General features: G+C 40.1%; 91 protein-coding genes, 2 tRNA genes and 3 rRNA genes (2 of these 96 only partly in view). 61 read left to right on the plus strand and 35 right to left on the minus strand.

Going from position 1 to position 115,343, the window contains the following annotated elements; all coding sequences use genetic code 11:
* The 8 genes from QZL88_RS17190 to QZL88_RS17225 all read left to right on the plus strand — a co-directional run.
* Positions 1-488 carry the 3' portion of a TonB-dependent receptor gene (locus tag QZL88_RS17190; protein WP_296943145.1) on the plus strand. It extends 2,596 nt beyond the left edge of the window, so 488 of the gene's 3,084 nt are visible here — the last part of the coding sequence; its start codon lies beyond the left edge, outside the window; the stop codon is at positions 486-488.
* Positions 489-506: 18 nt separating this feature from the next.
* Positions 507-2,057, plus strand: coding sequence for a RagB/SusD family nutrient uptake outer membrane protein (locus QZL88_RS17195; RefSeq protein ID WP_296943147.1), 1,551 nt, complete (start codon positions 507-509; stop codon positions 2,055-2,057).
* A 14-nt stretch (positions 2,058-2,071) separates the two neighbouring features.
* Complete coding sequence (locus QZL88_RS17200; protein WP_296943149.1) at positions 2,072-2,929, plus strand: LamG domain-containing protein; 858 nt, start codon at positions 2,072-2,074, stop codon at positions 2,927-2,929.
* Between the two features lie 92 nt (positions 2,930-3,021).
* Positions 3,022-4,677, plus strand: coding sequence for a glucoamylase family protein (locus tag QZL88_RS17205; protein WP_296943151.1), 1,656 nt, complete (start codon positions 3,022-3,024; stop codon positions 4,675-4,677).
* Positions 4,678-4,724: 47 nt separating this feature from the next.
* Complete coding sequence (gene bglX, locus QZL88_RS17210; RefSeq protein ID WP_296943153.1) at positions 4,725-7,022, plus strand: beta-glucosidase BglX; 2,298 nt, start codon at positions 4,725-4,727, stop codon at positions 7,020-7,022.
* Positions 7,023-7,041: 19 nt separating this feature from the next.
* A complete protein-coding gene (locus QZL88_RS17215; RefSeq protein WP_296943155.1) occupies positions 7,042-8,403 on the plus strand; it encodes a glucoamylase family protein in 1,362 nt (453 codons plus the stop codon).
* 232 nt (positions 8,404-8,635) lie between these two features.
* Complete coding sequence (locus QZL88_RS17220) at positions 8,636-9,400, plus strand: dienelactone hydrolase family protein (protein WP_296943157.1); 765 nt, start codon at positions 8,636-8,638, stop codon at positions 9,398-9,400.
* Positions 9,401-9,654: 254 nt separating this feature from the next.
* On the plus strand, positions 9,655-10,605 hold the full coding sequence (locus QZL88_RS17225; RefSeq protein ID WP_296943159.1) for a CPBP family intramembrane glutamic endopeptidase: 951 nt from the start codon (positions 9,655-9,657) through the stop codon (positions 10,603-10,605).
* Between the two features lie 33 nt (positions 10,606-10,638).
* Here QZL88_RS17225 and QZL88_RS17230 read toward each other — a convergent pair whose 3' ends face one another.
* On the minus strand, positions 10,639-11,139 hold the full coding sequence (locus tag QZL88_RS17230; RefSeq protein WP_296943161.1) for a GNAT family protein: 501 nt from the start codon (positions 11,137-11,139) through the stop codon (positions 10,639-10,641).
* Positions 11,140-11,262: 123 nt separating this feature from the next.
* Here QZL88_RS17230 and QZL88_RS17235 point away from each other — a divergent pair, with 123 nt between their 5' ends.
* From QZL88_RS17235 to QZL88_RS17245, 3 genes are read left to right on the plus strand one after another with little or no spacing between them, the layout of a single operon-like run.
* Entirely contained in the window at positions 11,263-13,206 is a 1,944-nt protein-coding gene (locus QZL88_RS17235; RefSeq protein ID WP_296943164.1) for an ABC-F family ATP-binding cassette domain-containing protein, read from the plus strand.
* Positions 13,207-13,227: 21 nt separating this feature from the next.
* Positions 13,228-13,893, plus strand: a complete 666-nt coding sequence (locus QZL88_RS17240) for a GDSL-type esterase/lipase family protein (protein WP_296943166.1) — start codon at positions 13,228-13,230, stop codon at positions 13,891-13,893.
* A 10-nt stretch (positions 13,894-13,903) separates the two neighbouring features.
* Positions 13,904-15,949 carry a M13 family metallopeptidase gene (locus QZL88_RS17245; RefSeq protein ID WP_296943168.1) on the plus strand — a complete coding sequence of 682 codons (2,046 nt, stop codon included), beginning with the start codon at positions 13,904-13,906 and terminating at the stop codon, positions 15,947-15,949.
* Between the two features lie 100 nt (positions 15,950-16,049).
* Here the strand turns inward: QZL88_RS17245 and QZL88_RS17250 are convergent, their stop codons facing one another.
* From QZL88_RS17250 to QZL88_RS17275, 6 genes are all read right to left on the minus strand, one after another.
* Positions 16,050-17,882, minus strand: coding sequence for a VWA domain-containing protein (locus tag QZL88_RS17250; RefSeq protein ID WP_296943170.1), 1,833 nt, complete (start codon positions 17,880-17,882; stop codon positions 16,050-16,052).
* A 786-nt stretch (positions 17,883-18,668) separates the two neighbouring features.
* Positions 18,669-21,341 (minus strand): AsmA-like C-terminal region-containing protein, encoded by a 2,673-nt coding sequence (locus tag QZL88_RS17255; protein WP_296943172.1) that lies wholly within the window; start codon positions 21,339-21,341, stop codon positions 18,669-18,671.
* Between the two features lie 162 nt (positions 21,342-21,503).
* The gene (locus tag QZL88_RS17260; protein ID WP_296943174.1) at positions 21,504-22,601 is read right to left on the minus strand and encodes an acyltransferase family protein; all 1,098 of its coding nucleotides are present in this window, start codon (positions 22,599-22,601) and stop codon (positions 21,504-21,506) included.
* Between the two features lie 3 nt (positions 22,602-22,604).
* Positions 22,605-23,498 carry a class I SAM-dependent methyltransferase gene (locus QZL88_RS17265; RefSeq protein ID WP_296943176.1) on the minus strand — a complete coding sequence of 298 codons (894 nt, stop codon included), beginning with the start codon at positions 23,496-23,498 and terminating at the stop codon, positions 22,605-22,607.
* An 11-nt stretch (positions 23,499-23,509) separates the two neighbouring features.
* Positions 23,510-25,012, minus strand: a complete 1,503-nt coding sequence (locus QZL88_RS17270; protein WP_296943179.1) for a helicase HerA-like domain-containing protein — start codon at positions 25,010-25,012, stop codon at positions 23,510-23,512.
* 305 nt (positions 25,013-25,317) lie between these two features.
* Positions 25,318-27,078 (minus strand): hypothetical protein, encoded by a 1,761-nt coding sequence (locus QZL88_RS17275; RefSeq protein ID WP_296943181.1) that lies wholly within the window; start codon positions 27,076-27,078, stop codon positions 25,318-25,320.
* 141 nt (positions 27,079-27,219) lie between these two features.
* On the opposite strand from QZL88_RS17275, the gene QZL88_RS17280 reads away from it, so the two are divergent.
* The gene (locus QZL88_RS17280) at positions 27,220-28,548 is read left to right on the plus strand and encodes a hypothetical protein (protein ID WP_296943184.1); all 1,329 of its coding nucleotides are present in this window, start codon (positions 27,220-27,222) and stop codon (positions 28,546-28,548) included.
* 36 nt (positions 28,549-28,584) lie between these two features.
* Here QZL88_RS17280 and QZL88_RS17285 read toward each other — a convergent pair whose 3' ends face one another.
* Complete coding sequence (locus QZL88_RS17285) at positions 28,585-29,367, minus strand: prephenate dehydrogenase/arogenate dehydrogenase family protein (protein ID WP_296943186.1); 783 nt, start codon at positions 29,365-29,367, stop codon at positions 28,585-28,587.
* 75 nt (positions 29,368-29,442) lie between these two features.
* Positions 29,443-30,774, minus strand: coding sequence for a PhoH family protein (locus tag QZL88_RS17290; protein WP_296943187.1), 1,332 nt, complete (start codon positions 30,772-30,774; stop codon positions 29,443-29,445).
* A gap of 244 nt (positions 30,775-31,018) precedes the next feature.
* On the opposite strand from QZL88_RS17290, the gene QZL88_RS17295 reads away from it, so the two are divergent.
* Positions 31,019-32,083 (plus strand): DUF3868 domain-containing protein, encoded by a 1,065-nt coding sequence (locus QZL88_RS17295; protein ID WP_296943189.1) that lies wholly within the window; start codon positions 31,019-31,021, stop codon positions 32,081-32,083.
* A 459-nt stretch (positions 32,084-32,542) separates the two neighbouring features.
* On the opposite strand, the gene QZL88_RS17300 is transcribed toward QZL88_RS17295, so the two are convergent.
* The 4 genes from QZL88_RS17300 to QZL88_RS17315 form a co-directional block, all read right to left on the minus strand.
* Positions 32,543-34,078, minus strand: a complete 1,536-nt coding sequence (locus QZL88_RS17300) for a 4Fe-4S dicluster domain-containing protein (RefSeq protein WP_296943191.1) — start codon at positions 34,076-34,078, stop codon at positions 32,543-32,545.
* A 24-nt stretch (positions 34,079-34,102) separates the two neighbouring features.
* Positions 34,103-35,041 (minus strand): DUF362 domain-containing protein, encoded by a 939-nt coding sequence (locus QZL88_RS17305; protein WP_296943193.1) that lies wholly within the window; start codon positions 35,039-35,041, stop codon positions 34,103-34,105.
* Positions 35,042-35,084: 43 nt separating this feature from the next.
* On the minus strand, positions 35,085-35,483 hold the full coding sequence (locus QZL88_RS17310) for a phosphoribosyltransferase (RefSeq protein ID WP_296943195.1): 399 nt from the start codon (positions 35,481-35,483) through the stop codon (positions 35,085-35,087).
* A 110-nt stretch (positions 35,484-35,593) separates the two neighbouring features.
* Complete coding sequence (locus QZL88_RS17315; protein ID WP_296943197.1) at positions 35,594-36,106, minus strand: ECF transporter S component; 513 nt, start codon at positions 36,104-36,106, stop codon at positions 35,594-35,596.
* A gap of 352 nt (positions 36,107-36,458) precedes the next feature.
* On the opposite strand from QZL88_RS17315, the gene kdsA reads away from it, so the two are divergent.
* Genes kdsA through QZL88_RS17340 form a run of 5 tightly spaced genes read left to right on the plus strand, consistent with a single transcriptional unit; the run spans position 36,459 to position 39,471 of the window.
* Entirely contained in the window at positions 36,459-37,259 is an 801-nt protein-coding gene (kdsA, locus tag QZL88_RS17320; RefSeq protein WP_296943199.1) for a 3-deoxy-8-phosphooctulonate synthase, read from the plus strand.
* The gene (locus tag QZL88_RS17325) at positions 37,256-37,969 is read left to right on the plus strand and encodes a 2-phosphosulfolactate phosphatase (protein WP_296943201.1); all 714 of its coding nucleotides are present in this window, start codon (positions 37,256-37,258) and stop codon (positions 37,967-37,969) included. Before kdsA ends, QZL88_RS17325 begins: the two co-directional genes overlap by 4 nt.
* A gap of 9 nt (positions 37,970-37,978) precedes the next feature.
* Positions 37,979-38,344: a YraN family protein gene (locus QZL88_RS17330; RefSeq protein WP_296943203.1), complete on the plus strand. Its 366-nt coding sequence runs from the start codon at positions 37,979-37,981 to the stop codon at positions 38,342-38,344.
* Between the two features lie 5 nt (positions 38,345-38,349).
* A complete protein-coding gene (locus QZL88_RS17335) occupies positions 38,350-38,721 on the plus strand; it encodes an MmcQ/YjbR family DNA-binding protein (protein WP_296943205.1) in 372 nt (123 codons plus the stop codon).
* 15 nt (positions 38,722-38,736) lie between these two features.
* Positions 38,737-39,471 (plus strand): biotin--[acetyl-CoA-carboxylase] ligase, encoded by a 735-nt coding sequence (locus QZL88_RS17340; RefSeq protein ID WP_296943207.1) that lies wholly within the window; start codon positions 38,737-38,739, stop codon positions 39,469-39,471.
* Between the two features lie 11 nt (positions 39,472-39,482).
* On the opposite strand, the gene QZL88_RS17345 is transcribed toward QZL88_RS17340, so the two are convergent.
* Positions 39,483-39,740, minus strand: coding sequence for a hypothetical protein (locus QZL88_RS17345; RefSeq protein WP_291111637.1), 258 nt, complete (start codon positions 39,738-39,740; stop codon positions 39,483-39,485).
* A gap of 275 nt (positions 39,741-40,015) precedes the next feature.
* Here QZL88_RS17345 and argR point away from each other — a divergent pair, with 275 nt between their 5' ends.
* The 7 genes from argR (at position 40,016) to QZL88_RS17380 (ending at position 46,804) form a co-directional block, all read left to right on the plus strand.
* A complete protein-coding gene (gene argR, locus QZL88_RS17350; RefSeq protein ID WP_296943211.1) occupies positions 40,016-40,471 on the plus strand; it encodes an arginine repressor in 456 nt (151 codons plus the stop codon).
* Between the two features lie 46 nt (positions 40,472-40,517).
* Complete coding sequence (locus QZL88_RS17355) at positions 40,518-41,114, plus strand: GNAT family N-acetyltransferase (protein ID WP_296945126.1); 597 nt, start codon at positions 40,518-40,520, stop codon at positions 41,112-41,114.
* A gap of 10 nt (positions 41,115-41,124) precedes the next feature.
* Positions 41,125-42,330, plus strand: coding sequence for an argininosuccinate synthase domain-containing protein (locus QZL88_RS17360; protein WP_296943213.1), 1,206 nt, complete (start codon positions 41,125-41,127; stop codon positions 42,328-42,330).
* A gap of 461 nt (positions 42,331-42,791) precedes the next feature.
* On the plus strand, positions 42,792-43,760 hold the full coding sequence (gene argC / locus QZL88_RS17365) for an N-acetyl-gamma-glutamyl-phosphate reductase (protein ID WP_296943215.1): 969 nt from the start codon (positions 42,792-42,794) through the stop codon (positions 43,758-43,760).
* 11 nt (positions 43,761-43,771) lie between these two features.
* Complete coding sequence (locus QZL88_RS17370; protein ID WP_296943217.1) at positions 43,772-44,329, plus strand: hypothetical protein; 558 nt, start codon at positions 43,772-43,774, stop codon at positions 44,327-44,329.
* A gap of 5 nt (positions 44,330-44,334) precedes the next feature.
* Positions 44,335-45,681, plus strand: coding sequence for a hypothetical protein (locus tag QZL88_RS17375; RefSeq protein WP_296943219.1), 1,347 nt, complete (start codon positions 44,335-44,337; stop codon positions 45,679-45,681).
* A gap of 1 nt (position 45,682) precedes the next feature.
* Complete coding sequence (locus tag QZL88_RS17380; RefSeq protein ID WP_296943221.1) at positions 45,683-46,804, plus strand: aspartate aminotransferase family protein; 1,122 nt, start codon at positions 45,683-45,685, stop codon at positions 46,802-46,804.
* Between the two features lie 29 nt (positions 46,805-46,833).
* On the opposite strand, the gene QZL88_RS17385 is transcribed toward QZL88_RS17380, so the two are convergent.
* Complete coding sequence (locus tag QZL88_RS17385) at positions 46,834-47,241, minus strand: DUF2752 domain-containing protein (RefSeq protein ID WP_296943223.1); 408 nt, start codon at positions 47,239-47,241, stop codon at positions 46,834-46,836.
* A gap of 64 nt (positions 47,242-47,305) precedes the next feature.
* Positions 47,306-47,701, minus strand: coding sequence for a CD225/dispanin family protein (locus QZL88_RS17390; RefSeq protein WP_296943225.1), 396 nt, complete (start codon positions 47,699-47,701; stop codon positions 47,306-47,308).
* Between the two features lie 115 nt (positions 47,702-47,816).
* On the opposite strand from QZL88_RS17390, the gene QZL88_RS17395 reads away from it, so the two are divergent.
* The 8 genes from QZL88_RS17395 (at position 47,817) to QZL88_RS17430 (ending at position 59,353) form a co-directional block, all read left to right on the plus strand.
* The gene (locus tag QZL88_RS17395) at positions 47,817-48,566 is read left to right on the plus strand and encodes a GH25 family lysozyme (protein WP_296943227.1); all 750 of its coding nucleotides are present in this window, start codon (positions 47,817-47,819) and stop codon (positions 48,564-48,566) included.
* 28 nt (positions 48,567-48,594) lie between these two features.
* Positions 48,595-49,050, plus strand: a complete 456-nt coding sequence (locus tag QZL88_RS17400) for a cupin domain-containing protein (RefSeq protein WP_296943229.1) — start codon at positions 48,595-48,597, stop codon at positions 49,048-49,050.
* Between the two features lie 274 nt (positions 49,051-49,324).
* Positions 49,325-50,167, plus strand: coding sequence for a prephenate dehydratase (locus QZL88_RS17405; RefSeq protein WP_296943231.1), 843 nt, complete (start codon positions 49,325-49,327; stop codon positions 50,165-50,167).
* 37 nt (positions 50,168-50,204) lie between these two features.
* On the plus strand, positions 50,205-51,371 hold the full coding sequence (locus QZL88_RS17410; protein WP_296943233.1) for an aminotransferase class I/II-fold pyridoxal phosphate-dependent enzyme: 1,167 nt from the start codon (positions 50,205-50,207) through the stop codon (positions 51,369-51,371).
* A gap of 13 nt (positions 51,372-51,384) precedes the next feature.
* Positions 51,385-52,446, plus strand: a complete 1,062-nt coding sequence (locus tag QZL88_RS17415; protein ID WP_296943235.1) for a bifunctional 3-deoxy-7-phosphoheptulonate synthase/chorismate mutase type II — start codon at positions 51,385-51,387, stop codon at positions 52,444-52,446.
* A 258-nt stretch (positions 52,447-52,704) separates the two neighbouring features.
* The gene (locus tag QZL88_RS17420) at positions 52,705-54,360 is read left to right on the plus strand and encodes an AMP-binding protein (protein WP_296943237.1); all 1,656 of its coding nucleotides are present in this window, start codon (positions 52,705-52,707) and stop codon (positions 54,358-54,360) included.
* A 480-nt stretch (positions 54,361-54,840) separates the two neighbouring features.
* Positions 54,841-56,529, plus strand: a complete 1,689-nt coding sequence (gene ettA, locus QZL88_RS17425) for an energy-dependent translational throttle protein EttA (RefSeq protein WP_194224579.1) — start codon at positions 54,841-54,843, stop codon at positions 56,527-56,529.
* A gap of 262 nt (positions 56,530-56,791) precedes the next feature.
* Positions 56,792-59,353, plus strand: a complete 2,562-nt coding sequence (locus QZL88_RS17430) for a DUF5686 and carboxypeptidase-like regulatory domain-containing protein (protein ID WP_296943241.1) — start codon at positions 56,792-56,794, stop codon at positions 59,351-59,353.
* A gap of 12 nt (positions 59,354-59,365) precedes the next feature.
* On the opposite strand, the gene QZL88_RS17435 is transcribed toward QZL88_RS17430, so the two are convergent.
* A complete protein-coding gene (locus tag QZL88_RS17435) occupies positions 59,366-60,316 on the minus strand; it encodes a diacylglycerol kinase family protein (RefSeq protein WP_296943243.1) in 951 nt (316 codons plus the stop codon).
* 249 nt (positions 60,317-60,565) lie between these two features.
* Here QZL88_RS17435 and QZL88_RS17440 point away from each other — a divergent pair, with 249 nt between their 5' ends.
* The 3 genes from QZL88_RS17440 to QZL88_RS17450 all read left to right on the plus strand — a co-directional run bounded on the left by QZL88_RS17440 (position 60,566) and on the right by QZL88_RS17450 (position 63,430).
* Positions 60,566-61,438, plus strand: coding sequence for an OmpA family protein (locus QZL88_RS17440; RefSeq protein WP_296943245.1), 873 nt, complete (start codon positions 60,566-60,568; stop codon positions 61,436-61,438).
* Positions 61,439-61,661: 223 nt separating this feature from the next.
* Positions 61,662-62,945 carry an L-serine ammonia-lyase, iron-sulfur-dependent, subunit alpha gene (locus tag QZL88_RS17445; protein ID WP_296943247.1) on the plus strand — a complete coding sequence of 428 codons (1,284 nt, stop codon included), beginning with the start codon at positions 61,662-61,664 and terminating at the stop codon, positions 62,943-62,945.
* 14 nt (positions 62,946-62,959) lie between these two features.
* A complete protein-coding gene (locus QZL88_RS17450; RefSeq protein WP_296943249.1) occupies positions 62,960-63,430 on the plus strand; it encodes a hypothetical protein in 471 nt (156 codons plus the stop codon).
* A 63-nt stretch (positions 63,431-63,493) separates the two neighbouring features.
* On the opposite strand, the gene QZL88_RS17455 is transcribed toward QZL88_RS17450, so the two are convergent.
* From QZL88_RS17455 to QZL88_RS17475, 5 genes are all read right to left on the minus strand, one after another.
* Positions 63,494-65,653, minus strand: coding sequence for a glycoside hydrolase family 97 protein (locus tag QZL88_RS17455; protein ID WP_296945129.1), 2,160 nt, complete (start codon positions 65,651-65,653; stop codon positions 63,494-63,496).
* 226 nt (positions 65,654-65,879) lie between these two features.
* Positions 65,880-66,947, minus strand: coding sequence for a SusF/SusE family outer membrane protein (locus tag QZL88_RS17460; RefSeq protein WP_296943251.1), 1,068 nt, complete (start codon positions 66,945-66,947; stop codon positions 65,880-65,882).
* A 28-nt stretch (positions 66,948-66,975) separates the two neighbouring features.
* Positions 66,976-68,601: a RagB/SusD family nutrient uptake outer membrane protein gene (locus QZL88_RS17465; RefSeq protein ID WP_296943253.1), complete on the minus strand. Its 1,626-nt coding sequence runs from the start codon at positions 68,599-68,601 to the stop codon at positions 66,976-66,978.
* An 18-nt stretch (positions 68,602-68,619) separates the two neighbouring features.
* Positions 68,620-71,628, minus strand: coding sequence for a TonB-dependent receptor (locus QZL88_RS17470; protein WP_296943256.1), 3,009 nt, complete (start codon positions 71,626-71,628; stop codon positions 68,620-68,622).
* A gap of 132 nt (positions 71,629-71,760) precedes the next feature.
* On the minus strand, positions 71,761-71,988 hold the full coding sequence (locus QZL88_RS17475) for a hypothetical protein (protein ID WP_296943259.1): 228 nt from the start codon (positions 71,986-71,988) through the stop codon (positions 71,761-71,763).
* 435 nt (positions 71,989-72,423) lie between these two features.
* Here QZL88_RS17475 and QZL88_RS17480 point away from each other — a divergent pair, with 435 nt between their 5' ends.
* The 4 genes from QZL88_RS17480 (at position 72,424) to QZL88_RS17495 (ending at position 79,486) form a co-directional block, all read left to right on the plus strand.
* Positions 72,424-73,593, plus strand: coding sequence for an efflux RND transporter periplasmic adaptor subunit (locus QZL88_RS17480; RefSeq protein WP_296943262.1), 1,170 nt, complete (start codon positions 72,424-72,426; stop codon positions 73,591-73,593).
* Positions 73,593-76,751, plus strand: coding sequence for a multidrug efflux RND transporter permease subunit (locus QZL88_RS17485; protein WP_296943265.1), 3,159 nt, complete (start codon positions 73,593-73,595; stop codon positions 76,749-76,751). The genes QZL88_RS17480 and QZL88_RS17485 overlap by 1 nt, the downstream gene beginning before the upstream one ends.
* Positions 76,744-78,120, plus strand: a complete 1,377-nt coding sequence (locus tag QZL88_RS17490; protein WP_296943267.1) for an efflux transporter outer membrane subunit — start codon at positions 76,744-76,746, stop codon at positions 78,118-78,120. Before QZL88_RS17485 ends, QZL88_RS17490 begins: the two co-directional genes overlap by 8 nt.
* Before the next feature lie 559 nt (positions 78,121-78,679).
* On the plus strand, positions 78,680-79,486 hold the full coding sequence (locus QZL88_RS17495) for an alpha/beta hydrolase (protein WP_296943269.1): 807 nt from the start codon (positions 78,680-78,682) through the stop codon (positions 79,484-79,486).
* A 62-nt stretch (positions 79,487-79,548) separates the two neighbouring features.
* Here the strand turns inward: QZL88_RS17495 and QZL88_RS17500 are convergent, their stop codons facing one another.
* From QZL88_RS17500 to QZL88_RS17510, 3 genes are all read right to left on the minus strand, one after another.
* The gene (locus QZL88_RS17500) at positions 79,549-79,941 is read right to left on the minus strand and encodes an HIT family protein (protein WP_296943271.1); all 393 of its coding nucleotides are present in this window, start codon (positions 79,939-79,941) and stop codon (positions 79,549-79,551) included.
* Between the two features lie 6 nt (positions 79,942-79,947).
* Positions 79,948-80,415: a transcription elongation factor GreA gene (greA, locus tag QZL88_RS17505; protein ID WP_296943274.1), complete on the minus strand. Its 468-nt coding sequence runs from the start codon at positions 80,413-80,415 to the stop codon at positions 79,948-79,950.
* Positions 80,416-80,584: 169 nt separating this feature from the next.
* Entirely contained in the window at positions 80,585-81,760 is a 1,176-nt protein-coding gene (locus QZL88_RS17510; RefSeq protein WP_296943275.1) for a TlpA disulfide reductase family protein, read from the minus strand.
* 279 nt (positions 81,761-82,039) lie between these two features.
* Here QZL88_RS17510 and QZL88_RS17515 point away from each other — a divergent pair, with 279 nt between their 5' ends.
* The 6 genes from QZL88_RS17515 to rrf all read left to right on the plus strand — a co-directional run bounded on the left by QZL88_RS17515 (position 82,040) and on the right by rrf (position 88,801).
* Complete coding sequence (locus QZL88_RS17515; RefSeq protein ID WP_296943277.1) at positions 82,040-83,077, plus strand: hypothetical protein; 1,038 nt, start codon at positions 82,040-82,042, stop codon at positions 83,075-83,077.
* Between the two features lie 388 nt (positions 83,078-83,465).
* Positions 83,466-84,992 (plus strand): 16S ribosomal RNA (locus QZL88_RS17520).
* A gap of 199 nt (positions 84,993-85,191) precedes the next feature.
* Positions 85,192-85,265, plus strand: a tRNA-Ile gene (locus QZL88_RS17525).
* A 103-nt stretch (positions 85,266-85,368) separates the two neighbouring features.
* Positions 85,369-85,442, plus strand: a tRNA-Ala gene (locus tag QZL88_RS17530).
* Positions 85,443-85,627: 185 nt separating this feature from the next.
* Positions 85,628-88,516: ribosomal RNA gene (locus QZL88_RS17535) — 23S ribosomal RNA — on the plus strand.
* Between the two features lie 176 nt (positions 88,517-88,692).
* A 5S ribosomal RNA gene (rrf, locus tag QZL88_RS17540) occupies positions 88,693-88,801 on the plus strand.
* Together the 16S, 23S and 5S rRNA genes with 2 tRNA genes alongside form the textbook arrangement of a ribosomal RNA operon.
* A gap of 133 nt (positions 88,802-88,934) precedes the next feature.
* Here rrf and QZL88_RS17545 read toward each other — a convergent pair.
* Positions 88,935-89,990 (minus strand): glycosyltransferase family 9 protein, encoded by a 1,056-nt coding sequence (locus QZL88_RS17545; protein ID WP_296943280.1) that lies wholly within the window; start codon positions 89,988-89,990, stop codon positions 88,935-88,937.
* 180 nt (positions 89,991-90,170) lie between these two features.
* Between QZL88_RS17545 and QZL88_RS17550 the strand changes: the two genes are divergently transcribed.
* On the plus strand, positions 90,171-90,929 hold the full coding sequence (locus QZL88_RS17550) for a glycosyltransferase family 2 protein (protein ID WP_296943282.1): 759 nt from the start codon (positions 90,171-90,173) through the stop codon (positions 90,927-90,929).
* Between the two features lie 81 nt (positions 90,930-91,010).
* Here the strand turns inward: QZL88_RS17550 and QZL88_RS17555 are convergent, their stop codons facing one another.
* Both QZL88_RS17555 and QZL88_RS17560 read right to left on the minus strand, forming a co-directional pair.
* The gene (locus QZL88_RS17555; protein WP_363927930.1) at positions 91,011-92,372 is read right to left on the minus strand and encodes a CotH kinase family protein; all 1,362 of its coding nucleotides are present in this window, start codon (positions 92,370-92,372) and stop codon (positions 91,011-91,013) included.
* Positions 92,373-92,375: 3 nt separating this feature from the next.
* Positions 92,376-92,552: a hypothetical protein gene (locus QZL88_RS17560; protein WP_296943285.1), complete on the minus strand. Its 177-nt coding sequence runs from the start codon at positions 92,550-92,552 to the stop codon at positions 92,376-92,378.
* A gap of 220 nt (positions 92,553-92,772) precedes the next feature.
* Here QZL88_RS17560 and gyrB point away from each other — a divergent pair, with 220 nt between their 5' ends.
* From gyrB to QZL88_RS17580, 4 genes are all read left to right on the plus strand, one after another.
* Positions 92,773-94,728, plus strand: a complete 1,956-nt coding sequence (gene gyrB / locus QZL88_RS17565; RefSeq protein ID WP_296943287.1) for a DNA topoisomerase (ATP-hydrolyzing) subunit B — start codon at positions 92,773-92,775, stop codon at positions 94,726-94,728.
* 258 nt (positions 94,729-94,986) lie between these two features.
* On the plus strand, positions 94,987-95,208 hold the full coding sequence (locus QZL88_RS17570) for a hypothetical protein (protein WP_296943290.1): 222 nt from the start codon (positions 94,987-94,989) through the stop codon (positions 95,206-95,208).
* Positions 95,209-95,843: 635 nt separating this feature from the next.
* Positions 95,844-96,833, plus strand: coding sequence for a M28 family peptidase (locus tag QZL88_RS17575; RefSeq protein WP_296943293.1), 990 nt, complete (start codon positions 95,844-95,846; stop codon positions 96,831-96,833).
* 2 nt (positions 96,834-96,835) lie between these two features.
* Positions 96,836-97,264: a SufE family protein gene (locus QZL88_RS17580; protein WP_296943296.1), complete on the plus strand. Its 429-nt coding sequence runs from the start codon at positions 96,836-96,838 to the stop codon at positions 97,262-97,264.
* Positions 97,265-97,273: 9 nt separating this feature from the next.
* Here QZL88_RS17580 and QZL88_RS17585 read toward each other — a convergent pair whose 3' ends face one another.
* The 4 genes from QZL88_RS17585 to xrtK form a co-directional block, all read right to left on the minus strand.
* Positions 97,274-97,915 carry a thiamine diphosphokinase gene (locus tag QZL88_RS17585; RefSeq protein ID WP_296943299.1) on the minus strand — a complete coding sequence of 214 codons (642 nt, stop codon included), beginning with the start codon at positions 97,913-97,915 and terminating at the stop codon, positions 97,274-97,276.
* A 33-nt stretch (positions 97,916-97,948) separates the two neighbouring features.
* Positions 97,949-98,656 (minus strand): hypothetical protein, encoded by a 708-nt coding sequence (locus QZL88_RS17590; RefSeq protein ID WP_296943301.1) that lies wholly within the window; start codon positions 98,654-98,656, stop codon positions 97,949-97,951.
* 479 nt (positions 98,657-99,135) lie between these two features.
* Entirely contained in the window at positions 99,136-101,994 is a 2,859-nt protein-coding gene (locus QZL88_RS17595) for an MSEP-CTERM sorting domain-containing protein (protein ID WP_296943304.1), read from the minus strand.
* The gene (gene xrtK, locus QZL88_RS17600; protein ID WP_296943307.1) at positions 101,972-102,505 is read right to left on the minus strand and encodes an exosortase K; all 534 of its coding nucleotides are present in this window, start codon (positions 102,503-102,505) and stop codon (positions 101,972-101,974) included. The genes QZL88_RS17595 and xrtK overlap by 23 nt, the downstream gene beginning before the upstream one ends.
* Positions 102,506-102,898: 393 nt before the next feature.
* Here xrtK and nspC point away from each other — a divergent pair, with 393 nt between their 5' ends.
* From nspC to QZL88_RS17650, 10 genes are all read left to right on the plus strand, one after another.
* The gene (nspC, locus tag QZL88_RS17605) at positions 102,899-104,041 is read left to right on the plus strand and encodes a carboxynorspermidine decarboxylase (protein WP_296943310.1); all 1,143 of its coding nucleotides are present in this window, start codon (positions 102,899-102,901) and stop codon (positions 104,039-104,041) included.
* Positions 104,042-104,131: 90 nt separating this feature from the next.
* On the plus strand, positions 104,132-104,296 hold the full coding sequence (locus QZL88_RS17610; protein WP_296943312.1) for a hypothetical protein: 165 nt from the start codon (positions 104,132-104,134) through the stop codon (positions 104,294-104,296).
* Between the two features lie 164 nt (positions 104,297-104,460).
* On the plus strand, positions 104,461-105,114 hold the full coding sequence (gene rpe, locus QZL88_RS17615) for a ribulose-phosphate 3-epimerase (RefSeq protein WP_296943315.1): 654 nt from the start codon (positions 104,461-104,463) through the stop codon (positions 105,112-105,114).
* 39 nt (positions 105,115-105,153) lie between these two features.
* Entirely contained in the window at positions 105,154-106,734 is a 1,581-nt protein-coding gene (locus QZL88_RS17620) for a ComEC/Rec2 family competence protein (protein WP_296943317.1), read from the plus strand.
* Between the two features lie 195 nt (positions 106,735-106,929).
* Positions 106,930-108,444 carry a phospholipid carrier-dependent glycosyltransferase gene (locus QZL88_RS17625; RefSeq protein ID WP_296943321.1) on the plus strand — a complete coding sequence of 505 codons (1,515 nt, stop codon included), beginning with the start codon at positions 106,930-106,932 and terminating at the stop codon, positions 108,442-108,444.
* Positions 108,445-108,455: 11 nt separating this feature from the next.
* Positions 108,456-109,952: a glycosyltransferase family 39 protein gene (locus QZL88_RS17630; RefSeq protein WP_296943324.1), complete on the plus strand. Its 1,497-nt coding sequence runs from the start codon at positions 108,456-108,458 to the stop codon at positions 109,950-109,952.
* 5 nt (positions 109,953-109,957) lie between these two features.
* Positions 109,958-110,662, plus strand: coding sequence for an SAM-dependent methyltransferase (locus QZL88_RS17635; protein ID WP_296943327.1), 705 nt, complete (start codon positions 109,958-109,960; stop codon positions 110,660-110,662).
* 853 nt (positions 110,663-111,515) lie between these two features.
* Positions 111,516-112,244 (plus strand): TorF family putative porin, encoded by a 729-nt coding sequence (locus QZL88_RS17640; protein ID WP_296943330.1) that lies wholly within the window; start codon positions 111,516-111,518, stop codon positions 112,242-112,244.
* Between the two features lie 30 nt (positions 112,245-112,274).
* On the plus strand, positions 112,275-112,631 hold the full coding sequence (locus QZL88_RS17645) for a P-II family nitrogen regulator (RefSeq protein ID WP_296943333.1): 357 nt from the start codon (positions 112,275-112,277) through the stop codon (positions 112,629-112,631).
* A gap of 42 nt (positions 112,632-112,673) precedes the next feature.
* Positions 112,674-114,095, plus strand: a complete 1,422-nt coding sequence (locus tag QZL88_RS17650) for an ammonium transporter (protein WP_296943336.1) — start codon at positions 112,674-112,676, stop codon at positions 114,093-114,095.
* A 102-nt stretch (positions 114,096-114,197) separates the two neighbouring features.
* Here the strand turns inward: QZL88_RS17650 and QZL88_RS17655 are convergent, their stop codons facing one another.
* The 3 genes from QZL88_RS17655 to pyrF all read right to left on the minus strand — a co-directional run.
* On the minus strand, positions 114,198-114,641 hold the full coding sequence (locus tag QZL88_RS17655; protein ID WP_296943339.1) for a VOC family protein: 444 nt from the start codon (positions 114,639-114,641) through the stop codon (positions 114,198-114,200).
* Between the two features lie 156 nt (positions 114,642-114,797).
* Positions 114,798-115,136, minus strand: coding sequence for a YegP family protein (locus QZL88_RS17660; RefSeq protein ID WP_296943342.1), 339 nt, complete (start codon positions 115,134-115,136; stop codon positions 114,798-114,800).
* A 182-nt stretch (positions 115,137-115,318) separates the two neighbouring features.
* Positions 115,319-115,343 carry the 3' portion of an orotidine-5'-phosphate decarboxylase gene (pyrF, locus tag QZL88_RS17665; protein ID WP_296943345.1) on the minus strand. 800 nt of this gene lie beyond the right edge of the window, so only the last 25 of its 825 coding nucleotides appear in the window; its start codon lies beyond the right edge, outside the window; it ends in the stop codon at positions 115,319-115,321.

The following is a 115,343-nucleotide window of genomic DNA, read 5'->3' on the forward strand; positions in this document are numbered from 1 at the left end:
ATCCAACACCTGATTTTACTTATGGTATCAATCTAAACTTATCATATAAGAATTTTGATCTTGGTATAGACATGATGGGTGTTTATGGAAATGATATTTACCGCAATTGGGATGCTTCTTCCTTCGCTCAGTTCAATTACAGAACAGAACGAATGAACAGATGGCATGGTGAAGGTACTTCAAACTGGGAACCGATATTGGATCCATCCAGAGCAATAAATCAAATGGCTTCAAGCTATTATATCGAAGATGGAAGCTTCTTCCGTATTAGGAATGTTCAGTTGGGTTATACTTTTCCTAAGTCTATCCTGGATAAGATATATATGAAGTCTCTTCGCATCTATGGAAATATTCAGAATCTCAAGACATGGTCAAAAAATTCAGGATATACTCCCGAAATCGGAGGTAGTGCTCTTTCGTTCGGTATAGATAGCGGTAGTTACCCTATGCCGGTGATTTATACTTTCGGTGCAAATCTTACATTTTAATCCTAACAGAGAAATAATATGAAAAAATATATATTAAAAGCAATTAGTACATCTGCATTAATAGTGTTTGCATTTGTATTGACCGGATGCGGAGACCTCTTAGATCAAGCTCCACAAGGTCAATGGACAGAAGACGATAATAAAGGAGGATCTTATCAGACAGATATATTTACATTATATGCTAAGATGAGAGGTTTTAATGTTACATCAGGTTCTCCGGCTTTAGCTATTCATAACTTTAGAAGTGAAGACGTTGAAACAGGAACGACAGCTTCTGACGGTTCTCTTCAAAGACCAATGTACGACGATTTTGAGTACAATGCATCAAATGGACTTATCCAAAGTTATTATGCAAGTAATTTTGATATGATCCATATTGTAAACCGTGTACTGGACAAGATGAATACAGCCGAAAAAAATGGAGAAACTCTTACCGAAGGGGATATTATCTGTAGAGGAGAAGCACATTTCTTCAGGGCGTTTGCTTACTTCAATCTTGTCAGAGCCTTTGGTGAAGTTCCATATATTGATTTCAAAATAGAAGATGCGGCAGAAGCTATTCTACCTAAGTCTCCTGCATCTAAAATTTATGAGCTTATCGATAAAGATTTGACCGAAGCCGAAAATAGTCTTCCTCCTATGTGGGAAAGCAGATTTGTAGGACGTCTTACTTGGGGGGCAGCTAAATCCTTACATGCCAAAACATATTTGATGCGAAATGATTGGGCTAATACTTACAGCTCAGCTATGGAAGTAATTAATTCAAATATATATAATTTGGATACACCTTACGATCAAATATTCAGGGAAACTGGCGAGAATTGTAGTGAATCTATACTGGAGTTGCAATGTACAGCTACATCGGCATTGCCCGGATCTAATGATATTGGTAGCCAATTTTGCCAGGTTCAGGGAGTAAGAGGTGCAGGTGACTGGAATATGGGTTGGGGATGGCATACGCCAACACAACTACTTGCAGATGCTTTTGAACCGGGAGACCCACGTAAAGATGAAACATTATTATATTTTGTAAAAACAGGAGAAGATCCGGCTACTATTCCGGCAAATAAACCGTGGGGAGAGAAACCTGTGGCAAATGGAGATGTTTTAAATAAATATTATAATAAAAAAGCGTATACAAACCCTGCATTAAGAACTCTCTATACAAAGGGTGGCTTCTGGTTTAATATTCGCCTTATCAGATTATCGGACGTCATATTGATGGCTGCCGAGTCTGCAAATGAAATGGGAGGAAAAGCTGATGAGGCTATCGAACTGCTCGAAAGGGTACGTGCCCGTGCAAGAGCTGGAAACAGTGCTATACTACCAAAGGTTACCACAACAGATCAGGTTGCATTTAGAAACGCTGTAAGACATGAAAGACGCGTAGAATTGGGTATGGAATGGGATCGTTTCTATGATCTTGTACGCTGGGGAACAGCACAACAGGTACTTCATGCAGCAGGTAAAACCAATTACCAAAACAGGCATGCTTTACTGCCTCTGCCTCAAGCTGAGATCGATAAATCGAATGGGGTTTTAGTTCAGAATCCAAATTATTCCAACTAAAAAAAATAATGACTATGAAAATTAAAAAATATATATCAGCAATAATAGTTTCAACTGTATTATTGTTTGGTGCTCAATCTTGCTTTCAGGATTTAGAGAATGATCCGGCATTCGATTATCCTCAGGGATTTCCTGATCCGACAGGTGAATATAAACCTGAAAAACTAAATCTTCCTTTCGAAGGTGATGTTTATGACCAGGGTACCTATCAGTTTGTAAATAGTGGGGTAGGTGTATACTCATTTGTAGATGGAGTAAAAGGTAAGGCTTATAAAGGAGATGCAGATACCACTTATGTTCTAATAAATAACCATCCTGCAATATCTAAAATTGTAGAAAGTGAAATTACAAATCTTGGTAGCTTTACCGTTTCGTTTTGGATGAAATCTTCCCGGAATACATCTGCAACAGGTTTGTTCTCAATCACAAATACCAAAACATTCTGGTCTAATCTTGATATTTTTCTGGAAAATACCGGTAGCGAGACTCAAGCCTTTTTCAAGGTACATATCTACAATGAACGTACCGGAAGCAGGGTAGAGAAATGGGTGGAAGCTAGAGTTGATAATGTATTTGGAGACTGGGTACATATGGCTTTTGTTTATGATGGTACTACCTCTACAATGAATATATATAAAGATGGAAATAGCGTATTTCAATCGGTTATAACCGGTTTGGGAGAATTACAATTTAAAGATGTTGGCCCAATGATAATCGGAACTTTTCCATATCAGGCTAACCCTAGTTTAACTAGTGGGGCAACTAATCAGAGTTGGGCAGGATGGTATAAAGGCGCTATGGACCAGTTCCATTTTTATAGTGAGCCATTGAGCGCAAACGAAGTAAAGGAGCTTTATGATAGTAAGAATTAGTGGAATTCCACTAATGAAGTTCGTTGAATAATTACCTGATCAGATAAGTAATGAGAGGGAGCAACTCCCTCTCATTATTAAATTAATACATTATGAAAATTTTACTCAATTCTTTATTCTTTATATTTTTTCTTTCATCTGTCTCATGTAGTAGTGATAGTGAAGATGCGGTTCCAATTCAAGAGTTTAAGTTGGACGCGGTTACTATAGATGGGAAAACAAATCAAGACTTGTATGTAGATGTAAATCCAACCTCTTCTATTTTTCTTAAGTTTTCGGATCAGATAGATCAGGCTACAATAATTGAAAATATAAAAATAAAAGAACAATCGGGACAATTTTTGACAATCACTCCGGTCTATGACGGACATTATACTATTGAAATAAAAGGTGAATCGGTTTTAAAATCATATACTAAGTATGAACTTCTTATATATCCTAATTTAAAATCAAAATCAGGAAACAAAATTTTGACAGGCAAGACATATTCCATTTCTACAACAATTGATCTGACTGATAAATTTCCGCGCATATCAGATGAAGAACTATTAGATAAAGTACAAAGTCAGACATTCAAATATTTCTGGGATTTTGGACATCCGGTATCGGGCATGGCTCGTGAAAGGACAACATCCGGAGATGTGGTAACCACCGGTGGAACCGGATTTGGTGTAATGGCTATGATAGCGGCAGCCGAAAGAGGGTTTATATCTAAAAATGATGCATTATCCCGTATTCAGAAGATTGTAACATTCTTAGATACTAAATGTACAAGTTACCATGGAGCATTTGCTCATTGGGTAAACGGAACTACAGGTGCTACGTATCCTTTTAGTCAATATGATAATGGGGCCGATTTGGTAGAAACCGCACTTTTGTTTCAGGGATTACTTACCGCAAGACAATATTTTAAGTCGAGTGATGCCGGAGAAGCACAATTAAGGTCTGACATAACCCGTCTTTGGGAAGCTATAGAATGGACCTGGTTTCAAAAAGGAGGGGAGAATGTCCTGTACTGGCATTGGAGTCCTGATTACGGATGGCAGATGAATCTGAAGATAGCAGGCTGGAATGAATCATTAATAGTGTACGCTTTAGCTGCAGCTTCTCCTACTTATCCCATTTCAGCAGAAGTATATAAACAAGGATGGGAGAGGAATGGAGCCTTTGCTAATAGCAAATCATACTATGGGTACACTTTACCTTTGGGTACTGAGTATGGAGGCCCGTTATTTTTCAGCCATTATTCATTTTTAGGGATTAATCCTAAGGATTTGAAAGACCAATATACAGATTACTGGACTCAGAACAGGAATCATACATTGATAAATTACAATTATTGTCTTACCAACCCGAAAGGGTACGGAGGATATAGCGCAGATTGCTGGGGACTTACTGCCAGCGATGGTAATAATGGCTATAGTGCGCATTCGCCTACAAATGATAAAGGCGTCATTGCTCCTACTGCTGCACTATCATCCATGCCGTATACACCAGAGGAGTCGATGAGAGCCCTACACTTCTTTTATTACAAACTGGGAGATAAACTCTGGTCCGATTATGGATTTGTGGATGCATTTAATCTTTCGGAACAGTGGTACGATAATCAGCATATCGCAATAGACCAGGGGCCAATCGTTGTGATGATAGAAAATCACAGAACGGGCTTATTGTGGTCTCTGTTTATGGCAGACACTGAAATAAAGGACGGGCTGAAAAAACTGGGTTTTCAAAGCCCTGATATATAAGAGATTTTAGGTAAAAGGTTTAGGTTATAATTAATATATTAAGGAAAATGAAGACGAGACAACTATTTAAGGTGTTTCTGGCGTGTATGGCTGTTGTGGGTTGCATACAGGCGCAGACTAAGGATCCTAAGATGGATAAGTTTATAAATGACTTGATGGGCAAGATGACGCTGGAAGAAAAGATCGGACAGCTCAATCTGCCAAGTTCGGGAGACATTACTACCGGACAGGCAAAAAGCAGCAACATTGCCGAGAAGATCAAGAAAGGAGAAGTCGGAGGTTTGTTCAATATAAAAGGTGTTGAAAAAATCAGGGATGTACAACGTATAGCCATAGAAGAAAGCCGCCTTAAAATCCCTTTGATTTTTGGGATGGATGTTATTCATGGATACGAGACTGTATTTCCTATTCCGTTAGGTCTTGCTGCTACATGGAATATGGCGGCTATAGAGCAATCTGCACGTATTGCGGCAATTGAGGCCAGTGCAGATGGTATTAGCTGGACTTTCAGCCCTATGGTGGATATTTCCCGTGATCCTCGCTGGGGACGTTTTTCGGAAGGAAGCGGCGAAGACCCTTACTTGGGTGGACAGATAGCAAAAGCGATGATCCATGGTTATCAGGGAGTGGGAGATAAAGCTTATACGCTTAATTCCAATATTATGGCTTGTGTGAAGCACTATGCTTTGTATGGTGCCGGCGAAGCTGGTCGCGATTATAATACAGTGGATATGAGCGGCATTCGTATGTTCAATGAATATATGTATCCTTATCAGGCTGCTGTAGATGCAGGTGTAGGTAGTGTGATGGCTTCATTTAACGAAGTAGACGGTGTTCCTGCTACTGCAAATAAATGGTTGATGACAGATGTCTTGCGCGACAAATGGGGATTCAAAGGATTTGTAGTGACCGACTATACCGGTATCAGCGAAATGATAGATCACGGTATCGGTGATTTGCAAACAGTCTCTGCTCGCGCATTGAAGGCTGGTATAGATATGGATATGGTGAGTGAAGGTCTGGCTACAGTAGGTAAATCGCTCAAAGAAGGTAAAGTTACTCAGGCAGAGATAGATCAGGCTTGCCGTCGTGTACTAGAAGCTAAATATAAACTGGGTTTATTTGCCAATCCTTACAAATACTGTGACGTAAATCGTGCTAAAACAGAGATATATACACCGGAACATCGTGCAGTTGCCCGTAAAATAGCATCTGAAAGTTTCGTATTGCTTAAAAACGCCAACAGTACACTACCGTTGAAAAAACAAGGCACTATTGCTGTAGTAGGTCCATTGGCAAACACCCGTTCAAATATGCCGGGTACATGGAGTGTGGCAGTGAATCTGGATACAGCCAAAACTGTTGTAGAAGGTGTACAAGCTGTTGCCGGAGAGAATGCGAAAGTGGTTTATGCTAAAGGTAGCCATCTTATAAGCGATCCTGTGTACGAGAATAATGCTACCATGTTTGGCCGTACTTTACATAGAGATAAAGAAACACGCTCGGATGAAGAGATGCTGAAAGAGGCATTAGATATAGCTAAGAGTGCAGATGTAATTGTTGCTGCTCTGGGCGAATCGTCGGAAATGAGTGGAGAGGCAAGCAGCCGTACCAATCTGGATATTCCGGATGTGCAAAAAACGCTTTTGAAGGAATTATTAAAAACAGGAAAACCGGTCGTACTGGTATTATTTACAGGACGTCCTTTGACCCTGACATGGGAAAATGAAAATGTACCTGCTATACTGAATGTTTGGTTTGGAGGAACTGAAGCAGCGGAAGCTATCGGCGATGTATTATTCGGTGATGCTAATCCGAGTGGAAAACTAGTAGCTACTTTCCCTAAAAATGTAGGACAAATACCACTATTCTATAATCATAAGAATACAGGCCGTCCACTTCAGGAAGGCAAATGGTTTGAAAAATTCCGTAGCAATTATCTGGATGTAGATAATGAACCGCTTTATCCGTTCGGATATGGCCTTAGTTATACAACATTTGAGTATAGCGATGTGAAATTAAGTTCTACATCTATTGATGCCAAAGGGGAACTGACAGCCAGCGTAACAGTAACCAATAAAGGAAAAGCAGATGGAGCGGAAGTTGTACAGTTGTATATCCGCGACCTCGTTGGTAGTGTTACCCGTCCGGTAAAAGAACTGAAAGGATTCGAAAAAGTATTTATCAAGGCCGGAGAGTCTAAAACGGTAAGTTTTAAGATCACTCCCGAATTGCTGAAGTTCTACAATTACGACCTTGATTATGTATTCGAATCCGGAGATTTCGATGTAATGATAGGTGGAAATAGCCATGATGTTAAATCTGCAAGATTCACTTTGAATTAAGTCATTAAACTGAGAAAATATGAAAAAGATACATCTTCCTTTTATCTTGTTTACCCTTTTATTAGGAATTGTTAGTTGTAAGCAGAAGCCCTCGACGAATCAAACTGCTAATGGCAGTGATACGACAGAGATATCAGATGAGGCATTATTAGATAGTGTTCAACGCAGAACATTCCTTTATTTCTGGGATGGAGCTGAACCGAACAGCGGTATGGCACGTGAGCGTTTCCATGTCGACGGAGATTATGGAAAACACGATAAAGATGTTGTAACATCAGGAGGTAGCGGCTTTGGCATAATGGCTATGATTGCCGGAATTGACCGGGGTTATGTTACTCGCGAACAAGGTCTGGAGCGAATGACCCGGATTGTAAACTTTCTGGAAAAAGCAGATTCTTTCCACGGGGTGTATCCCCATTGGTGGAATGGTAAGACCGGAAAAGTTCAGGGATTTAGTGATAAGGACAATGGAGGTGATTTAGTAGAGACATCTTTCCTGTTACAAGGGCTGCTAGCCTTGCATCAATACTATGTTGACGGATCGGATGCCGAAAGGGCATTGGCCGCACGTATTGATAAAATATGGAAGAATGTAGACTGGAACTGGCACCGCAATAGTAAAAATGTATTATACTGGCATTGGAGTCCCAATCATTCATGGGAAATGAACTTTCCTATACGTGGATATAACGAATGTCTGATTACATATGTACTGGCTGCTTGTTCGCCAACGCATGGCGTACCTGCCGAAGTGTATCATGAAGGTTGGGCCGAAGGCGGTAAAATCATCGGGCCGCACGAACTGGAAGGTTATACATTAAACATGCGTTATCAAAGCAATAGTGGGGTGGGACCTTTGTTCTGGGCACATTATTCTTTTCTCGGTCTTAATCCTACCGGATTGAAAGATGGATACGCTGATTACTTTCAGGAAATGAAGAATTACACACTGATAAACCGGGCTTACTGTATTCGTAATCCGAAAGGATATAAGGGATACGGAGAGAATTCCTGGGGACTGACCGCCAGTTATTCTGTAAAAGGATATGCGGCACACGAACCGGATGAAGCCGGTGACCATGGGGTAATATCTCCTACTGCAGCATTATCTTCTATTGTTTACACACCGGAAGAATCGATGAAGGTGATGAGGAATTTATATAATATGGGAGATAAAATGTGGGGACAATATGGATTTTATGATGCATATAGTGAAACTGATGATTGGTATCCACAGCGTTATCTGGCTATCGACCAGGGGCCTATAGCGGTTATGATTGAGAACTATCGTTCACAATTGTTATGGAATCTCTTTATGAGTCATCCGGATGTACAAAGAGGACTGAAAAAATTAAAATTTGAATCGTCCGCATTAAAATAAATACTCTTTCTTGACTAATAGGCTGTATCCAGGTACGGCCTTTTAGTCTTTCTTACGAAAAAGAAAAGACATGAATGTAAACAGATCCACTATCATATCTTTTATCCCCTAATGGAGAAGACGAAGCCTTATTATTTCATGATCGAAGCGATTAATGAGAGCGGGACTTCGGAATGGATGAGGGCAGGTGCATTATAGTTATCTTTGTGAGTCTAATATTAAATATCTAAATATGAAAAGAAGTATCTTCATTTTTATCTTGTTTGTATGTACTGTGTATAGCTTTGCCCAGTTCAAGAATGCGTCGTATATGGTAAACGGATATGCCTTACCTTATCTGGTAATGTATCCGGAAAATTATGATGCAACTAAGCAATATCCATTGGTAGTAATGTTGCATGGCGCAGGTGAACGGGGTGATGATAATCAAAAGCAGCTGACGCATGGCAAGCAGTTTTTATCAGAACATTTTCAGTCTGCCTATCCGGCTATCGTTATTGTACCGCAATGTCCTGCAAATAATTATTGGTCTAATGTAGCCCGGCATCAGATCGATGATAAGATGACTCTTACTTTCGGGTTGTCAGACGAGCCTACACAATCAATGAAGACAGCGATGTGGCTTATTCAGGATTGGTTGTCGTCCGGCAAGGTGGACTTGAGCAGAGTATATATCGGAGGCCTTTCTATGGGTGGTATGGGTACGCTGGAGATGTTGTGGCGTATGCCGCAGACCTTTGCTGCAGCATTCCCTATATGTGGAGGTACTGATTTGAGTAAGTTACCGTTATATGCGAAGCATACAGCAGTGTGGCTTTTTCACGGGGATGACGATTCGGTGGTTCCGGTAGATAATTCCAGAAATATCTATGCACGACTGAAAATATTGGGTTGTGATGTCGAATATACTGAATATAAAGGAGTAAATCATGGCAGTTGGGTGAATGCTTTCGCTGAAGATGGATTGGTTCCCTGGCTGTTTAAACATAAAAAATAAAAGATTGGTTTGGTTATTTTTTAAGGTAAGGTTGTTTTAGGTTGGGCTGTCTATTAATATAATATTCAGTTCTGTATGTAAGTGGTTAGATAGGCTGTATAGTGATTATATCATTATGCAGCCTATCCTTTATCTATGACAAAAATGAATGGAGATATGCAAGAATACAGATAAAACTATTTAAGTTTGTGATTCTGTCGGGGCAACTGCGACTTATCTAAATAAGAACAAGTAAACTAAAAAGTCTGTATATTATGAAACATCTTGAAAGTGCATTAAACAAAAGGAATAGTTTTTGGAAATATATTGTTGTTCTGTTTATTTCCTTTATACTCGCTAGTTTTGTTGGTGTTGTACCCTTAATGATTGTTGCAGTAGTCAAAATAATTCAGAACGGAGGGGATATGGTTTCGGGGATGGCTATGATGTCTGATCCCACAGCTTTGGGGATATCATCCAACTTTGCATTTGTATTACTGCTATTTCCGCTGGTATTAGGATTCTTTATTCTATTGTTTTTCATAAAACTATTAAACGGTCAAAGTTTTCAGGAAGTTGTAAACGGAACAAAGAAAGTTCGTTGGCCCCGCTTTTTTACAGGAGCTGCTTGTTGGTCATTATTGATGTTAATACCTTTGGCCATTCAGTATTTTATATATCCGTCGATTTTTACCTTTCAATTGGATATAACTTCATTTATACCGTTAGTGTTTATATCGCTTATATTGATCCCTTTTCAGATTAGTTTCGAAGAACTAGCCTTTCGTGGATATCTGGCTCAGGGATTGGGCAATTTGACTAAAAACCGTTGGGCAGTGCTGATTATCCCTTCTTTAATCTTTGCTTTACTTCATGTCGCTAACCCCGAAGTAAAGGAGTTTGGCTTTTTCATCATGATGGCTAATTATTTATCTATGGGTTTGATACTAGGTCTGGTAAGTATTCTCGATGATGGTATTGAAGTGGCTATGGGAATACACGCTGCGAATAATATATTTGCCAGCCTGTTTGTAACGCATGCTTCGTCAGCTTTTCAGACGGATGCGATATTCAGTATAAAAGAGGTTGATCCGGTTGGCGGGCTTATCGAAGTGGTTATTGCCGGTACTTTGCTTATATTATTTCTCTATAAAAGATACGGCTGGAGCTTTTCTACAATGAATAAGAAAATACAGATCAGTCCTATCGAAGAGGAAGGAGCTTAATCTTATATTGGAGAATCTATTTCAGAGTTATTTTCATACTTTTCTTATTGCGTATATTAGCTCATCAATGAATACTCCGTTTTTGAATAGAGTTTTTTCAGATCTGGCTTCAAGTGTAAATCCGGCTTTTTCCAATACGCGTTGAGATTGTGGATTGGTACCGAATGGCCCTGCAAAAATGCGCGTTATATCAAATGTTTGAAACCCGTAATCTACGATTTGCTTTATTGCCTGAGGCATTATCCCATTTCCCCAATATTCCTCTGAAAGCCAGTAACCCATTTCTGCATTCTTGGCATGGATATCAGTTTGAGGGAATAGTCCGATAGAACCTACAGCTTCTCCGTTGACAGAGATGGCAAATATTTGGGTGGGGTATTGTTGAGAGACAGAGGTTAGATATTTTATCCCGTCATCTTTAGTATAGGGATGAGGAAATCCGTTTGTGAGGAATTTGGCGATGTTATAATTGTTGGCATGTTTAACCAGGCTATCCAAATCATCATTATGCCATTCTCTTAATATAAAGTCCATGATATTATAAATGTTTATCTTGTCAAAGATAATTTTATTTTTCCAAATCGCTTATTTAGCCTTGTTTCTATTTAGCTATCAACAAAATTCCCTACTTTTGCATAGATTTAAAATATATTAATTGTGATTTCAGTAGAAGGACTTACGGTAGAATTCGGAGGATTTACCCTCTTTGATGATATATCGTTCGTAGTGAATAAAAAAGACAGGATTGCCCTTGTAGGGAAAAATGGGGCTGGTAAATCTACCATGCTCAAAATATTTGCAGGATTGCAACCACCTACACGAGGCAATATCTCGTATCCTAAAGATATAACAATCGGCTACTTGCCGCAACATATGACCCTCAAAGAAGGGAATACGGTTTTTGAAGAAGCTTCTTTGGCTTTCGAACATATTCAGAAAATGGAGGCCGAACTGGAGTATGTTAATCAACAACTTGCCGAAAGAACCGATTATGAATCGGAAGCATACCACAACCTGATAGAGAAATCAGCCCATCTGAACGAACAGTTTCTGATGTCGGGCGGAAATAACTTTCAGGCTGAAATAGAGAAAACTCTCATAGGCTTAGGTTTTACTCGTACAGATTTTATCCGTCCCACCAGCGAATTCAGCGGAGGATGGCGTATGCGTATAGAATTGGCTAAAATACTGCTTTTGCGTCCCGATGTTTTACTTCTTGATGAGCCGACCAACCATCTGGATATAGAATCTATCCAATGGCTCGAAAATTTTCTGGCAACCCGAGCCAATGCAGTAATCCTTGTTTCGCACGACAGGGCTTTTCTGGATGCGGTTACTTTGCGGACTGTTGAAATATCCCTTGGTAGGATTTATGATTATAAAGCACCTTATTCTAAGTATGTAGAATTACGAAAAGAACACCGTGAACATCAGATGCGCGCTTTCGAAAATCAGCAGAAACAGATACAGAAGACCGAAGAGTTTATCGAACGTTTCCGTTATAAGGCAACAAAAGCGGTGCAGGTACAATCGCGAATCAAGCAGCTAGATAAAATAGAGCGGCTCGAGGTGGATGATGAAGATAATGCTATGCTGAATCTGAAGTTTCCCCCAGCCCCACGTTCCGGTTCATATCCCGTGATAACTGAAACTGTGGAGAAAAGCTATGGCAACCATCTTATATTCAAGGATGTGACCTTTACTATCAACAGGGGAGACAAAGTCGCTTTTGTAGGTAAGAACGGTGAAGGTAAATCTACACTGGTAAAGTGTATCATGGGGGAAACTGACTTTAAAGGAAAATTGGAGTTGGGGCATAATGTAAAGATTGGATACTTCGCACAGAATCAGGCGCAATTGCTGGATGAGGAAAGAACAGTGTTTGAAACAATAGACTATGTTGCTGTGGGCGATATTCGTACTAAGATACGGGATATACTCGGCGCTTTTATGTTTGGCGGCGAGGCCTCTGATAAGAAAGTGAAAGTTCTTTCAGGAGGGGAACGAAGTCGTTTGGCAATGATCCGCTTGCTGCTCGAACCTGTAAACCTGCTAATTCTGGATGAGCCTACCAACCACCTCGATATGAAATCGAAAGATGTACTGAAAGACGCATTGAGGGAATTTGAGGGCACTGTGATTGTTGTATCGCACGACCGTGATTTCCTGAATGGTTTGGTGGATAAGGTATATGAGTTTGGCAACCAACAGGTGAAAGAGCATCTTGGAGGAATTTATGAATTCCTCCAACGAAAAAAGATGGATAGCCTTAAAGAACTCGAAGTGTCAACCACTGTCTCGTCAACTGCAAAGACAGAAAGTGTGCCAGAGCCTGAACCTGTCAATAAACTATCTTATGAAGAACGTAAGGAACTGAGCCGGCAGATTAAGCGCGTGGAGAAACAGATATCGGAGTTAGAGCAACTTATCGAAAAAAAGGAAAGCCATATAGCTGAAATAGAAGTTAAGTTAACCACTCCGGAAGGCGCTGCCGATGCATCGCTATTCGAGAAGCACGGGCAACTGACAAAGGAGTTGCAGGATGATATGAAACACTGGGAGGAGCTGACAATGGAGCTTGAAAATATGAATAATAACTAACTCTATACAAATCCTCCAAAGATGAGAACCATATTACTGACATCCTTGTTATTACTTTCGTTCCACGCTATGGGACAGGAAATAAAAGAGAATATTTTGGATAATCAGATTTATATCGACCGGATGGCTGTGTTTAAGGCGAATCCCCTGAAAGAAGGACAGATTGTTTTTCTTGGTAATAGCCTTACCCAAGCTGGGAAATGGGAAGAATACTTTCCCGGAATGAATATTGCAAACCGGGGTATCGCAGGGGATAATGTATTCGGTATGCTAGGCCGCCTGCGCGAGATAATCGATGCCAAACCCATGAAACTCTTTCTAATGGCGGGTATCAATGATATTTCGTTAGGCCGCCCAAATGAAAAGATAATGGTTGGCATCAAATCCCTCATTTATCAGGTAAAAAGCGGAAGTCCCGATACACAGATGTTTATGCAGAGTGTGCTGCCGATGAATAAGGATGTGTGCATATATGAACGGATGAAGGGAAAGGAAAAACAAATCGAAGACCTGAATAAAGAGATACGCAGGTTTTGCAAAGAGGAATCCATTCCATTTATAGACCTGTACCCCTTTTTCCTTGCAAAGAAACGATTGCTGAATGCCGGATATACGGGCGACGGGCTTCATCTGAATGATGCAGGCTATGCCGTTTGGAAAGAACAATTAGAATCATATATCTATTAATTTATAACAAATGAGAACAATCTACTATTTACCAATTGCTGTTCTCGCCTTTGCTTCCGTCAGTTGCAAAGACAAGACAAATACTCAGACGAACGTGGAAGTGAAAAACTTTGACATTGCCAATCTGGATACTACAGCTATCCCCGGCAACGATTTTTATCAGTATGCTACAGGCGGGTGGGCAAAAGCCAATCCGATGAAAGATGAATATGCCCGTTACGGCTCTTTCGACCAACTGGCAGAAGAGAACCAGAAACAAGTAAAAGGTCTGATTGAAGACCTGGGAAAGACAGAACATAAACAAGGTTCTGTAGAGCAAAAGATCGGGGACTTGTTCGCTATCGGGATGGATAGTGCAAAACTCAATGCCGATGGGGCAAAACCGATCCAACAGCAGCTTGATGCGATTAACAAAGCAGCCAGCACAGCGGATATCATTAAGTTATCCGGGGAATTGAGAAAATATGCAAGTTCTCCTTTCCTATCCCTTTATGTTGGTGCTGACGATAAGAACAGTGCGATGAATATCGTTCAGCTATATCAGGGTGGACTTGGACTTGGCGAACGTGAATATTATGTTGCTACCGATTCTACTTCTGTTGCTATCCGTAAAGGATATAGCGATCTGATCAAGACACAGTTTATAAATGCAGGCTATGCAGAAGCCGATGCAGCAAAAGCTGCCAATGCAGTCCTGAAAATAGAAACAGCCTTGGCTCAGGATCACTTCAAGAAAGAAGATACCAGAAAGCCTGAACTGAACTATCATAAGATGAAAGTTGAGGAACTGAACAAATCCGTAGCCGACTTCGACTGGAAAGCATTCTTCGACGCTGCCGACGCGAAAGACTTTACTGAGATCAATGTGGCTCAGGTAAAACCGGTTGCTACAGCCGTAAAACTTATTCAGACACTTCCTCTTGAAGAATCGAAAGCATATCTTTCTTGGTGTGTGATCGATGCTGCGGCTTCGTATCTGAGCGATAACTTTGTTAATGCCAATTTTGACTTCTATGGTAAGCAACTAAGCGGCCGCAAGGCATTACAACCTCGTTGGAAACGTACGGTAAGTACTGTCGACGGTGCATTGAGCGAAGCTGTAGGACAGATGTATGTGGCGAAGTATTTCCCTGCCGAAGCCAAAGAGAGAATGGTGAAACTGGTGAAAAACCTGCAAGTGACTTTGGGTGAGCGTATCAACAACCTGACATGGATGAGTCCCGAAACCAAGGAGAAAGCTCAGGAAAAACTGAATGCCTTCAATGTGAAGATCGGCTATCCTGACAAATGGAAGGATTATACATCCCTCGAAATCAGGAAAGACGAAAGCTATTGGGCCAATATGCTCAGGGCTGAACAGTTTTCTTATAACGAGATGATTAAGAAGATCAACAAGCCTGTGGATAAGGAAGAATGGCATATGCCGCCGCAAATGGTCAATGCATACTATAATCCTACAACTAACGAAATCTGTTTCCCTGCGGGTATCCTGCAACCACCGTTCTTCTATCTGGGTGCTGATGATGCGGTAAACTACGGGGCAATCGGTGTTGTTATCGGTCACGAGATGTCCCATGGCTTCGACGATCAGGGTAGCCAGTACGATAAAGTCGGTAATCTCGCTAACTGGTGGACTGCAGACGACTCCAAGAAGTTTACTGAAAGAGCACAAGTGCTTGTTCAGCATTTCAATAAGATAGAAGTTCTACCGGGTGTATTTGCCAATGGAGAATTTACTCTGGGTGAAAATATCGGTGACTTCGGTGGCTTGCAAATATCCTACAATGCATTTGAAAAGACAGATGAAGCTAAAGCAGGTAATAAGATTGACGGCTTTACTCCGGCTCAGCGATTCTTCTTGTCCTATTCGGGTGTGTGGGCCGGTAATATCCGTGACGAGGAAGTTCTCCGCCGCACCAAAATGGATCCTCACTCATTAGGGAAATGGCGTGTAAACGGTACTCTTCCTCATATCAATGCATGGTATGATGCATTCGGTATCACAGAGAAAGATTCGTTGTTTATACCAAAAGAAAAACGTGCGGATATCTGGTAATTCCGGTATGAAATATATAAGAGAGAGGATGCTTCCATGTGGTTGCATCCTCTCTTGCTTTCAGTTAGTAATAAGTAGTTTAGCGAGGACATCCTCCTCCTTAATTTCTAGTTAAGCCTTTTGCAGTTTCCATCAGCCGCACAAATTCCCGCCTATACCCTTGCGAATCCTTTCCATAGCCAGATTGTGCTAATTCAATGGCTTTGTCAAATGTTCCTTCTCCTTTATATTCCGAGCCTTTCATTACCTGCCCGAACATCGCAACAGCCGCCGCAAAACGGAAATCATCCGATACTTCATTTGTATTACTATCTATTAGCGGTACCTCAATCTTCTTACTGGTACTGCCGCTCGGTTGTTTGTATCTCAGTTTTACAGTCAGCAAATCGGGATGCATACTTTCTCCAAGCCGTTTCTGTATCGGATTTTTCGCTTCGGTTTGATATTTCAACGGGTCTACGTTTCCCTGCATATTCATTTTTACACCTACCGGTACCACTTCGTAGAAAGCCGTTACGGTATGTCCCGCACCCATTTCTCCTGCATCCTTTGTGTCATCGTTGAAATCCTCTTTGTTCAGCATCCGGGTTTCATAGCCAACAAGACGGTATGCCTGCACTCTGTTCGGGTTGAATTCGATTTGTAGTTTTACGTCTTTGGCTACAGTGTACATTGTTGCCCCGAACTCATTTACCAATACTTTGTTAGCTTCCTGTAGATTGTCAATATAAGCGTGATTCCCATTCCCGGCCTGTGCCAGTGTCTGCATTTTGCTGTCTTTATAGTTACCCATGCCATAACCGAGGATAGAAAGGAATACACCCGTTTTTCGTTCGTTCTCTATCAAGGCTTTCAATCCTTCGTTACTGGATACACCTACATTGAAGTCGCCGTCGGTACAAAGGATAATGCGATTGTTCCCTCCTTTTATAAAATTCTGCTTTGCTATTTTATATGCAAGCTGAATACCTGCGCCTCCGGCGGTAGAGCCTCCTGCCGAAAGGTTATTAAGCGCTTCTTTTATCTTTTGCTTATTCTCTCCCGATGTGGATGGCAGTACTTCGCCCGTAGAACTTGCGTAGACAACAATAGCTACACGGTCTTTCTTCCGGAGGTTATTCACCAACAGCTTCAGGGACGATTTCACCAGGTCGAGGCGGGTAGGGCCATTCATAGAGCCAGAAACATCTATCAAGAATACAAAGTTGGATGCAGGTAGATTATCCGAAGCCAGACTCTTAGCTTTCAGCCCCACCTTTACCAATCGGTTTTGAGAATTCCACGGACAAGAGCCCACTTCTGTTGCAATTCTTACAGGATCATCTCCGGTAGGTTCAGCATAATCGTAGCTAAAATAGTTGATAAGTTCCTCGATGCGTACTGCATCTTTATAAGGCAATTCTCCCCTGTTTATAAACCGCCGCATATTACTGTACGATGCAGCATCTACATCTACCGAGAAGGTAGAGAGCGGTTCTTCCCTTGCCATCTTAAACTTATTTTCTGCAAACTGGCTGTATTCTTCGTTGCGCTGTCTGTCGTAGCGAGGTGATTCAGCCATGATAAAGGGTTTTGCAACCGGAGCCTCTGCAACGATAACTTTGTGTTCCCTTAGTTCGGCAATATCAACAGCCTGCTTATCATGAGAGCCTTTTACATCGGCTACTGAAATTTGCATTTGAGATTCCTGAATTTCGTTTTGGCTAAGCATATAATCATTACTTCCCGCCTCATCCTTACTTATCGTGGGAGGGACAAACTTTTGTTGGACTGCCATTGGTGGTGGAGGTGGTGTTGTTGATTCCGTAAACTGTTCGGGGTGAGATTCCATTACAGCGTATTGGTCATTTGGAGCTTCCGTTTTAGTCTTCGTATTACACGAGAACATAAATATACCTGATAAGATAATCAATCCGATTGCTGATGTTTTCATAATCTATCTCTATTGAGTTAATAATTTGTGTTTATTGGATAGATATATTTTTGTTGGCGATTCCATAAATTCAGCGTGTATATTTTTCTGGAATTTTTATGTAGCAAATCGAATCCGGATAAAAAAGGTAACAAAGGTAACACAGAAAACAATTAATAATTAAGAATGAATAATTAATAATTATCTTGTCCCCTCGCTCGCGCAGACTTCCCTTTTCAGTTGTGCGACAGACACCGGAAGTCCGCGCTAGCGGGGGTATTTAGTTAAAACCTGACACTTCTGACAGTTTTTTCATTATTTATACCTTGTCATTTTTGCATCTGTTAATCATATATAGATGAAAAGTAACAGAGGTAACAGATATATAAGTTAGCAGTTAACCAACTTGTAACCTGTAACTACCCGCAGGGCGAAGTAACTTGTAACTGTTAAAAGGTAACAAAGGTAACACTCTTTCTGTCTTCTCAACTATAACCTTTTCCCTTCTTCCTTAACAATAATCATTTCAAAGACCGCTTGCTATTAACCTATATTTGCAATTTATAGTTAAAAGGTAACAAACGTAACAAGAAACTAATTAATAATTATGAATGAACAATTAATAATTATTTTCTTATACCTCTTGAAGAAACGTTACAAACCTTACAACTATCTACACTATTCTTATCACTTCCCATTCATTGGCACATTAAAACAGTATAGATAAACATTTGGGTATTTCATAACAAAAAGAGGTGCTTTAGCAATTACTAAAGCACCTCTCTGTGCAAGATATGTATTCTGTCTTTATTCTGTAGTTGCAGCCGTTTCGCCTTCAATCTTTTTGATTTGCTCTTCAGCTTTATTCCTTAGGTTTTGAGCCTGTTTTTCGGCTTCGTCTACCAGTTTCTTACCGGCACCTTTCGCTGCTGCTTTTGCCAATGCATTGCTGCCGGCTTTAGCTACCAGATTGTCTGATTGCTTTTGTGCTTCTTCAACAAGCTTTTTAGCCGCATTATCTGCTTCTGTCCTTATTTTTTCTATTTGTGCAGTTTTATCACCCGATAGAGCAGATGTTGCACCATCACTTTTTCCGCCAAGTAATCCGCTAACGATCGAGGATGCAGCATCCGAAACCAGCGACTTAGTATCGACACCAATCTTAGGACTGGAGAAGGTACCGCCGATAGTAATAGGCACATTGTTGATATAATTATTAGCCAATGATTTGGGCAGGGTTACGGTTCCTTTATAATTGATACTTTGGTCGAGTCCGGTAGAACCTTCCAGTTTCATCATGCCTCCGTTTCCGATATTGATATTGAATGGCTTAGTAGTGATCTGTCCGTTATCGATATTGAACGGCAGATTCAGGTCTTTCGGGGATATAGTTTTCAATGCGTCGGTTTTCAGCGCAGATGAAAGAGCTGTAAGTGCAGCTACATTCTCTACCTTTACATCGCTTGTCTGCAATGCGCCGCTACCGGTAAGGCCTGCAAGGGTTTGCATGATGGATTGCCCCAGTGATGTATTGAATTTCAGATTCATGGAATATGTACCTATCAGGCTTTCGAAGATAGGGGCGAATTTCTGGATTGATTCCACTGATTTGAATGTTTCTGCAAATGATACTTTCGATAATGCGATGTCAAAGTCTACCTTTGGTGTTTTAGGATCGGACGTGTTATATGACCCGCTTACTTTTGCGGAACCGCCCAACGCGTTGGCGCTGACATTGTTCAGTGTCAGTATACCGTTCCTGACAGTCATATTGCCCGCCATGTTTGTAATGTTCATTTTACCATATACGATCTGGTTAAGGACAGCGCTCAGCGTGAAATCTATATTCTTAGGGATAATGATGTCTTCCGACGTCGCCGATGTGGTATCGGATGCGGCTGTGCCGGACGTTTCACTGCTGATGAAATCATTAGCATTCAGATAATTCGATTTTATATTCAACTGGCCTTTCAGTGTCTGGTCTTTCAAGGCATAAGCGATAAAGTTTTCCAGACGGCCGTTTGCCGAGATGTCGTTCTTGCCGATTTTTACTTCCAGCGAAGGTAGATTTACATAACGCGGGGTAAATTCGAGGGATGCATTGTTGATTAATACTTCCGGCATATCGGTAGCTTTGTATGCCATATTATTTAATTCCAGTTTACCGGTCGCCGAAACATTTTCATATTGTTCTTTTTCTATAGCAGACATTCTTGTGGCCAGATTGATGTTAGCTGTGATTATACCATTCAGTTCCGTACCTTTTTCCAGAGGATATACTTCCTTTATCATCCCCAGATTGATTGTACCATTGGCATGCGCTTTCAGGTTAGGGTCGCTCATCGGGGTGGTAATGTTCAGGTTTCCGCTGAATGGATTTCCTCCCAGGTTGAAGCTGAATTTGCTGATGTCGATAATCATATTATCTAGCGAACCGCCTTTACTGTTTATATCCACTGCTAAATTGATGTCGTTCACCGATTTTGGCAATGACGGATATTGGAACATGGCATTATTTACACCTACCTTTACATTAAAAGCAGGGTAATTTTCTCCTTGCCAAAGCCCTTTGATATAGGCGTCGAGAGTTGCTGTCCCCGATGTTTTCACATCTTTGAAGTCGGCTGTGTACATGGCCGGAACAAGGGAAAGTATATCTTTGAATTGTGTGTCGGGAGCATTCAGTTTCAGGTCGAAGTCCATATCCTCATAGTTTTTGCCCTGCATTGTAAACCATCCGTCGATAGAGGCTTTCAACTCATTTATCCTGATTTCGCTTTTGTCGAATGTGAACTTCATATTATCGAAATTCGCGTTAATGGTAGCATCCGCATTTCCTTTTACTTTGTTCAGATAAGGGATACCATCCATATAGAAGGAAATCTCACTGATTTCGGAGGTGGTTTTTATCGTTGTTTCGCTGGCAGAAAAATCACCGGATATTTCACCGCTCCATTTATTGAGCACGAGTTTCATTTTTGTGGAATCGTTCTGATAAACGATGTTGCAGTCATTCACTGTAATTTTTTTCAGATTCAGGTTAAACGGAGTACTGTTTTCAGTTTCGGAGTCAGTTGCAGTAGAATCCGTTTTCATTATATCATAATTGGTACGGCCGTCGGCCAGCACTTTCGCATATACGGAAGCCCTGTCCAGATTGATTCTGGAAATATTGTAATTGCTTCCGAACAGGCTCATCAGATCTATTGTTACACTACCCGATTTAGCCTGCACCAATGTGTCTTTCTCGAAGTCACCGACACCTGTAATGCTGGCATCTTCGAGAGATAATGTGGCATTGGGGAAATTTGAAAACAAATTGAGACCGAAGTCTTTAATGTCTACTTTGGCATTCAGTTGTTCGTTGGCAGCATTGAGTACCGCGGTTTTAATTTTATCCTTAAACAAAAAAGGTATCGATATCATTGCTATTATAATGACTATCAATACTACGCCAATAATGGTTAATACTTTCTTCATAATTTATTGATTTTCGTAATTTGTTCTGTTTGTATATCTATATATAACGGAAAGTTTGTGTGTTTGTTTTATTTTTCCATAAAATCAAGCCGAAGTTACTACTTTTTTTAACATGAAATGAAAAAACGCAGAGGTCGCCGATACTTTTCCTTCTTTCCGCTATCATTTCACCTTCTTTATTAATCTATTCAGATGGGGCGAAATCATATTGTTATAAAATACACTGACAACAAATGATATAGCTATTGTTATCAACAAATGGATAAGCGCCAGTAATAATATTTCAGGCTGTTCCTTTCTGTACATATATCGGATGTTATAGGAGCGCAGGGGTCCGTTGATAAGGAACATAAACATACTGATGGCTCCAACAAATAAGAGCGGCTTCTGTATAATTTTCCAGGAGCAATTATATATAGGATAGCAAAAATAGATTATCAGAATGGCTGCCGATACAAAACTTAGAGGGTAAAAGTATCCAGAAAACCATGAGAGTATAAATATACAGAGAGCAGGTAGTACTGTTTTATAATCGATGTACCAGTCTTTATACATGGCAAAACCGATAGCAAGAATAAATTCGGGTAAATGCCCTATGAAATTGGCAAAGAGAGGTATATTTAATTTATTGCAAACAGGTAGCAGAGCATATATCAGAATACAACAGATACCAAACATAATATATAATCCCCTTTTTTTATATTTATCTATAATGAAGTAGAGTAGGGGAAAGATCAGATACAATTGAATAATAAAACTGAAATACCACCATGGTCCGATAGACGGGTATGCAAAAATAGTATCGAAAGAAAAGTTATTGTATAGTAACAAAGATGATATGGCGAACTCAAAAAAACGGTCTGCTGTTATCAGATTTATACGATACATCAACATGAAGTAGCAGACGAGGCCTATTATAATCAGACCGTATATCTTTATCAACTTCGGTAGGATGTAGGATTTGTATGATGCCGGTTTTTTCTTCAGAAATTGCTTAGTCAAACCATAAGCACTGGCAAAGATGAATATTTCAATACCCAGAAATCCCCAGAAAGAAAAGCTACCTCCTATAATTAACCACGGATCGTAATTAATTACGGCATCTATAAACCTGAATATACGACCGGGATCGAAAGAGAATTCATTCTCGCCTACTTCGTTTGTCCAGTGCAGAAAATTGTGTAGAACTATGATTATCATACCAAGTCCTTTTAGCACGGTAATCTGGTTCTTAGAAAGATCATGGATAGATATTTTCATCACTTACTTCTTAAATCGGGCATATACACTAAGTGGAAGGTTTTTACCCGATTTTTCCGGCACAATAAGTTCTCCGAACTGGCAATCTTTTACATCCGGAAAATAATCCTTTATCAGATTTTCAGCAATAACGGCCGAGAATCCCATAGAATAGAGATTGAGAATAAGAAATGAATTTTTATCGGACAATAGTTCACGGCATAGCTCCATTAGTTCAGCGATATTTTCTTCCAGTATCCATTTTTCACCGTCAGGCCCGCGACCATATGCCGGAGGATCAAGTATTATACCGTTATATTTCTTTTCGCGCTTTACTTCCCTGCGGCAGAATTTCAGAGCATCTTCCACTATCCAGCGGATATTGTCCAGTCCCGATGCTTCCATATTCTCACGCGACCATGTAATCACCTGACGCACCGAATCTACATGTGTAACATCTGCTCCTGCACTTTTAGCGGCGATAGAGGCTCCGCCCGTGTATGCGAAGAGATTGAGGATTTTAGGCTCCTCTGCTTTTATTTCTTTGATCGTATCGTAAATGAAATTCCAGTTTTCGGCCTGTTCGGGAAATATGCCGACATGCTTGAATGAGGTCAGTCCCAAACGAAACTTAAGGTTCATTTCCTTATACTTATAATTGATAAACCACTGATCAGGCATTCCTTTTTTTTGAGTCCATACACCCTTATCGTTACCATCCTGAGAAGTTTTTCCTTTCTCCCTTTTGAATATGGCATCCGGCATATTTTCCCATTCTTTTTCCGGTAATGATTTGCGCCATACGGCTTGCGGCTCGGGGCGGCGTATAATATATTTGCCGAATCTCTCCAACTTTTCATATTCTCCCGAGTCGATCAGCTCGTAATCGATCCAGTGCTGAGGTTGTAATAATTGCATCAATCTGTTTTTTATCTTTTCTTTGAACTTTTGAAGAAAGCATTAATAACCTGCTTTGCCAATGGAACTACAACCGTAGTTGCTATTGCTCCCCAGAATTTCTTTTTTTGCACTGCTTCCTGACGTTCTATTTTTGCTTGTTCTTTCTGTATTTTTTCCTGTTCTTTTTGAGCTTTGGCATCGGCTTTTTCTTGTGCTGCCTGTTCCTTTTCGCTCAATGTGCCTTGCAGACGTTCGGTAAGGATTTCATAAGCCGATTGCCTGTCCTGTACCTGTGCATAATGCCTGTAAAGCAATGAACCGGCTATCATCTTCTTCCTGATATCGGCATCGAGCGGTCCTATCTGCCCTTCGGGAGGCAATATATAGGCTCTTTCCACCTGATTTGGCCGTCCCTTTTCATCGAGGAAAGAGACTAATGCTTCTCCCGTTCCCAGTTCGGAGATAGCGCTTTCCGTATCGAATTCCGGATTGGCGCGGAAAGTCTGTGCTGCTACCTTTACGGCTTTCTGGTCTTTCGGCGTATATGCCCTGAGTGCATGCTGTACACGGTTACCTAATTGTCCCAAAACCGAATCGGGTATATCGGCAGGCGTTTGGGAAATGAAATATATACCTATCCCTTTCGAGCGAATAAGCCGTACCACCTGTTCTATCTTTTCCAATAGCGCTTTTGGCGCATCAGTGAATAGTAAATGGGCTTCATCAAAGAAGAAAACCATTTTTGGTTTATCAGGGTCTCCTACTTCAGGCATTACTTCAAACAGCTTTGTCATCAGCCACATCAGGAAGGTTGTATACACCCTCGGAGAATTCATCAGCTTGTCTGACGCAAGGATATTGATTACACCTTTTTCTCCCTCTGTTTGTATCAGATCGTCGATATTCAGGTTAGGCTCACCGAAAAACTGATCTGCTCCGTCATGCTCTAGTGTAATCAATCCACGCTGTATAGCTCCGATACTGGCTGTCGATATATTTCCGTATGCAGTTGTATATTTATTGGAATTATCGCCTACATATTGGAGTAGTTTCTGCAAATCTTTGAGATCGATTATTTCCAGAGATTCGTCCTTTGCTATCTTGAATATAATAGTCAGAACGGCAGATTGAGTGTCGTTCAGCGAAAGCAAGCGGCTAAGCAGCAATGGTCCCATATCGGCAACTGTAGCTCTGATAGGAGTTCCCTGTTCACCGAATACATCCCAGAACTGTACGGGAAATGCCTGAAATTTAAATCCTTTGTCAGCCAGATGGTACGACTCTACACGCTGTACTACGCTATCCTTGTTTCCTCCAATGGCGGCTACACCCGACAGGTCACCTTTTACATCGGCAGCAAAAACAGGTACACCCATTTTGCTGAATGTTTCCGCCAATGTTTGCAGGGTAACGGTTTTCCCTGTTCCGGTGGCTCCGGTAATAAGCCCATGACGGTTTGCCATTTTAGAAACCAGACAAACCTCCGCATCTTGTGATATGGCGATAAAAGCCCTTTTTTCGTTGTCGAACATCAGATTATTGATTTAGATTTCAGACTGAGGTCGCAGACCTATTTATTACTTATATAAAAACTCAAAGCGTAAAAAGTTCTTGAAATTTAAGACAAAAATAATCATTTATTCATGCTAACCCGTAGATAAAAAGAATAAATAATTTCTCGCAAAGACGCTAAGGTGCAATGAAACCTTTAATAAAAAATAGAAATAGTAAGGCTTATTTTATTATTCATATTTTTCTGAACCTAAAGTCACGCCTTAGCCTCCCGTGATTTGCTTATTCTTTGCGTCTTTGTGTCTTTGTGAAAATATTTTAACTACTAATTCCCATTATTAATAGATCCTCCTTTCGTTCTGAACCCATCTTTTATTGAATTTCCTCTAGCTTCTATCCACCTGATGTCCGGGATTGTCCAAAAATCCGGCGTACCTTCCTTATTGGCTATACAAGGTATGCTGTCACCATACCATCCGCTGGGGTAGGCACTGATACCGATGGATACCGAATTATTCAGTTTATATTGTTTGATAGAAAAGTATTCATCCGCAGCTTCGTTTTCCTTTAACGCGGCCATTTTATCTTTGGCTGAGTAGGGATGTAATAATATTCTTGTTATACGCCCGCTCTTTTCAGTCATATGCAACTGATCCTTCAGACATTCATTGTAATAGGAAGCTGAACGAAAAGAAAACGCAGCCATCCATGCCATTAATAGAGAAATACCGAGAATGCTTAATCGGGGAAATGAATATTTCTTTTTACCCAATATGCACGCCACTCCCATGAATATGGTTGCAAACACATAGCCGCTGCCAAAACGGAAATCGTGTGCAAAAAAGAACCAGTAGCACAGGCAAAGGATCAGGGTTGCCAGTACATATTTGTATATTGTATTCTTGCTTTTGAAGGTTGCGTATAAGGAAACGACAAGAGATGAAGCGGTAAGCAAATAGATAAATGAAAGGATTATATAATATTTGTTGCGCACTGCTATCCCGTTTCGGAAGGCCTCTGCCATATATTCGTTTGCATAATAGCCGATAAGGAAACGTTGCTTAGCAGCAGTCTCCACAGGTACTTGCCAGTCGAAAGCGAAAAGGTTGATTTCGTGAAGAGGGTATATAAGGTAACCCGATATAATTACGGTCCGTGTCATCCATAAGACAAAATACAAGAACAGGAGGGAGGTAGTAAAGATTAGCGGCTTGTATTCCTTTTGACGGATAACAGCAATAGCAAGGAAAATACTGAGCAGGGCAACCGGTGCGGCGGATAATTTGAATCCGGCCAGAGCAATAGGAACGAATATGTACAGTAAATAGTTTTGCCTGAAAGATTCAGGATATAAAATGATTTTGGCAACAAGGTAAAATGTGATCAGTCCGGGAATTATATCAGTCGATGTATCACTTATCCCCCTATGCTCATAATAGAAATAAACGACAGATATGATAAAGAGGATTACACGTTTCAATTCAAATTTTGACCTGAAAACCTCTAAGAGTATCCATGAGAATATGATTATGGCTATTAATGACTGGACAGTATAGACCGGATAGCCGAGGAAAAGCCTGAATGTGAAAATGGCATCCAGCAAAAACAGGTTGGAATTGAATCCGAAGCGGTCTTCAAGGTTTGCTATGCCCGGTGTTACCGGATATTCTTCATTCCAGCGAATATTCGCATAGTGGTATGACATGGCATCGAATCCGTTTGGTGCCCACACTGCGATTAAGATAAAGGATAAAAAGAGAAATGCTAGCAACACTTTTTGGTAGAATGTAAGAGTATATAACAATCCTTTTATTTTCTGTAATAACAGAATTATTCTCTCTCTTTTCCAAATCCAATATCCTGTACATAATATAATAAAGACGAATAAGATATAATGATTGGAAGGAATAAAGAAAGAGGAAACAGAAAGAGGAATGATTGTAAAAAACAGGCCAAGTAGAGTTGTATCGGGAATCGAATATACTTCTTTTCGCTTGCAAATGAGATTGTATGTGGAAATAAAAAAATCTCCGGAAGTGAATAATACAAAGAAAATTATGAGCCAAGATATAACTATTACTGCCATGTTTGTAAAATTTGTGTCTGTAAAGATATAAAGTATTAGAGTTTTAATGGGAATGTTTTAACAAAATATTGATATCTTGGCGAACATAATCAGTCCCTGTAAGTTATAATCATACCGGTCTGTTATTTAAAGTCAGATAATTTGGAACCAACAACTAAAATATGGCTGTGGTGTATCAATCACCCCGTAAAAGTGATTGTTATTGTTGCGGTATTTGTCCGTTTATTAATAGCTATCCTTTACGGGCATATTACATTATATCCTGACAGCGAAGATTACAAGGTATTGGCAGAACGTATTCTAAATTTAAATCTCACCGGATACGAAGGAGAGAGGCCTCCCGGTTATCCCATGCTGCTTTGTCTTTCCGGTTTGTCTGATCTGATAACGGTTATATTCCAACTGGTAATGGGTGTATGTACACTTGTCGTCGGCTATAAGACCCTATTGCTGATGGATGTGGAGAAAAGGATTGCATTGGTGATGACCCTCTTCGGAGCAGCTTATCTGCCTACGGTTTTCTTCGAATTCACTATACTTACCGAGACTTTTACATTATTGGTTGTAACGCTTATATTTTATGTCTTTTTGGGTATTATAAAAGATAGAGAAAGCAGTTCAAAAAGCTATTTATGGTTGTCCATGCTCTGTGGCTACCTTGTGCTGATAAAGATGTTTTATATCTATTTGGCTATCCTCCTGTTTATAATGCTGGTATTGCACAATCATAGTTCTCTGAAGATTATAATCCGTAAATATGGTTTGACGTTGCTCATACCTTTATTGGTATTTTTAGGATGGTCTTATGTAAATAAACTGAACACAGGTCTTTTCGTTTCTTCCACTTTCTATGGTTACAATATTGCTCAGAATTGTGTATGGTTTGCAGATAATACAACTGAAGAATACAGGGAAATCGGAAATGTATATGTGAGATACAGATACGAAAGCCCTAAAGATAAAGAAATCGCTATGACTATCTGGGAGGCCTATCCCGAACTGAAAGCCCGCACAGGTTTATCCTTCCCCGATTTATCAAAAAAAATGTATGATTACAGCATTGCTACTATTCAGAAAAATCCGGGGCTTTATCTTGAACAGGTACTAGTTTCGTGGCGCGATTTTTGGAAGACCTCGCTTTATTGGGAGGTTTATAGTTTCTCTGTACCCGAGTCGCATATTGCAGTTATGTATGTATGTTATGCGAGCCGTATTGTCCTGCAACTGATAAAAATACTTTTTGTATTACTTATTCCTTACAATATTATAGTTGCTATACGCAGAAGGAGGCTGACGCCCCAAGCGATTATATCCTTGACTGTATTATTTGCGTCTCTTCTTCAGGCTTTTGCTACATACGGGACAAATTCACGGTTCAGCTATCCGTTCGAAATCCTGATGGTTACATCAGTATTATTGAATGCACTGCAATATTACCGGTATAGATTGAAACGAAAAACTGCACCCTGATTTCTCAAGATGCAGTTCATGATGTTTTCTCTTTAATTATTCCTTTTCTGCTATATTCTTTCTAGCCTTGGTAAGGAAGTCGAGCATGGCCGTGCTATCTTTCTTTTCTATTATTTCCAGAAGGTTCTTCAATTCCTTACGGATGCCTTCGACCTGTGCTGGTGTGTATGGGTTGAAGAGAATTTCTGTAAGCAAATAATCATCTTCCGACAGCAAACCTTTAGCGATATCCATATGTCGTTTGAATGTCGTACCCGGTGCTTCCTGATGTTTCATTACCGATGTGAAAACAAGGGTGGATGCAAAAGGTATGGACAAAGAGTAAGCAATTGTTTCGTCATGTTCTTCAAATGTATATTCAAATACTCTTAAATTCAGACTTTTATATAGGTCAAGGAAAAATTTCTTTCCTACCTCGCTCGATTCCGAGATCACGATTGCACTTTGTGTACTCAGGTTGCGCAGGTCGGCAAATGTAGGGCCGAACATAGGGTGAGATGAAGCAAAAGGCTGCTCCACAGTTGCATAAAACTCTTTCAATCCTGTTTTTACGGATGCTATGTCCGAGATGATGCAATTTTTGCTGATATATGGTAGCACCGTTTTGAATGCGTCTATCGTATATTTAACTGTAGCAGCATTAATAACAAGTTCGGGATCGAAATCCGCAATTTCTTTCGGATCACTCATTCTCACGGTATTGTATATAAATCTCAGCTTTTGCGGATCAACATCAAATACAGCAAGCTCGTGGTCGAAGCTAAGCACATCGCCGAAGAAAGAACCCATCTTTCCGGCTCCAAGTATCAAAATTCTCATTTCCTGTATTATTATTTAAAATTGGTGCAAAGATACAAGATTCGGTACAATCTGTATCAAATCGCTGCTTTTTAATTATAACAATGTACTTGCCACTTCAGATAACTTACTTCTTTCACCCTTCACCAGATTTACATGAGCAAACAGGTCCTGTCCGTTCATCTTGTCTATCATATAGGCAAGTCCGTTCGACTGGGCGTCGAGGTATGGGGAATCTATCTGCTGCAAGTCTCCTGAGAATATCATTTTAGTACCTTCTCCTGCACGGGTAATAATCGTTTTTATCTCATGGGGGGTCAGGTTTTGCGCTTCATCTATGATGCATATCATTTCCGACAGGCTTCGTCCGCGGATATACGCAAGGGCTTCTATTTCGAGTTTCTTACTCTTCTGCATTTCTTCAATGTTGCGGTATTCTGCACCTCCGTATGCGATGTGATTTTTTATTACCGAAAGATTGTCGAACAAAGGCTGCATATATGGTGCTATCTTTTGCTTTTCGTCTCCTGGCAGGAATCCCAATTCTTTATTGCCAAGGGCTACAATAGGGCGGGCTAGCAATATCTGATCGAAACTCTCATTTTGTTTCAAGGCCGAAGCTAATGCCAGCAAGGTTTTACCTGTACCGGCTTTCCCTGTCAGGGCTACCAGCTTTATATCCGGATCCATCAATACTTCCAGCGCAAATGTTTGTTCGGCATTGCGTGGCTGTATGCCGTACGCTATTTGTTTTTCAATCTTCTTTATCTTATTGGTGAAAGGATTGTAGCGGGCCAAAACGCTCTTTTTCCCGTTTTTCATAACAAAACATTCGTTTGCGATAACAGGATTTTCCAGATCAAATTCATCGAGGTCGATACCATCCGGATTGGCATACAGATTATCAATGACCGAAGAGTCCATGTCTTTGAATGTTTTATGCTGTTTTTCAAACATAAATACATCCACTACTTTGTCGTTGATATAATCTTCTGCCAGCACACCGATGGCGCGCGCCTTCATCCGCAGATTAATATCTTTGGTAACCAGTATTGTTTTTGTTTTCGGATCGCGCTCTGTTATCTCTACTACAGCGGACAAGATACGATGATCGGGGATTCTTTCGGGAAATATTTCATATACCTGGCTTTGTGCTTTGATGCCTGTTTCTACAAAGAGATTACCCATTCCGCTTCCTAAGGGAGTACCTTTCGAGAATAGATTGTCGTCGGTGATGGCATCCAGTTGGCGGAGAAATTCGCGGGCATTGTAATTTATCTGGTCATTTCCTTTTTTGAATTTGTCCAACTCTTCCAGCACTACGATAGGAAGATATATATCGTTTTCTTCAAAATTATCTAAACATCTGAAATCATGTAGTATTACATTTGTATCTAATACAAAGTTCTTCTTTTTTTTTCTTGCCATATTTTTTACAATTACTTTATCTGTGATATATAACAATAAATATAGCTGATTTGATTTATACAAAGTAAATTTTTGAAATATTTTTATTACCTTTCGGACATAAAACTAGGTCGGAATATTAGACAACTGAATATTAGCATGTACAAAGAATATCTTTAATGATGTTCTGTTTTTATTTTGCCCGATTATGGGTGGAGACTTTATAGAAGGTGTGGATAAATACCTATAACACTAATATATAAATATGAAAAAGATTTTTATCGTTTTTCTGATGGTGGCATTCATTTGTTATCACCAGAAAGTCTGTGCACAACAAAGTAATAATGCTAAATACAAAAACATTGAATTTGAATACGACAAGGAAAATGTATTTGTAAGCATTTATTTTAATTTGCAAGACTACTATGTTGAATCAGGTGATTCCCTGACATTGACACCTCTGATAAGGGCAAACTCTAAAGCATTGGAACTTCCCAATGTAATACTGATAGGGCAAGGGCAACAAGGTTTCTATTTGCAAAACAGAAGCCTGTCAGATCCTAGTTCATATAGGTTTCCTAAAGCTTCCAGTCAAAAAAACGAATTATATCAGACTAAAGTACCTTACGAACCGTGGATGAATAGTTCGAGGTTGGATATGAAGATTGATTTGAATCAGATAGGAGGATTTCCATTATACAGTTATGCCGAAGCTTTGAAAAATGGTATTAAAGCAAAGGTTTCTAAGATACAAATGCCTTTGCCTGTAGCAAGACAGGAATTCATAGGCAGTGCACCGTCATCTACAAATGAGATTTTTTCTATTCCGGCAGACCCTTCACGCGAAAGCGTTACTTTCGATTTGCGCCTTTCGGGCAAAAAATCGTTCGCTGTAGCTAATCAGGAGGAAGTAGATAAGATAAAAGCGTTGATCGACTGGGCTATGACCAACGAGAATATTACTCTTATCGGTGTATATATTACTGCTTATACGTCTGTGGACGGGATTTATATGGATAATGATGAACTTACCAAGCAGCAGTCTTTGGCGTTCAAAAGAACTTTGCAAGCCGGGAATAGCTATCCGGATCCGTTGTTTTTTACAGAGTTTAAAGGAGAGGACTGGCCGGGATTGACCGAGCTTGTCAAGCAATCAAATATGCCGTATCAGCAAGAAGTCCTCAATATCATAAACAATACAGGTATTTTTACCGGTCGAGAACTAAAGCTTATGCAGTTGGCTCAAGGTAATCCATACAGATATATGCGGGATAATTTGTTCCCTCAGCAATGGCGGATAGAATGCCGGGTCGTATATAAAAATAAATAGCAGAAAAGAGGCTTTCATTTGAAAGTCTCTTTTTTTATTACCGGACCGGACAGATATATCTTTATACCTATGCTCTTCGATCAGCTTTTATCGAAAAAAAGGTCTTTTCTTAAAATATGCATTTGAGTTATTCGTCTACAATGATAGGGGGATAATCTACCCTGCTATATTTAACCCATATAAACAGTATAAGAATGGATTTCAATAAAAGTATAAAGAACCTTTTTATTCATATCATAGTTCGCCTGTTGGAAGAGTTTGATTTGGAGTGGACTTTAAATTCTACAACTTATAAATCTTATATAGGACACGGGCATTCTGAAGAAAAGTTAGAAATGGACTCTTACGAATTTCACGGTTGTTATTAACTTTTAAACATGCCGTTAAAAAATAAAACCGACCAATCCGGCCGGTTTTTGTAAGTATTATGAATTTTAGGAATAATGATGAACGGGGGAATTAGAATCCGAAATCATCAACCTTAACGTCTTCTTTTTCTTCAACCTCGAACGCTTTCCGGTTCTGATGAACTACATTACCTTCTACAAAAATTGCACGATTAGGCCTTACAGGACAGATAAATTCACATCCGCCACACCCTACGCAAATGTCAGGGGTGATATGTGGTATAGTAAGTCCTTCGTGACCCTCGTAGGGGACCATCGTTACAGCTTGTGTGGGACAATGCTCGGCGCAAGCTCCGCAATTAGTTCCGTCTACGTGCACCACACAAATATCTTCGACAAAATGTACCCGCCCTATTTGTGTCATATGTTTTTCTTCCATTGTCAGAGGCAGTAATGCCCGGTTGGGGCACACGTCGGTACATACTGTACAGTTATAGTTGCAGAATCCCTTCTCATACGTCATTACAGGTTGCATGATGCCTCCGATACCGTATTCCATAAAAGCAGGCTTTATAACCCTTGACGGACAACGGCTTATACAAAGGTGGCACGATGTGCAATGGTGTAGTAAATGTTCGGCACTTTTTGCTCCCGGCGGACATATCGGATTTTGCCGTGTAGGAACTTTTTCTCCTGTTATAATCTCGACTATCTTTTCCTGAGCAAATACCGCAGGTACAGATACGGCTGTTGTTATTGCCGTAGCCAGAAATTGCCTTTTTCCTGAGTCGGTCGTATTTTCTATATTGATATTGGTCGCTTGCTTCCTGTACGGGGTAAACTTCAATGCATTACGTGAGCAGCTGTCGAGGCAATTGAAGCAATCTACACAGCGACTGTGGTCTACTGTATGGTTTTTGCTGTCGATGCATGACGCTTTACACTTCATAGCACACGAACCACAGCTGTTGCACAGGCTGTCGTCTATCCGGATTTTGAATAGTGAAAACTTACTGATGAAGCCCAATACAGTTCCTCCAGGACACACTGTATTGCAAAATGTACGCCCGTATTTCCATGCAAAGAAGCCTATGCCGAGGAATGTGATAATAGCAATGAAAAAAGAAAACATACTGAGTATCACTACTTCCATTTTATAGAATGTATAATTGCCGAAACTGGTGAAAATAGATTCCAGAACATTATTTCCGGCCAGATAAACTGGTCTGAATAGATTGGCAATAATACGTCCGTATGCACTATAAGGGTCCACTAATCCTAATAAAACAGGATAACCTGCAAAGAACGTTATCAGGACGATTGCAATTACCGACCATCTGAGTATATTCTTGGCTTTACTGTACTTATATCTCTTTTTCTTTTTGGCAGTTTTCTTTGAAACCCATGCCACTATGTCCTGATAGATACCCATCGGACAAATTGAGGAACAGTATACACGTCCGAACAGTAGAGTCAATACAATAAGGACAGTCAGTATAATAAAGCTACTTCCCAATATTGCCGGAATAAACTGTATGTGTGCCAATGCATGAAACTGGTCAGGCATCAGTGCTGCAAAATCAAGGAAATAGAACGTTATCAGGGCGAATAAAATAAGAGATACTCCCACCCGAAGTTTTTTTAGCATAGTTGATAGTTGATCTTTGTGAAATTATATTTTTATCCTCTTGATATTCAGTTTATCTATGTCCATTGTGCCAAGTTTATGAGCCTGTCCGCCTGCTATATGACCTATGTGATCGAGGGGCATTGTGCGCACCTGATTGAAAAACTTGGCTGCAGCTGTATCTACAGCTACTATATCCTGTGAAATAAAGAGTCCTTTCGGATTTGCCACATCGGCAGTCGAACGGCCTTGCGGACCGTTTGTTTTTACCACTCTGTATGCATCTACGATATTGAGAACAGGCTTTTTGGGATATGTACATATATCTGCTATGCATTGCTGCAGATCGGTACGGTGGAATATGCGCCTGTCCCAGACGATACCCATATAGTTTTTCATCGATATGGTAAGATTAGTCCCTCCATGATGCTTCAAAACAGGAAGATTTATCCATGCATCGCAATCGATGATGGCTTCGTGTATCTTTGCACTTTTCAGTTTCTTCCCCATTGGTAGAGTAACTTCACGGTAATATGATTCTTCGTGTGCAGGTACTACTTTTGCCCCTGCGGCTTTAGCTGCCGCCTCGATGCCGCTGTTTTTGTAACACTTCAGCCAGTCGTCGCAGGTATGGTCGAATACCACAACTTCTTTTGCTCCGGCAGACAAACATTGGCGGATAACTTCAGTTACCAGCTTCGGGTTGGTATTGCCCGATTGTTCAGGAGTCTTATCCCATCCTATATTCGGTTTTACTACTACTTTCCACCCTTTTTTTATGAATTTGCTCATGCCGCCCATTTCAGTCATGGCACGCCTGAACATAACCTCGGGTTCACCACCCATGACGGCAACCATATCTACTGCGGCTGCAGATTCGGAGCTGATAAATTTCTCAGACAGTATATCTATATTGCCGCTTGCTTTAATTGTAGCTGCGGCTCCTGTAAGTGCTATTGCTCTTAAAAAATTACGTCTATCCATAACCAACTGTTTTTTCTTTATTTGTTTTACCTTTTACCCTTCATTATAATAACCATGGAAATTTAAAGCAAGTTTCATCGTAGAGACTATAATCTGCTTTTCCGTTCACCGCAAATGTTTTTATCAGTTTAGCGTCTTTCAGCAGTTCACAGGCTTTCGTAAGAGATGCCCCTGTTTTAACCCTGTCTTCTACAAGCAGTATTGTTTTACCTTTAAAATCAAAATCGATGGGAGCCATTAGCTGTGGGCTGTCGTAAATTGGCCTCTGGTTGCTGTCTCTCAGATTGATTTTTAAAAGTTGTATTTCAATGCCGAAACGCTGATTTAGGATCGCCGCAGGGATTATGCCTCCGTTAGCGATGGCCACAATCATATCGAACTGTTCGGAAAAAGATATTGCGCGAAACCGCTCCAATACTTCTTCGAATGTTTTATCATACATGATAATTATGATTTCAAGATTTCAAGATTTCAGGTTTCAAGATAAAGATGTAGTTATATTGTGAATAACATATTTTGAAATCTTGAAACCTGAAATTCCGAAATTATTTTTTAGAGTTTAGCCATAGCCTTTAATACGGCAAAGCCTCCAAATATCTGGATTAGCATACCCGGTATGCCAATGCGGAAGTCCTGAACAGCTACAAACAGATCTTTTTCTATAGCCCATTCTACTGGTATTCCTATGATCTGATAAGCCAGTACCACGCCAACTAATGCAAGAAGAGACACTTTTTCGAAACGGTGGGCGGCATACGCAGCAGCACCGGCCAATAAAGATGATTTGATGAGGATTATAGGCAATACATCAGCCGGGGGCATGCCAAATAAGATATTGTTAGCCAAAGGGGATAATATGGCTGTCAGCAGTCCTACACGGAAGCCATATTTATATGCGGCAATCAGTGTGAAGAAATAGATGGGCAGCCATGTGAGCCCTCCACCCGGTATGAGATGGCAAAGTTGAGGAAGTGCTATGTTGCCGGCAATAAACAAAAGGGCAAACATATATGTTTTAGCCTCTTTGTAGTTGAGAGAATAAAGTTTTACTGTTGTTGTTTCCATAATTTCAAAACGAATTAAATCAGTGTTTTATGTTCCTATTTCGTATGGGCAGAGGATCTGCCTTCCTTTTCTAGTTGCTGCTTTGTTTGGAATGAATAGTTGTTTTTAGTGGAAAAAGATTTAAACTGTTAATACCGGTCTCTTCAATAGTGTTGTACATGATATATTAACAGATGCAATTTTAGTCAATATTCTTGTTATGAGCAAGAAAAGGTATGTTTTTTTAGTTTCATTAAGATTCGTCTGCACTGTTGGATTTAGTAATAATTATAGATATCTGGGCGTTTTATCATAAGAGATAATATTTGTACCTTTGATAAAGTTTTTAATACATTCTAATCAAACGAATAAAATGAATATTACAAATCTGAAAAATGATAATTTCTTCCTGCTTGCGGGACCATGTGTTATTGAGGGGGAAGAGATGGCATTGCGCATTGCCGAAAAAATAATAGAAATCACATCAAAACTTGATATACCCTACGTTTTCAAGGGTTCGTATAAAAAAGCAAATCGTTCGCGAGTCGATTCTTTTACCGGTATCGGTGATGAGAAAGCACTGAAAATATTGCGTAAGGTAAACGAAACATTTGGTGTGCCTACGGTGACAGATATCCATGAGACGCATGAAGCAGCGATGGCTGCCGAATATGTCGATGTATTGCAGATTCCTGCATTTCTTTGCCGTCAGACAGATCTGCTTATTGCTGCGGCTAAGACAGGGAAAATAGTAAATATCAAAAAAGGCCAGTTTCTTGCACCGGGCGGGATGAAATTTGCCGCGCAAAAGGTTGTGGATTCGGGGAACGATAATGTGATTATAACAGATAGAGGAACGTCTTTCGGATACTCTGATTTAGTAGTCGATTTTCGCGGGATACCCGAAATGAAAGAATTCGGCTTTCCTGTCGTTCTGGATGCTACCCATAGCCTTCAAAAACCAAATCAGGCATCGGGTGTTACCGGAGGGCAGCCACAGTTGATAGAAACAATGTGTAAAGCGGGTATTGCAACAGGTGTCGACGGATTATTCTTAGAAACACATTTCGATCCGGCCAATGCCTTGTCGGATGGCGCAAATATGTTGCCACTCGATCAGTTGGAAGGCTTATTGATAAAACTTACACGGATTAAAGCAGCATTAAAAGAATGAAAGTAGAAGTGTGTTTTTCTCCGGCTCTTTATCCATATTATGCTAGTGATAATAACCATATTACGGTTGTAGTAGATATTTTCAGGGCAACCACTACGATGTGCGCAGCCTTGAAGAACGGAGCGAGTTCTATTATATCTGTAGCTTCGATTGAAGAAGCGCAGGACTATAAGGCAAAGGGATATCTTGTAGGGGCAGAGCGTAATGTGAAGCGTTGCGATTTTGCAGATTTTGGCAATTCCCCATTTGACTATACAGCCGACAAAGTGAGAGGTAAGGATGTTGTATTCACTACCACTAACGGAACGCAGGCCATTGATATGGCGAAAGATTCGGATATACTGACCGTTGGTGCTTTTTCCAACATTAGCGCTTTGGCGGACTTCTGCGCAGATAAAGAGAAGGATGTAATAGTGCTTTGTGCCGGATGGAATAACCGTTTCAATATGGAGGATTCCCTTTTTGGCGGTGCTTTGGCTCAGAAGTTGATTGATAGAGGCTATGCTCCCGCCTCGGATGCAACGCAGGTAGCTTTGTCGATGTGGAAAGAGGCATTGCCCGATGTTCGCAGTTATATTGACCGTACAGAGCATATTAAGCGGTTGGAAGCTCATAATCTGCAAGATTCTGTAGAATACTGTTTAACAGAGGATACCGTGAATTTGGTTCCTGTTTACAGTAAAGAAACCAAGAAAATAACAATCGGCTGATTTTGCCTTATGGCCGAGCATAACGATCTGGGGAAAAAGGGTGAGGATGCAGCGGAGCATTATCTCAGGCAGAAGAATTATGAAATAATAGAGCGTAACTGGCTATATGAAAAATATGAAATAGATATAATTGCCCGGAATGAGGAATATATTGTTTTTGTAGAAGTAAAGACCCGTAGTTCGAGCCAATGGGGAAACCCGGAGGAGGCAGTATCGAAGGGAAAGATAAAACGGATTGTTGAAGCTGCCGATTTTTACCTTAGGGAGTACGATATAGATCAGCCTGCCCGTTTCGATGTGGTTGCGGCTATATGGAATGGCAAAAAGTTTGAGATAGAACATATAGACGATGCATTTCTGGCACCTGTAAATTAGAGAAAATGAATATAGAAGAAGTTCGTGAAGCATGTATATCGATAAAAGGGGCGACAGAAAGCTTTCCTTTCGGAGATGATACGCTGGTCTATAAAGTAATGGACAAAATGTTTGCCTATATGGGCCTGGAGTCAAGAGACGGTGAATTCTGGCTGAATGTGAAATGTGATCCGGAGAAAGCGATTGAACTGAGGGAGCATTACAACGGTATCAGGCCGGGTTATCATTCAAACAAAAAGTATTGGAATACTATTGTTATTGAGAGTGATGTATCTGATGCTTTGATCAAAGAACTTATCCAACACTCGGTGGATGAGGTGATAAAGAAATTGCCAAAAGTGAAGCAAACCGAATATAATAATTTGTCTAATATCTAAATAATCGAACATACTATGCCTCTGATTATCCACCTTGTCGACGAAATTGATTCTACAAACAATTATATGAAAAGCCTGTTGCTGAAACAGAAAGTAAAGGAAGGAACCATTATCTCGGCCGATTTTCAGACCGGAGGCAGGGGGCAGCGCGGCAACGGCTGGATGTCGGAGAACGGAAAGAATCTGTTGTTCAGTATTGTATTGTATCCCGATGCGGTAAAAGCAAATGAGCAGTTCCTTATATCGCAGGTTGTATCGTTGGCTGTAGCCGATTTTCTCCGGAAATATGCAGATGGTATTACAATAAAATGGCCTAATGATATTTACTGGCGAGAGAAGAAGATATGCGGAATACTGATTGAGAATGCCATAGAAGGAGATGAAATAAAAGAGTCTGTTTGTGGGATAGGAGTCAATCTTAATCAGGAGAGTTTTGATAGCAGTCTGCCTAATCCTGTTTCTTTGAAGCAAATAACAGGAGAGTATTATGAGCAGAGTATCATGCTCGAAGAAGTCAGAGAACTCCTTTTTTCTTATTACGAGAAGTTGAGGAGGGGAGAGATGCAGATTATTGCAGAGGAGTATAGAGATTCTCTGTTCAGAAAAACAGGTTATCATTTATTTAATGACAACACAAACGATTTTATAGCCAGGATAAAAAATGTAGCTTCCGATGGAACGCTTATTTTGCAAACGGAAAGCGGAGATGAGAGACGCTTTGCGTTTAAAGAAGTAAGATATGTTCTGTGAACTTGACCTGTTTAAATCAGGATGTTATATATAGTATAAGAATGTGTTTCAACACCCTCATTTGTGCGTTCATAGTGTTTGTCGATATCTATTTTTATACATTTCCGAATATTCAGAAGAAGAAAAATCTCATCGTTAGTCAAATCCTCCTTTTCATATACTACAATGCGTGCAAAAGAGTCATCAATGGTGACTTTTGTCGCTTTTTTAGCTGGAGCATCTGATCGCAAGACAGATATTATCGGTTGCTTTTTCTCTGGTTCATCCATTCAAATTCAAAATATTAAGTTTTATTTCCAGACATAATGTGTCCTGAAGTGTGAATACGCAAATATAGAAGAAGCCGAGAGTATAGTCAACGTTTCTTTTAATTACGCCGAGGCGCATCCTATATTTTGCAAATATAGAAAAATAAATTAAAAAAAGGAATGTTTAACTTTTTGTCGGAGTGCTATTTATATAATAATATTTTTTATGCATTAAATATTTTAGAATATGCATAAATATGTGTAAATTTGCATTATTATTTGCATATTTATACGTAATGACTAAGAAATACAGACATAAAATAATAAGAGAAGTGTTGCAGACGAATGATATAAATAGTCAGGATATGCTTCTTAAACTGTTGATGGATAAAGGGTTTGAACTTACACAGGCTACTTTGTCCCGCGATATAAAAGAACTGAAAATAGTGAAGGTGCCCACGGCAAAAGGTAATTATGTATATCAGTTTTCGGAGTCGATGCAGAATATGGAAGAGGAAATGCCGTTGTCTTCTTTCGGATTTGTTAATATTGAATTTTCGGGACAACTGGCTGTGATAAAGACCCGTCCGGGTTATGCTATGGCCATAGCGGGAGAAATAGACCGCAGGGCTACACGTTATATACTGGGTACAGTTGCAGGTGACGATACTATACTTCTGATACCGAGAGAGAATATAAGCAGGGAGGAGGTAATAGCTTCACTTTCTGAATTTATACCGAATATTGAATGATAAGACAACAATGAACAACATAGAAGAACTTGTGGTAGAAAAGCCGATGGAGCAACAACAACTTACTATACAGATAGCCAACGAAAGCCATGTCGGATATGTGCAAACGATATTGGATACAATTGAGGCTGCGGCTAAGGTGCGGGGCACGGGAATTGCAAAACGTACACCGGAATATGTGGAACTTAAAATAAAGGAAGGTAAAGCTATCATTGCTCTGATGGGAGATGAGTTTGCCGGATTTTGCTATATAGAATCATGGGGGAATAAGCAGTTTGTTGCCAATTCCGGGTTAATTGTAGTTGAAAAATTCAGACAGCACGGGCTGGCAAAAAAAATCAAACAGCATGCCTTTTCTCTGGCTAGAGCTATGTTTCCGACAGCCAAAGTATTTGGTCTTACATCGGGTGCTGCGGTAATGAAAATAAATACAGAACTGGGGTATGTGCCTGTGACTTTTGCACAACTGACTGATGATGAGTCTTTCTGGCGTGGCTGTCAGGGATGTGTCAATTATGATATCCTTACCCGTACCGACAGGAAATACTGTATCTGTACTGCGATGCTCTTCGATCCCGAAAAGCAGAAAGACAAGAAGGAGATAAAAGAGATAATCAAAGACCTCAAAAAGCAATTGAAATAACATAACATATATGAAAAAGAAAGTCGTTTTAGCATTCAGTGGAGGATTAGACACATCGTTCTGTGCAAAATATCTGTCCGCTGATATGGGATATGATGTATATACAGCCATAGCCAACACCGGAGGTTTCACGCCCGAAGAACTGAAAGTTATAGAAGAGAAAGCCTATAAATTAGGTGCTGTAAAACATGTAAGTCTCGACATAACACAGGAATACTACGAAAAGAGCATTAAATATATGATTTTCGGAAATGTATTGCGTAATGGTACATACCCGATTTCGGTGAGTTCGGAGCGTATATTTCAGGCGATAGCCATTATCAACTATGCAAAGGAAATAGGTGCTGACGCTGTTGCTCATGGCAGCACAGGAGCAGGAAACGATCAGGTTCGCTTCGACCTGACATTTGATGTGCTTGCTCCCGGCATTGAGATTATTACACCCACCCGCGACATGATCCTTACCCGTGAGTATGAAATCAATTATCTGAAAGAACATGGATATGAAGCCGATTTTACGAAGATGGTATATTCCATTAATAAAGGGCTTTGGGGTACAAGTATAGGTGGCAAAGAAACGCTGAAGTCAGAACAGACTTTGCCGGAAGAAGCCTATCCGTCCCAATTGCAGAAACAAGGACAGGAAGTTCTTACGATTGATTTCGAAGAAGGCGAAATAGCAGCAGTAAACGGTGAAAAATATGCTGATAAGGTAAAAGCTATCCAGAAGATAGAAGAGATTACATCGGCTTATGCTATCGGCCGCGATATGCATATAGGTGATACTATTATCGGCATAAAGGGACGTGTGGGCTTTGAAGCCGCGGCTCCGCTGGTGATTATCAATGCGCACAAAATGCTGGAAAAGCATACACTAACCAAATGGCAACAGTATTGGAAAGAGCAGGTAGGTAACTGGTACGGAATGTTTCTTCACGAAGCACAATATCTGGAACCTGTGATGCGTGATATTGAAGCAATGCTATCAAGTTCGCAGCAAAATGTAACTGGTAGGGTGAGCATTAAACTGCAACCATATCATTATGTGCTGATTGGAGTGGAAAGTGACTTCGATTTGATGAAAGCTGATTTTGGTGAGTACGGCGAAGTGAATAAGGCGTGGACATCGGATGATGCGAAAGGCTTTACTAAGATTTATGCTATGACAAATAAGATATATCATAGTGTACAGAAAAAGAACGGGAAAGAGTTATAAATTCATTATTCGTTTATCTATATAGTAGACCATAAGCGTATGGAACGGAGCAAAAGTAACAAGTATTTGAATTTGTAAATATTGTTAACTTTGTTACCTTTGTTACCTTTTAACAAATGGTAAGTTTTAAGTAGTGAGTTGTTCTGTATTCACTGTTTACTGATATATCTGTTACTTTTGTTACCTTTCTCCCTGTGTTTACTCCGTGTATCTGAGTATAACAAAAATATTTTACCACTAAGCATACAAAGAAAATCACGAAGGTCACAATGAATATAAAAGTAGCATAGAAAAAGATGTAAAAAGTGTCAGAAGTGTAACCTTTTTTTAACAGTTACAGGATAGCTGTTCATTTCTCATTGTATTAAATATATTACTTTTATGGAAAAAGGCAGAGAGCCGACTCTATAACATAGAGCCATAGAGATATCTTAAAAAAGTTTCTGAAATAATAAATGACTATGATAAAAGCAGGAATTATAGGGGGAGCCGGCTATACTGCCGGAGAACTGATAAGGATATTAATCAATCATCCGCAGGTGGAACTGGTATTTGTAAACAGTACAAGTAACGCGGGCAATAAACTAACGGATGTACATAGTGGATTGTTAGGCGATACGGAGATGAGTTTTACCGACCAGTTGCCTTACGATACAATAGATGTATTGTTTTTTTGTACGGCACATGGTGATACAAAGAAGTTTTTGGAAGCGAATGAGATTCCCGAACATCTGAAAATTATAGACCTGTCTACCGATTACAGGCACAAAGCCGATGAAAATAAATTTATTTATGGCTTACCCGAACTGAATAAAGAAGAGATACGGAAATCATCTTATATCGCCAATCCCGGATGTTTTGCCACGGCTATACAGTTAGGCCTGTTGCCACTGGCGAAGGCCGGATTGCTGAATACGGAAATCCATGTGAATGCTATCACAGGCTCCACCGGGGCGGGAGTAAAGCCGTCGGCAACCTCCCATTTCAGCTGGCGGGAGAATAATATCTCTGTTTATAAGGCTTTCGAACATCAGCACCTGACAGAGATTCGCCAGTCATTAGCTCAGTTACAGACCGGTTTTACAGAAGATATTAACTTTATTCCTGTCCGTGGAAATTTCACCAGAGGTATATTTGTTTCTACTTATCTGAAATTTGACGGAACTATTGAAGAGGCTGTGAAATTATATCAGGATTTTTACAAAGAAAGTCCTTTTGTGGTTGTCTCCGATAAAAATATAGATCTCAAGCAGGTGGTAAATACAAATAAATGTATCTTGCATCTGGAAAAACACGGAAGTAAGCTGCTTATCCTTTCCTGCATAGACAATCTGGTAAAAGGTGCGTCGGGACAGGCTGTACATAATATGAACCTGATATTCGGGTTGGAAGAGACAATCGGATTAAAGCTAAAGGCTTCGGCTTTTTAAAGATGTGAATTATGGATTTATATGATAAGATTTTTACAGAGTCAAAGAAAAGTAAAAAGCTTTTGTATTTTAAAAAATATACAGGAGAGACTAGCTTTTGTGGATATGTTTTAAGTTTTAATTCGAATACCGTTCAAATACAACATTTTACTCGAAATGGTAAATCTGATGGAGTTATTACCCTGAGGTATTCAGATGTAAATTATATAACTGTCGATAATGATTATCTGAAATCGATCCAGTATATTATAGATAATAACGCTCTTATAGATAGTGAGCAAAGTAGTACTTTACCCTTAGATTCTTCTTCCAATTGGGTTTTTAATACATTAAATGAATATAAAAAAGACAAATCAACATTGTTAGGAATTGAAGCAAATGGAGACTGGTATGTTGGTTTTGTTAATGATGTGGATGATATTTTCTTTTCTTTTACAGAGATAGATAGAAACGGTTTTGTATTAGATACCAGCATCTATAAATTGGAAGATGTCAGTTCTATTCACATTAATGAATTGGAAAGTAGAAGACGATTGCTTTTATATAATTGGCATAAATCAATAAATTGAATCGCATGAAATTTGAAGTAGACTCCCAAACCCTGAAAGACCTTGAAATCTTTGACACAGTCAAAGACGGTACGTCTGTATTCAGCCTGTTTAATCACACTCAGTGTTATGGTGGCAGGAGGATACTTTATAACTTTTTGTCCAATCCTCTGACCGATCTGGAAAAGATAACTGAACGGACAGACACAATCGCGTTCTTTCAGAAATATTTGCCCGAAGGCCTGAGTGTAGATAAAGATTCTCTTGATTTTACCGAATATTATATCCGGCATGGTGATTATCCAACACGTATTCCTACATGGTTTACAGCCTTGGAGAGGATGATAATGGACAGGATAAGTACGAATACCGAGTACTATTTGGTAAAGAAAGGAGTTGGCTCTACTGTCGACCTGTTGAAGACGATATATGCTTTTTCTCATGTTCTGGCTGATAAGTTTAAGGGAAATAATTATCCGAAATTGTTGGAAAAGAATAACGAAAAGGTTTTGGAAATATTTTCTTCGGCTGAATATGTTGATGTAATGAAATTAGGACTAAAAATCCCTTCTTATGAGACCTCCAGGCTCGATTATATGTTTCGTTATACCCACAAGAAGGATATTCTTTTCTTTCTTGACCTTATATATGAGTATGATGCTTTTCTGTCCATTGCGAAAGCGGCGGATAAATACGGACTATCATATGCAGAAATGCTTCCGGCCGATGATAACCAGCTGGAGATAGATGGTTTATACCATCCCTTTGTAGAAGGGGCTATTCCGAATGATATGCGCTTTGAACAGCCCTCGAACCTGTTATTTATTTCGGGACCGAATATGGCAGGGAAATCCACTTTCCTGAAAGCGCTGGGATTGTCCGCATATCTGGCGCATGTGGGATTCCCTGTTCCCGCAAAGAGGATGACTTTGAGTATATTGTCGGGATTGTGTACTACAATTAATATTTCCGACAACCTGAGTTCCGGTTACAGCCATTTTTATGCAGAAGTGATGCGTATCAAGGATGTTGCCCGCCAGTTGAAAACACACCGGAATATGTTGGTGATCTTCGATGAATTATTCAGGGGTACGAATGTGAAAGATGCCTATGACGGGACATTGGCTGTGGTGAATGCATTTACCGAGGTGAAAAGTTCGTTCTTTGTCATATCTTCCCATATTGTAGAAGTGACCAAAGAGCTGGAAGCCAATAAGAATATAGAATTTTCTTATTTCGAGATTCTCGAGCAGGATGGGCATCCTGTGTACACATATAAGCTGAAAGACGGAATTTCGCAGGTCAGGTTAGGAATGTACATTATCCGGAAAGAGAACTTAATAGAAACAATTAAAGAAATAAATAATATATAAAATGAAATTATTCGATGTATTTCCACTATTCGATATCAATGTCGTGGAAGGTAAAGGATGTTATGTGTATGACGATAAGGGTAATGAATACTTAGACCTTTACGGAGGCCATGCTGTAATATCGGTGGGGCATACACATCCTTACTATGTAGCTAAGCTTACAGAACAGTTGAATAAACTCGGGTTCTATTCCAATTCTGTAGTGAATAAGCTGCAACAGGAGCTGGCGCAAAAGATGGGAGAACAATGCGGTTACCCTGACTATTTTCTGTTCCTTGTAAACTCAGGCGCAGAAGCAAACGAGAATGCTATAAAACTGGCTTCGTTCCACAATGGACGCAAGAAAGTACTCTCATTTAAGAAAGCGTTTCACGGACGTACTTCGGTTACCGTTGCCACAACAGATATCCCTGCATATTCAGCTCCGGTAAACCAATCGGATAATGTAGTGTTCGCTCCGTTTAATGATATTGAATTTGTAAAGAAGGAATTGGCCACAAAAGAATATTGCTCTGTTATTATAGAAGGTATTCAGGGTGTTGCAGGCATACAGATACCATACGATGATTTTCTGAAAGAACTTCGCGATGTTTGTACCGAAACAGGAACTATCCTGATTCTGGACGAGATACAATCGGGCTATGGCCGCAGCGGTAAATTTTTCGCCCATGAGTATGCCAATATAGAAGCAGATTTGATAACAGTAGCTAAAGGTATAGGTAATGGTTTCCCAATGTCGGGAGTCCTGATTAATCCGATGTTTAAGGCTGTATACGGACAATTGGGAACTACATTCGGGGGGAATCATCTGGCTTGTGCGGCAGCTATCGCTGTACTTGATATAATGAAGAATGAGAAGCTTGTAGAAAACGCTTACAATGTCGGCGAATTCCTGATGGAAGAACTTCGGAAATTCCCTCAGATAAAAGAAGTACGCGGACGCGGGCTTATGATAGGTATGGAGTTTGAGGAGCCTATAAAAGAAAAACGGACGAAGCTTTTATTTGAAGAAAAAGTCTTTACAGGAGCAACAGGTACACATGTATTCCGCTTATTGCCTCCGCTCTGTCTTACTATAGAACAAGCGAAAGAGTTCTTGGAAAGATTTAAAAAAGTGCTCTGAAATAAGTGAAACGGCTTGACACCACTTTTTTAAGGGGGAGGAGCCAGATAGGTAAACGGCCAGAAAGGGATATTCCTCAGGATGAAAAACAGGATAACTGTGATCAGAAGTGTGTATCCGAACCAGGGTTTGAATACAAAGCTTTTCAGATACTTTTCCTGTCCGAGTATATAAACCCTTACAGCCAGATAGTAGAAGTATGCCAGAAATGGCCCTGCCACGATGAAGAAGATGTTATAGCGCAAAGCCTCCAATATATTGCCATGCAGCAGGAAATGCAAAGCCCGTTGCCCGCCGCATCCGGGACATTCTAGTCCGGTGGCTGCTTTGAATGTACAGAGTGCATTATCTCCAGCCATATTATAGATTGCATAGTAGACGACTATAATAACGATTGGAAATAGAATTGCTGATATAAGCAGTATATACTTCTTCATAAAAAAGGAAAGGTAATTCCATTGAAATTACCTTTCTGTATTATAATATTGAAACTTTGTTGTTTTAAGCTCCGTACTGATCCATGATATCCTGATATTGTTCTATCATAGAAGCAATACCACCGGCTGATACAATGGAAATAATAATCAGAATAGCAGAAATAGCTACTGTTCCGAGAGCTATAAATGACAATAATTTAGCATTCTTGGCTGCGCTCTCTGCTCCGGCATAATCTCCGGCAAAATATTTGGAATCTACCTGAGTGGAGAATACTATGGCGATAATACCAAGGACAAAGCCTATACAACTGACCCAGCCGCAGCAGGTTATCAAACTTACAACTGTAGCGATGATAGCTAAAATCAAATTATTATTTGGTCTTGGTGGTTTAGTAGGGTTGTCCCAACTGTTAGCTTGTTGAGCAGGTTCTTGATAACCTTGGTTGCTAAATTCTGTCATGGTTATGATATTATTATTAAAAAAGTTTGTTAATACTGTTCAAATATATATAAAAATATAACATACAAAAAGAAAAATTAATCATAACTTCGTTATTCGGTTTAAATAAGTATCAATGAAAGTAAAAGTTGCCCTGTACTCCCTTATTGTATTAGCTATGATTGTTTTTATCTGTGCCGGGGTATACGTGGCGTTTATGAATGGATACATCCGCTTGAATTATCCGTCCTTCAAAGATTACCCTGTACAGGGAATTGATGTTTCGCATCACCAGCAAGAGATAGACTGGGCAAGGCTGGATAAGGAAAAGGTTCAGTTTGCCTTTATCAAAGCTACAGAAGGAGGCAATCATAAAGATTCCATGTTTCAACTTAACTGGCGCGAAGCCCGTCAGAATAAGATACTGTCGGGAGCTTACCATTTCTTTACTTTTTGTAAAGACGGAGAAGAGCAAGCCCGGAATTATATACACTATGTCCCTCGTGATAGTATAGATTTACCACCTATTATTGACCTGGAGTATGGTGGCAACTGTAGCCCTGCAAACCGGAAGGAGGATCTGATCGCTGAAATAGCCAACTACTTTGAGATTATAGAAGACCATTATCAGCGCAAGGTGATTATTTATACTACAAATGAATTCTATAAGAATTACCTGCAACACCAATTCCCCGATAATCCGATCTGGATACGTGATATTATCGCAAAACCCAATTTACCCGATGGCCGTGACTGGCTATTCTGGCAATTCTCGAACCGGGGGCGGATAGACGGCATAGATACTCCGGTCGACCTGAATGCTTTCAATGGAAGCCGCGAGGAATTCGAGAAGCTTTTAAACAAAAAGACGGTCGAAAGCGAATAAGTTATTTTGAAAACAAGAACTGAAGTATATGAAAGACATAAAGCGAATATCAGAAAATGAAAATTACACGGCAATTAATATCGGCCGTTTGGAAGACCTGAATGAATATTCTCTGATCCACCCCAAGAATAAACAGGAAATAACTGGCAAAGTTTTCCTGAAAGAGGCTACAGATGCGACAGGTACCGAAATCTCATTTCAGATGCTACCCCCAAAAACAGATCTTACCTATTTTCATATCCATAGACAAAATGAAGAGACCTATATCGTATTAAAGGGTTTCGGCGATTTTCAGGTAGATGATGATTGCTTTCCCATAACAGAAGGCAGCGTGGTGAGAGTATCACCGGCAGGAAAGCGATGCCTGCGTAATTCTTCTGATGAAACAATGATTTATATGGTTATTCAATCGAAAGAAGATTCTTTGGCTCAGTACAGTTCTGCTGATGGGGAGCGGGTTCTTTACGATCCTAAATGGAAATAGCGGAAGATACGGGGATTTACTTATTTATAAATTTTTGAAATTAAAAAGACAAAATGTTTGTTTTATTCAAAAAAGTATTACTTTTGTATCCATAATCATAACAAGGTTATTGAAATGAAGAATTTTTCTACATACTTTTTCTTTTTTTACTTTTACTTTTTTAGCAAGGTGAAACAGGATTTTGTATGAGAAAATTGAAAATAAAATAAAACAATCAGATATATAGAATCCTGTCAAGTATGACGGGATTTTTTTTTGACAATAAGCTAAACAAATGAGAAGAGTTGCAATACAAGGAGGACTGGGAGCATATCACGGCATTGCCGCTGAAAATTTCTTTGAAGAAGAGGTCGAAATAGTGCCCTGCATTACGTTTCGCGATATCTTTACTACCATCAAAAAAGAGCCGAATACAATTGGTATTATGGCTATAGAAAATACCATTGCCGGGAGCCTTTTGGGTAATTATGAATTACTGAAAGAGAATAAGCTTCCTATTGCAGGTGAATTTAAGCAACGTATATCTCATTGCCTGGCGGTGCTTCCCGGGCAAACCATCCATGATGTAAAGGAAGTGGAATCGCATCCTATTGCACTGATGCAATGTACTAATTTTCTGGATACATTACCGGGGGTACGCATTATTGAACATGAGGATACGGCTTTGGCAGCAAAAGATGTTGCCGAAAAGCGTTTGCATACTACGGCTGCTATATGCAGTGTGAGAGCAGCAGAAATTTATGGACTGGATATACTGGCGAGAGGAATTGAGACGAATAAGCACAATTTTACTCGCTTTCTTATTTTTGGTAATAAATGGATTGTGGAAGAAATTCAGCAAAGTGAGGTCATAAACAAATCATCTATTGTGTTTACCCTGCCGCACACCGAAGGAAGCCTTTCGAAAGTATTGTCTGTATTTTCTTTTTATGGTATCAGTCTGACCAAGATACAGTCTTTGCCGATTGTTGGCCGGGAATGGGAATATCAGTTTTACGTAGACCTCAAATTCTCAGATTTGGAGCGTTATCACCAATCGCTGGATGCTATCCGTCCCCTGATAAGTGAGTTGAAAACACTAGGTGAATACCCGGAAGGCCGTCAGAGCGAACTTTAATTTTGAATTCTTGGAATCTTTAAATATTGAAATCAATATGAATATAATACCCGCCGACCGCCTGAACACAGTACAGGAATACTATTTCTCCACCAAATTGAGGGAAGTAGCGGAAATGAATGCCGCAGGTAAGAATGTGATCAGTCTTGGCATTGGCAGTCCCGATCTGCCTCCTTCCGAAGAGACAGTAAGGGCTCTGAATGAATCCGCAGCGAAAAACGACGCACACGGCTATCAGCCGCATGTGGGTATTCCTCAGTTGCGTGATGCTTTTGCTACATGGTATAAACGTTGGTATGACGTGACGATTGATCCGGCAAAGGAGATACAGCCGTTAATAGGCTCAAAAGAAGGCATTCTTCACATCTCTCTGGCGTTTCTCAATCCCGGAGATGGGGTCTTGGTACCAAATCCCGGTTATCCTACATACACATCTGTAAGTAAGATGGCAGGCGCGAAGATTCATACATACGATCTGGATGAAAATAACAACTGGCAGCCCGATTTTGAAGCATTGGAAAAAATGGATTTATCCGGTGTAAAGCTGATGTGGGTTAATTATCCGAATATGCCGACAGGAGCGAACGGTTCGTTAAACCTGTTCGAAAAGTTGGTTGCATTTGGCAGGAAGCATGGTATCGTTATCGCCCATGATAATCCGTATAGTCTCATATTGAACGAGAATCCGCTTAGTATCATGCAAGTGGAGGGTGCAAAAGAGATTTGTATAGAGTTGAATTCTATGAGTAAGTCGCATAATATGCCCGGATGGCGTATCGGTCTGGTTGTTTCCAATCCGCAGTTTATAGGATGGATACTCAAAGTCCTAAGCAACATCGAAAGCGGTATTCTAAAGCCTATGCAAATGGCTACTATTGCCGCATTGAATAATTCGGATGAATGGCATAGGAAAAACAATATAGAATTATATGCAAACCGTCGTAAATACGCAGCTGCCATAATGGATGAACTGGACTGCACATATGATGAGAATCAGGTGGGTATGTTTCTTTGGGGAAAAATACCTGCGAAGTATAAAAGCAGCGGGGAACTGGCAGATAAAATCTTATACGATGCCAGAGTATTCCTAACCCCCGGGTTTATATTTGGGAGCAACGGCGAAAGGTATATCCGTATATCGCTTTGCTGCAATGAACCTATGCTAAAAGAGGCTTTGGAAAGAATAAAGAAATTACAATCATAAAAACTTAGATAAAATGGAATTAGAATCAATCTTACTACCGGGAGTTGACCCGGAACGTCCTTTGGTAATTGCCGGCCCATGTAGCGCCGAAACAGAAGACCAAGTAATGAGTGCGGCAAAACAATTGGCAGCTGATGGTATCAAAATTATGCGTGCAGGCATCTGGAAACCCCGTACAAAACCCGGAGGATTTGAAGGTGTAGGTAGTGAAGGTCTTGCCTGGTTGAAAAAAGTAAAGCAGGAAACAGGAATGTATGTCTCAACGGAAGTTGCTACGCAGAAGCATGTATATGAAGCATTGAAGTACGGCGTAGATATGCTCTGGATAGGAGCCCGTACCACGGCTAATCCGTTTGCCGTACAGGAGATTGCTGAAGCCTTGCAAGGTGTGGATATACCTGTATTGGTGAAGAATCCGGTAAATCCCGATTTGGAATTATGGATAGGGGCTCTCGAACGCTTAAGTAATGTAGGGTTGACTAAACTGGGTGCGATCCATCGTGGATTCAGTTCGTATGATAAAAAGATCTACCGTAATCTTCCTCAATGGCATATCCCTATCGAACTGAAACGCCGTTACCCTGATTTGCCTATTATTTGCGACCCTAGCCATATCGGAGGTAAGCGCGATCTGATTCAGCCTCTTTCACAACAGGCCATGGATTTGAATTTCGAAGGGTTGATTATTGAAACACATTGCGATCCTGATAATGCATGGAGCGATGCTTCGCAACAAGTAACACCATCGAGATTGAAAGAGATTCTTTCGGCTTTGGTTATCCGAGATGGTAAGCAGTCGACAGAAGACTTGTCGGTATTGCGCAGACAGATAGACGAAATAGACGATCAGTTACTTGAATTATTGGCTAAACGTATGCGTATTTCTTGCGAAATAGGGACCTTCAAGAAGGAACATAATATGACCATTGTACAGACTGACCGCTATGATGAAATACTAAGCAAACGTATTTCCCAGGCAGAAGGTATGGGTATGAATCCGGAATTTATGCGTGTGGTTTTGGAAGCGATTCATGAGGAGTCTGTAAGACAGCAAATAGATATTCTGAATAAATAAATATTTGCTTATCAGAGATTAAACGGAGGGATGGATTTTGTTCACCCCTCCGTTTATGTGTAAAGACAGTTTATTGCAACAGGTATCAGATATGATTTATCGAAGAATGTTTTCCGCATTTCGATGATTATAGCAAAGTACCTATTTGAGATGATGCTTGTTAGCATTACTGTTACAATTATGATATTTACAATGCTTATATGGCATAAAATCTCAGAATTTGTTTACATTTGCATATATCACCTATAGAATGATTATATGGAAAACAATAAATTTTTAACACTCATCCGGGAGGGAATAGTTAATAACTGGGAACGTCCCGCATTGACCGATTATAACGGAGAAACATACCTATATAAGGATTTTGCAAAAAAAATAGCACAATTACATATCTTGTTTGATGATCTTGAAGTTCAGAAAGGAGATAAAATCGCTATTTGCGGCAAGAATTCGGCTAACTGGGCTGTCGCCTTTTTCGGGTCACTTACTTATGGCGCTGTTATAACTACCATTTTGCACGATTTTAGCGGAGAAAATATTCATACACTTGTAAATCATTCCGAAGCCAAGGTTTTGTTTGCAGATGAATATGTATGGTCTAAAATAGATCCTGTGCAAATGCCGACCGTGGAGGCTATTTTGCTCATAGATGACTTTTCGGCGCAGAAATCACGCTCAGCTAAATTTTTGGAATCATGTTCTCACTTGGAGCAGACATTCAATGCTAAATATCCGAAAGGATTCTCTCAGGAAGATGTTGTGTTTTATGATGAGTCTCCGGATGAACTGGCAGTACTAAATTATACATCAGGAACCACCAGTAATCCTAAGGGAGTAATGATCCCATATCGTAGTTTATGGTCTAATACCCGTTTCGCGATAGACAGTATCGAATTTGTGAAGGCGGGTGACGGTATAGTGTGTATGTTACCTATGGCGCATATGTACGGGCTGGCCTTCGAGGTATTGCTATCCATTGCTAAAGGTTGCCATATCCATTACCTGACTCGTGTGCCTTCGCCTCAGATAATCCTGGACGCCTTTTCTAAAGTGAATCCTACGCTGGTGCTGGCTGTTCCACTTATTATAGAAAAGATAATACAGACCCGTGTTTTTCCTCAATTGAAGAAACAGCCGGTCAAGACACTGATTAAAATACCTTTCTTCAGGAAAAAAGTGTATAAGAAGATTGCAGAAAAGCTTGTGCCTGTTTTTGGCAATAAGCTGGTTGAGGTAGTTATTGGTGGAGCTGCATTGAACAAAGAAGTCGGAGCTTTCCTTACGGATATAAGGTTCCCTTACACAGTTGGTTATGGTATGACCGAATGTGGTCCGCTTATTTCCTATGAATATTGGGAAACATATAAACAAGGATCGTGTGGCCGCCCTGTCGACCGCATGAATGTGCGGATAGAATCATCTAATATGGAAACCGAAGCCGGGGAAATAATAGTGAAGGGACAGAATGTGATGCTTGGTTATTTTAAGAATGAAGAAGCAACAAAACAAGTCCTGGACAGTGCGGGATGGTTGCGTACCGGGGATTTGGGTGTGATGGACCGTGATGGATTCCTGTTTATTCGAGGACGTAGTAAGACTATGATACTCAGTGGATCGGGGCAGAATATCTATCCGGAAGAGATAGAAGACTATTTCAATAATTCTCCTTATGTTGCAGAATCACTTATAATTGAGGAAAGTGGCAAGCTGATCGCTCTTATTTATCCTGATAAAGATTATTTGAAGGCGCATGATGTGAAAGAAGAGGATTATTCTGCTATTTTTGTGGCTGAATTGAAAGCGATAAACAAACGCCTGCCGGGATATAGTCAGGTAGTGAATTTCAGATTGCAGGATCAGGAATTTGAAAAGACGCCGAAGAGGAGTATAAAGCGGTTTTTGTATCAGAAGTAAGCGTACAGTTATACAAATCCGTTATCTAAATTTAATGTTACTTTATTTCAATAATTTTATCTATATAGTATATATAACAAGCGTGTTATATAGAGAAAAAGTAACAAGATTAATAAACGTGTAAAAGTGTTACCTTTGTTACTTTTTAACGAGTAGTAAGTTTTAAGTAATGAGTTGAAAGTTATATGAGATACGAGTAGACAAGACACGAGATACAAGTTGTTCACTGTTCTCTGATAATTGGTATATGTGTTACCTTTGTTACCTTTTATGTAGTGTTCTTTGTGTAACTCTTTGTGCCCCTTGTGATAAAAGAGATTTAACCACTAAGTACACGAAGGAAATCACAAAGAGCATAAAGGATAAAAAAACTGTTACTTTTGTTACCTTTTACAGGAGTAAGCAATAAGGATCAAAAAGTTCTTGCTGGGAGTGAGAACGGTTTGGAAGTATAGAAAATAAAAATTTATATATAAAATCATGTCAGTAGACGATAAAAAGATTATTTTTTCGATGATGGGCGTCGGTAAATTATACCCGCCACAAAAACAAGTATTAAAGAATATTTACCTGTCATTCTTCTATGGAGCCAAGATAGGTATTATCGGTCTTAACGGTTCGGGTAAATCCACACTGTTGAAGATTATAGCCGGAATAGATAAAGAATATCAGGGCGAAATAGTATCGGACAAAGGCTTTTCGGTAGGATACCTTGAACAGGATCCGAAACTCGATCCTACTAAAACCGTGAAGGAAATAGTGCAGGAAGGTGTACAGCCTATAATGGACTTGCTGAAAGAATATGAAGGAATTAACGAAAAATTCGGATTGCCTGAATATTATGAAGATGCCGACAAAATGGACGCTCTGTTTGCCCGTCAGGCAGTATTGCAGGATAAGATAGATGCAACTGACGCGTGGAATATAGATAATAAGCTAGAACGGGCGATGGATGCGCTCCGTTGTCCGCCCGAAGATCAATTAACTGCAAACCTTTCGGGAGGGGAAGCCCGCCGTGTGGCACTTTGCCGTTTGTTGCTTCAGGAACCGGATGTATTGCTACTCGATGAGCCTACCAACCACTTGGATGCGGAGTCTATCGATTGGTTGGAACAACATCTTCAACAGTATAAAGGTACAGTAATCTGTATCACCCACGACCGCTACTTCCTTGACCATGTTGCCGGATGGATTCTTGAACTCGACAGAGGAGAAGGTATCCCATGGAAAGGAAACTATACATCATGGCTTGAGCAGAAAACCAAGCGTATGGAGCAGGAAGAAAAGCAGGCAAGTAAGCGCCGCAAAACCCTCGAACGGGAGTTGGAGTGGGTGCGAATGGCTCCTAAAGCCCGTCATGCAAAAGGTAAAGCCCGTTTGAATGACTATGAGAAGATGCTGAATGCCGACCAGAAAGAACGGGAGGAAAAACTGGAAATATTTATTCCTAACGGCCCGCGTCTCGGTAATAAGGTAATAGAGGCACATGGCGTAACAAAGGCTTTTGGAGATAAACTTTTGTTCGATAATCTTGAATTTATGTTGCCTCCATCGGGTATTGTCGGTATTATCGGGCCAAATGGAGCCGGTAAAACTACCTTATTCCGCTTGATTCAGGGCTTGGAGAAAGCAGATAAGGGAACATTTGAGGTAGGAGAGACTGTAAAGATAGGTTATGTAGATCAGTCACATGCCGAGATAGATCCTAATAAAAGTGTTTATCAGGTTATTTCGGGAGGAAGCGAGTTTGTGCGTGTAGGAGGAAAAGATATTAATGCCCGTGCTTACCTGTCACGTTTCAACTTCTCGGGAGGAGACCAGGAAAAACTTACCGGTGTACTTTCCGGAGGGGAGCGTAATCGCCTGCATCTGGCATTGACGTTGAAGTCGGAAGCTAATGTATTGCTTCTCGATGAGCCTACTAATGATATTGACGTAAATACATTGCGTGCTTTGGAAGAAGGCTTGGAAAACTTTGCAGGATGCGCTGTTGTGATATCGCATGACCGCTGGTTCCTCGACCGTATCTGTACACATATCTTGGCTTTTGAAGGCAATTCGGAAGTATTCTTCTTTGAAGGAAGCTACAGCGAATATGAAGAGAATAAAAAGGCACGTATGGGTAATGTGGAGCCGAAACGTATCCGTTACCGTAAATTGATTAATTAAAAAATCATAACGACTGCAACTAAATATATATTGCATACATCTAATATATTAGAATCAAGAGCAGATTTAATTACATTTGCTCTTGGTCTTTTATAACTTCTATATAACGAAATGAGGAAACCTTTATCAAACAAGAAAATAAGTTGTCGTTTCGGAAAAGACTCTAAAAAATACTATCGGGAAACGGATAGTAGTGGAGGAGACGAAGATTAAATATAGATGAGAATCTAAAACAAATAAAAGGAAAAAACGTTTTAACTGAATGAGTGAAATACCACAATATATTATCGGAAGGAAGATGATGCTCCTGTTATCTTTATTTCTTATCATTTGTGGTACTGTATGTGCCCAGTCACTCACGACTGTAAGAGGTACTGTAAGAGATGCCGTAACCAAGGAGAAGCTACCTTTTGTAACTGTCGTTTTCGACAAGACGACTATCGGCACATTTTCGGACGAAGAAGGAGAATTCAGATTGAGCAACAGAGGGAATAATACATCGGTTACCGCTTCCCTTTTGGGCTATAAGTCAGAGACCATCACTATCCCCGTTGGAAGAACCACCACAATAGAAATAAATCTTGAACCCGAGGACAAATTGTTAAAAGAAGTTATCGTTCGTCCGCAGAAAGAGAAATACTCCAAGAAGAATAATCCTGCAGTCGAACTGATAAAGAAAGTGATCGCTCATAAAGATGAGAATAATATAACAGACCTTAATTATTACCAGTATAAGGAATATGAACGAATATTTTTTGCGTTGAATGAGTATCATCCGGATATGCCTTTATTGAAAAAATATAAGTTCCTGCCCAATTATGCGGATACGTCAATGATTGACAATAAGATCATATTACCTTTCTCTGTAAGGGAAAGGATCTCTGATGTATTTTATAAAAAAGAAAATAATTCGACCAAACGTATTGTAAAAGGCTACCATATCGAAGGTCTGGATAAGACATTCGATACAGAAGGGCTTGATGCTATAATAAAGGAAGTTTTTAAAGATATATCTATATATGATAATTCGATTAATTTGCTTCTGCAACCCTTTGTGAGCCCATTGAGTGAACATAGCGCCGTCAATTTTTACAGATGGTACCTTTCGGATACAGTGACAATTGATGAAGATCGGTATGTGAAGCTCGACTTTGCCCCTTTCAACTCCCGTGATATTGGCTTTACCGGTAATCTGTATATCTCTCTCGATAGTATGTATGCTGTAAAAAGAGCTGTGATAAGGACTCCTAAAAAAATGAATATAAACTTTGTTCAGGAGCTTATTATTCAGCATGACTTTAAGAAATCGGCAGATAATAAATGGATACCGATGGAAGAGCGTATGGCCATCGATGTGACGATGGTAGATCTTGTCAAATTTTATATAGATAAGACGCGGACTTATGTGGATTTTGTCGAAAACCAGCCTATGGATCCGGTTTTTGCACTTAGTGCCCCGGAAGTATTTGAAAAAGATTATTTGAAAAGAGATAAGAATTTCTGGGCAGATAATCGGCCGGCTGAACATAAAAAAGACTACCGCATGGATGAAATGCTGGAAGATGTAAATAAGGTATTTCTGTTCCGTCTTTTATTGAGGACAGGCGACGTTCTGTCCACCGGATATTTTCCTACCTCGAAAGATCCTGAAACAAATAAGTTGGAGATAGGGACTATTCCTACATTCTATAGTTTCAATAAAACGGAAGGTAACCGTTTTCGTATGACGCTGTCTACAACAAAGAATCTCCATCAGCATCTTTTCCTCTATGGCTATGCCGCTTACGGAACCCGGGACGAGAAATTTAAATATTATGGTGAGGCTACGTGGGCTTTCAATAAGATCGAGAAACATAAGGATGAGTATCCGAAGAATAACCTGATAGTTGCCTATAAGTATGATATAAATACACTAGGGCAACGTTATACGCAGGCCGAACGGGATAATATACTGATGTCTATACAGGCGTCCGGAAACTCTAAAATGACATATAACCGCCAGACTCAGATAGCCTGGGATAAAGAGTTTTATGGGGGATTCTCATTCAAACTGACCGGTCAGACTTTTGATGAGCGTCCAGCGGCCAATATCGTATTTGAAAAAATGGGCGAAAATGGTAATGTATATAGGGTGGACAGGGTAAAGACCACCGAAGCTATGCTGGCATTGCGGTATGCTCCGAACGAAAAGTTTTTTCAGCAGCGTAGAAAGAGACATTCCATCCCTTCTCCACGGCTTGTGACAAACCTGACACATACGATGGCTCTCGAAAATGTATTTGGAGGCCAATACCATTATAACAAAACATCACTGGCTATATCTAAGCAGTTTTGGGTTGCACCGTATGGCAAAATTTATCTGTCGGCACAAGCTGAAAAAATATGGGGTGAAACTCCGTTCCCTTTTCTGATAACTCCTAGTGCTAACAATTCATATACTATACAGCGGGGCAACTACTATTTAATAGAACCCCTCGAGTTTATGCACGATGCACAGGCTTCATGGGAAATATATTACCATATGGGGGGCTGGTTTCTCAACAGAGTTCCTTTCCTTAAGGTATTGAAATGGAGGGAAGTATTTGGATTCCGTGGTTTTATAGGCTCGCTGAGTAATAAAAACAATCCGGAACATAATAAAAATCTGCTCATATTTCCTCAAGATACATATACTACCAATAGAGGTCCATACATGGAATATAACATAGGAATAGAGAATATCTTTAAGCTATTCCGTATCGATTACGTACGTAGAATAAATTATCTCGACCATCCGAATGTGGATAAGGATGGCTTCAGAGTGTCGTTTGAACTGAACTTTTAATAATCCCGGTTTTCAGAAAAAGGTATCCGCTATTCGCATGAGTACTTCCTGTGGATCTAATGGATGTTTTTTTTGTGGATTTGCAGGTACCAGTACTTTCAATCCTTGTGGTATTATTTTTACATGTATCTCTTTTCCCATTTCTACAGGGTCACCGTCTATGTGCATCATGCCCTCTTGTTCTCTCTTTATAGTGACTTCATTGGTGATTAGCTCAATCATTTTATTATTCTCATCTATCTTCTTTGTGAAGAGTTGAAGGGATGTTTGAGGGACATCTAATATAGAGAGGGGTTTTAGTATTGCAATATTCATCATACCATCCTGGATGTCGGCATGAGGTGCAATATGCGCATTGTATCCATATTGCGATGCATTAGCACAAGTTACAACAAACGCCTTATCTTTTATTGTGCCTTCCGGACATATTATTTCATATGTTTCAGGCTTTTGCTTGATAAAGGTTTCCAGCATATTTTTAATATACATAAATGAACCTCTGCTTTTTTTGCCCGACGACATAGCTGCTACTTCCGCATCAAATCCTACACCGCAGGTACAGAAGAATATACGGTCATTAACCATCCCGTAATCAATAGATATTATATTTTCGTCCAGAATAACGCCCATCGCTTTCTTTGCATCAGTAGAAATATTCAGGTCACGTGCCAAACCATTTCCCGAACCCAGTGGGATAATCCCTAATGCAGTCTGGGAGTTGACCAATGTGCGGGCAACTTCGTTTACAGTGCCATCGCCACCTACTGCAATCACGTAGTCTACCTTATCTTTGATAGCTTGCTTGGCTATTTCAGATCCATGTCCGGCATAACCAGTAATAAATATATGGACATCAAACCTGTGTGCATCAAATGTTTCCGCGATTTTGTGTGGAAGGTTTTGCTTCGATGACGTTCCCGATTTCGGGTTGATTATAGCATATATTTTTTTCTTTGCACTCATTTCATCAGCACATAAAAGTTTTGTACTACAAAAATAACATATTAAGAGTCATAGACCAAATAATAGGTTCGATTTAGAAAAGATAGCCTGCGTGTGAGTTGTTTTACTTTATTTAGTATCATACATATATGAATTCTAAGAAATCTTCCGTTTAATAATTGAGAGGTTGTATTCCTAATGATAGTTTAAAACAAATAAAGAAGAAGCATTGTTATACTTATAATAGGTTTAAATAATAATATAAGATTTATGAGACATTTTATTTGGACGTTGTTGATACTGACAGCGAGTATTTTTTTTACAAGTTGTGTGAGTAAAGGTAAGTTCAGGAACCTGGAAGCAGATTATAATCTGTTGAAAAACGATTATCAGGAAGGTCAGCTACAATTGAGGGAGAGTAAAACTCGTGTAGCGAGCCTTGAAGATAGATTGAGAGAAGCTCAGCAAAACAATGCAGATCTGCGTGCTGCTTATGCTGAACTTCAAAGTTCATTGAACAAGAGTCTGGCACAAAGTTCCCAAGGTAATGTGAATATTGCTAAACTCTTGGATGAGATTAATGCATCGAACCGTTTTATCCAACATCTGGTGGAAGCCAAAAACAAGTCGGATTCTTTGAACCTGGTGATGGTTAATAATCTTACCCGTTCGCTTTCCCGTAGCGAAATGCAGGATTTGGATATTAAAGTGCTGAAAGGCGTTGTATACATTTCTTTGGCTGACAATATGCTGTATCGTTCGGGAAGCTATGAGATAAGCGATAAGGCAGGGGAGATACTAAGTAAGATTTCAAAAATTATTTTAGATTATAAAGATTACGATGTATTGGTGGAAGGAAATACCGATACAGATCCTATTTCCCGTCCTAATATCCGTAACAACTGGGACTTGAGTACCCTACGTGCTTCTTCGGTAGTTCAGGCGTTGCAAAACAATTATGGAGTAGATCCTAAACGCATGACAGCCGGAGGACGTGGAGAGTATAACCCTGTTGCAAGTAATAGCACTGTAGAAGGAAAAGCGCTTAATCGCAGGACACAGATAATCATTACTCCTAAGCTGGATCAGTTTATGGAATTGATTGATCAGGCTCCGGAAAGCTCTCTGGATGCAGAATATTGATTTTTTGTAAATGTTTTTTATAAGACAGAGGTTGTTCCTTATTTTTGAGAAACAACCTTTGTTTCTTTTTTAATGCCTGCCTTGTTTTTCTATTATGTAACGTCTTCTGTTAAGCCAAATTTGAGGCTAATAAAAAAACTTTTTCTTAAACAGGCTCTTTCAGATTAATGACACAATTAATTCAATATCTTTGTGTATATAATACTAAATATAGTAATAGGCTATGATTGACTCGTTGGAAAAAGAGCAAATTGTAAGTTTAATCAAAAAAGAAGTTGTACCGGCTATAGGTTGTACCGAACCTATTGCAGTATCATTGTGTGTGGCAAAGGCTACCGAAGTGCTAGGGACACAACCTGAGAAAATCAAAGTATATCTGAGTGCCAATGTTTTGAAGAATGCAATGGGGGTCGGTATACCGGGAACGCGTATGGTTGGCTTGCCTATTGCTGTCGCTTTGGGTGCTCTTATCGGAAAGAGTGAATATGGCTTACAGGTATTGAAGGATCTTACTCCGGGAGATGTTGAACTCGGGAAACAATATATATCGGAAAAACGTATAGAGATAGCGCTGAAAGAAGGTGTCGCAGACAACTTATATATAGAAGCGCATTGTATCGCAGGGGCAGATGAGGCGCAATCTGTCATCCGTGGAACGCATACAAACTTTTCATATATAGCCAAAAACGGGGATATACTTTGCGATGAGGCTTGTTGTGAGAATGGGGATGTGTGTAAAGATGAAGTAACATTGACTTTTGCTAAGGTATATGAATTCGCCACTACCGTTCCTGTTGATGATATACGGTTTATCCTTCAGGCTGCAGAACTGAATAGGGAAGCTTCAAAATTATCGAATGAGGGTAATTACGGGCATAATGTGGCTAAAACAGTTACAGGTACTTTAGGAAAAAAGATATTCGGTGATTCCATGCTTTCGCATATGATGTCATATACAGCTGCCGCCTGCGATGCCCGTATGGATGGGGCGATGATCCCCGTGATGAGTAATTCGGGTAGTGGCAATCAGGGTATTACGGCTACTTTGCCTGTTCTAACCTTTGCCGAGGATACCAATTGCTCTGAGGACGAGCTTGTCAGGGCATTGATACTTAGTCATCTGACAGTTGTGTATATAAAACAAAAACTTGGTCGCCTTTCAGCCTTGTGTGGTTGTGTGGCGGCAGCAACAGGTGCAAGTTGTGGTATTACCCATCTGATGGGAGGAGATTATAGTCAGGTCACCTTTGCTGTGAAAAATATGGTGGGAAATATAACCGGTATGATTTGCGACGGCGCAAAGCCGAGTTGTGCTCTTAAAATATCGAGCGGTGTATCTACAGCTGTTCTTTCAGCCATCATGGCAATGGAGCACAAGGTAGTATCATCTTTAGAGGGTATTGTGGACGATGATGTTGATAAAACGATTGAAAATCTTACCAGTATCGGTGCTGTTGGTATGCAGGAAACAGATAAGTTGGTATTAAAGATAATGACGAGTAAATAGTTAAATTGATAACAATGAAAATAAAAAATGCATTTAAGGTACTACCAGTTTGCGGGCTGGCTTTAGTAATAGGCTTTTCTGCCTGTAATTCTTCAAAGAAGAATGTGCAAGGGGAGGAGAATACGGCAGCAATTGCAGATACGATGAAACTGAATCTGGATTTTGCATCTGTAGATACAATGACAATTATCTATATAGATAATGATGAATTGAAAGTGCCAATAGGAGATACAGATAAAGTACGGGTAGGAGAGATGCTGTCCCGATTGGTAAACGACACAGCATGGAACAATAGCGGCATAATGGTAAAAATGGTTGCTCCCGATTATATGATAACTATGCACTATAAGGGAAAAACGCAGGATGATAATAGCTGGGTATCTATATGGAAAGAGTTGGGGAAAGCTAAATTAGATAATAAATGGTACTTATTGCCAGATCCCAAAGATGAAGTTTTCATTTTACTAGATAGCTTGAAAGAATAAAAAACGCTCCTGATTGGGAGCGTTTTTTCAACCATTTGATAACCAATTTAGAATCTTAACCTTTTACAGTCTTTTCAATCCTTTTGTTTGCGCCTTATCAGCTTCTATAATGCTGATGGCATAACCTCCGGCAGGTGCGCAAAGCTGCGATAACTTCGACTTGCTGGTTACTACTACTTTGCGGATAGTGTATGCCTGAGGATTTGTTTTGTAGTGAGCGTCCTTCGCATCGCTATATATAGTTGCGATGTATGTTTTAGCCGGATCCAGGTATTCGAATGTGATATTGGATGTACGTCCGTTCTCATCACATACACTACCTATGAACCAGTTGTTTGAATTCTTTGCTTTACGGGCAACTGTAATATATTCACCCGGCTCAGCTTCCAGATATTTACTTTCGTCCCAGTCTATAGCTACATCTTTGATGAACTGGAATGCGTCCAGATACTGATTGTATGTCTCCGGTAGATCAGCCGCCATTTGCAATGGGCTGTACATAGTTACATACAATGCTAATTGATTTGCCAGTGTACTGTTCACATGAGAATTGTTGTCTGGATTATACTTGCTTACATCCATCTGGAAAATTCCCGGAGTATAATCCATCGGGCCACCGATAAGGCGGGTGAAAGGAAGTACCGTAACATGGTTCGGTTTATTACCTCCGAATGCCTGATATTCTGTTCCACGAGCCGATTCATTTCCGATAAGATTTGGCCATGTACGACATACACCAGTCGGGCGCACTGCCTCGTGCGCATTTACCATGATCTTATAGTCAGCTGCTTTCTCAAAAGCGTACTGATAATGGTTTACCATCCATTGTCCGTAATGATGTTCGCCACGAGGGATAATATTGCCTACGTAACCGCTCTTTACAGAGTTGTATCCATTGTCGACCATGAATTGATATGCCTTGTCTATATGACGTTCATAATTACGTACCGACGATGAAGTCTCGTGGTGCATCATAATTTTCACACCTTTGCTTTTTGCATATGCACTCAGCTCTTTAACATCGAAGTCGGGATAAGGAGTCACAAAGTCGAAAACATAATCTTTCGATTTGCCAAACCAGTCTTCCCATCCTACATTCCATCCTTCTACAAGTACACCGTCGAAACCATGTAATGCAGCAAAGTCTATATATGCTTTCACATGTGCAGTATTAGCTGCGTGCTTGCCATTTGGCTTGGTTTTGCTATAATCGGTAACACCCAGTTGTACGCTATACACGTCATCGGCGTATGCCCAAGAGCTTTTTCCAGTAATCATTTCCCACCATACGCCGATGTATTTTACGGGTTTGATCCAAGATGTATCTTCTATTTTAGAAGGCTCATTCAGGTTGAGTGTGATGTGTGAAGCCAATACATTGCGGGCATCGTCGCTTACGATAACCGTGCGCCAAGGTGTGTTGCACGGGGCTTGCATATAGCCTTTGTAACCTTGTGCATCGGGGGTAAGCCATGATTCGAAGATCATATTCTTATCATCGAGGTTGAGGTGCATACATGAGTAGTTAATTAATGCCGCTTCGTGCAGGTTGATGTATAAGCCATCATCGGTTTTCATCATCAATGCGGTTTGCACTCCTGTTTCAGAGAATGGAGTCTGAGATGAGTTCGGTGTAATGGCTTTGCTCATCAATCCCCTGATCTCTGATAGTTTAGATGTTGTATAATCATACTCCTGTGTATCATAATCGCCCGGTATCCAGAATGCTTTATGATCTCCGGCCATAGCAAACTGGGTTCTTTCTTCCTTGATTACGAAGTATGTAAGATTTTTTTGCTCAGGAAACTCATAACGGAATCCAAGCCCGTCATCGAACAAACGGAAACGGATAACGATATGCCTGTCTGTTGATTTCTGGTTCAGAATAACGGCAAGTTCGTTATAGTGGTTGCGGATCTGGTTCACTTCTCCCCAAACCGGCTTCCACGATTCGTCGAATGTAGATGTTTTAGTATCTGTTATTTCAAAACCGTTCAGTAAAGAAACTTTATCTTCACCTGGGTTATTGTCTTTTTGTTTTATAGAAAAGTCACTGAAATCTGTGTGTGCGTCACTGTCGTCTTTCAGTTCCAGCCCTAGTTTGGATGTTTTTATAACATCTTTGTTTTTGTATGATAGAGCATATGTAGGAATACCTCCGTTTTGGATAGAGAATTTCAGAGTGAGGTTACCATCCGGTGATTTTAGTTCCTGTGCTTTCATCGTGTGGAATATTAAACAAAAGCTGATAAAAATGGAAATACTTATTACTTTCTTCATGATTCTTTTAAAAGTTTTACATAACAAAGAAACGCTTTTAAACAATTAATAGCAGCCTATAGAATTATTAAAGCAGGCTAAAAAGTTTGCAAACGTTTGCAAGGATATAAAAAGAAAAAGTGGGGACATGTCCCCACTTTTTCTAAAAGGTATCTATTAAATATTTTATTTATTGGATTGTTCCTGTTCCTGCATTAAAGTCGAGAGTGACTGTTTTGCCGGCCGCAACAGGAACTGCATCCTGATCTCCTCCTGTAGCACGATAAACGATCTTTCCACTGAATATATTGAACTCATGTCTCCACCAATCGCTATTATAAGCATCTATAGCATTCGAAGATGCATACATCCTCAAATTGTTTGATGCTACTGTTACAATTGTAGCTTTGTTTCCGGTTATAGTGAAAGGATATTTACCTGTGTCCCATCCACCGAAAGCGTCCCCCATACCATATACTTTAGCCGGTTCAATGGCAATTGCTTTGTCCGGATAGTTTATGAATATTACATACAATCCGCTTGTAGCCACAACAGCATTTCCATCGCCATCATTGGAGAAGCCTGTGTTTGTATCCATCTTTCCGTAAGCAGTACCCCAAGTCTTGTCAGGAGACCATTTAAAGCCATTGCCGGCAGTAAGATATTTGATGCACCAGAATGCACCATCTTCTCCATCATTATTTTGTATAGGAATTAATGACACGACTCCATCCGAATCCCAGTTCCAATTTCCGAAATCAGCACCCACCATATATAGTTCTTTCGGAAATGCAACATAGCAAGTGAATGTAACGCTTTTTATGTCGGAATAGAAAACCGGGCCTGTTCCTACGGTGTTAAGGCCTGTTCGCAAACGTAAATAGAGCGTTATTGGTTGAGATTCCTTTACAAATAATAATGCCGCGTCATTCAAAACTTTATATGTTATTTCTGCATTGTTTGAGTATGATGTTACTATAGCTTGAGCATTTTCAAAGGTTGAACTTGTCGCCGCTTCAACGGTATAAACCGGTGCAGCCTGTATATTATAATCGGTTATTGTCCACGACCATGTTCCTATTTTTTCAGACATTTTAGTATCCTTGTCTATAACAAAATCCTGAAGTGTACTTTGTGTAAACACCGGTTTTTCAATGTTGCTTTCATCTCCCAGTTTTATATGATCATCATCGTTGGAACAGGCAACAAAGATGAACAAAGCGATGAAGCAAGTCAGCAGTATATTTAACTTTTTCATATTCTGATGTGTTTTTTTTTAGAGATGGTTAATTATAGCCTTCATTCTGAGTCAGATTAGGGTTCGCTCCCATATCATCAGCCGGAATAGGGTATATATTGAATTTCTTATCTACAGATGTTCCTCCATATGTTCCACCTTTCCATTGCCATGTGTAAGATCCTGTGGTGAGTTTATCGAAACGTACAAGGTCTGTCCGGCGTTGGGCCTCATAGAATAATTCACGCCCTCTTTCATCCAGAATAAAGTCTAAAGTGAGATTGGCCTGGTTTATTTCCGCGCTTGCATCATTGCCGTAGGCACGTTTGCGAAGATCGTTTATATATGTGAGGGCTGTAGCTTCTGATCCTCCGGTTCCTCCACGGAGAACTGCTTCTGCATAATTCAGGTATATTTCACCTAAACGGAATAAAGGGAAATCTGTATATGCAATATTGCTTGCCGGCAAAGATCCGTCTTTGTTAACATTGGAAAACTTTACTACAGGTATACCGTTCTTATAATTAGAAGGGTCTACAATATTTATGTTATCAGCCAAAGCAGGATATAGCATAGTATAACGGATATCTTTGCTATTGTTACTTTGTTTGGTAAATGTTTCTTGTAATGAAATTCGGGCGCGGTTGCCTTGCCATGCACCTTGTGCGTTAATATCGGCTTGCATAGCTGAAGGTACTGTACTACAAAGAAGGAATGTCATTCCGCCCCATGTCTGAGTGTCTGCACCCTCATAGCGTATCGGGAAAATCATTTCTCTGGATCTACCATTGTCAGCCTTGAATATGTCAGCATATTTTGGTTCCAGTTCATATCCGACACTTAATACTTGTTTGCTGTATGTCAAACTTTCAGTGTATTTTTTCTCCCCGATATATGCTTCGGCATTCAGATATAAGCGTGAAAGAAGAGACCATGCGGCGGCTTTGGTCACGCGTCCATAATTTTTGCTGTTGTATCCAACAAAAGGATCTAATAAGCCGTTTTGGCATTCAGTAAGCTCTTTTTCGATATACGCGAATAAATCTTTGGCCATTATCTGAGGTGCGGATTCTTTTCCTACAACACTTTCTTCTGTAACGTATGGTACATTACGGAACATATCCAACAAATAATAATAAGCCAATGCTCTCATGAAACGTGCATCTTCACGTAGAACGCGTATCTCTGATTTTACACTTTCATCCACACCTCTTGAAGATAGTTTATCTTCTGATGTTTCACGAAGGTATTCATTTGATAAATTTATCTGATAGTATAGCCTGTAATACATACCTTTAACGAAAACATTGGTAGAATTCCATGCTAGAGTATTAAAATCGTTTATACCGATGTCTCCCCAGCAGCAGTGAGCTTCATCGGTGGGCAGTTCCTGCAAGTTCCATAATCCGCGAAGGAATGAGGCCTGGCTACCCCCGTCTACTCCGGCTACATCCGATTCATCATCTCCCCCTTTATTTCCCGAAATAGCCAAACCTGCATATATCTTGGCTAATCCGGATTTATAGGCCCCTATTTCTTTCCCATACACAGTTTCGCCAACCACTTCGTTGGGATCGATAGGCAGTGTGTTCAAATCGTCTGTGCATGATGTTATAGCCAATGTGCTTAAGGCAACAGCCATAACAGTCATAAATTTATATTTCAGTGATTTCATGTTTTAATCTGTTTAATGTTAAAAATTGAGACTTAGGCCAAGCATATAAATACGTGGGCGAGGATAGATATTATTGTCTATACCATCGTTATTGAACTCAGGGTCCAAGCCTTTATACTTGGTGATAATAAAAGGATTCTGAACGGTTGCATACAGACGGGCTGATTCCAATCCTTTGAATGGCTTCAGGAATGTATATCCTAAAGAGATATTGTCCATTCTCAGGAAGGATGCATTCTGTATATAATAATCAGAGATAAACTGTGCCTGACTGAAATTGGTATCGGATGCACTACTTACCCTGTTTTTAAGGAATCCGGTAGGGTCCATTAACCAAGCTCCGCCATAAGCTTCACGGTTTGACTGTATATTGTTATATACATAATTTCCGAAACTGGCACGCAATGCAAAGTTGAAATCCCAATTTTTATAAGAGAATTGAGATGATAATCCCATGTATACGTCAGGTGAAGCTTTCTTATACGGTCGTAAATCTTCTCCGTCTATTACACCATCGTTATTCTGATCCACATAAGCTCCTTCTATTGGCTTGCCATCGGTATCATATATTTGTTCATAAACATAGAATGTACCGTAAGGTTGGCCGGTCTTGTGTACTAATACCTGGTTACCTGTACCGCCGGTGATGCCTCCCCATCTGAATATGCTGGTTGGGTCTTCGGCTAGTTTTGTAATTTCATTTTTATTGTAGGAAACATTGTATGACAGGGACCAGTTAATGTCTTTTGTCTCAATTGGACGGGCAGTTATATTAAATTCAATACCCTTATTGGTCATGTTTCCGATATTAGTCAATAGTACATTGCTAAAGTTAGATCCGGCAGGTATAGGTATCTCATTCAACATGTCATTCGTCTTTCTATAGTACAGATCTACAGCTCCTGATATACGGTTGCCAAGGAAGCCGTAGTCCAATCCGATATTATAAGTGGTAGTTTCTTCCCATTTCAATTCCGAATCGTAAGCGTTAGGGCGGATCAATTGTACTTTTTCATCTCCCCAGTAATAGTTTGCTCCCGGTTTGCTATATTGGTATTTAGCCATATAAGGATAATCTCCGGTTCCTAAATTTTGTTGTCCGGTGATACCGTATCCCAGGCGAAGTTTCAGATCAGAAAGTAAATTCTGGTTCTTCATGAATGATTCTTCTGTTATTCGCCAAGCTAAAGCTACAGAAGGAAATAATCCCCAGCGGTTATCTTTGCTAAAGCGGGACGATCCGTCATTACGAAGTGTAGCCGTTAATAAATAGCGGTTTGCAAATGTATAGTTGAAGCGTCCGAAGTAAGATATCAAATAATTTTCTGTTTTGAAACTATCACCATCTTTATAAGATAGTGCTCCAAATTCGTTTTGCTTAGCTTCAGAATATGGATAAATATTAGATTCTGATCTGTAGAAATATTGCCATGAGTAACCGCCCATAACATCAAACTTGTGACTGCCTAATTCTTTCACATAGTTGAGGTAGAAATCCATCAGTTGGTTACGTTTCAGTTGCTTATAATCTCTGTTTTCTCCAAATCCTGTTTTGAAGTTTCCTGTAACCCAGCTCAATGGAGAGTTGTCTTCTATACTGATCCAACCGATACTATTAGATACATCATATCCCAGATTAAGATTTGCCCTCAGATCGGGAAGAAAATGCATCTTATAGTCAAATTGTATATTTCCAATGCTTCTTTTTACTCTGGATGCATCTCTTTTCTGATTCAAAGTTGCCACTGGATTCGCCAAACCTATATCGATAGGAGTGCCGTCCTCTTTAAGAGACATATAATATCCGTTGCCATATTTGCTGTCGCTATTATATACAGGTTGGGTAGGGTCGAATTCTGCGGCGGCACCAATTGCTCCTGTATCAGCGAAACGGTTTGTATTGTATATTCCCTTCAGGCTAAGTTGAACAGACAAATGATTATCAAAAAACTTCGGATTTAAGTTCAGCGATCCAGTCCAACGATCCATATAAGATGTTTTCAGAATACCGTTCTCGTTAGTGTAACCGATTGATACACGGTAAGGGAAGTTTCCTGCAGCTCCGGCTACGCTTAGATTATGGTCTGTACTGAAAGCCGTACGGAATATTTCGTCCTGCCAATCTGTATTGGCTGTTCCCAGTGCATTTACCTGACTGCTGCCCTCAGCATATTTCGATTTTACAAAATTCCTGAAGTTATCAGCGCTCATCACATCAATATCGTCTGTTTTACTACTGATGGAGAATGTTCCGTTGTAATTGATTTTCGGTTTACCGGAGCTTCCTTTTTTCGTAGTAATGATAATAACTCCATTTGAAGCACGAGAACCATAAATCGCGGCAGCAGAAGCGTCTTTCAATACAGAGAAGCTCTCGATATCATTAGGATTGACTGATGCCAGCGGATTTGCCATACCGTTTATAGATGTTGTATTGTCTACCGGTACACCGTCGATAACAATCAGAGGGTCGTTACTGGCTTTCATCGAAGAACCTCCACGAATACGTATTTTAGCCGCTGAACCGGGGGCACCACCGTCTGTGACAACACTTACACCGGGGGCTTTACCTATAAGCAGGTCAGAGGCTGATGTTGCCATCCCTTTAGCCAGGGAATTGGCCGAGATGGCTGTTACAGAACCTGTAAGGTCTTCTTTCTTTACGCTACCATAACCGATAACTACAACTTCTTTCAGTAGTTCGGCATCTTCGCTAAGCACTACGTCGATAGATGTTCTTCCGGCAATCTGTATTTCCTGTGAGGTGAAACCAACATATGAGAACACCAGTGTTCCGTTTTCCGGTGCTTTAAGTTCATAATTTCCATCCAAATCGGTAACAGTACCTGTCGTTGTGCCTTTAACAACAACACTACCACTAATGATAGGTTCGCCATTGCTGTCTTTCACATTTCCTTTTACTGTAATAGTGCCACTTTGGGCATGCATACTTGATGACAAAGTGATTATTCCTAACATAATAATCAGGAATACTTTTGCGCATCTGTTCTTTCTCTTTCTTTCCATGCGAAATAATATTAAGGATTAACTTTAATTAATATTGATTTATTTTATAATATTGATTTGTCTATAGAATTGATCTGGTCGTCAATTTGGTTATCAAGAATTCACTTTTTATAGGTATTATGTATAAATGGCTTAGCCCCAAATAGTCAGCTTCGCTATTTGAGGTAAAGTATATTGTTTTGTGAAAAAGTTAGTCTCTCTCTCTCTCTCTCTCTCTCTCTCTCTCTCTCTCTCTCTCTCTCTCTCTCTCTCTAACAAAACAGAGGTAACTTCCAAATTTTCAGCGAGAAAACTGGAAGGTAAAATTGTTCTATTTTGAGATTTTATCCGCATAAGTAGCAAAAGAAGTTTTTGTTTCACCAGTGTATATTTCAATTTGATCTGATTAAATTAAATGGATAGAAATAATCATTTTGTTTCATGGTTATCTTTTATTCACAATGCAAATATGAGAAGTCCTATCTTGTTTTGGTTTAAAAGAATATGTAAATGTTACCTTTTTGTTATGCAAACGATTGCAAGTGTGTATTATCTTTTTATTATTGAATTTTAGAGTCTTTTAATGCCGGGATTTATATTATTTACCAAATGATTAAGTTAAAGTTTAATCAATATTCTATAAATTTGCGCATATTTAGAGTTGTTTATACTGTAAACAATTCATCTGTAGAAAGTGTTCTTTACTAGAATAAAATGCCTCGCATTTTCATACAGACGATATCTGGCATTGTGCTTTATAAATGATGAAAGATAAAAACCGCATACCATTGACAAGTATGCTGCAACATATTATATATGAATAACATTAAACGTACTTTAGCTGCAACTTTACTCTGTACACTATTATTGAGTGCGTGTAAAAAGGCATCAGTTGATTCCCCTATTGTCGAAGTAGAACCTGTAGCAACAGACAATATCGAAATTTATGGAGAATATGTAGGATTGATAAGGGCTTCCCGCAATGTAGAGATACACGCGCGAGTGGAAGGTTTCCTTGAGAAAATGACTTTCAGTGAAGGGAAAGAAGTAAAAGCGAACGAACCATTGTTCTACATTAATGATAAACCTTACAAGGCCAGAGTAGAAAAAGCAAAAGCTCAACTAAAAAGGGATGAGGCTCAGGAATTGAAAGCCGAGAGCGACCTTAAGCGTATCGAACCCTTATATAATCAGAATGCAGCCAGCCGCCTCGATCTGGATAATGCAGTAGCTGCATTGAATATGTCAAAAGCCGATGTGTTGATGAGTAAAGCTGACTTGGAACAGGCAGAGTTACAACTTAGTTATACTGTGGTTCGTTCCCCATTGTCAGGCTATATCAGCGAACGCTATGTAGATATAGGGACGCTGGTAGGCAATTCGAAGTCGTTGCTGGCAACCGTTGTTAAACGCGATACGGTACTCGTCGATTTTAAACTTACATCACTCGATTACCTGCGTAGCCAGAGAAGAAACGTACATCTCGGAGAATTGGATACTACCCGCTCGTGGCAGCCCACCGTTATCGTAACGCTGGCAGACAATTCGGTCTATAGTGAAAAGGGTGTTGTCGACTTTGCATCGCCGCAGGTAGATCCGAAAACAGGTACTTTCGGTGTTCGTGCCGAATTGCCGAATCCGAACCAGGTGCTTCTTCCCGGACAATTTACACGGGTTAAACTATTACTCGATGTCTTGGAAAATGTAGTGGTTGTTCCCCGAAAAGCAATTTCGATAGAAAAGGGCGGAGCTTTTATTTTTGTTGTACGCCCCGATAGTATAATAGAAAAGAGATATGTCGAAACCGGACCTGAACAGGATAACAAAATAGTAGTTACACGTGGGCTTTCGGTAGGCGAAAATATTGTAGTTGAAGGTTACCAGAAACTTGTACATGGTCAGAAAGCAATTCCCCGCACAAAGGAAGAAGAGCAAAAAATCATAGATCAGGAAAAAAATAAAGAAACAAAGAAGGAGGATAAATAATGAAGCCCGGATTTTTTATAGAAAGGCCTGTTTTATCTACCGTACTTTCTTTATTGATTGTTATAATCGGTATTATAGGTTTAGTCTTATTGCCCATAGAGCAATATCCGCAGATAACGCCTCCGGTGGTAAAGATCGGCGCATCTTATCCCGGGGCGAATGCTACAACTGTGTCGCAGGCTGTGGCTACCCCGATAGAACAGGAATTGAATGGTACTCCGGGTATGATCTACATGGAGTCGAGCAGTTCCAACTCCGGAGGGTTGTCTATAACTGTAACATTCGATGTAAGTACAAATGCAGACCTTGCAGCAGTTGAGATACAAAACAGGGTAAAACTGGCAGAGAGCCGCTTGCCGGCAGAGGTATTACAAAGTGGTATCACAGTAGAGAAGCAGGCGCCCGGGCAGTTATTGACCATTGCCCTGACTTCGGATGATCCCAAATATGATGAGATATACCTGAGTAATTATGCCACAATAAATATACTGGATGTGATCAGGCGTATCCCAGGAGTGGGGCGTGTATCGAATGTCGGCAGCCGTTACTATGGCATGCAGATATGGGTATATCCCGACCGGCTGGCTAGTTTTGGCTTGACGATAAAAGATTTGCAGGATGCATTGAAAGACCAGAACAGGGAGTCGGCGGCAGGAGAATTGGGTAAGCAACCCATTGTAAATGTCGATGTGGCAATGCCTATTACAGCACAAGGGCGTTTGTCGACCGTCAGCCAGTTTGAAGATATTGTGGTGAGGGCGAACAATGATGGATCATTTATCCGGATGCGTGATGTCGCAAGGGTTTCCCTCGAGGCATCATCTTATAGTACCGAAAGCGGACTGAACGGGAAATATGCTACCATGCTGAGTATATATATGCTTCCGGGTGCCAATGCCATGGAAGTGGCCGAAGAGGTAAAACAAGCCATGGTACAGATAAAACAAGACTTCCCCGAAGGGCTCGATTATCTGATCCCTTTCGATATGACAGAGTATATCGGAGAGTCCATTCACGAAGTATATAAAACATTATTTGAGGCTTTGGCGCTTGTTATAATTGTTGTATTCCTTTCGTTACAAAACTGGCGTGCCTCTATCATCCCTATTGTCGCAGTTCCGATATCCCTGATAGGTACATTCGGATTTATGCTGATGATGGGATTCACCCTGAATATGTTGACTTTGTTAGGGTTGGTACTGTCTATCGGTATTGTTGTCGATGATGCCATTGTGGTTGTCGAGAATGTGGAACGGATTATGGCTGAAAAGAAGATAGGAGCGAGGGAGGCAACGCATCTGGCGATGAACCAGTTGGCGGGAGCATTGATCGCTACATCTCTGGTACTGGCAGCCGTATTTGTTCCTGTTAGTTTTCTCGATGGTATTACAGGTTCGCTTTACAGACAGTTTTCGGTAACGATAGTCGTTTCCGTATTGATATCTGCAGTGGTTGCGCTTACATTAAGCCCTGCCATGTGTGCCTTGATTTTGCGTCCCGAGGAGGAAGGTAAAAAGAAGAATGTTGTTTTCCGTAAGATAAATAGCTGGTTGGCTACAGGAAATAGTAAATACGCTAATATATTGATGAAGGTAATCAGCAATCCCCGCCGCGTTTTAGCGGGTTTTGGGATGGTACTGGTTTTTATATTTGTGTTGAATAAGGTTGTTCCTACCAGTTTTATACCACAGGAAGATCAGGGATATTTTACCGTAGAGCTTGAAATGCCTGAAGGAACTACTTTGGAGCGTATGCGTACCGTTACCGACAGGGCTATCGGATACGTGGACTCCCTTGAAGATGTGGAATATGTGCAGAATGTAACAGGTTCAAGCCCCCGGGTAGGAACAAATCAGGGGCGAACTACGCTAACCGTAATTCTGAAATCGTGGAAGGAAAGGAAAAAAGGCGTAGATGAAGTCATGCGAGATGTACAGAAAGAATTTTATAATTATCCGGAGATCAGGTCGTTTGTCTCCCGTCCTCCTGTTATCCCGGGGTTAGGATCTGCCGGAGGGGTGGAAATGAAGTTACAGGCAAAATCCGATGCACAGTGGGACGATTTGGTGGCAGCTACAGATACATTTATGTATTATGCGGGGAAATCGAAGCTGATATCGAATGTCTCGTCCTCCTTGCAATCTGAAATCCCTCAGCTATATTTCGATGTGGACAGGGATCAGGCCATGCTGCTGGGAGTACCTATGTCGGATATCTTCTCCACAATGAAGGCTTATCTGGGTTCGGTGTATGTGAACGACTTCAATATGTTTAACCGTATATATAAAGTTTATATACAGGCCGACCAATCGTACAGGGCTACGGCTAACGATATAAACCTATTCTTCGTAAAGACCAAAACGGGCGATATGGTTCCTCTTACTGCATTAGGAAAGACAAGCTATACCACAGGGCCGGGTAATATCACCCGATTCAATATGTACACATCTGCGTCTATGCAAGTGACACCCTCGGCCGGGCACAGTTCGGGACAGGCAATGAATGAAATACAGCGCATAGCGAAAGAACATTTGCCCGAAAATATAGGCGTGGCATGGAGCGGATTATCGTTTCAGGAACAGAAGGCCAGCGGGCAGACTGGAGTAGTACTGGGGCTGGTATTTCTTTTCGTATTCCTTTTTCTGGCGGCTTTGTACGAAAGCTGGACAGTACCTATTTCAGTCTTATTATCCTTGCCTATTGCGGCATTAGGTGCTTTTTTAGGTATATGGGCTTTAGGACTCGATAATGATATTTACTTTCAGATAGGACTGGTTGCTCTTATCGGTCTTGCTGCTAAAAATGCGATATTGATAGTCGAATTTGCGAAAGAGCAGGTGGATTCAGGTATGCAACCTATATTTGCAGCTATGCAGGCGGCAAAGCTGCGTTTTCGCCCTATTCTGATGACATCACTGGCCTTTGTATTGGGTATGTTGCCTATGGTGATAGCTTCGGGGCCGGGTTCTGCAAGCAGGCACTCGATTGGTACGGGCGTATTTTTCGGTATGATTGTAGCCATTACATTTGGTATAATCCTTGTGCCGTTTTTCTTTGTTATGGTTTATAAATTTAAAGAAAAACTAAGATTACCCGAATTGAAATTTCCTAAGTTCTTGAAAATTAAAAAGCTGATAAAAAGGAATGAAAATGAGTAAACTCAAATATATATTTATTTTCTCTGCTATCTTGTTGTCGTCCTGTAAGATAGGACAGAAATATGAGCGGCCGGAGATGAATATGCCGCAAACTTTCGAGGCCGGAAGTATGGCTGCAGGCGATGCATCTGATATCGGCTGGAGTACATTATATTCCGATACTGTTTTGCAGGGGTTGATTACCAAGGCTCTCGACCACAATAAAGATATGCTCGTAGCTGTGGCCCGTATAAAAGAAATGGCTGCGAAGAAACGTATATCTTTTGCAAACTTATTTCCTGAGATTGGAGGTGAACTTGCCGGACAAAAAGAACATCTGAACTATGGAGGTGATAACAGTAAATATACTCCCGAATTGCGGGCAAACCTGAACGTATCGTGGGAATTGGATGTGTGGGGTAAACTCCGCTGGGCAAATGATGCGGGCGTGGCCGCTTATATGCAGACCGTGGAGGCGCAAAGAGCCCTGCACCTGACTATTGTGGCACAGGTAGCGCAATCTTATTTCGAACTGAAAGCGCTTGACCGTGAACTGGCAATAGTGAAGCAAACACTGGAAGCCAGGCGGGAGGGGGTGCGATTTGCCAAATTACGGTATGAAGGCGGCCTGACATCAGAGATTCCATACCGGCAAAGTCTGGTGGAACTCGCACGTACTGAAACCCTGATTCCTAATCTGGAAAATGAAATAAAGCTGAAAGAAAATGATTTGTTTGTTCTGGTAGGAGAATTTCCATCCGGCTCTATATCAAGGATAGGCGATGATATAAATCACCAGTTAATTCCTCAAAACCTGCCTGTGGATATGCCTTCATCCCTCCTGAAGCGGCGCCCCGATATGATACAGGCAGAGCAAAAACTAATAGAGGCAAATGCGCGGGTAGGGATTTCCTATACGGAGATGTTTCCGTCTCTGAGATTGACAGGACGTTTAGGGGGAGAGAATGACGAACTGTCCGATTTTCTGAAAAGTCCTACATGGTTTATTTCCGGTATTCTTACAGGCCCGATATTCAATATGGGGAAAAATAAAGCAGCGCATAATGCCGCCAAGGCCGCTTACGAACAAGAAGTATATACTTACGAAAAGTCTGTTCTGGAAGCATTTAAAGAAGTAAATAATTCCATTGTGACATTTAATAAAATGAAAGAAGTATATCGTTCACAGGAAGCGCTTTACAATTCGGCCAAATCGTATCAGGAACTGGCTAAATTGCAGTATGTGAACGGAGTGATCAGCTATATTGACCTGCTGGATGCACAACGTCAGTTCTTCGATGCCGAGATAGCCCTTAATACTGCCATACTGAATGAATTATCATCAATGGTAGGTTTATATAAGGCATTGGGTGGGGGAGTGGTCAAATAAGTTTTGGTAACAGGATTATTTTATAGGACTGAAGGTTTATAAACTCTCTCAAAGTTTATCTATATGTAAACAAGTATTTGTTTTTATATAGATAAGTTCTTTGATATTTTGGATGATGAAAACGAAAGAAAAGGTAACAATATCAAATTGTGTAAAAGGTGTTACCTTTGTTACCTTTTTTATAGTGATCTTTGTGTAAGTCTTTGTGTCCCTTGTGGTAAAGGGCGTTAACCACTAAACGTACAAAGAGAATCGCAAAGTGTACAAAGACTAAAAAAACTGTTACTTTTTCACCTAATTGCTTTTGTTGGGAATATATTGGTATGGGATAAATGAGGGGTAGTCGGAGTCTGAAAAGTAACAGGCGAGAAAGTAATGTAATTGTGTTACCTTCGTTACTTTTTAGGCATAGTTAGCAGTTACGGGGTTTTAACTGTTGGCTATTAACAGTAAAGTCGCTTTGCGCAATTGGCACATCGGCAAATTTACTAATCGGTACATTAATTTCTGTTACTTTTGTAACTATAAATTTTAGATCTTAAATTAATAAATAAACTATATGAAAAAAAGTTTGATCGTAATCTTCCTCTTCTGTGCTTTGGCGATAACCGCACAGAATACGTATGAATTGAAGAAGGATATACCTTATACCGGCGATGCCGAAACGGACGCATACCGTAAGGAGCGTTGTAAACTGGATATATACTATCCTGTGGATAAGAAAGATTTCCCTGTGGTAGTCTGGTTTCATGGCGGAGGCCTTGAAGGCGGGGAAAAGCATATCCCGAACGAACTGAAGGAAAGAGGTATCGCGGTAGTGGCAGTCAATTATCGCCTTAGTCCGAAAGCCACAAATCCGGCGTATATAGAGGATGCTGCTGCTTCCGTTGCGTGGGTTTTCAATAACATCGCGTCGTATGGCGGTAGTGTGAATGATATTTATGTATCGGGGCATTCTGCCGGGGGCTATCTTACTCTTATGGTGGGACTGGATAAGAGTTATCTTGAAAAGTACGGAATTGATGCGGATAAGATAAAGGGTCTGGTGCCTATCAGTGGCCAGACTAATACGCATTACACGATAAGGAAAGAACGGGGGATACCTCAAAACCTTCCTATAGTTGATGCTTATGCACCATTGAATCAGGCACGGGCAGGCATTCCTCCTATTTTATTAATTTCGGGAGACCGTAATCTGGAAATGACAGCGCGTTATGAAGAGAACCTGCATATGGAAGCTATCCTAAAGTCATTTGGGAATAAGGATGTGACCATGTACGAAGTACAGGGCTTTGATCATGGAGGAGTGGGAGGTCCCGGTTGCTTGCTTTTGCTCGATTGGATAAGAAAATATAGTAAGAAATAAGGCATAACAAAAAGGGCAGAAACCTTATGATTTCTGCCCTTCCTATTTTGAAATAAATCTTATCAGATATATTCTCTAATCATTCGGGCAATCTCTTCGAATTCAGCTTGCTCCAGCTTTACTCTGGGGTTGGATAACAGCATGTCTGACTCCTTGTTTATCGGAATCAGGTGTATATGTGCATGAGGAACTTCCATTCCTATAACCATTACACCGACCCGTTGGCATAGAAGAGCCTTCTCTATGGCCTTGGCAACCTTCTTGGCAAAGATGTTCATCTCACCTATGGTTGCGTCGTCCAAATCGAAGATATAATCCACCTCCTGTTTAGGAATGACCAGCGTGTGACCTTTAGCCATAGGATTTATATCAAGGAAAGCAAAGAATTTCTCATCCTCCGCCACCTTGTAAGAAGGTATCTCGCCGGCTGCTATTCTACTAAAGATACTTGCCATCAGCTGCTAGATAGAGATGTTTACGATTTCGAAACTCATCATTCCCGAAGGGACTTTTATTTCGGCAACATCACCCACTTTTTTGCCCATAAGGCCCTGTGCTACAGGAGTGCTTACTGCAATCTTGTTTTCTTTCAGGTTTGCCTCACTTTCAGCTACAAGGGTATATGTCATCTGCTGGTTGTTCTTTGTGTTGCGTATAGTTACCTTGTTTAGTATCTGTACTACATCTATCCCTATCGACTCTTCATTGATTATACGGGCGTTTGCCAACAGATTTTTCATCTGGGCTATTTTTGCCTCAAGTAATCCCTGAGCTTCTTTGGCTGCATCGTATTCGGCATTTTCCGACAGATCGCCTTTATCACGGGCTTCAGCTATTTGTTTCGATATAGCCGGCCTTTCGCTCTCCAGAGCGCTGATTTCTTCTTTCAACTTTTTGTAACCGTCTTCGGTCATGTAAGTGATAGCCATGGTAATTAAAGTTAAATTAGTTAGTGACTATTATTTCATTTGATTTTTTAAAGCGACAAAAAGAAAAAGAATCCTTGCCGTATAGGCCAGAACTCCTTTTCCTTTTTTCAATCTATTATAAGCAAAGATAAGGTATAATTTTTATACCGTCAAAATATTTAGAGAACTTTTATAATAATTTTTGAACTTCAGAAGATAAATCATCCGTGGATAATACCCTTTTTACGATCTCTCCTTTTTTATTGATAATGAAAATAGTTGGGAATCCCTGAATGTTATACTTTGTAAGTAAATCAGAAGTCAAAGACTTATCATCTCTTACGCAAATCCAAGGAAGGTTTACTGCACTGTTTTGCCAGGCATGCACATCCGTGTCGAATGAAACCTGATATACTTCAACGTTTCCCTTATGCTTTTCATAAGCCTTATTAAGCAGTATATTGTGCGCCGGAGAAAAGTCTGTTTGATATGCAGTAAAGTCCAGTATGACTACTTTTCCTTGCAATGAGGAAAGGCTTATATTCTTATTATGTCTATCCGGTAGGGTTATATCATAATATGTAGTATGATCTGTAACTTCCGATGTCGCAATTCTGTTTATCGCTTCTTCCTGACCTGCTACTTTGCGTATTTCAGCAAGAGCAGATAATGTAAAGCTTTTCAGATTAGCTGTGCGGGGAGATGTCGGATATTGTGTATCCCATACTGTAGCTACAGCTTGGAATGCAGTTATGTCTTTTTTGTTGTATGGGTCGAAAATCAAATAGTTATCCACTTTTTGGAAAAGCGCAAAATAAGCCGCTAGGCTTTTATAGTCGGAATATATAAGATCTTTAGCCTTAGTCTTGTACTCATTCACTCCATCTTGTACGGCTGCAATATATTCATCTTGCGATATTTCTTTGCTTTCAAATTTCTTTTTCAGTTCGGTGAAGGTTTGGCCTAGTTTGTTTTGAGACAGGACAATTTCCTTTATTTTAGCCGAACTGTTAGAGCCTTCAACTGTGTAATCCAGTGCAAATGTTTCTTTCGGTGCATTCACAGTAATAGTCTCTATCGAGTCTACTGCCAGATTGATTGTTTGTCCGTTTAGCTTTAGTAAATAAAATTCGGGATAGCCAACATTTACCTCTGTGAATTTGAAGTTACCGTCTTTATCTAATTTCACAGAATCGATTATAGTTGTTTCGGTCAGAGATCTTTTCTCCAGATATAGTATAGTTGTGTCGGCATTACTTATTTTTCCTTCAATAGTAAATTGAGGTTTCTTGTCTTTGCAGGATGCAAACAATACTAATGAAGCAATAGTCAGGATTGTGATTTTTGATAAAAGGGACGTTTTCATGTATAATGTTGTATTATAAGTAAATCAAAGTATATATTGATGTATTATTTAGCTATTATATATTATAGACATAAAAAAACTTTATCTATATATTTCAGAGCAGCAAAGATATTAATTATAATCAAATCTATTTATCTTGGATTTTATAAAATGATATTTTTTCTGACCGGAGATAATAATTATATTGATTTTATCGTATAATAGTTAAAATTATTTTGATTTTTTATCGGCTTATGCTATATTTATTACTGTATTAATCACATGAAAATATCTCTTACCATGTATAGAATAACAATTTTCTTATTATTTCTCATTTATAGCATCTGTTTAGTTTATTCTCAGGATTCGGTCAAGGTGGAGATGTTGGATATTATATATCTTAAAAATGGTAAGACGATAAAAGGAAAACTTGTGAAACAGCAATTCGGAACTATAAGTGTAAAAATCACAGATAGTATTTCACAGAAAGAAAATATAGTGATATATCAACAAGAGGATGTGAAAAAAATAGAAGAAGGAAATTTAGGGAAGGCTGATGGAGTATTATCGAAGGCAGATTTGCAAAGTTATGTGGAGGGCAGTCCTAATTCGAACAGGAAAGGACAACCGCAACCGAAGACCGGAGGCGTTGTTGGCATGCCTTCGAATCCAACACAAAGTTTAACCCCGGAGCAATCTCCGCATGAGGATATTCTCAGGCAGGTTCAACAGCCGGGAGGTAATATATCAATGCCGGTGATGGTTGACCAGCCGGTGATAATCGATGGCGCCCGGGCTGCAAGTCCGGATGAATATTTTGATCCTTTTAGCGTACCAAGGCCTAAACGGCGGGAGAAGATATGGAACCGGGAAATAAAAGGGTTTCGGGTTTTTCTCGATTATGCTTATATACAAGGTATTGGTAAAACAAAGAATCACAGGTTCGAATATGGAACATCTATAGGCTATCAGTTTAATCCTATTTTTTATGTAGGTGCAGGAACAAGTTATACTATGACACTAAACAAAAAGGATTCATCTCTACCCATATTTCTCAATCCACGTATTAATTTTTTGGATGAGAATACAACTCCATTCTGGGACATAAAAGTAGGATATTCGGGTGCAATGGGAAAAGGTTTCTATTTTAGTACTTCCTTCGGGGTAAGTATTGCCAAGCAAGGAAGGAGTGCGTGGAATATTGGACTTGTGTATTCATTGCAAAAGGCGACGTATTATGAATGGTCTGATGTGGAACCCAATAAGAGAGTGGCTGTCAAACCTACATATCACGGCTTGGCTTTGAAGCTTACTTATGAATTTGGTATAGGCCGATAACTGATCAATTCATTTTTCTCACATGTCTTTATATTTAACAACATGTTGTATTCTAGGCGTATACTTTGATTTTACATTGTTTGTCTAAAAAATATTTTAAAAAAAGGTTATCTAAAGTTTGGAGTGTAATGAATTGTTTCCTACTTTTGCACCCGCTTTACCACTAAAGGGCACGCTTAAAGAAGGGTGTTTGCGTAGGGAAAGAGAGAGGTCTTTGAAGGAAATGAAATAACAACATTATAGAGTGTAGTACACAATTTGGGTTTTTATTAAATTAAAGATCCGAAAAAACTAGAGATAGTTAAAAAAGGTGCTACCGTCAATTACTATTACCCAATAGTAATAAAAAAAGCTTGAACAGGATCAAAAGACTTAAAAAAAAGAATATACAAAGAAGAGTTTGATCCTGGCTCAGGATGAACGCTAGCGATAGGCCTAACACATGCAAGTCGAGGGGCAGCAGAGAGTAGCAATACTTAGATGGCGACCGGCGCACGGGTGAGTAACGCGTATGCAACCTACCTACAACAGGGGAATAACCCGGAGAAATTCGGACTAATACCGCATAAAACAGGGGTCCCGCATGGGAATATTTGTTAAAGATTTATCGGTTGTAGATGGGCATGCGTTCCATTAGGAAGTTGGTGAGGTAACGGCTCACCAATCCAACGATGGATAGGGGAACTGAGAGGTTTGTCCCCCACACTGGAACTGAGACACGGACCAGACTCCTACGGGAGGCAGCAGTGAGGAATATTGGTCAATGGGCGAGAGCCTGAACCAGCCAAATCGCGTGAAGGAAGACTGCCTTATGGGTTGTAAACTTCTTTTATCAGGGAATAAAAAGAGTTACGAGTAACTTATTGCATGTACCTGATGAATAAGCATCGGCTAACTCCGTGCCAGCAGCCGCGGTAATACGGAGGATGCGAGCGTTATCCGGATTTATTGGGTTTAAAGGGTGCGCAGGCGGGCTTTTAAGTCAGCGGTGAAATCCCAACGCTTAACGTTGGAACTGCCGTTGAAACTGGGAGTCTTGAGTATAGATGAAGTAGGCGGAATTCGTTGTGTAGCGGTGACATGCTTAGATATAACGAGGAACTCCGATTGCGTAGGCAGCTTACTAAGCTATAACTGACGCTCAAGCACGAAAGCGTGGGGATCAAACAGGATTAGATACCCTGGTAGTCCACGCCGTAAACGATGATTACTAGTTGTATGCGATATACCGTATGTGACTAAGCGAAAGCGATAAGTAATCCACCTGGGGAGTACGCCGGCAACGGTGAAACTCAAAGGAATTGACGGGGGCCCGCACAAGCGGAGGAACATGTGGTTTAATTCGATGATACGCGAGGAACCTTACCCGGGCTTGAAATGCATCTGAATTACGAGGAAACTTGTAAGCTAGCAATAGCAGATGTGTAGGTGCTGCATGGTTGTCGTCAGCTCGTGCCGTGAGGTGTCGGCTTAAGTGCCATAACGAGCGCAACCCACATTGTTAGTTACTAACAGGTCAAGCTGAGGACTCTAACAAGACTGCCGTCGTAAGATGCGAGGAAGGTGTGGATGACGTCAAATCAGCACGGCCCTTACGTCCGGGGCGACACACGTGTTACAATGGGTGGTACAAAGGGCAGCTACTTGGTGACAAGATGCTAATCTCCAAAGCCACTCCCAGTTCGGATCGGAGTCTGCAACTCGACTCCGTGAAGCTGGATTCGCTAGTAATCGCGCATCAGCCATGGCGCGGTGAATACGTTCCCGGGCCTTGTACACACCGCCCGTCAAGCCATGGAAGCTGGGGGTATCTGAAGTGCGTAACCGCAAGGAGCGTCCTAGGGTAAAACCGGTGACTGGGGCTAAGTCGTAACAAGGTAGCCGTACCGGAAGGTGCGGCTGGAACACCTCCTTTCTGGAGATACTGTTCGAGTTGGGTAGACCTTTAAAAAAAGGTGCTGCACTCTTAAATGATGTTGTTGTTTTAAGATATACTCAGTTTACGGGAGTAGGTAGAGGGTTAGAGTTTAAATATACTGTTAACTGTTCACTGCTCACTGTTCACTGACCAAGAGAAACCAAGAAGCTGGCAATCAGTTTCAGGCAGAACCGCCAGTCCTATAGCTCAGTTGGTTAGAGCGCTACACTGATAATGTAGAGGTCGGCAGTTCAAATCTGCCTGGGACTACCGCAATGCAGAGGCATCGCAATTAATAATTAACAGTTAACAATTAACAATAACGGTAAAAACCAATTCTTAATTATTAATTCATCATTATTAATTACCTTACGGGGGATTAGCTCAGCTGGCTAGAGCACCTGCCTTGCACGCAGGGGGTCAACGGTTCGAATCCGTTATTCTCCACACTTTCAATTGAGGATTGACAATTAATAATTGACAAAAAGAACTGTCAACTATCCACTATCCATTCTCAATTAGAAAAACGATCTTTGACATGATGTAAAAAAAGAGCAAGTAAAGTTAGATTATGATATAATCTATCAAACCCTGCTAATAAGCCCCCTTCGGGGAGTTTATTAGATAGAAAAAAAGAAAGTAGGAAAGGGCACATGGGGGATGCCTAGGCTCTCAGAGGCGAAGAAGGACGTGATAAGCTGCGATAAGCTACGGGAAGGTGCAAATAACCCTTGATCCGTGGATTTCCGAATGGGGCAACCCAATATCCGAAGAGGATATTACACTATGTATGTAGTGAGCAAACGCGGGGAACTGAAACATCTAAGTACCCGTAGGAAAAGAAAATAAAAATGATTCCCAAAGTAGTGGCGAGCGAAATGGGAAGAGCCCAAACCGGTATTGTTTAGGCAATACCGGGGTTGTAGGACTGCGCTGTGGCAAGAACGATTTGAAGTAGAACGTTTTGGAAAGAACGATCATAGAGGGTGATAATCCCGTATACGAATCATATCCGAAGCCTAGCAGTATCCTGAGTAGCGCGGGACACGAGAAATCCTGTGTGAATCTGCCGGGACCATCCGGTAAGGCTAAATACTCCTGAGAGACCGATAGTGAACCAGTACCGTGAGGGAAAGGTGAAAAGCACCTCGAACAGAGGAGTGAAAGAGACCCTGAAACCATGTGCCTACAAGCGGTCGGAGCATTAAATTGTGACGGCGTGCCTTTTGCATAATGAACCTACGAGTTACTCTTACTGGCAAGGTTAAGTACAAAGATGTACGCAGCCGAAGCGAAAGCAAGTCTTAACAGGGCGCTTTAGTCAGTAGGAGTAGACGCGAAACCAAGTGATCTACCCTTGGGCAGGTTGAAGTTTGGGTAACACCAAATGGAGGACCGAACCGGTAAGCGTTGAAAAGCTTTCGGATGACCTGAGGGTAGGGGTGAAAGGCTAATCAAACTTGGAGATAGCTCGTACTCCCCGAAATGCATTTAGGTGCAGCCTCGGCGAATTACTTATGTCAGGTAGAGCGACTGATTGGATGCGAGGGCTTCGCCGCCTATCAAGTCCAGATAAACTCCGAATGGGCATAAGTTAATACCGGGAGTGAGGGCATGGGTGCTAAGGTCCATGTCCGAGAGGGAAAGAACCCAGACCATCAGCTAAGGTCCCCAAATACATGTTCAGTTGAATTAACGAAGTATGACTACTAAGACAGCTAGGATGTTGGCTTGGAAGCAGCCATTCATTTAAAGAGTGCGTAACAGCTCACTAGTCGAGTGGTCGTGCGTGGATAATAATCGGGCATAAACATGTTACCGAAGCTATGGGATAAAATATTATCGGTAGGGGAGCATTCTACTCAGCGTTGAAGGCGAGGCGTAAGCCTTTCTGGAGCGTGTAGAAAAGCAAATGTAGGTATAAGTAACGATAAAGGGGGTGAGAAACCCCCTCGCCGAAAGACTAAGGTTTCCTGATCAACGCTAATCGGATCAGGGTAAGTCGGACCCTAAGGTGTAGCCGAACGGCGAAGCCGATGGAAGAACCGGTTAATATTCCGGTACTGTTATCTAGAGTTATGTGGGGACGCAGGAGTGACACTGCTGCCAAGTGACGGATTACTTGGTTAAAGGAAGTAGACGTTGATTACGGTAGGCAAATCCGCCGTGAGAGTTGAAACTGATAGTACTACAATCCTTCGGGAGCGTAGATAATGCAGGTAAACAGACTGCCTAGAAAAACCGCTAAACGCTAATCTATATAGCAACCGTACCACAAACGGACACACGTAGTCGGGTTGAAAATACTAAGGCGCTCGAGCGATTCACAGTTAAGGAATTAGGCAAAATGACCCTGTAACTTCGGGATAAAGGGTGCCAGCTTCACGGCTGGCCGCAGAGAATAGGTCAAGGCAACTGTTTAACAAAAACACATGGCTATGCAAATTTGAAAGAAGACGTATATAGCCTGACACCTGCCCGGTGCTGGAAGGTTAAGAGGAGATGTCATGAGCAATCAGAAGCATTGAATTGAAGCCCCAGTAAACGGCGGCCGTAACTATAACGGTCCTAAGGTAGCGAAATTCCTTGTCGGGTAAGTTCCGACCTGCACGAATGGTGTAATGATCTTGACACTGTCTCAACTGTGATCTCGGTGAAATTGTAGTATCGGTGAAGATGCCGATTACCCGCGATGGGACGAAAAGACCCCGTGAACCTTTACTATAGCTTTACATTGATTCTGGGCACTTGATGTGTAGGATAGGCCGGAGGCTATGAAGCGGGTACGCTAGTACTTGTGGAGCCAACCTTGAAATACGGCCCTTTAATTGTTTGGAATCTAACCTGCGGATGCAGGAACAGTGTATGGTGGGTAGTTTGACTGGGGTGGTCGCCTCCAAAAGAGTAACGGAGGCTTCTAAAGGTGTGCTCAGGACGATTGGTAACCGTTCGTAGAGTGTAATGGTATAAGCACGCTTGACTGAGAGACCCACAAGTCGATCAGGTAGGAAACTAGAGCATAGTGATCCGGTGGTTTCAGTATGGAATGGCCATCGCTCAAAGGATAAAAGGTACTCCGGGGATAACAGGCTGATCATTCCCAAGAGCTCATATCGACGGAATGGTTTGGCACCTCGATGTCGGCTCGTCACATCCTGGGGCTGGAGCAGGTCCCAAGGGTTGGGCTGTTCGCCCATTAAAGTGGCACGCGAGCTGGGTTCAGAACGTCGTGAGACAGTTCGGTCTCTATCTATCGTGGGCGCAGGATATTTGCGGAGATCTGACACTAGTACGAGAGGACCGTGTTGGACGGACCCCTGGTCTACCGGTTGTTCCGCCAGGAGCATCGCCGGGTAGCTAAGTCCGGATTGGATAAGTGCTGAAAGCATCTAAGTACGAAGCCGACTTCAAGATAAGATATCCATTAAGGGTGGTTGTAGACTACGACCTAGATAGGCTACAGGTGTAAAGGCAGCAATGTCATAGCCGAGTAGTACTAATTGCCCGGACGCTTTCAATGGTGCCAGTAGACTCACCGTAGTAAACTGGCACCGAACAACAAACCAGAGGTTTGCTATATTAGACAATAATCATAACAATACTTACTCTTTTACATCAGTCAATATAGTTGAAAATTGAGAGTTGACAGTTACATATAAACCATTGTCCACTATCAACTATCCACTATAAAAAGCATTCAGGTGGTTATAACACCGGGGCTCCACCTCTTCCCATTCCGAACAGAGAAGTTAAGCCCGGTCGTGCCGATGGTACTGCGCAAGTGGGAGAGTAGGTTACCGCCGTTTTTAAGAAGAGAAGTCCTTCACTAGATATAGTGTGGGACTTTTTTGTTGTGGATAAGATTATCCTATACATATATGAATGAAGACTATAAAAGAATCAGAACTTGCTTTAAGTATTATATAGCTGATATATGAATTATTTAAAAAGTATATTTTCTATTCTTTGTATTACTATTTTAGAGTTAATGTCGAGACAATCAAAAGTTTTTGGATTACTGCAAGGTTTATTTCCAAATATAGAACAAGGCTGGCAGCTTAAATCTTTAATTAGAGCATCTTTCCGATCTAAATTTGATGGATAATAACCATTTTGCGGTGCGGTGGCTCCCCAAATGCTGATTACCGAAACATTTAATAATGCGGCTAAATGCAGATTCGCAGAATCCATTGTGAGGGCAATACTACATTTTGCCATAACAGTCGTTTCTTCATCGAAAGAGATGCGATCAATAAGTGAAATTACTGAAGGATATGTTTCGATCCAGGCGTCTACCTGTTTTTTTTCTCTGATTCCTCCTCCAAATATTAAGACCTGATATTCATCTTTTTTGCTAAAATACGATATAACCTCTTCCATCTTATTTAATGGGTATATTTTAGTCCTTTCTTTAGAGAAGGGAGATATTGCAATTAGTTTTTTATTGGAGCTAATATTGAGCTTGTTAAATAATTTATCTGAATCTCTTTTCTTTATAGCCATTGGGTTGAATATTGGTTGCAACCCATTATAACCTAAATTAGCAAGAGCTTCTTTATGTAAGTCAATCATTGTTAGGCCGTCATTACATTTATTCGGGATCCTTTCTTCTGAAAAGAACCTGTTTTCATTGGTTAGGGCTATTTCTATATTTAGGTTATTTTGAAGAATGCTTTTGTGTAATTTCTGTTCGATGATATCATATTGTAGAAAAGCTATTTTATCAAATGAATTGGCAAAAGACTTCATCTTAGCTGAAAAAAGACGTTTTTTTATTGAAAAAACCAGCCCTCTGAAAGCTCCTTTCGATTTCTTAGATATCATAGGTTTAAATACAACATTGGGAGGCATTACTTCCAGAAAGGTATTAAACCGCTCATTTGTAAGTATTGTAAAGGTGTCTTCTTTATATTTGGTCGCCAAAGATACAATTAAGGGTAGGACGATTAAAGCATCGCCGATCCTATGGTATCTGATAATTAAAGTATTTGCCATTATTTATATATGTTTTCTAAAAAGCATGTAAATATAATAATATTAGGCAGAGCTTTGTTCTGTTCTAGGTGAAACTTACCCAATGTCTAATATTATCTAATGTAAATTGTATAGATAAAGGTGGTACTATCCAATAATAAAAAAAGATATTTATCTTTGTGTTTCTTTAAATAAAAAGATATGCCAAAGATTTCTATTATAACACCTACTTACAATTCGGAAAATACAATACATGGAACAATTGATGCCTTACTCAGACAAACGTTTTCTGATTTCGAATACATCATTATTGATGGCGTCTCCAAAGATAATACAGTGGAGAAAATAAAAAGCTATATACCTGCTTTTGAGAAGAAAGGAGTAAGTGTACGGATATTGAGTGAGCCGGATAAAGGTGTTTACGATGCAATGAATAAGGGGATTGCTTTAGCGCAAGGAGAGCTTGTGGGTATTACAAATTCTGATGACTGGTACGAAGATAATGCTTTGGAGGTGATGTGGGATAAGTTTACTGATAGAGAAGTAAATAGGTCTAACTGCATGATATATGGTATCGAACGGGTTTGGAAAGATGATAAGATATTTAATGTGCAACGACGTGGTGCTGCTTTCATCTCTGAGAGCGTATTGCCGCATTCAACTTTCTTCGTTTCAAGGGCTGTCTATGATAAATTCGGAGCATTTGATTTATCTGTAAAAGTATTAGCTGACTATGATTTTATTTGCAGATGTGCAAGCCAAGGTGTCAGTCTGGAAGAAGTGGATATTGTAATATCTAATTTTAGATTAGGTGGTATATCTTCTTCATACTTTGATTTTTATTCCGATTATTATAAGATAAAGCATAAATATGGATTTATTGATAATAAGAAATATAAAGAATTGAAGTTTGTTCTGAAAGTGAAACAGCTTATTAATAAGGTAGCTAAGAGATGGTAATTGTATTTAGTATATTAGATATACAAATGAGGGTATTGCATCAGTTACAATACCCTCATTTGTATAAATATAGGCTGAAGTTTACTTCAATGTCTGATCCATCCAGTTTATTCTTCTAGTAAGCCAATCTTTCAGATAATTGACTTCTCCTTGATAGCTACCTGTTACAATAGGATTTGGCCATACAGCCTTATCTAATATCGGCCACCGCTTAAAGTTTTTAGACTGGGATATTTCCATCTTGTCAGCTAATTCGTCGATAAATGGATACAGATTGCTTAGCTTGTCACTTCGCAACTCGATCCACCGATCTGTCACCATTTTATCAAATTCTGCATGCTTAAAGAATTCTTGATACCAGGCAGCTTTAATTCGTGCATACCAACCGGTTGTAATTTCACATCCTTCGTAATTTATATTACCAAAAGCGATATCGTAATCCCATACAGGGCCAAAGTATAACTTATCATTATCCTTGTCTTTATATACAAAGGTACTGAGACGAAGATTTCCATCCACATTTTTAGATAATTCATTTAGTAACAGATAATCAATGAAGGATTTCATATCCAGATATTTTGGTAGCTCAGACACAGTGTTGATGCCTCCTTTTCCGTAGATAATGTTTTCTATATTCTGAATATAATCACGGATATATTCCTTTTGAATAGCGGGGATGTCCTCTGGTCTGTTTACACAAAACACCATTTTTGCTTCTTCGGTTTCGAACCACACAGGTTCCCCTTTTCGTTCGTCTATTTCCAGCAGGTATCCACCTGAGGTATTTGTGTCAGATGGCCCCATTTCGGCAATATTCACTCTGTCTTTATCTATTCTTATGTGTTCTCCGATCATATAATTACCTATGAAGTCTCCGTTGAGAACGACATCTACATATTCCATACGTGGGGTATAGACAAATCCCATGCGTCGGCTGATTTCAAAAGCGAGCTCATTTCTCATCAAGGTTTTATCAGAATAATTCGCTAATAAAACCCAATGTTTGTTTTTGGGCATGCCTAGTATTTCGCTGGACTTGCTTAATTTAAGACGGTATGGTTTCTTTTCCATTCCCCATGTACTGTTTCCCCGGCCTCTTATCTCGGTGGTAGCTTCGAGTAATTTTTCAATGATCTCACCTTTCTCATTCCGGGATTCAATAGTAATAGTGGCGTTTATATAATCTTCCTTTGATGTAATTGGCTTTCCATTCTCTGTGGTGATCGTCAAAAGAGGGTAATGGTGTCCTTCCGGATCGGGAATTACAGGAGGTGCAGCCTCCTGATTAATTTTTACAGTTTCAGACTTTTCTGCGGTTTTTACTGATAAAGATATTGAACGCACGGTCTCAATTGCATTCTCAGATGCTTTTACCGAGATGTTCATGTTCCCTTTTCCACTTAAGGGACTGATGGTTATCCAATCATTTTCTTCTACGATTATTTTCTATTCGGTGTTGGATTTTATCGAAAAAGTCTGTGTCTCGCCTTCTGCACTGAATGACAATTCATTCTTAGACAGACTTAAATATTTGATATCTTCCTTGTCATCGTTCTTGTCGGAACAACTGATTATAGAAAGTAAAAATATGAAGGAAGTAAAGAGCAAAATTTTGTTTTTCATGAAGCTTGATATATTAGGTGCATTTATCTTTTACAAAGAAAATAAGAAAATCGGATAATCAAAGATTTCCTTCTATTTTATTGATATTTTATCCTTTATTCTGAAACGCAAAAGGACTGCTTAATTACTTGTTTTTCCCGATAAAAATTCGTATATTTGTTAGATTTTTGAACGCAAAACAACGGGTGGTTATTCACCTTAAAAATAGCAAGAAATAAATATGACAGAGAAACAAAAAATGGCAGGCGAGTCTTACTCGGCGCAGAATATTCAGGTGCTTGAGGGTCTGGAGGCTGTAAGGAAAAGACCTGCGATGTACATTGGTGATATTAGCGAAAAAGGTTTACATCATCTTGTGTACGAGGTTGTTGATAACTCTATTGACGAGGCCCTGGCTGGTTATTGTGACGATATTAAAGTTACTATTCACGAAGATAATTCTATCTCTGTAAAGGATAACGGACGTGGTATTCCTGTAGATATCATGGAGAAAGAGAAGAAATCGGCTCTGGAAGTTGTGTTGACCGTATTGCATGCCGGAGGTAAATTTGATAAAGGGACATACAAAGTATCAGGCGGTCTTCATGGTGTGGGGGTGTCATGTGTGAATGCTCTTTCTACACACCTGCGTGCCGAGATTCATAAGCACGGCAATATATACGTACAGGAGTATTCTTGTGGCAAGCCATTGACTGCTGTAGAAAAAATAGGAGAGACAAAGGATAATGGTACAACCATCACTTTCAAACCGGACGATACAATATTTACTGTTACCGAATATAAATATGATACATTGGCTTCGCGTCTGCGCGAGCTTGCTTTCCTCAATGCGGGAGTTCGTCTTTCGTTGACCGACCTTCGCCAGAAGAAAGAAGATGGGACTTTCCGTACCGATGTATTCTATTCAGAAAGAGGACTAGAGGAATTTGTGCGTTATATCGATGCTTCAAAAGAGGCCTTGATCGATGATGTTATACACATTGTCACAGAAAAGCAAGGCGTTCCTGTAGAAGTAGCGATGACGTATAATACTTCCTACAACGAGAATGTCTATTCCTATGTAAATAACATCCATACTATCGAAGGTGGTACTCACCTGACAGGTTTCCGTCGTGCATTGTCGCGTACGTTGAAGAAGTATGCCGATGATATGAAGATGTTGGAAAAAGTCAAGATTGAAATCAGTGGAGACGACTTCCGCGAAGGCCTTACAGCTGTAGTTTCCATCAAAGTAGCAGAGCCGCAATTTGAAGGACAGACTAAAACCAAGCTAGGAAACAACGAAGTTATCGGAGCTGTAGATCAGGCTGTAGGTGAAGCTTTAGGACATTTTCTTGAAGAGCATCCGAAAGAAGCTAAGATCATAGTTGAAAAAGTTATACTTGCTGCTACGGCTCGTGCTGCTGCACGTAAAGCCCGTGAAATGGTACAACGTAAATCTCCGCTTACAGGAGGAGGACTTCCGGGTAAGTTGGCAGACTGTTCCAGTAAAGATGCTTCCAATTGCGAGATATTCCTTGTCGAAGGGGACTCTGCGGGTGGAACAGCCAAGCAAGGTCGCGATCGTGCATTTCAGGCTATCCTGCCTTTACGGGGTAAGATATTGAATGTAGAGAAAGCAATGCCTCACAAAGTATTGGAGAGTGACGAGATAAAGAATATATACACTGCCCTTGGAGTCTCTATCGGTACTGATGAAGATTCAAAGGAGTTGAATCTGGAAAAACTGCGTTATCATAAAGTGGTGATAATGACCGATGCGGACGTGGACGGTAGCCATATTGCTACATTGATCCTTACATTCTTCTTCCGTCATATGAAAGCTTTGCTGGAGAAAGGTTATGTGTATATTGCTACTCCACCGCTTTACTTATGTAAGAAAGGGAAAGTGGAAGAATACTGCTGGGACGACAGGCAACGCCGTGCTTTTATCGATAAATATGGTGATGGTGACGAGAATTCAATTCATACACAACGTTATAAAGGTCTTGGAGAGATGAATGCTATCCAGCTTTGGGATACAACAATGAATCCTGAACACCGTACTTTACGTCAGGTGACAATCGAAAATGCTGCCGAAGCTGATCATATTTTCTCCATGCTAATGGGTGAAGATGTTGCTCCTCGCCGTGAATTTATAGAAGAAAATGCTACTTATGCCAAGATCGACGCATAAGGGATATTAAAGATAAGAATGAGCCGCAGTAATGCGGCTTTTTTTATAACCGCCTTAATCAGATAATATTTAGGGCAAACGCACGAAATCGAGGATTTTAGCCATTGATTTCATTTACATTTATTGACTGTATATAGTTAAAACCTGACACATCTGACACTTTTTTACTGTTTTTATGCCGTTTATTTTATATTTGTTAATCATGTGAATCAGTAGGTGAGATTTAACGTTGGATTATTTTTTACATAATTACCGTCTTTGTTTATTTCCGGAGACTTGGCTCAATCCTGCCGCGCCTTCCCGGGCTTGTCCTTACTTTTGGCATTGCCCAAAAGTAAGCAAAAGGCTAGCGCTAAGTTCCTCGGCGACCCACAATCGGTTTGCCGGCTGAAAGGGACCAACGGGCTATCGCCCCGTCACTTTCAACGTCGCCTGCACCGTGTGGGTACCCCGCCTGCGAAACTAATGCGCGTCCGCTGACGCACAAGTAGGGCGAAGCCCTTCGAACCCAAATAAGACAGTCTCTTGTCGTCGCTTTGCGACCACGGCCTCGTCCCGCAGGCGGGGTACCCAATCCGTAAAGCGGAGGTGTAGAGCAAAATAGGGTGGCTGCTATACCCGGTCGATAATCCTACTAATGATGACTTCGTATTATTTTGCTCCACCGAAGCTGCGGTTTTGGGTCGCCGAGGGATGCAGCCTTGATTTTTTGGTTCGTTTTGCATCAAGGCAAAATGAACATTCGAACGAAACGGAGTGAAGTCGAAAATAATCCAATAATTTTATCCAACAATAATTACTTTAACTACTGATTGGAATTAATCATATATAGTTAAAAGGTAACAGTTTTTTTAGCTATTAGCTGATCGCTTTTAGCCATTAGCCTTTTTCTCGTATCTTGTCTACTCGTATCTCATTTAACTTATTACTTACTACTTATCTCAATACATCAAAGAACTATAAGCTAACAGCTAAAGGCTACCAGCTATCCATATAGATAAACTTTCTGCATAAAAACACATATTTCGTGCGTTTGCCCTTGATAATATTAAAATGACTTTAAGGATATCATATCATTTCTTATCTTTGCACCTGTATATTTTAACTATATGAGAATGACATTTAAGAATATTGTTGCTGTGTGCCTTATGTTGTCGCTGATAGCTTGTGCATGTAATAATAAAACTGCCTCAAAACCAGTGGAAGCATACCAGAAAGTTTCGCCAGATTTCAATGCAGATAGTGCATATCAGTTTGTAGATAAGCAAGTCTCTTTCGGTCCTCGTGTACCCAATACCCCTCAGCATATTGCTTGTGGCGATTACCTTGTAGCCGAACTGAAGCGTTTCGGTGCAGATGTGCAGGAGCAAAAGATGGTGCTGACAGCATATGATGGAACAAAGCTGAATTCCCGTAATATAATAGGTTCTTACGGACCGGATAAGAAAACCAGGGTATTACTATTTGCGCATTGGGACACACGCCCTTATTCAGACCATGACCCTAATCCGGATAATTATCACAAGCCTGTGTTAGGTGCAAACGATGCTGCCAGTGGAGTAGGAGTGTTACTCGAAATAGCCCGTATCATTCAATCTCAATCTCCGGCAGTAGGCGTGGATATCATTTTCTTCGATGCGGAAGATTATGGGATCCCAGAGTTTGCAGAGAAATCTGTTATCGAAGGAAATACATGGTGCTTAGGCTCCCAATACTGGGCTAAAAATCCGCATGTACCTAATTATAAGGCTAAATATGGTATTTTACTCGATATGGTAGGGGCTGATGGAGCTACTTTCTACAAAGAAGAATATTCACGCATTTATGCAAAGAATATTGTGGAGAAGGTATGGAGTACTGCTGGTCAAATGAATTATGGTGCCTTTTTTAAAGGAGAGGAGATGGGCGGAATCACAGACGACCATGTACCGGTGAACGAAGTTCGACGTATTCCAAGTATAGATATTATCGATTACAGACCAAATACAGAACATGGGTTCTTCCATTCGTGGCATACCCAGAAAGACGATATGAGCAATATCAGCAAAAAAACACTCGGAGTTGTCGGACAGACAGTGCTGGAGGTTATCTATAAGGAGAAATAAGAATGGCTACAATAAACGAAATACAAGACGAAATAATAGAAGAGTTTTCCATGTTCGAAGATTGGATGGACCGTTATGCGCTCCTCATAGAACTGGGTAACTCCCTTGATAAACTCGATGATAAATCGAAGACAGAAGATAATCTTATAGTGGGATGCCAGAGTCGTGTATGGCTGCAAGCCGATTATGTCGATGGCAAAGTCGTATTTAAAGCAGAGAGTGATGCCGTTATCGTAAAAGGAATAATTGCCCTGCTTATCAAAGTTTTATCGAACAGGACTCCCGATGAGATTATCAATACCGACCTTTATTTTATAGAAAAGATCGGTTTGAAGGAAAATCTTAGTCCTACCCGTTCCAATGGGTTGGTTTCGATGATAAAACAAATCCGTTTCTATGCCATGGCCTACAAGGCAAAAGAAATGGGATAATGCTTCCATTCAAAATGCCCGGTATACCACGGTCCGGCCTTTTGTCTCTATTGTAAACTCATTGCCTGTACACTCATTCAGTGTTGCCTGCCACCAATTAGTAAACACATGATTGTGTATTGGATATGCGAGGTTATGGGAGGTTAAAGGCATTTTGTCAATAGAGAATAGTGATACCTGTTGCTTTATTTCACTTTCGAATGTTGAGTCGGAATCAATAGCTACAAATACTCCATAATCCGTAACCATTTCCACTTCGGCATCTTTCATATAATCACATAGCAGGCTGATATTCGCTATCGTATGGTCTTCTCTTTTGCCAGTCGCTCCCAGAATGGTAATATTACGTTTACCTTGTTTTATACAGAATTGTACTGCTTTTGTCAGATCATTTGTTTCTTGTTCAGAAATGCGGTGTATGATACCTGCAAATTTTGATAAGCTGTCCTCCGATAGCGAATCGCAATCGCCTACAATAGCATCCGGTATCAAATTGGTTTTAGCCAGATTGTTAATAGCTCCGTCGCAGCAAACAAGATATTTGCTGTTATTTAATATTGCCAAAGCAATGGGGTGAGTTGGGAATTCTCCGTTTGCTAATATTACTGTTTCCGTTTCCCGATAAGGTTGCGGCATGCTGTATCTTTTCATTCTTAGTGTTCTATAGCCTATAGAACAGCAAAGTTAGCGATTAGTTCGGTTTTTTAATCCATCTGTGTCTTCATTTTGTTCGAATGAGCCCACTGGTGTAGCCGAATTGGAATTGCCCGACAGGTCAAACTCTTTCACTTCCTCTTGCCCTGTACTGTCGAAGTTAAACATCTTATATTGCTGTCCGTCTTTATCGACCCTTACACCCCATGTTTTGCTTTCAGGAGTGTACCAGAAGGTGCATTTCCATATGTTGCCGTCGGTTTTGTTGTAAACGCCCTCAAATTCGAGATATTCTAATACATCGTTATATCCAAAAGCATTCCGCCCGCTTTCATGGTCTATGATGGAACAATTACCTAGTGCATCACATTCGATCCATTTACCTACTTTTACCTGTAAAGGTAATAATACCCCCTTTTGCTTTAGATTTCCATTGGGATAAAATTCTTTATAAACAGTATGGATGGCAGGGTACGCAGGCCTTTCGAATATTTCGATATTGGAATTGCGTCTGTAGGCTTTTGCCTGTATCTGTGTTCCGTCAGTTTTAGTTTCCGTATAATCCAATATAGAGCCTTTGAATTTGGAACTGTACTGACTTGTATTTAATTTTTCGCTGCTAATTGCCACTTTAATATGGGGGTAAATTTCGGTGTAAGCGGATTGAGCCTTTATTGTGGTGAAAGCTATTAATACGAGAACTGCGAAAATAGTAGGTTTTAATACAGTTGTTTTCATAATTCAATATGTTTGTGTTTGTAGTTTCGTCTGTATGTCAAATATACGAAAAAAATGATTTTAACGATTTAGGACGAAGGTAAACATGTATTATTTATTTACATATTTTAACTGTGTTTTGTTAAAAGGTAACAAAGGTAACACGGAAAGCAATTAATAATTAAAAATGAAAAATTAATAATTAGCTTGCTGAGCAGAGCCAAACATCTCGTATCTTTCTCCAAAAAGGTAACAAAAGTAACACATATACCAGTCATCAGTGAACAACTTGTATCTCGTGTCTTGTCTACTCGTATCTCATATAACTTTCAACTTATAACTCATTATATAAAACTTACTACTTGTTAAAAGGTAACAAAAGTAACAACTTGTTTCACTTTTTAGATGTCTCATTTTCACCTTTTTCAAAATTTCAAAGAACTCGTACCTGTTTTATTATATAGATAAAGTTCTTATGAAAATAGACATGTTAAATTCCTTTATTCAGCAGCTTTTGCTTTTCGCCTCCTATACCATATCCAGAATAGTCCGAACAGAACCATTAAAACAAGTAAATCAGGTTCAGACATCGGTTGTGTCTCATCATTCAGGTCGAGCGCCCTGTGCCCCGACATAACTTCCTCCTGTTTCTTTTTCAGTATAGCCTTCTGTGCTTCGTTTTCTACTACAATGTAGGATGTAAGCGGACTCATTATCCCCGATTTGAAACTGTTTTGCAGCAGGCTGAGCCATTCTTTATCGGCGGTTTCGGGATGTAATATCTGATGCATCCATTGTGCCTGCATCAGCAACCCCGATTCCCAGTTCTTTTTATTTATTGCATCCTGATTTATGACCAGTATTTTATCTTTTGTATTTAGTATAACGGACGCTTTGTTATCGTCAGGCAGATATACAAGCGGATTACTCAGGCGCGGCCATACTTTTACGGTTTTTAGCGGAATGGAGTCCACGATGCTCTCTGTTACTTTTATACCTTTCGAAAAAGAATGTTCTTTCAGACTGTCGTTTTGTAACGAATAAAACCTGTCACCTTCGGGATAAGTAAACTCCATATCAGCAAAATCATTATAAAGAATAGCCTTCTGTATATTATCGCTCAATACAACTATAACCGGGTATGTCATTTGAGGATTGGTATAGGAATCGAAAAGGATTTTCTTTACAGCCCTGTCGAGAAAAAATCCCCCTTCGAATTTTTGCTTTTTCAGTTCTTCCTGCCATTCATTTTTCAACGAAAGGGTTTTTATATAAGTGTTTGTAAACGATATCTTCGCATTGTCTCTGTCAATCAGATTACGGTCGAGCAGCATGTTTATTTCGTCAAGATACTTTCCGGCTTTTTCTCTATCAGTTCTTTTTTCTTCCGGCAGATATTGTCCCGCTACTTCATAATCATTCACATTTGCAGACATATCAACAATGAAGTGGTAATGTGGCTTGCGCTCTACTGTCTCCAGTTCTTGCTTTTCCTGTCCCGAAATATATGCTACTCCTTCCATATTTGCATTCGGGTCTGTATGCATTTGTACTTCGGTATCTCCAAGCATAATCCGGTTGCCGTCTATATCGATAGTGACAGGCTCTTTGTGTATAAACTCGATTCCGGTATATCTCGTCTCATCTGTTTGAAAGGGAAAGACTTTGAATTCCACTGTATTTCCCGGTAGGTAGCGAAGTAGTCCCGGGTCTCTGTTTACATTCCTTATCTGATTGAATACCCATGTCGCGGCTTTTTTTTCGGCCAGTATACCCGGTTCTTTCACATCTCCTACATAGAGGTAATAATCGCTTATCCAGCATCCGGCAGGCAAATCTATTTTTGTTATATATTCAGCATCCCGGAGAGGAACATTTTCGTTGTATATTGAGAGGTCTATCCAACTGACCCATGCTTTTTGTGCATCATCATATTTACTGCTATGTTGAATATCTGTTATTTTTATTTTTTGTATTGTGTCGTTTCCCGGACTTTGCCACATCCTGCTGCGTCTGTTATTATTTGCTTCATGGCCATTGAACAGGTTGTAAATCAGAGTCCGTTTACTTTCCGAAAGGGTCAGATTGTCTAGTACTAACCATTTATAGTAGCTTGACAGATACGGGGTGGAAGAATAGAATGCCGTACCGCCCCTTCGGTCGTGTGTTTCTGTAGCCTCCAATATGCGGTCTACAGATTTTGCATTTAGTTTATATTCTTTCCTATAGTCGGGACTATAAAGGTATTCGAGTGTTGTGTGCAATATGCTGCGGTCGTATTTATAAGTAATCGTTATTGCTGTTGGCAACACACAAATACTAATGATTGTAATCGTATATAATAATGGTTTCTTATAGCTTCGTTTTAGGTTATTGAAGTCCTTTACGATATCATTGAGATGTATAGGGTATAAAATTAATGGTGTGAGCATCAGGAACCCTCCTCCGAAAATGATAATGGCAAAAACCGACAACGGCAAAAAGGGCAACATGACCAGAAAAAAGTAAAGCGTATACATAAATGTGATGCATCTCCCTGTGTAGAGAGATAATCTTAATTGCCTGTTTTCCGGTATCGGGATGCAGATAAGTAAACCGTTTACTACGGCTATAATATAAAACCACGGATCGGAGAAATTTCCGAATAGATTGTCGAAACTCTGGTTGATACATAAACCCAATATCGGAAATATAATAGCAACCGGAATTTTCCATGCCAGTTCATATTCTTTAAAGATATTCCGGCGTGATATAAGGATATAAATAAAGCGAATAATAAAAAATAGAAAAGCGGTAGTAGCCAGAATAGCGGATATAAGGTAGAGATGTTCACTCCCGAATCTCATTCCGTCCCACAATGGCAATACCATTGTAGCAAGAACATAAATAAAAAACGGAATACTTATAGCCACTGCAATATTTATGGATGCCTTTTGGTTTCTGGCATGCGGAGTGAGTAAAATAGCCAGGACAAACAAACTATATATAAGTGTCGGCATAAGAAAAGCCCCTACATACATAGGCAGGTTTCCCGATATCATCCAATCGGGAATACTAAACGGTACCAAATCGGTGTAATTATAATAATATGCGTATATAAAACTGAGAAAAGCAACGAATGATACAATACAGTAAACTATATCTACCCGTTTTTTGCGCACCATCTGTACAATAGCATAGGTAGCATTCAGTAATGCAAGTATAACCAGTACAATTGCAAACGACTTCCAACGTGTCAGTTCGGGATAGTCCAGCAGGCTTTTTATTATCTGAAATTCACCCCATTCCAGAAATAGTATCAAGGCGACAGGTAAAGTGTTGATAAGGAATATCCATTTAGGATTGAGCAGTTTTCTCATGATTGCGTTGTATTTTGTTTATTATCTGATTTAGAAGTAAATATCCGAATATAAGGAAGGAGAGGTAGACAAAAATCCCTTCTGCCTGATGTATCAACTTATCCGGAAGACCGGAAGCTGAATAGAAGCCTGTATTCATTATCAGCATATACCCTGTTATACGGGATATATTAGCTATGAGAGTTATCATATAGGCCAAAAGGAAAGATATAGGAATAACAAGCCCTCCCTTTATGATACTCGTTTTTATAAAAACAAAAGCAATCATCAGGAAACTGATCAACAGAAAGTTAAAACCCGAACAAGACTTATTGATTACCATATTCATCTGTGGATAAAAATATCCTGATGCATTATTGTAAATAGCATCCGATCCGGATATCAGTTCTATGGCTTTATTAGTAGGACTGAGCAGAAACCGGATGTTATCGGTTTCCAGATGTGGATAGGCCAGTTTTAAACCTGCGAATATGCAGAAACAAAGAATAGAAAGTGATATTTCGTTTTTCATAAAAGAACTTTGAAAAACAAAGTAATGTTTAAAAATTTAATTAACCAAACTTTTAGAGAATTATTATAGAGAAAATGAAATCATCTTGACTTTTCATTTTTTTTTCACTTTGTCATGCTGACGATAGGAAGCATCTTGTTTTTCAAGAGATTTTTCACTCCGTTCAAAATGACAAAGAGGATATGTGTTTCAAAATATTACTAAATTAGAAAAGTCAAGATGACCTCAATATAAAGTTATTGAACATCGGGTGAATATTTATTCTCCCCTACAAATGTCAAAAACGCACTATAAAGATTTGATGCGTTTGCCCTAATTTTCCGAATCACCCCCATTTACTATTCAATAAAAATAGCGACCTTTGCAAGCGAAAAAATATAGATCAATAATTACATGATAGAAATACATAAAGTACCCTCTCCATGCTTTGTTATGGAAGAAGAATTGCTCAGAAAGAATCTTTCACTTATCAAATCGGTAAAAGATCGCGCGGGAGTAAATATAATACTGGCATTCAAAGCATTTGCCATGTGGAAATCTTTCCCCATTATCCGCGAATATATCCCCTATTCAACGGCCAGTTCGGTGTTTGAAGCACAGTTGGCTTATGAGGAGATGGGAAGCCTTGCGCATACATTCTCTCCGGCCTATACCCCGGATAACTTTCCTATATTTATGCGATATAGCAGTCACATTACGTTCAATTCCTTGTCTCAATACGAACGCTTTTATCCTGAGACTCTGAAACACAGGAAGAAAGTATCGTGTGGTATCCGCATCAATCCTGAATATTCAGTTGTGGAAACCGACCTGTACAATCCGGCAACCCCGGGTTCTCGCCTCGGTGTTCCTTGCGGTTATTTCGGCGATGAATTACCCGAAGGAGTAGAAGGCCTGCATTTTCATACGCTGTGTGAATCTTCTTCATATGATTTAGAGAAGACACTGGAACAGGTAGAAAAGAAATTCGGACACTTCCTGCCAAAAGTGAAATGGCTGAATATGGGCGGAGGGCATCTGATGACCCGTGAAGACTACGATGTGGAGCACCTCATAAATTTGCTACTATCGTTTAAAGCAAAATATCCGAACCTCGAAATTACGATGGAGCCGGGAAGCGCTTTTGCCTGGCAGACAGGGGTATTAGTCTCTACGGTGGTGGATATTGTGGATAATGGCGGAATAAAAACGGCCATACTCGACGTGTCTTTTGCCTGCCACATGCCTGATTGCCTCGAGATGCCTTATAAACCGTATATCAGGGGAGCATACCATGAGCCGGTAAAAGGTCTGCCTACTTACCGGATGGGAGGAAGCAGCTGTCTCAGCGGCGATTTTATAGGGGAGTGGTCGTTCGATGAACCGCTTTTGATTGGCGACAGGATTATCTTTGAGGATATGATACATTATACTACTGTGAAAACAACTATGTTTAACGGTATCTCGCATCCTGCTATCGCGCTTTGGAACAAGTATAACCAGCTGGAAATTTATCGTGAGTTCGATTATGAGGACTACAAAAACAGGATGAGTTGATCCGGTAAAATGTTAAAAATGAGATTGTAGGCAATAAGACTTTTATACAGGCGTTTCATTAGTATAACTCTAAAAAAACGGAAATCGCCTATGAAGAAAATCTTTACACCTGAACAATGTCAACATTTTGATAAAAATGAAGAGAAGGTTGTCGCACCTTCCGAAAAAACACTAGACTTTCTTAAACAATTTGCGCGCACGCATTATGTAGATAAATCCTTACCGGATACTATAAGCGGACTTTGTATAAATTAAGAGTAAATAAAAAAGAAAATAGAGTACAGGTTATCATAGCCTGTGCTTTTTTTATTGAGATTTTTAAAATATGCAGAAGCTCAAATTCGGACTTTCCTATATCATCCCGTCCCTTTTTTTACTATATTTACACTCATAATATTTATAACTTATAATTCGTAGACATGTCACACAAGATAGCGCCTTCTCTTCTTTCTGCAAATTTCCTGAATCTCCAGGCAGATGTGGAGATGATAAATAAGAGCGAAGCCGATTGGTTTCATTGCGATGTAATGGATGGGAGTTTTGTACCTAATATCTCGTTCGGCTTTCCGATAATAAAGCAGATCAGTACAATTGCAAAGAAACCGCTGGATGTTCACCTGATGATCGTCAATCCCGATAAGTACATATCGCAGGTAAAAGAGGCCGGGGCATATATGATGAATGTGCATTACGAGGCTTGCACCCATCTGCACCGCACGGTTGCAGCTATACACGAAGCAGGGATGAAAGCCGGAGTGACATTGAATCCGCATACGCCTGTTTCGTTGTTGGAAGATATATTACAGGATGTGGATATGGTTCTTCTTATGACAGTGAATCCGGGATTCGGTGGGCAAAAATTCATAGAGCATTCCCTCTCTAAAGTGTCCCGTTTGAAAAATATGATATTAAAAAGAAATTTGCAGACTTTGATCGAGGTTGATGGCGGGGTGAACTTGCAGACAGGAAAGCAACTAGTGGATGCCGGAGCCGATGTGCTCGTGGCAGGTAATGCTGTATTCGCAGATGCCGATCCTGTGGAAATGATACATAAACTGAAAAGTATTAAATGATAACTAAATAGGTCTCTGACCTTATTATGACCGGCGGGAATGAAGAATCCGTTTTCCAAAATACCATTCCTGTTTTTTCTTATTCCGCTTATAGGTGGAATTTTATTACAATATTATTTAAAGATAGAATATTCAGGCATAGTTTTCTCCCTGACAGGACTGATGGCTATGCTTTTTTCATATCTGATACCGGAGGATAAGCAATTCCGCTGGCGTTGGCTATTCGGTATGGGTATCGTTTTATTCCTTATAAGCGTAGGCATTGCATCTACATCCTTGCGACAGCAGTATTCTGAATTTACATATTCAAACAAGGTACAGATGTATGCCGGTATAGTTACCGATACGCCACAGGAGAAGAAAAAGACCACTGCATACAGGGTATATCTGCCCGATGAAGATAAACTGATCGTTTGTTATTTTCAGAGAGATACATTGGATAACAACAGGCTGCAACCCGGAGATATCTTTTCTTTTCGGGGAAAGATACAACCATTTCAGAACATCGGGGATTTCGATTATGCACGCTATATGTACAATCAGGGGTTTGTGGGCTCTGCCTATGTTTCAAACGATTTATGGCAAACTACGGGTGAGATATCACCCTCTCTGAAATATACAGCATTACGCTGCCGTCAATATATAATGGATTTCTATAAATCATTAGGATTCAATGGTACGGAATACAGTATTCTTTCTGCGCTGACTCTGGGCTATCAGAACGATCTGACAGACGATATTAAGCAGGGATTCAGGATTACGGGTACGGTACATGTCCTTTCGGTCAGCGGACTCCACGTGGGTATTATCTATCTGATGATTAGTTTTCTACTCGGATTTATCCGCAAAAGCACGAAGTATTATTGGCTGAAACCTTTATTGATTATTATTCTACTATGGATATATGCTTTTATTACCGGTTTGCCGCCTTCAGTGATAAGGGCAAGTGCAATGCTCACGGTATTCTGTGCTTCAGAGATTTTCGGTCGGAAAAGCTTCTCCTTGCATGCTCTATATATAGCAGGATTCTTCATTCTGTTGGTTAGCCCTTTTTCATTATTTGATATAGGCTTTCAATTGAGTTTTATGTCTGTATTTTCCATATTGTATCTATTACCTAAAGTATCAGGCCTTTTGAAGGTCGAGAATAAATATTTACGGAATATTTGGCAAATGTTTACCTTGTCTATCGTAGCACAATTAGCGACATTTCCTCTTTGCCTGTATTACTTCGGCACATTTCCCACTTATTTCTTTATTGCCAATTTGCTGATTGTACCATTGGTTACATTGATAATTTATACTGTGGGTGGCATTGGACTAGCTAAGCTGCTGAGTCTGATAATGCCGGATTTAACAGCTTGTTTTTACTACTTACCTGTCAAAATATTACAGTTTTTAGTATGGTTGATGGCAAGTATTATCCGTTTCTTAGAAGATTTACCATTTGCTTTGATTGATGGTATAGAAATATCATTTACAGATATGATTCTAATATATACTTTAATCATAGGTTTCCTGATCTTTCTTATTTATAAAAAGCCCAAAGGACTGATTCTGGCACTATTCACTGTGCTTTTATTTTTTGGAGTTCATATTTATTATAACCTTTCTATCTAGATAATCAATAAAGATTAATGACTTATTTTAATAGTTTTGCCAAAATGGGACACAGGCAATCTTTATTTGGACACAGTATAAAATAACTACACATTCATTCACTGACGATCCAAATAATATCTAATGAATGAGCAAAACAATTCACTGTCAGTAATATTTTTCCTATTTTTGCCTCTGATTTCAATTTATATACTAATGATAAAGAAAACGATATCTGATGACAGGAACATATTTATTGTTCTATTCATATACGCTTTCCTTCTTGTCTTTTTCTGCTCGCTGATGTCGCCATTGTATCCGTTCAATGACTGGTCGGATATAAATCTCTATTTCAATATAGGTAAAGCGATGTTTCACGGGCAAACGCTATATACCGATATCTTCGACCACAAAGGCCCGCTTATCTTCGTTATCTATGGCATCGGCTCGCTTTTCTCCGAAGACTCTTTCATAGGCATGTACTTCATCGAATCCCTTGCATGGGTGGGCATGATATTTGCCGCCTACCTCATAGGACGGTTATACCTCGATAAGATATATGCCTTCATCACCGCACTGTTTTTCCCTGTCTTGATGCTCTCCCATTCTTCGGAAGGAGGTTCGGCCGAAGAATTCATAACATTGTTTATCGCTATCAGTTTCTATCTGTTCATCCGGTACTTTAAGGATAAAGATGCTGCGTTGCATCGACCGTCACATATGCTTGTGCATGGCATCATGTGTACCGTTGTATTGTTTATCAAGCTCAATCTGGTTGTCTTCTGGATTTTCCCCCTGCTAGCCGTTTTTATCAATATACTGCTAAAGAAAGAATATAAGAATCTTGTCAGGAATATAGCCGCATTCATAGCCGGAGTAGTGATAGTAACTTTACCTATAGTAGTCTACTTCCTCATAAACGGAGCGCTCTCCTATGCATGGGATACTTACATTACATTGAACAGGACATATGCGCAACTCGGCGACTTCTCCCGCATCATGGAGAACCTGATTGTCCGCTTCTACCAACGTCTGAAATATGATAATTACGAATTCGTAATCATACTTATAGGAGCTATATACTTCCCATTCAGGTATCTGGGAAATAATTGGGGCAAAATAGGAATTATACTCTCATTCGCATCGTTGTACACAGTCATATTCATGCCTGCCAATTATGTTTTCTATTACTCCATTCCTTACTATATTTTCTGTATAACAGGTGTAATCGCCATCCTCGATATATTACGCAAGTATATTAAGATACCGGAACGATGGTATTCCTATCTGCTTTTTACTCTTGTTGCCCTTGCATGCGGAATCATGACTAAAGACTTTTTCGGAAAACCCAAAGAAATCATATTCAGACAACAGGAAGAAACCAGTGGCGTTTTCTATAAGTTTTACAACGTAATATCGAAGGAAAAGAATCCTACACTCATGTGCATGGGGCTTGATGCCACAACGGGCATCTTTACCAAAGCCAATATAATGCCGACTGTAAAATACTTTATCTCCCCCAATCTGCCTTACAATATCTATCCCGAAATGAGGGACGAACAGACAAGATACATAGAAGAGAAGAAAGTACAGTTCATCATATTGTCGGGGGCTTCGTTCAGTTACGATTACTATACGTCTTTGCCTGTTCTTCAGGAGAATTACACGCTTGTAAACACCTATGAAGAAAATGGTAAGTCCACCTATTTCCTATACAAACGAAAAGACTAAACCAAACACAAATGATAAAGAAACAAATACAAGAAGATAAGAGGAACTTCGTCATACTGATTCTGTATGCCATTCTCCTCCTGTTCTTCTGTTCAAAGATGTCCCCTCTTTATCCTATCAACGAATGGGCAGATGTAAATCTGTACTTCAATATAGGGAAGGCCATATTTCACGGGCAAGTGCCTTATGTGGATGTGTTCGACCACAAAGGCCCGCTCATCTTCTTTGTCTACGGAATCGGATATTTGCTCTCAAACACTTCTTTTCTGGGAATGTACTTCATCCAGTGCCTGCTGTGGATACTGATGGTATCTACCGCATATCTTACAGCAAAACTGTATCTGGATAAAATATATGCTCTCTTTGCGGCCATGCTTCTCCCTGCTCTGATGCTCTCACATACATTGAACGGAGGTTCGGCCGATGAATTTATTACCGTATTTGAAGTTATAAGCCTTTATCTTTTTATCCTATACTTCAAAGATAAATCAGTGGCAGATCATAAGCCTGTGCATATGCTTACACACGGCCTGTTGTGCGCGATGACCCTCTTTATCAAGATCAACCTGATTGCATTCTGGATTTTTCCTGTACTGTCCATATTCATCAATATAATACTGCAAAAGAAATATCGCAACCTGCTGGAAAACGCCATCGCGTTTCTGCTCGGACTATCCATCATTGCCTTACCTATCCTTCTTTACTTTATCTTCAACAGCGCTTTGCAAGATGCGTGGGATACCTATATAGTTCTGAACAAAAGCTACTCGAATCCCGGAAGCATAGGCGAAATATTAGAAAGACTGTTTTCTTATCTTTATCAACAGGTACGATATGGTAATTTTGAGTTCATTATTATTCTCATAGGTGCCATTTGGTTCCCATTGAGATATATTGAAAACCGTTTGGGTAAAGCGGCTATTATCCTGTCTTTCGCAGCTACATATACAGCGATTTTCATTTCGTCTTACTATATCGACTATTACTCTGTCCCTTTATATGCCTTTATCCTTCTAGGATGCATCGTTATTTGTCACTATATAAAAGTACCTTCTTCGTCATGGAAGTATTACGCCCTTTTCATCATCCTTGCGCTGTATATGGGTATCCAGCAGCGTAAATTCTTCGGCATGGATTTCAGCGAGCTTTCCGGTAAAAAAGAAAACAGCTTTGATATATCCAAGTTCTCACAAATAGTAGAACAGGAAAAGAACCCGACTCTTATGAATCTGGGACTCGATCTTGGCAACTCAGTCTTTACACAAGCCAATGTTATCCCCAATGTAAAGTATTTCATATCCCCCAACCTCGAATACGATATCTATCCTGTGATGCGGGACGAACAAACAAAATATATAGAGCAACGGAAGGTACAGTTTATTATCCTTGCCGAAATTGCTCTTAATTTTTCATATTTCAATCAGCTTCCTGCCTTGCATGAGAACTACGAAGTAGTAGCTACCATCGGCGACGCAGGCGGCAGGTATTATCTCTATAAATTAAAATAATAAGCATGCAACCATCATTATATCTCATTCCCGTCACATTGGGAGAAACCAACATAGAACAGGTATTGCCTACACACAACAAGGAAATAATACTGCAAATAAAATATTTCATTGTTGAGAATATCCGTTCAGCACGCCGCTTTCTAAAAAAAGTTGACAGTGATATCAATATAGACGAACTCACCTTCTATGAATTGAACAAGCATACCAAACCCGAGCATATCGATAATTACCTGCAACCAATAACCAAAGGTTTCCATATCGGCATCATATCCGAAGCCGGTTGTCCTGCTGTAGCCGATCCAGGGAGTGATATCGTTGCCATTGCTCAACGAAAAGGCTATAAAGTGGTGCCGTTGGTTGGTCCGTCGTCTATCCTTTTGTCGCTAATGGCTTCGGGATTCAACGGCCAGAGTTTTGCTTTTCAGGGATATCTGCCGGTCGAAGGCACTGAACGTATCAAGAAACTTAAACAACTTGAACACTTTATCCAACACGACCATCAGACACAGATATTCATAGAAACACCCTATCGGAACCAAAAGCTGGTGGAGGACATCATCAAACACTGTACGCCGTCAACAAAGCTTTGTATAGCAATGAATATTACCTGCGAAGATGAGTATATCAGGACGTTACCTGTAAAGCAATGGACTAAGCAATTGCCGGACATGGGCAAACAGCTTTGTATCTTTCTTTTATATAAGTAATTAAAAAAAGGTAACACATATTTCAGCTATTAGCAAATAGCTTCTGGCTGTCAGCCCATGCCATTGTACAGGAGACTTTACGGTAAACTGAAATACGGCTTTTCAACTTATAACTTGTTAAAAGGTAACAAAAGTAACACTTTTTGCATTCTTTTGTAGGAGGCTGTGTCAAAAGCCAAATTGCGCTATCAAATTATTACCCTCTTTGTCATTGGCTTTACTTTGCTCCGGCGATTTTCAAATCACCCCAACAATTTTCCCGAAAAGTTACAAATGTTACACTTTTCATCCATTTACTGATCTTCTAATCTACAAATTTACGAATCAATCTTTTCAAAGAACTATCGGCTAACAGCTGAAGGCTATCGGCTTAAATAGTATAGATAAAATTTTTCATAAAAATAAATGTTGTGCAGGGCTACTAGCCTTTAATGGGTTAGAAGACGAAGTTATCTGTCGCTTTTCCAAGACGTAATAATAGTAACACCCTTTATATACTATTCAGGTCTGTTGCGGTTCTATATTCTCCGTTTTTATCTCAAAAACAAATTAATGTAATGTAGCGATTTCACTATATGGATAAAATAACGGGTGTTTGGTAGAGGTGTCTTTTTGATAATCAAATGTTGTATTTATGTTGTATTGGATAGAATATGCTTAAAATAAAATCATTATAACATATATTGGAAGTTTTGTAAATCTTTTTGCGAAAATTTATTCCTTTAAATTTGTCAATTAAAATATTTTGACATACTTTTGCCAATATAAATATCAAAAAGAATACTCCAATACCATTTTTCTAATCAAAAAGAGAATTAAAGTACATTTTTAACATCTTTAAATATTTTTGATTATGAAGATTTTAGCTTTAAGGAAAAAAGTTTGTTTAGTCATCATTCTATTCGGTTTATTATCGACGGTTCAAATAAAAGCCCAGTCGGAAATTGAAGTTGATCTTGGCGCAGATCTGGTCAGTTCCTATGTATGGCGAGGTTTTAAACAGGCTGGTGCAAGTGTACAACCCGGAATCAGTGCCAGTTTAGCCGGATTCAGCTTAAGTGCATGGGGCTCTACAGACCTGGCCAGTGAAGGTAAAAAAGAAGTTGACTTTACTGCTGCTTATGAAAAAAGCGGATTTAAGGTCGCCGTTACCGACTACTGGTGGGACGGAGAAGGTGCTAACCGTTATTTCAGTAGCCCTAACGACGGTTTCAACGGACATTACCTGGAAGCTACATTAGGATATACCCTACCTGAAGCCTTTCCGTTAAGTCTTACCTGGAATACATTCTTGCTGGGTAAAGGTAATAAAAAAGAGAATGGAGACAATTCTTATTCCACATATATCGAATTAGCTTACCCGTTCTCGGTAAAAGGTGTAGATATGGGTATTTCGGCAGGGTTTACCCCTTGGGAAAGTTCTGTATATCCAACTTCCGGATTTAAATTTACATCCATAGCATTAAGCGCATCCAAAAGCATCAAGATCAACGATTCGTTCTCCTTGCCGGTATTTGCCAATATAATAGCTAATCCGGCTGTAGAAGACATTCATTTCGTATTTGGAATATCCATCAGGTAAGTAAAAATCACTCTATAATTATTATTTAAAATGAAAAAAATCGAAGCGATTATCCGCAAATCAAAATTTAATGAAGTTCGCGCCGCATTGCACGAAGCAGATATAGACTTCTTATCGTGGTGGGACGTAAAGGGGCAGGGAAGTGCCCGTCAAGGATTAATATTCAGGGGGATAGCATATGATGTAAATGCCATAGACCGTATATATATTTCATTCGTGGTGAGAAATATAAATGTAGAAAAATCAATAGACGCTATACTAAAATCGGCATATACGGGAGAAAGCGGTGACGGACGCATCTTCGTTTCCAGTATCGAACAGGCAATACGCATACGTACAGGAGACCACGGCGATGAGTCGTTGTATGACAAAGATCAAGATAAATAAAGATTTGGTTATAAAATTAGGTTAAGGTAAAAATTAGAAAATATGAAACGAAGATTATTTAAATATATAACTATATTACTGTTCGCTTCGCTGGCTCTCCCCACTGCCGCAATAGCACAAGATTCACTGGCTACAGGTGTAGATTCTTTACAAGCCATAACTACTACTGTGGTAGAAGAAGTAGTGGCTCCGGTAGAAGCCCCGGCGACATTAGACTCGGGCAATACCGCATGGATAATAGTAGCAACCGTACTGGTTATGATGATGACTGTGCCGGGTCTGGCTCTGTTTTACGGAGGGCTGGTACGTCAGAAGAACGTATTGAGTATTATCATGCAATGTCTCTTTATAACAGGCGTTATCAGTATATTATGGATAGCATTCGGATACAGTTGGGTATTCGGTACAAGTTTTATGGAGTCTGATAGCGCCTTAGGGGCAATAATCGGAGGATGGGACAAAGTATTCCTGTGCAGCCTTACGCTCGACACCCTTACAGCCGGAAATATTCCTGAAATATTATTTGCAATGTTTCAGTGTATGTTTGCAGTAATTACCCCTGCGCTTATCATTGGAGCATTCGCCGAGAGAATCAAATTTTCGGGATATGTTGTATTCATCATCCTTTGGTCTATCATAGTATACAACCCTATGGCACACTGGGTATGGGGAGGCGGATGGCTTCAGGAAATGGGTGCCATTGACTTTGCCGGAGGTACAGTCGTACACATCAATGCTGGTATCTCAGCCTTGGTTATGGCTCTCATGCTGGGACGTCGCAAAGGATACAGAACAATAGGTCATCCATTTACTCCTCACAATATACCATTCGTTTTCATCGGTACAGCATTACTATGGTTAGGATGGTTCGGATTCAATGCCGGTAGCGGACTCGCTGCTGACGGACTCGCCGCAAATGCTTTCCTTGTAACTCATCTTGCAACCTGTGTGGCTGCAGTGGTATGGATGGCTCTGGAATGGTTCTTGTACAAAAAACCTACTATTGTAGGGTTCTGTACAGGGGCAGTAGCCGGACTTGTAGCAATAACTCCGGCAGCAGGAACAGCTGATGTATTAGGGGCATTCGCCATAGGTGGCATCTCTGCACTTGTGTGCTTCTTCATGGTTGCTTATGTGAAACCAAAACTGAAATATGACGACTCTCTGGATGCATTCGGTGTACACGGTGTAGGCGGTATTGTTGGATCAATTCTTACAGGTGTATTTGCCACACAGGCAATTACCGGGGCAGAGGGTGTACAGGGCGCTTTATATGGCGACTGGAACCAACTCTGGATACAGGTAATCGCTACCGGAGCATCAGTTGTTTACAGTGCAGTACTTACATTCATCCTGTTCTTCATTGTTAATAAAACAATCGGACTTAGAGTATCTAAAGAAGAAGAAGCTGTGGGGCTGGATATCTCCCAACATGGAGAATTCGCGTACAGTGAAGACGAATAAAAATAATCGAGATTACATTATACTATAAAAACACGACGAGAAAAGCGGGATATAGATTCTTATCTATTCCCGCTTTTCATTTTTACATCTTATAATCTGCAACTAATTTTCGAACTTCTTCATATCATCCAACAAATCCTGATCCCATCTATCTAAAGGCAGGCTTGCATATAATTCTATCAAATTGCCCTCTGTGTCTCTCAAGTGTACGGTACGACAACCCCAGCCTGTCATATCGGTCGGTTCGTTAATAAACTTCACACCACGCGACAAAAGCTCTTTGTAAGTTTTATCCACATCATCTACTTCAAGAATTATGGCAATCTTCTCCCTGCTATTTTCCGGTAACAATAGGTTTGTATTACCTACAGCCGGAGCCATGAGGTCGGAAGGAAAAATGGAGAGACCTTCACTATCGCTTACTTTAAAGCTGGCATACTGTCCGCCTATTTCTCCCCATGTTACTTCCAGTCCCAGCTTCTCGGAATAAAACCTGAAGCACTCGTCAAAATCTTTTACTAATAGTCTGATACCATTTAGTTTCATAGTTTTCATTTTATAGTTAGTAGTATATACAAAAATAGTCACAAGCTACAGTTGTTTTTGTGTAAAAAAGCGACATTCGTAGATTTCTAAAGATAGGAAATAAAAAACGAAGACCCCTTATCGGATCTTCGTTTACATATAATAAGTATCTAACTTTTATTTTTCCACCGTCAGGTCTACCACCTCTGCGTCAGGAGCGTTTTTCTTAACTGAAGCGATACCATTATCGCGACTGGCTACGGTTTCATACATTTCACTTGTGCCGATAATCTGTCCGTTTGTTGCTTTCAGATTAAAATATGGCTTACCGTTCTTTGCCTCCAGCTTGTCAAATCGGGCGTCTACCTGACTGTTTTTCTTTACAGATTCAATCCCGTTTTTACAGTTTTCTTTAGTTGTATAGCCTTCGCTTGTAAGTATTACTTGTCCGTTACCTGCCTTAAGATCAAATTGGTATTCACCGCTTTTTCTCTTCTTGATTTCAAATTTACCCATTTTGTTTTGTTTTAAAAGTTTATATTTAGGATAACGCAAGTTTACAACAAAAAGTTCAGTTTTCGTATTTTTTTTACACAATATACCATCCTGCACACCTATAATCCCCAAAAACTCATTAACAAAAAAAATAAGCCTCGCAAAACATATTTGCGAGGCTTTATATTTTCAGATAAACTTTATCAGAGAATTTTCTCTAAATAACCG

It is taken from the genome of uncultured Dysgonomonas sp. (genome assembly GCF_900079725.1).
Classification (GTDB): domain Bacteria; phylum Bacteroidota; class Bacteroidia; order Bacteroidales; family Dysgonomonadaceae; genus Dysgonomonas.

Bases quoted from the DNA above. Each gene is read 5' to 3' on its own strand.
- QZL88_RS17355 (WP_296945126.1), top strand. From the start codon at position 40,518: ATGGAGCAACAACAACTTACTATACAGATAGCCAACGAAAGCCATGTC.
- QZL88_RS17590 (WP_296943301.1), bottom strand. From the start codon at position 98,656: ATGAAAACAACTGTATTAAAACCTACTATTTTCGCAGTTCTCGTATTA.
- QZL88_RS17300 (WP_296943191.1), bottom strand. From the start codon at position 34,078: ATGCTAAAAAAACTTCGGGTGGGAGTATCTCTTATTTTATTCGCCCTG.
- QZL88_RS17380 (WP_296943221.1), top strand. From the start codon at position 45,683: ATGAAATTATTCGATGTATTTCCACTATTCGATATCAATGTCGTGGAA.
- QZL88_RS17560 (WP_296943285.1), bottom strand. From the start codon at position 92,552: ATGAAAAACAAAATTTTGCTCTTTACTTCCTTCATATTTTTACTTTCT.
- QZL88_RS17545 (WP_296943280.1), bottom strand. From the start codon at position 89,990: ATGGCAAATACTTTAATTATCAGATACCATAGGATCGGCGATGCTTTA.
- QZL88_RS17420 (WP_296943237.1), top strand. From the start codon at position 52,705: ATGGAAAACAATAAATTTTTAACACTCATCCGGGAGGGAATAGTTAAT.
- QZL88_RS17215 (WP_296943155.1), top strand. From the start codon at position 7,042: ATGAAAAAGATACATCTTCCTTTTATCTTGTTTACCCTTTTATTAGGA.
- QZL88_RS17495 (WP_296943269.1), top strand. From the start codon at position 78,680: ATGAAAAAAAGTTTGATCGTAATCTTCCTCTTCTGTGCTTTGGCGATA.
- QZL88_RS17330 (WP_296943203.1), top strand. From the start codon at position 37,979: ATGGCCGAGCATAACGATCTGGGGAAAAAGGGTGAGGATGCAGCGGAG.
- QZL88_RS17230 (WP_296943161.1), bottom strand. From the start codon at position 11,139: ATGGACTTTATATTAAGAGAATGGCATAATGATGATTTGGATAGCCTG.
- QZL88_RS17575 (WP_296943293.1), top strand. From the start codon at position 95,844: ATGACATTTAAGAATATTGTTGCTGTGTGCCTTATGTTGTCGCTGATA.
- QZL88_RS17240 (WP_296943166.1), top strand. From the start codon at position 13,228: ATGAGAACCATATTACTGACATCCTTGTTATTACTTTCGTTCCACGCT.
- QZL88_RS17645 (WP_296943333.1), top strand. From the start codon at position 112,275: ATGAAAAAAATCGAAGCGATTATCCGCAAATCAAAATTTAATGAAGTT.
- QZL88_RS17400 (WP_296943229.1), top strand. From the start codon at position 48,595: ATGAAAGACATAAAGCGAATATCAGAAAATGAAAATTACACGGCAATT.
- QZL88_RS17450 (WP_296943249.1), top strand. From the start codon at position 62,960: ATGAAAATAAAAAATGCATTTAAGGTACTACCAGTTTGCGGGCTGGCT.
- QZL88_RS17415 (WP_296943235.1), top strand. From the start codon at position 51,385: ATGGAATTAGAATCAATCTTACTACCGGGAGTTGACCCGGAACGTCCT.
- QZL88_RS17650 (WP_296943336.1), top strand. From the start codon at position 112,674: ATGAAACGAAGATTATTTAAATATATAACTATATTACTGTTCGCTTCG.
- QZL88_RS17480 (WP_296943262.1), top strand. From the start codon at position 72,424: ATGAATAACATTAAACGTACTTTAGCTGCAACTTTACTCTGTACACTA.
- bglX (WP_296943153.1), top strand. From the start codon at position 4,725: ATGAAGACGAGACAACTATTTAAGGTGTTTCTGGCGTGTATGGCTGTT.
- QZL88_RS17550 (WP_296943282.1), top strand. From the start codon at position 90,171: ATGCCAAAGATTTCTATTATAACACCTACTTACAATTCGGAAAATACA.
- QZL88_RS17510 (WP_296943275.1), bottom strand. From the start codon at position 81,760: ATGAAAACGTCCCTTTTATCAAAAATCACAATCCTGACTATTGCTTCA.
- QZL88_RS17295 (WP_296943189.1), top strand. From the start codon at position 31,019: ATGAAAAAGATTTTTATCGTTTTTCTGATGGTGGCATTCATTTGTTAT.
- rpe (WP_296943315.1), top strand. From the start codon at position 104,461: ATGTCACACAAGATAGCGCCTTCTCTTCTTTCTGCAAATTTCCTGAAT.
- QZL88_RS17265 (WP_296943176.1), bottom strand. From the start codon at position 23,498: ATGCAATTATTACAACCTCAGCACTGGATCGATTACGAGCTGATCGAC.
- QZL88_RS17315 (WP_296943197.1), bottom strand. From the start codon at position 36,106: ATGGAAACAACAACAGTAAAACTTTATTCTCTCAACTACAAAGAGGCT.
- argC (WP_296943215.1), top strand. From the start codon at position 42,792: ATGATAAAAGCAGGAATTATAGGGGGAGCCGGCTATACTGCCGGAGAA.
- QZL88_RS17340 (WP_296943207.1), top strand. From the start codon at position 38,737: ATGCCTCTGATTATCCACCTTGTCGACGAAATTGATTCTACAAACAAT.
- QZL88_RS17470 (WP_296943256.1), bottom strand. From the start codon at position 71,628: ATGGAAAGAAAGAGAAAGAACAGATGCGCAAAAGTATTCCTGATTATT.
- QZL88_RS17395 (WP_296943227.1), top strand. From the start codon at position 47,817: ATGAAAGTAAAAGTTGCCCTGTACTCCCTTATTGTATTAGCTATGATT.
- QZL88_RS17225 (WP_296943159.1), top strand. From the start codon at position 9,655: ATGAAACATCTTGAAAGTGCATTAAACAAAAGGAATAGTTTTTGGAAA.
- QZL88_RS17485 (WP_296943265.1), top strand. From the start codon at position 73,593: ATGAAGCCCGGATTTTTTATAGAAAGGCCTGTTTTATCTACCGTACTT.
- QZL88_RS17620 (WP_296943317.1), top strand. From the start codon at position 105,154: ATGAAGAATCCGTTTTCCAAAATACCATTCCTGTTTTTTCTTATTCCG.
- QZL88_RS17360 (WP_296943213.1), top strand. From the start codon at position 41,125: ATGAAAAAGAAAGTCGTTTTAGCATTCAGTGGAGGATTAGACACATCG.
- QZL88_RS17435 (WP_296943243.1), bottom strand. From the start codon at position 60,316: ATGAGTGCAAAGAAAAAAATATATGCTATAATCAACCCGAAATCGGGA.
- QZL88_RS17655 (WP_296943339.1), bottom strand. From the start codon at position 114,641: ATGAAACTAAATGGTATCAGACTATTAGTAAAAGATTTTGACGAGTGC.
- QZL88_RS17625 (WP_296943321.1), top strand. From the start codon at position 106,930: ATGATAAAGAAAACGATATCTGATGACAGGAACATATTTATTGTTCTA.
- QZL88_RS17460 (WP_296943251.1), bottom strand. From the start codon at position 66,947: ATGAAAAAGTTAAATATACTGCTGACTTGCTTCATCGCTTTGTTCATC.
- QZL88_RS17305 (WP_296943193.1), bottom strand. From the start codon at position 35,041: ATGGATAGACGTAATTTTTTAAGAGCAATAGCACTTACAGGAGCCGCA.
- QZL88_RS17245 (WP_296943168.1), top strand. From the start codon at position 13,904: ATGAGAACAATCTACTATTTACCAATTGCTGTTCTCGCCTTTGCTTCC.
- QZL88_RS17385 (WP_296943223.1), bottom strand. From the start codon at position 47,241: ATGAAGAAGTATATACTGCTTATATCAGCAATTCTATTTCCAATCGTT.
- QZL88_RS17260 (WP_296943174.1), bottom strand. From the start codon at position 22,601: ATGAAAATATCTATCCATGATCTTTCTAAGAACCAGATTACCGTGCTA.
- QZL88_RS17250 (WP_296943170.1), bottom strand. From the start codon at position 17,882: ATGAAAACATCAGCAATCGGATTGATTATCTTATCAGGTATATTTATG.
- QZL88_RS17500 (WP_296943271.1), bottom strand. From the start codon at position 79,941: ATGGCAAGTATCTTTAGTAGAATAGCAGCCGGCGAGATACCTTCTTAC.
- ettA (WP_194224579.1), top strand. From the start codon at position 54,841: ATGTCAGTAGACGATAAAAAGATTATTTTTTCGATGATGGGCGTCGGT.
- QZL88_RS17345 (WP_291111637.1), bottom strand. From the start codon at position 39,740: ATGGATGAACCAGAGAAAAAGCAACCGATAATATCTGTCTTGCGATCA.
- QZL88_RS17445 (WP_296943247.1), top strand. From the start codon at position 61,662: ATGATTGACTCGTTGGAAAAAGAGCAAATTGTAAGTTTAATCAAAAAA.
- argR (WP_296943211.1), top strand. From the start codon at position 40,016: ATGACTAAGAAATACAGACATAAAATAATAAGAGAAGTGTTGCAGACG.
- QZL88_RS17200 (WP_296943149.1), top strand. From the start codon at position 2,072: ATGAAAATTAAAAAATATATATCAGCAATAATAGTTTCAACTGTATTA.
- QZL88_RS17660 (WP_296943342.1), bottom strand. From the start codon at position 115,136: ATGGGTAAATTTGAAATCAAGAAGAGAAAAAGCGGTGAATACCAATTT.
- QZL88_RS17310 (WP_296943195.1), bottom strand. From the start codon at position 35,483: ATGTATGATAAAACATTCGAAGAAGTATTGGAGCGGTTTCGCGCAATA.
- gyrB (WP_296943287.1), top strand. From the start codon at position 92,773: ATGACAGAGAAACAAAAAATGGCAGGCGAGTCTTACTCGGCGCAGAAT.
- QZL88_RS17405 (WP_296943231.1), top strand. From the start codon at position 49,325: ATGAGAAGAGTTGCAATACAAGGAGGACTGGGAGCATATCACGGCATT.
- QZL88_RS17515 (WP_296943277.1), top strand. From the start codon at position 82,040: ATGTATAGAATAACAATTTTCTTATTATTTCTCATTTATAGCATCTGT.
- QZL88_RS17195 (WP_296943147.1), top strand. From the start codon at position 507: ATGAAAAAATATATATTAAAAGCAATTAGTACATCTGCATTAATAGTG.
- QZL88_RS17370 (WP_296943217.1), top strand. From the start codon at position 43,772: ATGGATTTATATGATAAGATTTTTACAGAGTCAAAGAAAAGTAAAAAG.
- kdsA (WP_296943199.1), top strand. From the start codon at position 36,459: ATGAATATTACAAATCTGAAAAATGATAATTTCTTCCTGCTTGCGGGA.
- QZL88_RS17335 (WP_296943205.1), top strand. From the start codon at position 38,350: ATGAATATAGAAGAAGTTCGTGAAGCATGTATATCGATAAAAGGGGCG.
- QZL88_RS17325 (WP_296943201.1), top strand. From the start codon at position 37,256: ATGAAAGTAGAAGTGTGTTTTTCTCCGGCTCTTTATCCATATTATGCT.
- QZL88_RS17255 (WP_296943172.1), bottom strand. From the start codon at position 21,341: ATGAAGAAAGTATTAACCATTATTGGCGTAGTATTGATAGTCATTATA.
- QZL88_RS17290 (WP_296943187.1), bottom strand. From the start codon at position 30,774: ATGGCAAGAAAAAAAAAGAAGAACTTTGTATTAGATACAAATGTAATA.
- greA (WP_296943274.1), bottom strand. From the start codon at position 80,415: ATGGCTATCACTTACATGACCGAAGACGGTTACAAAAAGTTGAAAGAA.
- QZL88_RS17635 (WP_296943327.1), top strand. From the start codon at position 109,958: ATGCAACCATCATTATATCTCATTCCCGTCACATTGGGAGAAACCAAC.
- QZL88_RS17440 (WP_296943245.1), top strand. From the start codon at position 60,566: ATGAGACATTTTATTTGGACGTTGTTGATACTGACAGCGAGTATTTTT.
- QZL88_RS17390 (WP_296943225.1), bottom strand. From the start codon at position 47,701: ATGACAGAATTTAGCAACCAAGGTTATCAAGAACCTGCTCAACAAGCT.
- QZL88_RS17410 (WP_296943233.1), top strand. From the start codon at position 50,205: ATGAATATAATACCCGCCGACCGCCTGAACACAGTACAGGAATACTAT.
- QZL88_RS17455 (WP_296945129.1), bottom strand. From the start codon at position 65,653: ATGAAAGCACAGGAACTAAAATCACCGGATGGTAACCTCACTCTGAAA.
- QZL88_RS17610 (WP_296943312.1), top strand. From the start codon at position 104,132: ATGAAGAAAATCTTTACACCTGAACAATGTCAACATTTTGATAAAAAT.
- QZL88_RS17205 (WP_296943151.1), top strand. From the start codon at position 3,022: ATGAAAATTTTACTCAATTCTTTATTCTTTATATTTTTTCTTTCATCT.
- QZL88_RS17220 (WP_296943157.1), top strand. From the start codon at position 8,636: ATGAAAAGAAGTATCTTCATTTTTATCTTGTTTGTATGTACTGTGTAT.
- QZL88_RS17375 (WP_296943219.1), top strand. From the start codon at position 44,335: ATGAAATTTGAAGTAGACTCCCAAACCCTGAAAGACCTTGAAATCTTT.
- QZL88_RS17585 (WP_296943299.1), bottom strand. From the start codon at position 97,915: ATGAAAAGATACAGCATGCCGCAACCTTATCGGGAAACGGAAACAGTA.
- QZL88_RS17465 (WP_296943253.1), bottom strand. From the start codon at position 68,601: ATGAAATCACTGAAATATAAATTTATGACTGTTATGGCTGTTGCCTTA.
- xrtK (WP_296943307.1), bottom strand. From the start codon at position 102,505: ATGAAAAACGAAATATCACTTTCTATTCTTTGTTTCTGCATATTCGCA.
- QZL88_RS17285 (WP_296943186.1), bottom strand. From the start codon at position 29,367: ATGAGAATTTTGATACTTGGAGCCGGAAAGATGGGTTCTTTCTTCGGC.
- QZL88_RS17490 (WP_296943267.1), top strand. From the start codon at position 76,744: ATGAGTAAACTCAAATATATATTTATTTTCTCTGCTATCTTGTTGTCG.
- QZL88_RS17595 (WP_296943304.1), bottom strand. From the start codon at position 101,994: ATGAGAAAACTGCTCAATCCTAAATGGATATTCCTTATCAACACTTTA.
- QZL88_RS17580 (WP_296943296.1), top strand. From the start codon at position 96,836: ATGGCTACAATAAACGAAATACAAGACGAAATAATAGAAGAGTTTTCC.
- QZL88_RS17430 (WP_296943241.1), top strand. From the start codon at position 56,792: ATGAGTGAAATACCACAATATATTATCGGAAGGAAGATGATGCTCCTG.
- QZL88_RS17630 (WP_296943324.1), top strand. From the start codon at position 108,456: ATGATAAAGAAACAAATACAAGAAGATAAGAGGAACTTCGTCATACTG.
- QZL88_RS17275 (WP_296943181.1), bottom strand. From the start codon at position 27,078: ATGGCAGTAATAGTTATATCTTGGCTCATAATTTTCTTTGTATTATTC.
- QZL88_RS17640 (WP_296943330.1), top strand. From the start codon at position 111,516: ATGAAGATTTTAGCTTTAAGGAAAAAAGTTTGTTTAGTCATCATTCTA.
- QZL88_RS17270 (WP_296943179.1), bottom strand. From the start codon at position 25,012: ATGTTCGACAACGAAAAAAGGGCTTTTATCGCCATATCACAAGATGCG.
- nspC (WP_296943310.1), top strand. From the start codon at position 102,899: ATGATAGAAATACATAAAGTACCCTCTCCATGCTTTGTTATGGAAGAA.